Source organism: Serratia sp. CoH_134_PS_4 (assembly GCF_058190535.1).
Genome location: NZ_JBXWKI010000007.1, coordinates 115,344 through 230,686 on the forward strand (window position 1 = coordinate 115,344; position 115,343 = coordinate 230,686).

The 115,343-nt window shown below is 55.1% G+C and carries 92 protein-coding genes, 2 tRNA genes and 1 pseudogene (1 of these 95 only partly in view); 36 read left to right on the plus strand and 59 right to left on the minus strand.

Features of this window, described 5'->3' with window-relative positions:
• Positions 1-269: the 3' portion of a peptidylprolyl isomerase PpiC gene (ppiC, locus tag AC2FCQ_RS13025; protein WP_037422904.1), read on the plus strand. 13 nt of this gene lie to the left of the window's left edge; the window shows 269 of its 282 coding nt (coding positions 14-282); its start codon lies beyond the left edge, outside the window; it ends in the stop codon at positions 267-269.
• Positions 270-292: 23 nt separating this feature from the next.
• On the opposite strand, the gene AC2FCQ_RS13030 is transcribed toward ppiC, so the two are convergent.
• The 9 genes from AC2FCQ_RS13030 to bcsR all read right to left on the minus strand — a co-directional run bounded on the left by AC2FCQ_RS13030 (position 293) and on the right by bcsR (position 16,543).
• Positions 293-1,786 carry a M16 family metallopeptidase gene (locus AC2FCQ_RS13030; RefSeq protein ID WP_490308362.1) on the minus strand — a complete coding sequence of 498 codons (1,494 nt, stop codon included), beginning with the start codon at positions 1,784-1,786 and terminating at the stop codon, positions 293-295.
• Positions 1,787-2,065: 279 nt separating this feature from the next.
• On the minus strand, positions 2,066-3,355 hold the full coding sequence (locus AC2FCQ_RS13035; protein ID WP_209637856.1) for a dicarboxylate/amino acid:cation symporter: 1,290 nt from the start codon (positions 3,353-3,355) through the stop codon (positions 2,066-2,068).
• A gap of 293 nt (positions 3,356-3,648) precedes the next feature.
• Positions 3,649-5,655, minus strand: coding sequence for a biofilm formation regulator HmsP (gene hmsP / locus AC2FCQ_RS13040; protein ID WP_209637858.1), 2,007 nt, complete (start codon positions 5,653-5,655; stop codon positions 3,649-3,651).
• A 417-nt stretch (positions 5,656-6,072) separates the two neighbouring features.
• Complete coding sequence (gene bcsC / locus AC2FCQ_RS13045) at positions 6,073-9,546, minus strand: cellulose synthase complex outer membrane protein BcsC (protein WP_490308363.1); 3,474 nt, start codon at positions 9,544-9,546, stop codon at positions 6,073-6,075.
• The gene (gene bcsZ, locus AC2FCQ_RS13050; protein WP_490308364.1) at positions 9,528-10,640 is read right to left on the minus strand and encodes a cellulose synthase complex periplasmic endoglucanase BcsZ; all 1,113 of its coding nucleotides are present in this window, start codon (positions 10,638-10,640) and stop codon (positions 9,528-9,530) included. Before bcsZ ends, bcsC begins: the two co-directional genes overlap by 19 nt.
• Before the next feature lie 5 nt (positions 10,641-10,645).
• Entirely contained in the window at positions 10,646-12,955 is a 2,310-nt protein-coding gene (bcsB, locus tag AC2FCQ_RS13055; RefSeq protein WP_490308365.1) for a cellulose biosynthesis cyclic di-GMP-binding regulatory protein BcsB, read from the minus strand.
• Positions 12,956-13,010: 55 nt separating this feature from the next.
• On the minus strand, positions 13,011-15,614 hold the full coding sequence (bcsA, locus tag AC2FCQ_RS13060) for a UDP-forming cellulose synthase catalytic subunit (protein ID WP_490308366.1): 2,604 nt from the start codon (positions 15,612-15,614) through the stop codon (positions 13,011-13,013).
• Complete coding sequence (bcsQ, locus tag AC2FCQ_RS13065; RefSeq protein ID WP_209637868.1) at positions 15,611-16,348, minus strand: cellulose biosynthesis protein BcsQ; 738 nt, start codon at positions 16,346-16,348, stop codon at positions 15,611-15,613. The genes bcsA and bcsQ overlap by 4 nt, the downstream gene beginning before the upstream one ends.
• 3 nt (positions 16,349-16,351) lie before the next feature.
• Positions 16,352-16,543, minus strand: a complete 192-nt coding sequence (gene bcsR, locus AC2FCQ_RS13070; protein ID WP_490308367.1) for a cellulose biosynthesis protein BcsR — start codon at positions 16,541-16,543, stop codon at positions 16,352-16,354.
• Positions 16,544-16,742: 199 nt separating this feature from the next.
• On the opposite strand from bcsR, the gene bcsE reads away from it, so the two are divergent.
• From bcsE to bcsG, 3 genes are read left to right on the plus strand one after another with little or no spacing between them, the layout of a single operon-like run.
• Positions 16,743-18,311 carry a cellulose biosynthesis protein BcsE gene (gene bcsE, locus AC2FCQ_RS13075; RefSeq protein WP_404760606.1) on the plus strand — a complete coding sequence of 523 codons (1,569 nt, stop codon included), beginning with the start codon at positions 16,743-16,745 and terminating at the stop codon, positions 18,309-18,311.
• Positions 18,298-18,501 carry a cellulose biosynthesis protein BcsF gene (gene bcsF / locus AC2FCQ_RS13080; protein ID WP_209637873.1) on the plus strand — a complete coding sequence of 68 codons (204 nt, stop codon included), beginning with the start codon at positions 18,298-18,300 and terminating at the stop codon, positions 18,499-18,501. Before bcsE ends, bcsF begins: the two co-directional genes overlap by 14 nt.
• Positions 18,498-20,153, plus strand: coding sequence for a cellulose biosynthesis protein BcsG (gene bcsG, locus AC2FCQ_RS13085; protein ID WP_490308368.1), 1,656 nt, complete (start codon positions 18,498-18,500; stop codon positions 20,151-20,153). Before bcsF ends, bcsG begins: the two co-directional genes overlap by 4 nt.
• Positions 20,154-20,490: 337 nt before the next feature.
• Here the strand turns inward: bcsG and dppF are convergent, their stop codons facing one another.
• From dppF to chiA, 6 genes are all read right to left on the minus strand, one after another.
• Positions 20,491-21,480 (minus strand): dipeptide ABC transporter ATP-binding subunit DppF, encoded by a 990-nt coding sequence (dppF, locus tag AC2FCQ_RS13090; protein WP_490308369.1) that lies wholly within the window; start codon positions 21,478-21,480, stop codon positions 20,491-20,493.
• Entirely contained in the window at positions 21,477-22,457 is a 981-nt protein-coding gene (gene dppD / locus AC2FCQ_RS13095; RefSeq protein WP_209637879.1) for a dipeptide ABC transporter ATP-binding protein, read from the minus strand. The genes dppF and dppD overlap by 4 nt, the downstream gene beginning before the upstream one ends.
• 15 nt (positions 22,458-22,472) lie before the next feature.
• Entirely contained in the window at positions 22,473-23,375 is a 903-nt protein-coding gene (dppC, locus tag AC2FCQ_RS13100) for a dipeptide ABC transporter permease DppC (RefSeq protein WP_209637881.1), read from the minus strand.
• An 11-nt stretch (positions 23,376-23,386) separates the two neighbouring features.
• Complete coding sequence (gene dppB, locus AC2FCQ_RS13105; protein ID WP_209637883.1) at positions 23,387-24,406, minus strand: dipeptide ABC transporter permease DppB; 1,020 nt, start codon at positions 24,404-24,406, stop codon at positions 23,387-23,389.
• A 169-nt stretch (positions 24,407-24,575) separates the two neighbouring features.
• Complete coding sequence (dppA, locus tag AC2FCQ_RS13110; protein WP_209637885.1) at positions 24,576-26,183, minus strand: dipeptide ABC transporter periplasmic-binding protein DppA; 1,608 nt, start codon at positions 26,181-26,183, stop codon at positions 24,576-24,578.
• A 720-nt stretch (positions 26,184-26,903) separates the two neighbouring features.
• A complete protein-coding gene (chiA, locus tag AC2FCQ_RS13115; protein ID WP_490308370.1) occupies positions 26,904-28,595 on the minus strand; it encodes a chitinase ChiA in 1,692 nt (563 codons plus the stop codon).
• A gap of 372 nt (positions 28,596-28,967) precedes the next feature.
• Here chiA and AC2FCQ_RS13120 point away from each other — a divergent pair, with 372 nt between their 5' ends.
• Together AC2FCQ_RS13120 and AC2FCQ_RS13125 are read left to right on the plus strand one after the other, a co-directional pair.
• Positions 28,968-29,264 carry a toxin-antitoxin system TumE family protein gene (locus tag AC2FCQ_RS13120; protein ID WP_265556432.1) on the plus strand — a complete coding sequence of 99 codons (297 nt, stop codon included), beginning with the start codon at positions 28,968-28,970 and terminating at the stop codon, positions 29,262-29,264.
• Complete coding sequence (locus tag AC2FCQ_RS13125) at positions 29,252-29,608, plus strand: HVO_A0114 family putative DNA-binding protein (protein WP_265556433.1); 357 nt, start codon at positions 29,252-29,254, stop codon at positions 29,606-29,608. Before AC2FCQ_RS13120 ends, AC2FCQ_RS13125 begins: the two co-directional genes overlap by 13 nt.
• Positions 29,609-29,662: 54 nt before the next feature.
• On the opposite strand, the gene AC2FCQ_RS13130 is transcribed toward AC2FCQ_RS13125, so the two are convergent.
• From AC2FCQ_RS13130 to AC2FCQ_RS13160, 7 genes are all read right to left on the minus strand, one after another.
• Positions 29,663-29,739: transfer RNA gene (locus AC2FCQ_RS13130), tRNA-Pro, on the minus strand.
• Between the two features lie 120 nt (positions 29,740-29,859).
• Positions 29,860-31,191 carry an MFS transporter gene (locus AC2FCQ_RS13135; protein ID WP_209637893.1) on the minus strand — a complete coding sequence of 444 codons (1,332 nt, stop codon included), beginning with the start codon at positions 31,189-31,191 and terminating at the stop codon, positions 29,860-29,862.
• 94 nt (positions 31,192-31,285) lie between these two features.
• A complete protein-coding gene (uhpB, locus tag AC2FCQ_RS13140; RefSeq protein WP_490308412.1) occupies positions 31,286-32,827 on the minus strand; it encodes a signal transduction histidine-protein kinase/phosphatase UhpB in 1,542 nt (513 codons plus the stop codon).
• Entirely contained in the window at positions 32,827-33,417 is a 591-nt protein-coding gene (gene uhpA / locus AC2FCQ_RS13145) for a response regulator transcription factor UhpA (protein WP_265556435.1), read from the minus strand. Before uhpA ends, uhpB begins: the two co-directional genes overlap by 1 nt.
• Before the next feature lie 368 nt (positions 33,418-33,785).
• On the minus strand, positions 33,786-35,480 hold the full coding sequence (gene eptB, locus AC2FCQ_RS13150) for a kdo(2)-lipid A phosphoethanolamine 7''-transferase (protein ID WP_209637898.1): 1,695 nt from the start codon (positions 35,478-35,480) through the stop codon (positions 33,786-33,788).
• 225 nt (positions 35,481-35,705) lie between these two features.
• A complete protein-coding gene (locus AC2FCQ_RS13155; protein ID WP_209637900.1) occupies positions 35,706-36,131 on the minus strand; it encodes an organic hydroperoxide resistance protein in 426 nt (141 codons plus the stop codon).
• A gap of 158 nt (positions 36,132-36,289) precedes the next feature.
• Positions 36,290-36,754, minus strand: a complete 465-nt coding sequence (locus AC2FCQ_RS13160; RefSeq protein WP_265556438.1) for a MarR family winged helix-turn-helix transcriptional regulator — start codon at positions 36,752-36,754, stop codon at positions 36,290-36,292.
• A gap of 109 nt (positions 36,755-36,863) precedes the next feature.
• Between AC2FCQ_RS13160 and AC2FCQ_RS13165 the strand changes: the two genes are divergently transcribed.
• The gene (locus AC2FCQ_RS13165; RefSeq protein WP_490308371.1) at positions 36,864-37,463 is read left to right on the plus strand and encodes an HD domain-containing protein; all 600 of its coding nucleotides are present in this window, start codon (positions 36,864-36,866) and stop codon (positions 37,461-37,463) included.
• 3 nt (positions 37,464-37,466) lie between these two features.
• On the opposite strand, the gene AC2FCQ_RS13170 is transcribed toward AC2FCQ_RS13165, so the two are convergent.
• The 4 genes from AC2FCQ_RS13170 to AC2FCQ_RS13185 form a co-directional block, all read right to left on the minus strand.
• Complete coding sequence (locus AC2FCQ_RS13170) at positions 37,467-38,861, minus strand: carbohydrate porin (RefSeq protein WP_490308372.1); 1,395 nt, start codon at positions 38,859-38,861, stop codon at positions 37,467-37,469.
• A 245-nt stretch (positions 38,862-39,106) separates the two neighbouring features.
• On the minus strand, positions 39,107-40,510 hold the full coding sequence (locus tag AC2FCQ_RS13175) for a glycoside hydrolase family 1 protein (protein ID WP_490308373.1): 1,404 nt from the start codon (positions 40,508-40,510) through the stop codon (positions 39,107-39,109).
• A gap of 14 nt (positions 40,511-40,524) precedes the next feature.
• A complete protein-coding gene (bglF, locus tag AC2FCQ_RS13180) occupies positions 40,525-42,384 on the minus strand; it encodes a PTS beta-glucoside transporter subunit IIABC (RefSeq protein ID WP_490308374.1) in 1,860 nt (619 codons plus the stop codon).
• 261 nt (positions 42,385-42,645) lie between these two features.
• On the minus strand, positions 42,646-43,404 hold the full coding sequence (locus tag AC2FCQ_RS13185) for an SDR family NAD(P)-dependent oxidoreductase (protein WP_404760612.1): 759 nt from the start codon (positions 43,402-43,404) through the stop codon (positions 42,646-42,648).
• A gap of 114 nt (positions 43,405-43,518) precedes the next feature.
• Here AC2FCQ_RS13185 and AC2FCQ_RS13190 point away from each other — a divergent pair, with 114 nt between their 5' ends.
• Together AC2FCQ_RS13190 and AC2FCQ_RS13195 are read left to right on the plus strand one after the other, a co-directional pair.
• A complete protein-coding gene (locus AC2FCQ_RS13190) occupies positions 43,519-44,382 on the plus strand; it encodes a LysR family transcriptional regulator (protein ID WP_490308375.1) in 864 nt (287 codons plus the stop codon).
• Positions 44,383-44,474: 92 nt separating this feature from the next.
• Positions 44,475-45,224 (plus strand): NAD-dependent epimerase/dehydratase family protein, encoded by a 750-nt coding sequence (locus AC2FCQ_RS13195; protein ID WP_209637916.1) that lies wholly within the window; start codon positions 44,475-44,477, stop codon positions 45,222-45,224.
• Here the strand turns inward: AC2FCQ_RS13195 and AC2FCQ_RS13200 are convergent.
• Entirely contained in the window at positions 45,221-46,669 is a 1,449-nt protein-coding gene (locus AC2FCQ_RS13200) for an alpha/beta hydrolase (protein WP_490308376.1), read from the minus strand. The two genes, AC2FCQ_RS13195 and AC2FCQ_RS13200, sit on opposite strands and share 4 nt — an antisense overlap.
• Positions 46,670-46,716: 47 nt before the next feature.
• Here AC2FCQ_RS13200 and AC2FCQ_RS13205 point away from each other — a divergent pair, with 47 nt between their 5' ends.
• Positions 46,717-47,031 (plus strand): hypothetical protein, encoded by a 315-nt coding sequence (locus tag AC2FCQ_RS13205; protein WP_490308377.1) that lies wholly within the window; start codon positions 46,717-46,719, stop codon positions 47,029-47,031.
• 140 nt (positions 47,032-47,171) lie between these two features.
• Here AC2FCQ_RS13205 and AC2FCQ_RS13210 read toward each other — a convergent pair whose 3' ends face one another.
• Positions 47,172-47,408 carry a DUF4282 domain-containing protein gene (locus tag AC2FCQ_RS13210; RefSeq protein WP_209637920.1) on the minus strand — a complete coding sequence of 79 codons (237 nt, stop codon included), beginning with the start codon at positions 47,406-47,408 and terminating at the stop codon, positions 47,172-47,174.
• A 146-nt stretch (positions 47,409-47,554) separates the two neighbouring features.
• Here AC2FCQ_RS13210 and AC2FCQ_RS13215 point away from each other — a divergent pair, with 146 nt between their 5' ends.
• Together AC2FCQ_RS13215 and AC2FCQ_RS13220 are read left to right on the plus strand one after the other, a co-directional pair.
• The gene (locus AC2FCQ_RS13215; RefSeq protein ID WP_209637921.1) at positions 47,555-48,142 is read left to right on the plus strand and encodes a histidine phosphatase family protein; all 588 of its coding nucleotides are present in this window, start codon (positions 47,555-47,557) and stop codon (positions 48,140-48,142) included.
• Between the two features lie 387 nt (positions 48,143-48,529).
• Entirely contained in the window at positions 48,530-49,165 is a 636-nt protein-coding gene (locus AC2FCQ_RS13220) for an acyl-homoserine-lactone synthase (protein ID WP_209637923.1), read from the plus strand.
• Here AC2FCQ_RS13220 and AC2FCQ_RS13225 read toward each other — a convergent pair.
• Both AC2FCQ_RS13225 and AC2FCQ_RS13230 read right to left on the minus strand, forming a co-directional pair.
• Positions 49,134-49,883 (minus strand): LuxR family transcriptional regulator, encoded by a 750-nt coding sequence (locus AC2FCQ_RS13225; RefSeq protein WP_209637925.1) that lies wholly within the window; start codon positions 49,881-49,883, stop codon positions 49,134-49,136. The genes AC2FCQ_RS13220 and AC2FCQ_RS13225 overlap by 32 nt on opposite strands.
• 630 nt (positions 49,884-50,513) lie before the next feature.
• Positions 50,514-51,737 carry an NADH:flavin oxidoreductase/NADH oxidase family protein gene (locus tag AC2FCQ_RS13230; protein ID WP_490308378.1) on the minus strand — a complete coding sequence of 408 codons (1,224 nt, stop codon included), beginning with the start codon at positions 51,735-51,737 and terminating at the stop codon, positions 50,514-50,516.
• Between the two features lie 70 nt (positions 51,738-51,807).
• Between AC2FCQ_RS13230 and AC2FCQ_RS13235 the strand changes: the two genes are divergently transcribed.
• On the plus strand, positions 51,808-52,209 hold the full coding sequence (locus AC2FCQ_RS13235; protein WP_209637929.1) for a MerR family transcriptional regulator: 402 nt from the start codon (positions 51,808-51,810) through the stop codon (positions 52,207-52,209).
• Positions 52,210-52,314: 105 nt separating this feature from the next.
• On the opposite strand, the gene AC2FCQ_RS13240 is transcribed toward AC2FCQ_RS13235, so the two are convergent.
• The 3 genes from AC2FCQ_RS13240 to AC2FCQ_RS13250 form a co-directional block, all read right to left on the minus strand.
• Positions 52,315-52,409: transfer RNA gene (locus tag AC2FCQ_RS13240), tRNA-Sec, on the minus strand.
• A 101-nt stretch (positions 52,410-52,510) separates the two neighbouring features.
• Positions 52,511-53,857, minus strand: coding sequence for an esterase-like activity of phytase family protein (locus tag AC2FCQ_RS13245; protein WP_209637959.1), 1,347 nt, complete (start codon positions 53,855-53,857; stop codon positions 52,511-52,513).
• Positions 53,858-53,932: 75 nt separating this feature from the next.
• Positions 53,933-55,132, minus strand: coding sequence for a CynX/NimT family MFS transporter (locus tag AC2FCQ_RS13250; RefSeq protein ID WP_490308379.1), 1,200 nt, complete (start codon positions 55,130-55,132; stop codon positions 53,933-53,935).
• A 126-nt stretch (positions 55,133-55,258) separates the two neighbouring features.
• Between AC2FCQ_RS13250 and AC2FCQ_RS13255 the strand changes: the two genes are divergently transcribed.
• Positions 55,259-56,113: a LysR family transcriptional regulator gene (locus tag AC2FCQ_RS13255; protein ID WP_209637963.1), complete on the plus strand. Its 855-nt coding sequence runs from the start codon at positions 55,259-55,261 to the stop codon at positions 56,111-56,113.
• 53 nt (positions 56,114-56,166) lie between these two features.
• Here AC2FCQ_RS13255 and xylR read toward each other — a convergent pair whose 3' ends face one another.
• The 4 genes and pseudogenes from xylR to xylF all read right to left on the minus strand — a co-directional run bounded on the left by xylR (position 56,167) and on the right by xylF (position 61,372).
• Positions 56,167-57,345 (minus strand): D-xylose utilization transcriptional activator XylR, encoded by a 1,179-nt coding sequence (gene xylR, locus AC2FCQ_RS13260; protein ID WP_209637965.1) that lies wholly within the window; start codon positions 57,343-57,345, stop codon positions 56,167-56,169.
• A 298-nt stretch (positions 57,346-57,643) separates the two neighbouring features.
• Positions 57,644-58,828 (minus strand): annotated as a pseudogene (xylH, locus tag AC2FCQ_RS13265) (xylose ABC transporter permease XylH).
• Positions 58,806-60,347 carry a xylose ABC transporter ATP-binding protein gene (locus AC2FCQ_RS13270; RefSeq protein WP_490308380.1) on the minus strand — a complete coding sequence of 514 codons (1,542 nt, stop codon included), beginning with the start codon at positions 60,345-60,347 and terminating at the stop codon, positions 58,806-58,808. The pseudogene xylH and the gene AC2FCQ_RS13270 overlap by 23 nt, the downstream one beginning before the upstream one ends.
• A gap of 29 nt (positions 60,348-60,376) precedes the next feature.
• Positions 60,377-61,372, minus strand: coding sequence for a D-xylose ABC transporter substrate-binding protein (xylF, locus tag AC2FCQ_RS13275; RefSeq protein WP_490308381.1), 996 nt, complete (start codon positions 61,370-61,372; stop codon positions 60,377-60,379).
• A gap of 365 nt (positions 61,373-61,737) precedes the next feature.
• Between xylF and xylA the strand changes: the two genes are divergently transcribed.
• The 5 genes from xylA (at position 61,738) to AC2FCQ_RS13300 (ending at position 67,670) form a co-directional block, all read left to right on the plus strand.
• Positions 61,738-63,057, plus strand: a complete 1,320-nt coding sequence (xylA, locus tag AC2FCQ_RS13280) for a xylose isomerase (protein WP_490308382.1) — start codon at positions 61,738-61,740, stop codon at positions 63,055-63,057.
• A 43-nt stretch (positions 63,058-63,100) separates the two neighbouring features.
• Positions 63,101-64,552 (plus strand): xylulokinase, encoded by a 1,452-nt coding sequence (gene xylB, locus AC2FCQ_RS13285; RefSeq protein WP_265556668.1) that lies wholly within the window; start codon positions 63,101-63,103, stop codon positions 64,550-64,552.
• A gap of 145 nt (positions 64,553-64,697) precedes the next feature.
• Positions 64,698-66,092 (plus strand): amidohydrolase family protein, encoded by a 1,395-nt coding sequence (locus AC2FCQ_RS13290; RefSeq protein ID WP_265556667.1) that lies wholly within the window; start codon positions 64,698-64,700, stop codon positions 66,090-66,092.
• Between the two features lie 100 nt (positions 66,093-66,192).
• Entirely contained in the window at positions 66,193-66,738 is a 546-nt protein-coding gene (locus tag AC2FCQ_RS13295) for a cysteine hydrolase family protein (protein ID WP_265556666.1), read from the plus strand.
• 8 nt (positions 66,739-66,746) lie between these two features.
• Positions 66,747-67,670 carry a GlxA family transcriptional regulator gene (locus AC2FCQ_RS13300; protein ID WP_490308383.1) on the plus strand — a complete coding sequence of 308 codons (924 nt, stop codon included), beginning with the start codon at positions 66,747-66,749 and terminating at the stop codon, positions 67,668-67,670.
• Here AC2FCQ_RS13300 and AC2FCQ_RS13305 read toward each other — a convergent pair.
• Positions 67,665-68,657, minus strand: coding sequence for an acyltransferase (locus tag AC2FCQ_RS13305; protein WP_209637984.1), 993 nt, complete (start codon positions 68,655-68,657; stop codon positions 67,665-67,667). The two genes, AC2FCQ_RS13300 and AC2FCQ_RS13305, sit on opposite strands and share 6 nt — an antisense overlap.
• 219 nt (positions 68,658-68,876) lie before the next feature.
• Between AC2FCQ_RS13305 and AC2FCQ_RS13310 the strand changes: the two genes are divergently transcribed.
• Entirely contained in the window at positions 68,877-70,124 is a 1,248-nt protein-coding gene (locus tag AC2FCQ_RS13310) for an MFS transporter (protein ID WP_265556663.1), read from the plus strand.
• A gap of 23 nt (positions 70,125-70,147) precedes the next feature.
• On the opposite strand, the gene selB is transcribed toward AC2FCQ_RS13310, so the two are convergent.
• The 8 genes from selB to fdnG form a co-directional block, all read right to left on the minus strand.
• On the minus strand, positions 70,148-71,989 hold the full coding sequence (gene selB / locus AC2FCQ_RS13315; protein WP_490308384.1) for a selenocysteine-specific translation elongation factor: 1,842 nt from the start codon (positions 71,987-71,989) through the stop codon (positions 70,148-70,150).
• Positions 71,986-73,377: an L-seryl-tRNA(Sec) selenium transferase gene (gene selA, locus AC2FCQ_RS13320; RefSeq protein ID WP_490308385.1), complete on the minus strand. Its 1,392-nt coding sequence runs from the start codon at positions 73,375-73,377 to the stop codon at positions 71,986-71,988. The genes selB and selA overlap by 4 nt, the downstream gene beginning before the upstream one ends.
• A gap of 68 nt (positions 73,378-73,445) precedes the next feature.
• A complete protein-coding gene (locus tag AC2FCQ_RS13325) occupies positions 73,446-74,051 on the minus strand; it encodes a glutathione S-transferase (RefSeq protein WP_490308386.1) in 606 nt (201 codons plus the stop codon).
• Between the two features lie 34 nt (positions 74,052-74,085).
• Positions 74,086-74,733, minus strand: coding sequence for a DcrB-related protein (locus AC2FCQ_RS13330; protein WP_209637993.1), 648 nt, complete (start codon positions 74,731-74,733; stop codon positions 74,086-74,088).
• A gap of 358 nt (positions 74,734-75,091) precedes the next feature.
• The gene (gene fdhE / locus AC2FCQ_RS13335) at positions 75,092-76,021 is read right to left on the minus strand and encodes a formate dehydrogenase accessory protein FdhE (RefSeq protein ID WP_209637995.1); all 930 of its coding nucleotides are present in this window, start codon (positions 76,019-76,021) and stop codon (positions 75,092-75,094) included.
• Positions 76,021-76,656, minus strand: coding sequence for a formate dehydrogenase cytochrome b556 subunit (gene fdoI, locus AC2FCQ_RS13340; protein ID WP_209637997.1), 636 nt, complete (start codon positions 76,654-76,656; stop codon positions 76,021-76,023). Before fdoI ends, fdhE begins: the two co-directional genes overlap by 1 nt.
• Complete coding sequence (fdxH, locus tag AC2FCQ_RS13345) at positions 76,653-77,552, minus strand: formate dehydrogenase subunit beta (protein ID WP_209637999.1); 900 nt, start codon at positions 77,550-77,552, stop codon at positions 76,653-76,655. The genes fdoI and fdxH overlap by 4 nt, the downstream gene beginning before the upstream one ends.
• Before the next feature lie 12 nt (positions 77,553-77,564).
• Positions 77,565-80,612, minus strand: coding sequence for a formate dehydrogenase-N subunit alpha (fdnG, locus tag AC2FCQ_RS13350; protein WP_490308387.1), 3,048 nt, complete (start codon positions 80,610-80,612; stop codon positions 77,565-77,567).
• Positions 80,613-80,766: 154 nt separating this feature from the next.
• Here fdnG and fdhD point away from each other — a divergent pair, with 154 nt between their 5' ends.
• The 5 genes from fdhD to AC2FCQ_RS13375 all read left to right on the plus strand — a co-directional run bounded on the left by fdhD (position 80,767) and on the right by AC2FCQ_RS13375 (position 86,042).
• Positions 80,767-81,585, plus strand: a complete 819-nt coding sequence (gene fdhD / locus AC2FCQ_RS13355; RefSeq protein ID WP_265556673.1) for a formate dehydrogenase accessory sulfurtransferase FdhD — start codon at positions 80,767-80,769, stop codon at positions 81,583-81,585.
• A gap of 127 nt (positions 81,586-81,712) precedes the next feature.
• On the plus strand, positions 81,713-82,333 hold the full coding sequence (gene sodA, locus AC2FCQ_RS13360) for a superoxide dismutase [Mn] (protein ID WP_037421110.1): 621 nt from the start codon (positions 81,713-81,715) through the stop codon (positions 82,331-82,333).
• A 124-nt stretch (positions 82,334-82,457) separates the two neighbouring features.
• A complete protein-coding gene (locus AC2FCQ_RS13365; RefSeq protein ID WP_209638006.1) occupies positions 82,458-84,386 on the plus strand; it encodes a methyl-accepting chemotaxis protein in 1,929 nt (642 codons plus the stop codon).
• 93 nt (positions 84,387-84,479) lie between these two features.
• Positions 84,480-85,151 (plus strand): 6-hydroxyaminopurine reductase, encoded by a 672-nt coding sequence (gene yiiM / locus AC2FCQ_RS13370; protein WP_209638008.1) that lies wholly within the window; start codon positions 84,480-84,482, stop codon positions 85,149-85,151.
• Between the two features lie 111 nt (positions 85,152-85,262).
• A complete protein-coding gene (locus AC2FCQ_RS13375; RefSeq protein ID WP_490308388.1) occupies positions 85,263-86,042 on the plus strand; it encodes a class I SAM-dependent methyltransferase in 780 nt (259 codons plus the stop codon).
• 107 nt (positions 86,043-86,149) lie between these two features.
• On the opposite strand, the gene AC2FCQ_RS13380 is transcribed toward AC2FCQ_RS13375, so the two are convergent.
• Positions 86,150-86,512, minus strand: a complete 363-nt coding sequence (locus AC2FCQ_RS13380) for a YibL family ribosome-associated protein (protein ID WP_209638011.1) — start codon at positions 86,510-86,512, stop codon at positions 86,150-86,152.
• Between the two features lie 72 nt (positions 86,513-86,584).
• On the minus strand, positions 86,585-88,051 hold the full coding sequence (locus AC2FCQ_RS13385) for an aminotransferase-like domain-containing protein (RefSeq protein WP_490308389.1): 1,467 nt from the start codon (positions 88,049-88,051) through the stop codon (positions 86,585-86,587).
• A 139-nt stretch (positions 88,052-88,190) separates the two neighbouring features.
• Between AC2FCQ_RS13385 and AC2FCQ_RS13390 the strand changes: the two genes are divergently transcribed.
• Positions 88,191-88,799: a LysE family translocator gene (locus AC2FCQ_RS13390; RefSeq protein WP_209638015.1), complete on the plus strand. Its 609-nt coding sequence runs from the start codon at positions 88,191-88,193 to the stop codon at positions 88,797-88,799.
• Here the strand turns inward: AC2FCQ_RS13390 and AC2FCQ_RS13395 are convergent.
• The 8 genes from AC2FCQ_RS13395 to AC2FCQ_RS13430 form a co-directional block, all read right to left on the minus strand.
• Positions 88,796-89,347, minus strand: a complete 552-nt coding sequence (locus AC2FCQ_RS13395; protein ID WP_037421127.1) for an MltR family transcriptional regulator — start codon at positions 89,345-89,347, stop codon at positions 88,796-88,798. The genes AC2FCQ_RS13390 and AC2FCQ_RS13395 overlap by 4 nt on opposite strands.
• Before the next feature lie 173 nt (positions 89,348-89,520).
• Positions 89,521-90,675: a mannitol-1-phosphate 5-dehydrogenase gene (locus AC2FCQ_RS13400; protein WP_490308390.1), complete on the minus strand. Its 1,155-nt coding sequence runs from the start codon at positions 90,673-90,675 to the stop codon at positions 89,521-89,523.
• A gap of 61 nt (positions 90,676-90,736) precedes the next feature.
• Positions 90,737-92,653, minus strand: a complete 1,917-nt coding sequence (locus tag AC2FCQ_RS13405) for a PTS mannitol transporter subunit IICBA (RefSeq protein WP_490308391.1) — start codon at positions 92,651-92,653, stop codon at positions 90,737-90,739.
• A 548-nt stretch (positions 92,654-93,201) separates the two neighbouring features.
• The gene (locus AC2FCQ_RS13410) at positions 93,202-93,921 is read right to left on the minus strand and encodes a DUF3053 domain-containing protein (protein WP_037421136.1); all 720 of its coding nucleotides are present in this window, start codon (positions 93,919-93,921) and stop codon (positions 93,202-93,204) included.
• 275 nt (positions 93,922-94,196) lie between these two features.
• On the minus strand, positions 94,197-96,266 hold the full coding sequence (glyS, locus tag AC2FCQ_RS13415; protein ID WP_265556651.1) for a glycine--tRNA ligase subunit beta: 2,070 nt from the start codon (positions 96,264-96,266) through the stop codon (positions 94,197-94,199).
• A 9-nt stretch (positions 96,267-96,275) separates the two neighbouring features.
• Positions 96,276-97,190 (minus strand): glycine--tRNA ligase subunit alpha, encoded by a 915-nt coding sequence (glyQ, locus tag AC2FCQ_RS13420; protein WP_012004542.1) that lies wholly within the window; start codon positions 97,188-97,190, stop codon positions 96,276-96,278.
• 157 nt (positions 97,191-97,347) lie between these two features.
• Positions 97,348-98,091, minus strand: a complete 744-nt coding sequence (locus tag AC2FCQ_RS13425) for a helix-turn-helix transcriptional regulator (protein ID WP_490308393.1) — start codon at positions 98,089-98,091, stop codon at positions 97,348-97,350.
• Positions 98,092-98,791: 700 nt separating this feature from the next.
• Positions 98,792-100,783 carry an autotransporter outer membrane beta-barrel domain-containing protein gene (locus AC2FCQ_RS13430; RefSeq protein WP_490308394.1) on the minus strand — a complete coding sequence of 664 codons (1,992 nt, stop codon included), beginning with the start codon at positions 100,781-100,783 and terminating at the stop codon, positions 98,792-98,794.
• A 197-nt stretch (positions 100,784-100,980) separates the two neighbouring features.
• Between AC2FCQ_RS13430 and AC2FCQ_RS13435 the strand changes: the two genes are divergently transcribed.
• The 10 genes from AC2FCQ_RS13435 to AC2FCQ_RS13480 all read left to right on the plus strand — a co-directional run bounded on the left by AC2FCQ_RS13435 (position 100,981) and on the right by AC2FCQ_RS13480 (position 112,236).
• Complete coding sequence (locus tag AC2FCQ_RS13435; RefSeq protein ID WP_209638028.1) at positions 100,981-101,547, plus strand: DNA-3-methyladenine glycosylase I; 567 nt, start codon at positions 100,981-100,983, stop codon at positions 101,545-101,547.
• The gene (locus AC2FCQ_RS13440; RefSeq protein ID WP_209638136.1) at positions 101,544-101,978 is read left to right on the plus strand and encodes an N-acetyltransferase; all 435 of its coding nucleotides are present in this window, start codon (positions 101,544-101,546) and stop codon (positions 101,976-101,978) included. The genes AC2FCQ_RS13435 and AC2FCQ_RS13440 overlap by 4 nt, the downstream gene beginning before the upstream one ends.
• 267 nt (positions 101,979-102,245) lie before the next feature.
• Positions 102,246-102,908: an OmpA family lipoprotein gene (locus AC2FCQ_RS13445; protein WP_490308395.1), complete on the plus strand. Its 663-nt coding sequence runs from the start codon at positions 102,246-102,248 to the stop codon at positions 102,906-102,908.
• Between the two features lie 127 nt (positions 102,909-103,035).
• A complete protein-coding gene (locus AC2FCQ_RS13450; RefSeq protein WP_416221894.1) occupies positions 103,036-104,070 on the plus strand; it encodes a LacI family DNA-binding transcriptional regulator in 1,035 nt (344 codons plus the stop codon).
• A 183-nt stretch (positions 104,071-104,253) separates the two neighbouring features.
• Entirely contained in the window at positions 104,254-105,006 is a 753-nt protein-coding gene (locus AC2FCQ_RS13455) for a sugar phosphate isomerase/epimerase family protein (protein WP_490308396.1), read from the plus strand.
• 5 nt (positions 105,007-105,011) lie between these two features.
• Positions 105,012-105,971: a sugar kinase gene (locus AC2FCQ_RS13460; RefSeq protein WP_490308397.1), complete on the plus strand. Its 960-nt coding sequence runs from the start codon at positions 105,012-105,014 to the stop codon at positions 105,969-105,971.
• Positions 105,972-106,260: 289 nt separating this feature from the next.
• The gene (locus AC2FCQ_RS13465) at positions 106,261-107,529 is read left to right on the plus strand and encodes an MFS transporter (protein WP_209638036.1); all 1,269 of its coding nucleotides are present in this window, start codon (positions 106,261-106,263) and stop codon (positions 107,527-107,529) included.
• Between the two features lie 114 nt (positions 107,530-107,643).
• Positions 107,644-108,621 carry a glyoxylate/hydroxypyruvate reductase GhrB gene (gene ghrB / locus AC2FCQ_RS13470; RefSeq protein ID WP_209638038.1) on the plus strand — a complete coding sequence of 326 codons (978 nt, stop codon included), beginning with the start codon at positions 107,644-107,646 and terminating at the stop codon, positions 108,619-108,621.
• Positions 108,622-108,781: 160 nt separating this feature from the next.
• Positions 108,782-110,848 (plus strand): alpha-amylase, encoded by a 2,067-nt coding sequence (locus AC2FCQ_RS13475; RefSeq protein WP_490308398.1) that lies wholly within the window; start codon positions 108,782-108,784, stop codon positions 110,846-110,848.
• A gap of 134 nt (positions 110,849-110,982) precedes the next feature.
• Positions 110,983-112,236, plus strand: a complete 1,254-nt coding sequence (locus AC2FCQ_RS13480; protein WP_209638041.1) for a valine--pyruvate transaminase — start codon at positions 110,983-110,985, stop codon at positions 112,234-112,236.
• A 42-nt stretch (positions 112,237-112,278) separates the two neighbouring features.
• Here AC2FCQ_RS13480 and AC2FCQ_RS13485 read toward each other — a convergent pair whose 3' ends face one another.
• From AC2FCQ_RS13485 to ibpA, 3 genes are all read right to left on the minus strand, one after another.
• The gene (locus tag AC2FCQ_RS13485; protein WP_209638043.1) at positions 112,279-113,937 is read right to left on the minus strand and encodes a putative transporter; all 1,659 of its coding nucleotides are present in this window, start codon (positions 113,935-113,937) and stop codon (positions 112,279-112,281) included.
• Positions 113,938-114,105: 168 nt separating this feature from the next.
• Positions 114,106-114,534: a small heat shock chaperone IbpB gene (gene ibpB / locus AC2FCQ_RS13490; protein WP_037421171.1), complete on the minus strand. Its 429-nt coding sequence runs from the start codon at positions 114,532-114,534 to the stop codon at positions 114,106-114,108.
• A 106-nt stretch (positions 114,535-114,640) separates the two neighbouring features.
• Positions 114,641-115,054 carry a small heat shock chaperone IbpA gene (gene ibpA / locus AC2FCQ_RS13495; protein ID WP_209638045.1) on the minus strand — a complete coding sequence of 138 codons (414 nt, stop codon included), beginning with the start codon at positions 115,052-115,054 and terminating at the stop codon, positions 114,641-114,643.
• Between the last annotated feature and the right edge of the window lie 289 nt (positions 115,055-115,343).

The following is a 115,343-nucleotide window of genomic DNA, read 5'->3' on the forward strand; positions in this document are numbered from 1 at the left end:
CGTGCGCCCTGCACATTCTGGTAGACAATGAAAAACTGGCCGATGAACTGCTGGCCAAGCTTAAACGTGGTGTCAGCTTTGACACGCTGGCGCGCAAATACTCGACCTGCCCGTCAAAACGCAACGGTGGCTCTTTGGGTGAATTCAACAAGGGCACCATGGTGGCCGCCTTTGATAAAGCGGTGTTCAGCATTCCATTGTTGAAGCCCTACGGCCCGGTGAAAACCCAGTTCGGCTACCACATCATCAAAGTGCTGTACCGTAACTAAGGGGGCAAACGCCCCCTCTGTCGTTACTGTGCGCTGGTCTCTGGTGCGGGCGCGGTGTCGGTCGGCTTGACCTCTTCCGACACCACGGCAGGGGCCGGAGACATAATGCCGCTATAGGTTTCCTGTAGCTGCTTCATGCTCATCTCTGGCTCGCCCTTCGGCTGCATCAACACCAACGTCGCATCTTGCGAAAGCTGTAGTTTCAATTCCTGATTCAGCGCCTCAAGCGTTAACCCGCTCAAGAACTCCTGACGCAGTTTCTGATACTGCTCCGGTGCGATATCCACAACGCCACTCTGCTGCGAGCGCAGGCGCTGGCTCATCAGCACGTCCGTATCGGTACGGGCATAGGTGGCGAACAGCTTGCTCAGTTGATCGGTTTTCTGCGCCAGCAGGGCGTTAAACTCATCCTGCGACAGGCCATTGTCACGCACGTTAGCCAGCTCTCGTGCAATAAAGCTCAGGCTGTTGTTCAGGTTGTTATTCGGCGTGTCGAGATGAATAGCACATTGGGCACGCTGGTATTGCACGCGGCAATCAAAGCCCAAATGCAGGTTTTTCTGGTCGCTTTTTTCCAGCACCTGTTGGAGATGCCAGAACAATGCCTCACGCGCCATATCACCACGCCAATAACGGCTCAGGTTTTGCGAATCGCGGATCGGGTGCCATGGCGCATCCCACATAATCGACAACGTATCCTGCTTAACCTGTTCACTGATCAGGCTAACCGGCTGCGGTGGCAGCGGCGTCAACGTCGGCATCAGAGCGGGAGTTTCACGCTTGCCTTTCAGTGGTGAGAAAGCTTTGTTGATTTGCTCACCCAAGCTGCGGCTGTCCACCTTGCCCACAACGTATAACGTCATCGCGTCGGGGGTGTACCATTGCTGGTAGAATTTCTTCAATTGGTCGACATTCACAGGCCGTTTCGGCGGTTGAGCCGGATCGTGCGCCAACAGCGTTGAGCCTTTTAGGCGATAGCGCCACCAGGCATCTTTTGGGTTTGGCGGGAACGTGCCAACCGGATCGACACTAGAGTTCATCACCGCGTGCAACGTATGTTCGTCAATCGCCAGTTTGCCGGTGGTGTCGGAAAGCCACGTCAGCGCCTCTTTCAGCAAGTCTGGGCGGTTATTCGGCAAGCTGAGATTATAAATGGTGAAGTCATAAGAGCTGATGGCCGGAGGCAAAGGTCGCTCGCTGTCCACGCTCTGTTGCCACAGTGAACGTAACTGCGGTGGGGTAAAGCTTTCGCTGCGCGCCAATGACAGGCGCGGCAGCAGATGGGCAAAGCCAATCTGCTGCGAAGACTCGACGAGCGAGCCAGTGTTGACCATCAACCGCAACTCGACGCGATCGCTCGGCCGTTGCGGCGTATCGAGTATCTGCCATGAAAACCCGTTGGCCAACGCCCCCTGCTGCCAGGCAGGATCGGGTTGTAGTGCTTCAGCCTGCACGCTGCTGTTGGCTGCAGCCAACAGCAGCCCACCTACTATGAGATGAATTCTGGTGCCCTGCATGTGAACCCCTACTTAATTACTATCCAATTTCTTTATGCAAATGCGGATATTCCATTCACCGGAATATTAGGCTGCGACAAACAACCTACAAATACGCCCTGAGTTTCACAGTGGGGCGGAAAGCAGAAAGTGTACCATCGAGTTAGACCGCGCGCCTTTGCGGATGTCACTCATTAGTGTGAAAAATAATGGATAACCGATTTTTTAATGCAAGAATTCATTACGCGGGGGGATAAAACGTCACCGGTTGCGGCTGCAACCGGTGATTTGAGGAGTCAATCAGGCTGAAGGCAGCGTTTTATCGGCACCTGTTACCTGCTTGTTGGACAGGGTGTCTTGCAACTGCTTTTCATCCAACTGTTTACACCATTTAGCCACGACGACCGTTGCCACACCATTACCGACCAGGTTAGTCAACGCACGGGCTTCAGACATGAAGCGGTCAATGCCCAGAATTAACGCCAGACCGGCCAGCGGCAAGTGGCCGACAGCAGAAATAGTGGCAGCCAGCACGATAAAGCCGCTGCCGGTCACCCCTGCAGCCCCTTTAGAGGACAGCAACAACACCACCAACAGCGTTACCTGATGCACGATGTCCATATGGGTGTTGGTCGCCTGCGCGATAAACACAGCCGCCATAGTCAGGTAGATAGAGGTCCCGTCCAGGTTAAACGAGTAGCCGGTCGGAATCACCAAGCCCACCACCGATTTCTTACAGCCCAGCTTCTCCATTTTATCGAGCATCCGCGGCAGCACCGACTCGGAAGAAGAAGTCCCCAGCACGATCAGCAGTTCTTCTTTTATATAACGAACGAATTTGAAGATGCTGAAACCGTTGGCGCGGGCAATGGAGCCCAGCACCACCACCACAAACAGAATGCAGGTAATGTAGAAACAGGCGATCAGCTGACCCAGTTGCAACAGCGTACCCACGCCATATTTACCGATAGTAAACGCCATCGCCCCGAAGGCACCCAGTGGCGCCAGGCGCATAATCATATTGATAATGCCGAAAATCACGCGGGAGAAGCTGTCGATAACGTTGAAGATCAGCTGGCCTTTATCACCCAGACGATGCAGGGCAAAACCGAACAGTACGGCAAACAGCAACACCTGAAGAATGTTGCCACTGGCGAAGGCACCGATGACGCTACCAGGGATGATATCCAGCAAGAACGGAATAATGCCCTGTTGTTGGGCCTGTTCAGCATAAACGGCCACCGCCTTGGCATCCAAAGTCCCTGGATCGATGTTCATCCCGGCGCCCGGTTGGGCCAGGTTAACAATCAGCAGGCCAATCAACAGTGCAATGGTACTGACGATTTCAAAATAGAGCAGTGCGATCGCACCGGTACGGCCGACGGCTTTCATGCTTTCCATACCCGCGATACCCGTCACCACGGTACAGAAGATCACCGGCGCGATGATCATTTTAATCAGTTTAACGAATCCATCGCCCAGAGGTTTCATCTGTGCGCCAATGTCAGGATAGAAATGACCAAGCAGGATGCCCAGCGTAATCGCCGTCAACACCTGAAAATAGAGGCTCTTAAAAATAGTGAATTTCATATGAACATCCTTTGGGGGGGAAGACACGCACCAGGCGGTATTCTCGTTATCTCGCCTGTTCATCGCTTGCGCGGAAAATAACACCCACCTAACAACATGGAAATAATTTGTTGCACCAATAGATACATGTTGATACGAATTTAAGAGCTGAAACGCGCCAGCCCAAATGCAAGGCTGTGAATTGCGTAAGCATTTCTTTGCATTAACTCAAAAGCGGTAGTAAAGACAGGCATTCTCGGACGAGGCAGCGGGCGGGCGACACAGGAATCGCCCGAGAGATCAGAAAGGTAAAATCAGGCGGGTGGCTGGCAGAATTCGGCTTCAAACTCACTGCGCGGCAACGGGCGGGCAAACAGGAAGCCTTGCCCGCTATGAATACCGTGTCGTAGCAGCCAATCGCGTTGTTCGGCATTTTCGACACCTTCAGCCATCACCGGCAGCGCCAATACCTCAGAAATAGAACTGACGATACGCACCATGGCGTCATCTGTCGGCAGGCCCTGAATAAAGCTCTTGTCGATTTTAATCAAATCGATCGGCAGGCATTTCAATCGGTTCAGATAATTCAGGCTGGAATATCCCATACCAAAGTCATCCAATGCGATGGACAGCCCCAGGTCGTGCAATTCACGTAGCAAGGCCAGTGCACGATCGAGATCGTCAATACGTACCGTTTCGGTAATTTCCAGCAGCAACTTACGCGGATCAATGTGGTGCTGCGCAAGCACACTTTTCAGATGCGGGACAAAATCTTCATGCTGCATCTGGATGGGAGACACATTGACCGCCAGCGGCATGCTGATACCACGGCTCTGCCAATCAGCCAAAATACGGCATGCCTCCTCCAGCACCCAGTTACCGAGTGGCACAATCACCCCAAGCTCTTCAGCTAACGGGATTACATCTGCCGGAAGGGTATAGCTGCCGTCATACTGCTGCCAACGCAGCAGCGCTTCTGCGCCTATCACCGCATTGGACTGCATATCTATCTGTGGCTGCAAAAATAGCGTAAATCGACGCTGTTCAATGGCCTGCAGAATTTCACTTTCCTGCGTCAGCCGCTTTTGGGTACGCTCCGTCAGGCTCGGCTCGAAAAATAGCACCTGATTTTTACCTTCACGATGTGCTGACATCATGGCCGAAGTCGCGCTACGCAGCAGTTGTTCCGCACTCTCTCCCGAATTAAGGTAATGCGCGATACCGATGCTGGCACTTGGCCTCAACGGCATTTCCTGCAAGCTCAGCGGCGCATTGATCTGCGCCATGATGCGGCGTGCCAGCTGCATCGCATGGAAGGGGCGCTCAACGCCTTTGGCCAGAATGGCAAACTCGGTGTTGCTCAACTGCGCCAATACGCCGTTTTCATCGATACACGCACGCAGCTTTTTGGCCAGCGTCAGTAACAGTGACTCTCTCATCGCCGGATTGAGCACACCCGATGCTTCGTGCAAGGTTTCAATGCCAATCACCAGCAGATTAAAACGCTCGGGCCGCAGACTGGAGGCAATATGCTGTTCCAGCAACGCGGTAAACAGCGCCTGGTTCGGCAACTCTGTCACCGGATGGCGAGTGCTCATGCGGCTCATCTCCGCATAGGCTCTTGCCAACCGCTGCTGATTGCGGTTGTAGTTACGCACCAACAACCCCAACTCATCGTCCTGATGCAACGCTGGCAGCATCAGCTGGTGGTAGGGTGCTTCTTCCTGCGAAATATTTTCCAGCTCTTTGGCCATTGCGCGCAGCGGGTGCACCATCAGTCGGTTCATACACCAGCTAATGGCAATCGACAGGATTAACGCCAACAGTAAGTAAGTCGACAGCATGGTCGACAATATGCTGAGAATAAATTGGTACATGCGGAACGAATCGGCCTGCAGTACCAAATAAGCCAACGGCTGTGGGTTAGCCGGCACGCGCTCCAGTGAATAGAGCGGAACAGAAATCTGAATTGGCAACTCAAACAGGCGAGCGATCAGCGTGGGTACTGGCCGTTCCGGTGGGAAATTGGCGTGTAACGCCTGAAATTCATTCGGCAGCACGATATCTGCACGCGTCAGAATCCCTACCGGCAACAATGTGTTCAGCACACGTTTGGTTTCGGGTATATCCATGCGCAGCACCGCCTCCGCCAGAGGCTGGCGCACGGAGTGAGCAATATTTTCCAGTTGCTGGGCATAGTCATCCCTGCGCTGCTGCACAAAATGGAATAACTGGATCACGATAAAGATGCAGATCGTCACCAGCGCCACACCGGACACCGTTGCCATCTGTTTAATCGTTAATGAACGCCTGACCCGCAAACCTGCTCTCCGCTAATTCGGGCTGAAATAAAAAAGGGATGAATAATACCCATCCCTTGAACCGGTCTGAGTATACTCGATTGTCTAACGCTTTTACCCTGCCAAACCGCTGGCTCCCTAAGAAAACCGCGGGTTTCAGTCTTTTCCTAATGAAAGGCCGCGCCCCGCCATTGTCCGTGAACGTCGTTGGCGGGACGCAACCTGAACTCAGGGTAACAAAACTACCTCGAGTTCAGGCTGCTGACAAAGTCCGTTATTAGGGAGAGCGTGCCGAAGGGGCCGTCGCGGCTTGTCCGCCGAAGCACCTCCGGGGCGCTAGACCCGGGAATCTCGGGTTCAAAGACAACGTCGCCTTCAAACTCACACAGGGTAGCAAAACTCCCCTGTGTTCGACACTCCGAATCCACCTGAGGAGGGTTACTTAAAATCAGCGTACGGCGTCAGCGGTTGAGGCGGTAAATCCAGGTCGCCCTGCCAACCGGCCATCGAATAGCGTAAATAGAGCAATGCATGGCTCGGCGTATAGTCTTTCGCCTGTTGAATATCGATCCCGGCGCCCAGTGTCCAGTGTGAACTGAGGCGACGCTCAACAATGGCCCGCAGGGTATAACCGAAACCGGAAGAGGAACTGCCATCCTCCACGGCAAACTTGTCCGGCAACGAGTCCGGAATCAGCCCCTGCAACGGATAACGCGCCTGGCTGTTGGTTTTCGAATGGGACAAGGACACCGATCCACCCAGCTCCCACGACCAGTTCTCGGTACGCTGGCGATAATTGACCGGCACCGCCAGCGACATATATTGCTGCGGACTGTAGTAACCGCCCTGGCCGAGAGAGTAACCGCTCAAATCCTTCTGATAATGCCACAGCATGGTGTTCAACCCGACGGTCACTCTGCGGTTATCTTCGTTGATCAATTTGTAGTAATAACCCGCCATAAAACGCTCGCGCTGGTTATCTTCGACATTTTTACCGGTCAGTTGATGCGCACTGAGGTCGGCCCAAACGCCGTGTGCCTCGCCGCGATCGTAACTGGCGCTCAGACTGACCCCAGTGGCGCGTACTCCACCCCAGGTCGTGCCGGTGTTCGGATCTTTGGTACCGCCAAATGCCAGCAGCGAGCTGGATATCGGCCGGCGCGAGGCCGCCAATGTCCAACCAATGTGGTTCCAGTCGTTGCTGTAAGCCAGTCCGCCCACCCAATCGACGACATCAAAACCCATAGGTGTAGTGCCGACATCACTTTCCCAGCGATCGTTCTTCCAGCCAACCGCCACGCTCGTTCCGGTAGCTTTCTGATGTTCGTCGCCGCTACAGCCCTGAGTATTACAGGTGCCAAAGGTCTCATAATATTTGCCGTTGCTGTCGGTGGAGAATCTGCCGGCATCCAACTGAACGGTATCCGAACGGAAAAATGCCCGTCCGTCGTACAATGGCATGTCCACCTGCAACATGGTGTCGTGGGCTTTGTAATCAGAGATACCACCGGTACCGCTGGACCCCCAGTAGTCATAATCGAGCGTGACATTAACATCTTGCTGACGGTAGAGCTCCGCCGCATCCGAACGGATACCGCGTTTGAGCCAGTCATCACCCGGGTTGTTACGCGTCAGATAGGTATAGCTGTCGTTATCCGACGGAAGCTTCGGTGCAATGCCACTGGCCACCATCGCTTGTTTATAGTCCTGTTGCGCCAATGCTGGCTGCAATTGGTCGCCTTCGAGCCGTGCCGCATCGCGATAAATCAGCGCTTTTGCCTGGCTTGGCGGCGCTTGCTGTGCCGTCGTTTTCAGCCGGGTAAAGATATCCGTCGCTTTTTGTGGCTCACCAACGGCGTACCAAGCGTTAGCCACCCGTCGCTCAGTGTTGCTGGATGGATTGGGCACCGTCGTTTCTGTTTGTAGCCGCTGGCGCGCCTCGCTCAGTTTACCTTGCGCCACATACGCCTCGATTTCACCCAGTTGCACATCCGGGTTATTCGGTTCGCGCGCCCGCACCCGTTGATAGTCCGCCAGGGCTGCATCATAGTCACCACGTGCCAGCGCCCAATCTGCCAACTGGAGATCGATACGGGTATCTGTGGGTTGCCGACGCAGATAAGCGATCGCACCCGGTTCGTCGCCTGCGGCACGCAGTTGCTCGGCATGATCCAACGTCTGCTGCATTTTCAGTCGCTGCGCCAATTCCCGCATATTGTCGTTCCACTGTGCGCCAGGCAATGTATTCAACTCTGCCAGCGCTTGCCGATCGCGATCGCTACCGGAAAGATACAGCGCGTAGGCATACGCCAGCTGCGGGTTACCCTGCTGCTTTTGCGCCAGTCGCCTGAACAGGGCATCCGCCTGCCCAGGTTGCCCTGCCTGACGCAAAGTCTGCGCATAGTGATACGTCAGCCACACATCATCAGGATCCATCTGCTGGGCACGGCGATATTTCTCTGCCGCCTGGTGCCACTGTTTTTGCTCTGCAAGCCGATCGGCCTGTTCTTTGAGCATGTCGAGCTGCAAACCCTCTAAGGTGCTACGCAATTTATTTTGCTGGCTACGCGGCAGACTATTGAGATAAGCCAACGCCTTTTCAGGCGATTGGCGCTGGTAGATATTGACTAAACCGCGTACCGCGCTGCCGCTGCTCGGATCCAGCCGAAGTGCCTGCTGATAAAAACGCTCGGCCGCGGCGTCATCTTTACGCGCCACGGCAACGTCACCCAGACCGATCGCTGCGCTGCTATCACTGTTGTCTATCTGCCGTGCCTGTTGATATTTCTGCTGTGCCAACGTCAAATTGCCGGCTTTCAACGCCTTGTCACCTTCATCGACCGCCAACCAATAGCTGTTGCTCTTGATCAGGCTCTGCCATTTACTGCTGCCGTAACCGCTTTTATCAGCCTGTAATGCCTGACGGAACAAGCTTAATGCTTGCGGACGATTGCCGGCACGGGAATAGGCCTGCCCGAGTGCGCCAAGGACTTCAGCATCGTTGGGGGAAGCTGCCAGCGCTTTTCTCAGTTCAGGAATGGCAGCGCGGCTTCCTCCTTTTTCCACCTGAGCCAACCCGCGCACCCGTGCCAGATAGGCCGGATCCGACAGCAGTGCCTGTTGCCTCGCCAGCTCCTGCTGGGCACTGACGGCCTGATCGCCGGTTTCAAATACCCCGAGGAAACGGTTAAGGGCCGCAACACTTTGCGGGCTGACCGGCATCGCTTTCACTTTTTCCAACCACAGATCCGCAGCATCACCGCGCCCTGCGGGATCGGCCGCCACTTTCTGCAATAAATCGTAAGCCTGTGCGTCACGGTCCTGACTAAATAACATCCGTGCCAACGACATCCGCAGCGGCACGTTGCCGGAATATTGCTGATCCAGCGCCTGCAGTTGTTTCAGTGCTGCGGCTTCTTGCCCCGGTAACCGCGCAACCAGTCGCCAATATTCCACCGCCAGTTCAAGCGTCGGCGGATCACCGTGGAACAGGTCGTCATACTGGGCCTTCGCCTCCGGCAGGCGGCCGGCTGTCGCCATTAAGCGCGCCTGTTGCAGTTTCTGTCGGGTTTCGGGTTGCGTCAGCAGCATATTCATTTCTGCCTGACGATAAGCGCTGGACTGCGGTGCAATCTTTTTCAGCTTATCTAACTGCTGCTGCGCCAACGCCTGATTCCCCTGCCGCAACGCCAAACGCATACGAGCCGAAATCACGTCTGGGTTGTTTGGGTCCATTAACTCGAGCCGGTAAAGCGACTGACGGACCAATTCATCCTTATTGCTGGCCTCCCCAACCCGTACCTGTTCCAACAACCATTGCTCCGGCGCAACGGTTTCCGCTCCCTGCGCCTGCGGCAGCATTGCCAGACTTAAAGGCACCAGGCCTAGCCAGTTTATTCTGAAGTTACGCATTGGCTGCCCCAGGAGGGTTCAAGTTCACCCTGCCGATTAAAACGATAACGTTGTTGATCCCATCCCTGACCGAACAGCACCAGCGAGGCACTGAAATAGGCATCATCACCCGGTGGATTTTGCTTAATGCGTTGGCGCTGTACCTGCAACGCCTCGGGTAGGTTCGCCAGCATCGGCAACAAAGCAGCAGAGAAGCCCACCGGGCCGTCACCGCTGGTTTTGCCACTGGCCGTATCCGTTTTCTCCGGGGGGACGCCCTGTGTCAGTGTGGCTTGCGCTATTGGCTGCAATTGCTTGAGTAGCGCTGCCTTGTGTTTATCGTCATCCGCCAGCATGCCGGCCCACAGATAAACCCGGATAGCGTCATAACTGCCCATGTTCGGCTTGACGGTATCCGGTTGCCAACCTTTGCCGACCTGCCACACGACCCAGTCGGGTGAGAAGCCGTGTGGCGCGGTTTCCAGCCACAGTCGCAGATAGGTTTGCTCCATCGCCCGCCACGGGCCATTCAAGGCGGCAAAGCGGGCCAGCAGTTGGGGTGGCAGGTAGCTCGGGTTGAGTCGCCAACGGTCTTCAGCCACAAACCCTACCTTTCCCGGCAACAGCATCAGGCCCAGACCGGGAATATCTGCCACCTCTTCGCGGGCAATTCGCTGCAACAGCAACGTGCCAAGGGTTTGATAACGGCGACTGTTCCATAAGCGCCCCGCTTCCAGCAGATTGTAGGCAATCCATAAATCCGCGTCGGATGCAGAATTACTGTCCAGTACCGTCCACTGTTTTTTATCATTCTCGCCCCACAGCCAGGCGGGTAAATGGGCACTGAGATCGCCCGCGGCCAAATTGTTTTCCGTCCACGTCAGCAATTGGTCGAACGCAGGCCGATCGTTCGCTACCAGGGCGAAGAACATGCCATAGCTCTGCCCTTCCGAGGTGGTGATACGGTTCGGACTACTCGGGTCGATCACCCGCCCCTGCTCGCTGATATAAAATTGTTTGTACTGTTGCCAGGCCGGCCATTCGCAGGCCGCCGCCGCGCTGAAAGCGCACAGCAGCAGCATGCCGAATGTCAGACGTTTCAATGCCACAGGCATCGCGGTTAATCCCGATCTTCAGGCGACAGGCGACGGCGGCTAAAGATCCTCAAGCCACGCCACAGCATCAGCGCCAGAATGACCACCACCACGACCGCGATCACTGCAAGCCACACCGGATGGGTCGACAAGGCATGCCAGATGCGCTCCCACCACGGCAAGTGGCCGACATAATAAACGTCGCCTACGCGTAAGCTGTTTACGCCAGATTCACGAATCACCGCCACAGACCCAAACACGGCCGCACGCTTGCCGCTGTCCAACAAGGCGTTGTTCAGCAGATCGTAGCCACGCGGGCTGTCAGCCAGTAACGCGACTATGCTGCGTTGATCGTTAAACGGTGATTGCACCCCGATAATCGCCGACATCGCCCCTTCCGAACTGATGGTGGTTTTGCTGTCTGGCTTGGTGTCCTCCGCCAGTACGTCCATCGTCGGTAACGGCAACTGGCGTGTGGGCTGCTTCACCCAGCTTTGGGTGGCATCCACGAGCAGGTTGATTTTTTTGTCGTCCCGCAGCTCTGGCGGAATGGTGCCGATCATCAGAATATCGGCATCCCGATCCTTCGCCTGGGACCAATCGTCACTCACCGTCACCGCCAGGGTCGGATAACCGGTCTGTGCACCAATAACCCCCAGTGCGTTCAGCAACGCGCTGACCTGCGGCGGTTGCGGCTGCTTGTTCACCAAGACCAGCGTCTGCGACAAATCAGCTAAACGGCTGAAAGGGAAACCGGCATTCGCGAAGGCTCGTAGATCCGGCATCGCCATAAAGTGGCGGTAACCGGAGAAATCGATCGTTGATGCACCATCGATTACCGCATGGTTAGCGGTAAAGGAGTAAGTTTCACAACGCCCTTCCGCCCCGCTGGCCAGCAGCGTGGTGTAGTCAAAGTCGAAACGCAGTTGATTAGTCGCGCCCAGCCGCAGCGCCGGAATATTGACGTTTTTGTCCGAGTCGATCAGCCCTTGGGTCAGTGGCAAACGCAGCAACTGGGTACCCTGCTCGTGCTCAGGGACCAAAGAGTACGCCTGCACAAACTGGTTATTTAGGCTGACACTCAGACGCGAACCATCCTGAATACGGGGTGCGGTGTAGCGGTACTTCAAATGCATATCAATGCCGGTACTGCGAATCAGGAACAGGTCCGGCGGCAAGTTCATGGTTAGCGAGATCGGACCCGGTTCGATGCCACTGGTCTGCAGTTGTTCCGCATACTGCTGCAGCTCGGCAAAAGTCATAGGGCGATCGGTACGTACCCAGTTAGGTGCATCGTAAGGTTGACGGGGTGCCAATTGTTCGACTTTATCGACCGTGACGTTCTGCCCACGGAACAGAATGTTGCCCTGTGCAATACCTTTCACCGCAGTGATCAAATCGTTGTCATCACGCCCCTGCACCAGCAGCAGTTTGATGTACGGGTTGTCTGGATGGCTGATCATTTCCACCGTAGGGCCATTGACCGGCGGATAATCGCGCAAGAAGTCCGGGCGTTGCTTATTGGTGGCAAAGACGATGGCATGCTGTTTCGGCAGCTGGTTATAGAACACCGGGAACGATTGGCCACGCCACTGGGCTTTGCTGCCAAACCACGACGCCAGAATGCCCGCAGCACGTTGTTGGGTAACATCAGGCTGACCCGCAAACACCACTGGCAACGTCAACGGCCGATTGTCGCGGCTATCGAAGAAGGGTTCAGGGAAATGCGATAACTCGTTTTTCACCGGCAAGGTCTGGTAACGCAAGTTCAGTGAGCTGGATTTACTGATTTCAAGCCACAGCGTTGTACTGGCCGGGTTTTCACAAATATTCTGATAATGTCCGACGAAAACTAACCTTACACGGTTAAAATCGGTGATATAGCGGGGATCAATCGCCATCTGGATGCGATTCGGCTTGCCGAGTTGCTCTTTGGCAATGGTCGTCACGCCCATCAGTTCATCGTTGAGGTACACCTTGACGTGCGATTCCACCGGAATCAACGAAGGCGACGGGGTGAACTCCAAATCGAGCATCGCCTGCGACACCACTTCATCGCTGCGCACACCAAATTCAACCTGACCATCAGGCCGAGTACCACGCAGGGTAAAGGTTCCGGGCGGTGGGGCAATAGTGGCAAACGGCAGTTGTACGTCACGTACCGGTGCATTCGGATCCTGCGGTGCACCCGCGCCCATCGGTGTCGTCACCGACGCGTCGACGGGCACCGTCACCGGCGGTTGTGCCGCAACGGTCGGTGCGGTGGCAGTTTCAGCCTGAGACAAGGTGCTGATGCCTAAGGCCAGGGCGGTAAACCAGGTTATTTTTCTCGTCATCGTATCATCATCAATGTTAGAGCCTGATCACCAGGCAAGTGAACGGGCGATTTGCCTATACCACTGTCTCTTTTTGGCTGAAGATCGGAGCCCTACCGACACCGTGCGGGATAAATGACACTATCCACGCAATCAACGTCGTGAACCCGACCAGCAGGCGGCGCACCATCGGCGGTGCGTAATCCGCCATACGTACGTAACCCCGGAAGCCCAACGCCAGAACGTCGCGCAGGCTTTCGATCGGTTTATCTTCAGGGAACCCGTCCTGCCACAGCGCCCAGGTATCGGCACGGGCAAAGGTACACTGAATAAAATCAATATGTTCGCGGGTGCTTAGGTTAACCATGCGGACCCCGACCTTGCTGCCGAAGGCGCGGGTCACAACACATGGGAAACTGTATTCTTGCTGGCCACGCTTGAGTAACAGCGACACCTTGTCACCGTCTTTCAGCACATCCGCGACGCGCATCTCAATCCCTACACCACCGTCGGAATAATCGCGTAACGTGCAGGGGAACAGGTGCCCATCGGCCCGCGCGATCGCGGCCGGCATGGCAATCTCCACCCTATGTGCTTGGCGTACCTGCTTGGCCTCGACCGCCACCGCCACCGCACCCCCGAGGATCGTCATGTTGTACAGCACCCATACCAGGCTGATGATCACCGTCATGACCTCGTCCGCCGGGCCGTAACCCAAGCGCCAAATACCGAAAGCCAACCCGGCCAGATTTAATATCACCAGGAACATGTAGGGCCGGGTGATCACCCAGTCGACATGTTCTTCCTCCACCAATCCGCCTTTCGCTGTAACGTTGAATTTCCCCTTGTGCGGATTGAACAACGCCACCGTGGTCGGTCGGGCGATGTACCAAGCCAATACCGTTTCGTAGATCTCACTCCAGAAGGAGTGGCGGTATTTCCCTTGAATACGTGAGTTAGTCAGGCTGGCGTGGATCATATGCGGCAACACATACAACGCGATCGCCAGCGCCGGGGCAAAGATGATATAGGCGTGCAGTAACAGGAAGGCCAAAGGCGCGGTAAGGAAAATCAGTCGAGGAATGCCGGACAAGAAGTGCAACATGGCGTTGGCATAGCACAGGCGCTGCGCCAGCTTCAGCCCTTTGCCGAGCAGGGGGTTATCCAGCCGGAAGATTTGCACCATTCCACGCGCCCAACGAATACGCTGGCCAATGTGTGCCGACAGACTTTCTGTCGCCAACCCCGCCGCCTGCGGAATGCGGATATAGGCCGAAGTGTGTCCGCGGCGATGCAAACGCAGTGACGTGTGGGCGTCTTCAGTGACGGTTTCCACCGCAATACCGCCGATTTCATCCAGCGCACTCCGGCGCAAAATGGCACAAGAGCCGCAGAAGAACGTCGCGTCCCACATATCGTTGCCGTCTTGGACCAAGCCATAGAACAGCGTGCCTTCATTAGGTGTTTGACGAAAACGCCCGAGGTTACGTTCAAACGGATCCGGCGAGAAGAAATGATGCGGAGTCTGCAGCATCGCCAGTTTCTTGTCTTTGAAGAACCACCCCATTGTCAGTTGCAGGAACGAGCGTGTCGGCACGTGGTCACAGTCAAAAATCGCCACAAACTCGCCGGTTGCCTGCTTTAACGCGTTATTGATATTACCGGCCTTGGCGTGTTCATGGGTGGGTCTGGCGATATACTTCACGCCCACCTCTTCGGCAAACGCCTTAAACTCTGGCCGGTTGCCGTCATCGAGGATGTAGATAGTGACTTTCTCTTTCGGCCAATCGATGCCCAGCGCAGCGTAAATGGTGGGTTTCACCACCCCGAGATCTTCGTTATAGGTGGGCACCAGCAGATCGATTGTTGGCCAGGTTGCGCTATCTGCGGGCATAGGCACCGGCTGACGGTTGAGCGGCCAGACCGTCTGAAAATAGCCCAATACCAGCACCACCCAGGCATAGGTTTCCGCCACCAGCAGCAGCAAACCGCAGGTCAGACTGAGCGGGTCGTCCCAGTTCAGCGTGGCGGTATAGCGCCACCATAAATAGCGGCAAGAGACAGTCAGCGACAGCACAATCAGCATCAGCCCAGGCAAACGCCCCGGCACCCGGCGCACCACCATGGCAATCGCCCACAGGAGCAGCACAAACACAAACTGCGCCGGCAGGTCGAATGGCTGCGAAATGCACAAAATAGCGAGGGCCGCCGCCAAGACGCCGACAATGATAAAGAGTACGCGGCGCAGGCGCCGGTTCATCCGACCCAAACGTGCCACCGAGCGCTGCTCCAACCCGGCGCTTTCTAACCGTTGTGGGATAGTTTTCAACCAATTGGCATAGCGTAGCTGCAAGCGCTGCCAACCGCCGAAGCGAGTGTTTTCTCTCGGCGCGCGCTCAGTGCGGAATACCAGCAACCACAGGCCTTGTACCAGATAACGCAACGCATCCGCCGGGCGTGGGCGGTTAGGCGACAGATGCGGGAACCAATAGGTCCGTCCTGCCCGTAAACGCTGCCAACCGGGGGATTCCAAACGCAGAAAAATCCAGCTCAACGCCACCAGTAACGTGGTGAAAAAAGCGGTAAACGCCGAGGCCCCATGACGGCGGTAGGCACGATAACGCGCCTGTACCGCATGGTGAACAGGCGGTACCAATAGCAGGCTCATCACCCGGCTCATGGCGCCTTATCCTTCAGGTTGATCAAACACCAGTTAGCCAGCGTCAGTACCTCATCGGCAGCCAAGCTTTCCGGGCGATACTCGCCCAATGGCTGCTTCACGGCCATGGCTTCAGCCATCGCCTCATCGCGGTGAAGCACCACCGGCAACAGGCCGCCCAAGGTTTGCAACCACAGTTGGTGCAAATCCTGCTGCAGCTGACTGCCGGCAACGTAGTGATTAATCAGGAAATGGCAGCCGTCCGGCAATGCCTGCTGATGCAGACGCACCTGACAGTTGGCGTCTGGGGCAATCAGCATAAAGACACAATCTGCCAGCGGCAGCGCCTGCCGTGACAGCGCCTCATCATCGGCTGGCAGATCCAACAAGATCCAGTTGTACTGAGCACCGGCAGTTAGCTGTGCCAGATTGTCCTGCCAGCGGGTGGGGCGTTGCCGACACGATTGTTGTACATTCAACCGTTCCGTTAGGGTGAGTTGGCCAAAGGGCAAAAAATCGAGGTTTTCGCAGTAGTGCATCGCGCCCTGCCGCCAATCCCCGCCATCCTGCTCGGCACGTGCCCAACCGCGCGGCAGCTCAAACGGCATATTAAACTGCAGGCGCAGCAGGTTGTCCGGCGCAAAATCTATCGCCAATACCGACTCGCCCAGCTGTTGTAATGCCCAAGCGAGCGCTGCGGTGACCGACGTCGTCCCCATGCCGCCTCGCAAACCCTGCAGTGCAATCACTGGCATAAACTAGCGGCTCCCCGTTGTTTGCATTAATTCAGCAAGCAAGGGCCAGCGCGTCATCATTTGCGTTAAACGCTCCTGACGCGAAATATCAACATAACTTAATTTTGGTAAAGAAAAGGCGCGGCTGAGAGCCAGCAGATCATCCTGAGTTTCCGGCGGTGCCACTGCATGAAAGCGCGTTAATTGATTATTCATTCTTCCGCCTTTAAAAAATAGGCTAATGTTAATTAACTATAGCAACGTAAAAAAAAGACATGGCCAATAAGATGATTCCTAACAGATATTATTACACAGTTTGTTAGATTTGTTATTATGATCCCAACGACACTATAACTGAATAGCGGCACTCAGTTAGCCACTGACGACACTTTCAACGAAAGTAGAAACATATCCTATGGCGCAATCTTTCTCGTTAGGTATTCGGCAGATTTGGGAAGAACTGTCCGTTATGCAGGCCCCGGGGTTTTATTGGGTGAATGTCGATCGTCAAACCGACGCCAGTTTGCTCTGCCAACAAATCTTAGCCGCCCAGGCTGCAACCAGCCAGGTAGCATTGATTTGCAGCGGAGACAAACCCGACGGGCTTTTGGCTGAGCTGGCCTCCCCCGCCCTGAAAAAAATTCCGCTGTACCAATTACCAGAAAAAAAAGCCGCGCTGACGCATTTCAGCGACGACCTGATGCGCGCCTTAAAACCGCAAAATCGCTTATTAATCCTGTTGGCCCATGCCAGCCTGTGGCAAACCTTCACCAGCGAAGAGTTGCGCAGCTGGACGCGCGCCACCGCCATTTGGCTGCGGCAGCAGGGCTGCACACTGCTCATCCTCAGCCACGGCGGGGGCGTCAACAAGCTCAAAGGGCAGCTCAGCGCACAACACCGTATTCTCAACGGCCTGTCCAACCTGCAGTGGCAACAGGATAGCGCACAGTATCTGGTGAATTGGTGGAGTACCGAAAACGGCATCAATGCCAACCAACTGCTGACTCTCTATGCCGGTGAACACGGCTGGCAGGGCGATGATGACAGCAACAAACCTTCACCAACCTCTATCCGCAGCGATGAGGGCCGTTATCTTGCTCAGCAGAGTATCCTTGAAGGTGCCCCCCCGCTGTCCGCCAACTGGCAACTGCTGGAAAGCAACGCCCTGCTGGCACAACACGGCATGCTGACCCTTTCGGCCACACTGATCTTTGCGCTCTACCAGAGTGATGAAATCGATGCGCTCGCGCATCAAATTCACAGCCTGCGCCGTCAACGAGGCAACGGCTTGAAAATTGTGGTGCGCGAGATGAGTGCCAGCCTGCGTTACAGCGACGAGCGCCTGCTGCTGGCCTGTGGTGCAAACCTGATTGTACCGCACGTGGCGCCGCTGTCGCGCTTTTTAACCATGCTTGAAGGTATCCAGGGTCAACGCTTTTCTCGCCACGTTCCGGCAGATATTGATGCCCTGTTGGCCGGTTTGCGCCCATTGCAACTGAAAGGCTATATGCGGCCAAATGACTTTAGCCAAGCGGTGGTTTCGCTGATGGGTAACACGTTACTGCCAGAAGACGGCAAAGGCGTGATGGTTGCACTCCGTCCGGCACCAGGGCTACGCGCCGAACAGGCGATGACCCTCTGTCATCTGCGCCGTTTCGGTGACGTCATGACGGTGGTACAGGGCCGGCTGGTGCTGTTTCTCTCCACCTGTCGGATTAACGATCTGGATACTGCGATGAAGTTTATCTTCCGGCTGCCGGTGGACGAGGCGTTCAGTAATCGGGTCGTGTGGCATCAGGATGTAGATATTCTTTCAGAAATCAAACGGATGGCGCACAACGCCACTATACCGTTAGCCACCATGGCCGCACCTGCAACGCCGCGCCACGCTACCGCTGTCGCAGACAGCCCACAGGAGCGTCGTCAACCGGTGCCCTTCACGTTGGCTAGCGGTACACAGGAGAATAAACATGTTGAATCTTAACGATATTATTCAGTTGATTATTCTGTGTGCGATCGTTTTTATTCCGCTGGGTTATGCCTTTCACCGACGCTTCCCTCACTGGCGTCAATACTGGCAAAACCTGTTGTTATCACCGCGCTATTTAAAATCCGTCGGGTTATGGGTGCGCGAAGGTTCTTCATCTCAGATTAAGCGTAAGAAACAGCCATGAAGCCAACAAACAACCCGCTTTCCGATAATTCCCTGTGGCGCTACTGGCGTGGGCTGGGCGGCTGGAACTACTACTTTCTGGCCAAGTTTGGCCTGCTGTGGTTCGGTTACCTGAACTTCCATGCGCTACCGAATCTGGTGTTCATGGCATTCCTGCTGATGCCGATACCGGCGCTTCGCCTGCACCGCTGGCGTCATTACATTGCCATCCCGATAGGCATCGCGCTGTTCTACCACGATACCTGGCTCCCCGGCATCAACAGCATTATGAGTCAGGGTTCGCAGTTGACCGGCTTCAGTGCCCAATATCTGCTAGAACTGACAAACCGCTTTATCAACTGGCAGATGGTCGGCGCCGCCTTTGTGATGCTGATTGCCTATCTGTTCCTGGCCCAATGGGTGCGCGTCACCGTATTCACTGTCGCTGCACTGGTGTGGCTCAACCTGGTTAACATCGCCGGGCCGGCAGTATCGCTGCTGCCAACCAGCGTCACCACCGCGTCCACCAACAGCACACCGGCGACGACAACCCCGGCGGCCGGGGGAAATAACGCACCGGCAGACAGTGCGCCGCCAACCAGCGCGAATCTGACGGCCTACCTGAACCAGTTCTACGACAAGGAAAAAGCCCGCGCCACCGCGTTCCCGGCGACCTTGCCTGCCGATGCCCAACCGTTTGACCTGTTGGTCATCAATATCTGTTCGCTGGCCTGGGCCGATATGGATGCGGTGAATCTGCAAAACCATCCGCTGTGGTCGAAGATGGACATCATGTTCGACAACTTCAACTCCGCGACCGCCTACAGCGGCCCGGCCGCGATACGCCTGCTGCGCGCCAGTTGCGGACAGCTCTCGCACCACGACCTGTATCAGCCGGTCAATCAGCAATGTTATCTATTTGATAATCTTGCCAAGCTGGGCTTTAAAGAACAGCTGATGCTGGATCACTCCGGCGTGTTTGGTAACTTCCTGAAAGAACTGCGTGAGCAGGGTGATATGCAGGCACCCTTGATGTCACAGGCCGGTATCAGCAATGAGCTTGCCTCATTCGACGGTGAACCGATATACAACGATCTGGACTTGCTCAACCGTTGGCTGGATCAGCAGCAAAAGGCCGGTGACGCTCGCACCGCCACCTTCTTCAACGTCATTCCATTGCATGATGGCAACCGCTTCGTTGGCGCAAACAAAAGTGCAGACTATCAGCCACGCGCGCAAAAGCTGTTTGATCAGCTAAACACTTTCCTCGAACAGCTGGAGAAATCCGGTCGCAAAGTGATGGTGGTGATTGTGCCGGAACACGGCGCAGCGCTGGTCGGTGACAAGATGCAGATGTCCGGTTTGCGTGATATCCCAAGCCCGAACATTACCCACACGCCCGTGGGTATCAAGCTGGTTGGGATGAAAGCTCCACATCAGGGGAGCCCTCTAGAGATCAAAACACCAAGCAGCTATTTGGCTCTGTCAGAGCTGGTCTCTCGTTTGGTCGATGGCAAAGCATTCACGGCACCGAGTGTGGACTGGCAGGCGCTGACGCAAAACTTGCCGCAGACTGCGGTTATTTCGGAGAATGACAACGCTATTGTGATGCAATACCAAGGCAAGCCGTATATCCGGTTGAACGGCGGCGATTGGGTGCCTTATCCACAGTGACTCAATGCAAGACACTCAGGCACGCCTTCGGGCGTGCTTTTTTTATAGGGGTATTAATTCAGGGAGGAACAATGAGTAGCCTCACATTAACATCGGGCATTTTCTTTCATCCCTGACAAACAAAAAACACGAAAAGAAATCGCACTCTCTCGTTAATTATGACCCTGCGAAGATTCCTAATAGTGGCAATTATTCGTAAGGAAATCGTTAAGGGAAATAAGCGAAATTAATAAAGATAAAATATCCAATCAATAATCTAATTCATCGACTGACTCCCTAAATAAAAAAATGCCGGCATAAATGCCGGCATTTAAATGAATGCTCTGTAATAACAATACTATGCCGCAGGATTTTCATCCTGATCGACCGCAAAGCAGGCCACCATCTGTTCGCCGTATTGCTTCAACTGAGGTTGTAACTGGGTGCAGGGCCCAAACGCACGACGGCACCGGGCATTGAAAGCGCAACCTGGCGGCGGGTTCATCGGGCTAGGCAGCTCGCCGGTCAACTTGATGCGCTCGCGACGCATATCCGGGTTCAGACGCGGTGTCGCAGAGAGCAGCGCCTGGGTATACGGATGTCGTGGGTTGTTGAAAATGGCGTCTTTACTGCCTTTCTCCACGCAACGACCGAGATACATCACCATGACTTCGTCGGCAATGTGTTCCACCACCGATAAATCATGTGAGATGAACACATAGGACAGCCCCAGATCCTGTTGCAGGTCCATCATCAGGTTCAGCACCTGCGCACGCACCGACACATCCAGAGCGGAAACAGGTTCATCGGCAATTACCACGTCAGGGTTAAGCATCAACCCGCGCGCGATTGCAATACGCTGCCGTTGACCGCCAGAAAACATGTGTGGATAGCGATCGTAATGCTCGATTTTCAGTCCAACCTTGGCCATCATTTCCAGCGCTTTCTCACGACGCTCCGCACTGCTCAGCCCGGTATTGATCTGCAACGGCTCCTCGAGGATCTGCCCAACCTTTTTGCGCGGGTTGAGCGATCCATAAGGATTCTGGAACACGATCTGGATCTTCTGTCGGCGCAGTTTCTCGGCGGTCACATCCGGCTTCAGCAAATCCTGCCCCTGGTAGTACAGCTCACCCCCCGTCGGCACTTCAATCATCGTCAGCAGGCGTCCCAGGGTCGATTTGCCGCACCCGGACTCACCCACCACTGCCAGCGTTTTTCCACGCTCAAGCGTGAAAGAGACACCGTCCAGCGCTTTAACCAGCCGTTCCGGGGCAAATATCCCCTTCTTGACCGGGTAGTGTTTCTTCAGGTCAATCGCCTGCAATAAGGGTTGGTTCTGGCTCATACGGTCGGCCTCCCCGCATCATCCAGCGGTGTGTGACATTTAACCTGGCGGCCGGGAATGCTACGCAATTCCGGCTCCTCAGTGCGGCAACGCTCAGTGGCATAGGGGCAACGTGGGTTGAGCAAACAGCCGCTTGGACGGTCATATTTCCCCGGCACCACACCCGGCAACGAAGCCAGACGCGCCTTGTCGGCAGCGAATTCCGGCAGCGCACGCAACAGTGCTTGAGTGTAAGGATGACGCGGCGCGCGGAAGATTTCTGCCGCCTTGCCGGACTCCACCACCTGACCGGCATACATCACGATAATGTGATGCGCGGCCTCGGACACCAGCGCCAAATCATGAGTGATCAGCAACAGCGCCATATTTTCACGCTGCTGCAACTCCAGCAGCAGTTCGATAATTTGCGCCTGAATGGTCACGTCGAGTGCCGTGGTCGGCTCATCGGCAATCAGCAATTTCGGCCGACAGGCAATCGCCATGGCGATCATCACGCGTTGGCTCATCCCACCAGAAAGCTGATGCGGGTACACGTCCAAGCGCGAGGCCGGATCGGGGATGCCCACCTGCGTGAGCAGATCAATAGCCCGTTGGCGACGGGTACGACGATTGCCGCCCTGATGCACCTTCAGCGCTTCCATAATCTGGAAACCGACGGTGTAACACGGGTTAAGGCTGGTCATCGGATCCTGGAAAATCATCGCCACTTCCGAGCCCACCAGTTGGCGGCGCTCTTTTTCGGAAATTTTGCGCAGATCTTGGCCGTTAAACTCCAGCTTTTCGGCCATAACCTTACCGGGAAAATCGATCAGCCCCATAATCGCCAGCGAACTGACCGACTTGCCGGAGCCGGATTCACCGACAATACCCACCACCTGACCCTGCTCCACGCTATAACTGATACGGTCTACCGCACGGAAGGGTGTACCTTCGTCACCGAAGTGCACCGAAAGCTTGTCTACATTTAATAACGCCATCTCTCTCGTCCTCTGTTACTGCTTGAGTTTGGGGTCGAGAGCGTCACGCAAACCGTCCCCCATCAGGTTAAATGCAAGCACCGTCAGCAGAATCGCCACACCGGGGAAGGTCACCACCCACCAGGCGCTTTGGGCAAACTGCAGCACGTCGGAGAGCATGGTGCCCCACTCCGGCGTTGGCGGTTGCGCACCCATACCCAGAAAGCCGAGAGCAGCCATATCCAGAATGGCGTTTGAGAAACCAAGAGAAGCCTGGACGATCAGCGGTGCCAGGCAGTTTGGCAAGATATTGATAAACATTTGGCGCAGCGCACCGGCCCCCGCCACGCGCGAAGCGGTGACGTAGTCGCGGTTCACTTCCACCAGTACCGCCGCCCGTGTCAGTCGTACGTAATGCGGCAAGGCGACGAAGGTTAACGCCAGCGAAGCATTGACGATCGACGGGCCGAAAATCGCTACCAGCACCAACGCCAGCAACAGGCTCGGCAACGCCAACATGATGTCGACGATACGCATGATGATAGCATCCACCACGCCGCCGAAATAACCGGCCAGCAGGCCCAACACCACGCCCATGATCAGCGAAAGCACCACCACCAGACAGCCGACCAGCAGCGACAGTCGTGCGCCGTACATCAGGCGTGACAGCACATCGCGGCCCACATCATCGGTACCAAGAAGATATTGCCAGCTGCCGCCTTCCTGCCAGACCGGGGGCTTAAGCAACGCATCACGGAACTGATCCGCCGGTGCATGCGGTGCCAGTACCCCGGCGCCAATGGCAATTACGAACATCAAAATGATGTAAACCAGGCCAACGACGGCCCCTTTATTGCGCTTGAAATAGTGCCAGAACTCTTGAAACGGGCTCATTGGCTTCGGCGCACCTTTAACTACAGACTCAGTGATTTGAGACATCAGAGCGCCCCTTATTTCTTGTGGCGAATACGCGGATTGACCACGCCGTAGAGAACATCTACCAGCAGGTTAACCAGAATAATCATACAGGCGACCAGCAATACGCCGCCCTGAACGACCGGATAGTCGCGACGTTGCAGCGCATCCATCAGCCAACGCCCTAGCCCCGGCCAGGAGAAGATGGTCTCCGTCAGAATCGCACCGGCGAGCATCGTACCGACCTGCAGACCGATCACCGTCACTACCGGCAACAAGGCATTACGGAGCGCATGCACCACAATCACTCGCATGCGGCTCACACCCTTCGCACGCGCGGTACGGATGTAGTCTTCGCCGAGCACTTCCAGCATTGAGGAGCGGGTCATACGCACGATAACGGCCAGAGGAATGGTACCCAATACGATTGCTGGCAGAATCATGTGCATCACAGCATCAATGAAGTCTCCAGGCTGGCCCCAGATCAGGGTGTCGATCAGCATAAAACCGGTTAACGGCAAGGTATCGTCCAGGAACACCGTGTCACTGACCCGTCCCGAGACCGGCGTCAGGTTTAACTGCACCGACACCAGCATGATCAGCATCATGCCCCACCAGAAAATCGGCATCGAATAGCCGGTCAGTGAAATGCCCACTGCGGTATGATCGAATATCGAGCCTCGCCTGACCGCCGCCAGTACCCCCACCGGAATCCCGACCAGCACGGCGAAAAGCATCGCGCAGACGCCGAGTTCCAACGTCGCTTTAAAACGCGGGACAAACTCTTCCCATACGGAAATACGGCTTTTGAGGGACGTACCCAGGTCACCATGCAATACGTTGGATACGTAAGTGAAATACTGTTGATAGAGCGGTTTATCCAGCCCCATTTCCGCCATCAGCTGTGCATGGCGTTCTGCGGAGATCCCGCGTTCCCCGGCCATGATGGTCACCGGGTCACCCGGGATCATATGGACGAATGCAAAAGTCAGCAAAGTTATGCCGATAAACGTTGGGATAACTAACCCCAAACGTCGGAGTATGAACTGCAACATATCCCGAACTCTCTGTATCAATGCCCGGCAGCTCATCGTCCGCCAGGCTTATTAAAGCTCACACACTTTGAAAAACCCTGATGCCGTACGCCGGAGACTGCTCAGCAGGAGCGCAACCTGTTGCGCCCCTGCCAAGTCCATTCGTGTGTCGCCGACTGAACGGTCAGAATTAATCTAGAGAGACATTCTCAAAGTGATGCTTACCAAGCGGATCCACGACGTAGCCCTTCACTTCCTTACGCACTGGCTCGTACACGGTGGAGTGGGCGACAATCAGTGCCGGAGCCTGATCGTGCATCACTACCTGAGCTTGCTTGTAAAGTTCTACACGTTTTTCGTGGTTCGATTCGGCGCGCGCCGGTTGGATCAGATCTTCAAACGGCTTGTAGCACCAGCGAGAATAGTTGGAGCCGTCTTTCGCTGCGGCGCAGCTAAACAGCGTGGCGAAGAAGTTGTCCGGATCCCCATTGTCGCCGGTCCAGCCCATCATCACCGTCTGATGTTCGCCCGCTTTAGCGCGCTTGAGGTATTCACCCCACTCATAGGTCACGATTTTGGCTTTCACGCCGATTTTCGCCCAGTCGTTCTGGATCATTTCTGCCATGCGACGTGCGTTCGGGTTGTACGGACGTTGTACCGGCATCGCCCACAGATCGATGGAGAAACCGTCTGCCATGCCCGCTTCTTTCAACAGCTCTTTGGCCTTGACCGGATCGTAGGTGTAATCTTTCACCGCGTCGTTATAGCCCCACATGGTCGGTGGGATCAGGTTTTTAGCCGCCTGGCCTGCACCCTGATACACCGCATCGATGATCGCCTGCTTGTTGACGGCCAGGGTCAGCGCCTGACGCACTTTCAGGTTATCCAGGGGTTTTTTCTCAACGTTGAACGACAGGTAGCCCACGTTCAGCCCCGGTTGTTCCATCAGGTTGATGGTTTTGTCCTGCTTCATGCGTGCGATATCCGCCGGATTCGGGAACGGCATGACCTGGCATTCGTTTTTCTGCAGCTTGGCGTAACGCACTGAAGCGTCAGGCGTGATGGAGAACACTAAACGATCGATTTTCGGCTTGGTGCCCCAGAAACCGTCGAAGGCCTTATACAGAATTTTGGAGTCTTTCTGGTATTGCAGCAGTTGGAACGGACCGGTGCCGATAGGGTTCAGGTCGACTTTCTCTGGCGTGCCGGCCTTCATCATCACATCGGCGTATTCGGCAGACAGAATGGAAGCGAAGTCCATGCCCAGATCAGCCAGGAACGGTGCTTCCGGACGGTTCAGCACGAAGCGCACGGTGGAATCATCCACTTTTTCAATTTTGGCGATCAGCTTCGGCATGTCCATGCCTTCAAAGTACTCATAGCTGCCGCCGGAGACTTTGTGATAGGCATTATTCGCGTCCAACTGGCGTTCGAAGGAGAACACCACGTCGTCGGCGTTGAAGTCACGGGTCGGCTTGAAGTCTTTGCTGCTCTGCCACTTCACGCCTTTACGCAGGTGGAAGGTGTAGACTTTGCCGTCTTCGCTAACGTCCCATTTTTCAGCCAGGCCCGGCTGCAGTTCGGTGGTACCGATTTTGAATTCGACCAGACGGTTGTAAATTGGCACCGAGCTGGCGTCATAGGTGGTACCCGAGGTGAACAACTGCGGGTTAAACCCTTCCGGGGAACCTTCAGAACAGTAAACCAACGTCTTGGCTTGCACGCTGGCCGCAACGGTCAGCGCAATCAGCCCGATACCGAATTTCAGAATCCCTGTTTTTCCCAAGGAACTTGTCATCGCGAGTGCTCCATTATGTGATGTGATGTGTGTATACCCTGCATCTTTCAAACTGCTGCGGCGTTGTCTGCGCTCTCTCACCCCAGTCAACTAAGCTCCCGGGGATTCATTCGATTGCCGCCTTGCTGCAGCTCGAAAGCTATTGGGTAATTACCGCCAGAGCCTGTATTTTTTATTGCGCGGCCTGTGCAGTCAGTGCCCGAAGGCTGGAAGGGATAATTGCTCGAGAGAGCCGGGTGGAACGTATCCCGGTGGGGGCGTCTGAGCGCGTGGAATTCACTCAAACAACTCTCGCTCTTACCCCTGAGGCTACCAAATTGCCAACTGTTTGGGGTGTCGTCAATATAACCAGTAGGGATTTACACAGACTGTGAGAAACAGCAAACAAACATAAAAAAAACCTTTCTTTAACAGTTACAGCATTAAAAATTATGCTATGCGGTTATTTTTAGTTCGATAGGCTACATGCCTGAAAGTTACTGGTGTTTAACTCCGATAAAAAACGGAAAAAGTTTGTTGCTGAATGATGAATATCTGAACGGTTATTTTTGTGATCGGCGTTAAAGACAGGATGAAATGCTGATTCCTTACCCGAAAGGGTGAGGCATTCCCGCACTTTTTAATCGAAGAGACGCCACAATCACTGCGCCGTAAAAAAACTTTCCTCTACCAAAAAGCCGGGGGCAAAGAAATATCCCCCGGCAACGTCGTACAATCGATTTATGGCGTGCCGGCACTGTTGCCCAGGCTGCTATTCATGTTGTTCAGAATGTCGCCGTTGTCAGCGTCAATCTCCCAAGAGAACAACCCACCCAACTGCTTATCCAACACATACTTGCCCTTTGCCTGCACCGAGCGTGCATCGTCGAACGTGATCAAATCGCCCGTTGAAGGTTTGAACACGTAAGGCGCTTCGGCGGTGGCGTCGTAGCTGTACTGCCATTCACCGCTCATGAACTGATTGGCGATTTGGCGATAATCCACGATGCCATTTTCCCAGGTCCCTTTTACCGGACCGGTCGCGGTGCCAGTGAACGGAATGTTGTTCTGGTAGCCATTCACACCGGTCCAGCCACGGCCATACATGGCCGTACCCACGACGATTTTGCCCGGCTTCACACCCTGCGTCAGCAGCGCATTAACGCCATTCACCGTGGTATATGCCGTATCCGGTTTCCAGGATGGTGCTTTCAGTGCCGTCTGGTGGCCCAGGTTTTTCAGATCGAACGCGCCATAGAAGTCGTAGCTCATCAGGAAGATGTGGTCCATCGAGTTCTGTGCGGTGTTGTAATCTACCTTGTCGATCTTGTCCTTGCCGGCGCTGATGGCAGAGGTCAGTTCATACTTGCGACCGGTTTCTGCCGAAAGCTGGTCCAGCATGGCCCGCAGCTCTTTCATCAATTGCACATAGGTCGCCCCATCCTGCGCATTGCCCAGTTTCGGGTTAGCACCCTGTCCGCCCGGGAATTCCCAGTCGATATCCACACCGTCAAAGAACTTCCAGGTTTGCAGGAACTCCTTCACCGAGCCGACGAAACGATCGCGCTTCACCTTGTCGCCCATGAAGAAGAATGGGTCAGACAGTGTCCAGCCGCCGATCGATGGCAGGATTTTCAGGTCTGGACGCGCCTGCTTCAGCGCCATCAACTGACCAAAGTTCCCTTTGTAGGGGTCATCCCAGGCGGTAACGCCCTTTTGACCTTTCTGCAGCGCCGCGAACGGATCGTGGATCGACACTTTAAAGTCTTCACGGCCTTGGCAGGAACGCTGCAACGCCTGGAAACTGCCTTCGATCTCTTTCAGACTGTCGTTAATGCCATCACCGCCACAGATCGGGATAAACCCATACAGCAAATGCGTCAGGTTTTGCGCCGGCAATTTATCGACGGTGAAATTACGGCCGTAAACGCCCCATTCAACAAAATAAGAACCGACCACTTTCCCGGAGTCTTGCTTATAAGGCTTATTTTTTTCCAACAGCGGTTCTTTTAAGGGAGCCAAATGACTGCCGTCGGTATCGGCCACAACAATTTCGGTTGCGTCACTGGCGGTACAACCATCGGCATTGCATAAGGCTACCTGCATTTGATAACGGCCACCTTTATTCACCTTAAAGTTTGCCGTACCTGAAGCGCCGGTTGAGGCACCGCTCCAAACTTCTTTGCCATTTAATAAGACTTTTGCCGTAGTGCCGGTATCGCCATTCCATAAATTCCATGAAACAGAAACATCGGCGGCATTTTTTACCTTCACCAGATTATTATAAGCCGTCGCAGCCTGATCGACCTCGACAATGGCGAACTTGGTATTGCCCCAGGCCAACGTCGGTTTGCCCGGTGCGGCGGCCTGGGCAGCAGAGCAGAGCGTGCTGCCGATCAACAGTGCCAACAGAGGTTTATTAAATTTGCGCATAACTGATTCCTTTATTCCGAGAGGATAAACGTAAACTATTTAATGACGGCCGCCCATTATCGGAGCAAAACAATCCCGCAATAATCCTGGCCGATTAAAGTAAATAAAAACGCATCTTTTCACGCAGCGGGAATTATCATTCTCGCGTTGTGCATTCAGACTATAGATAAAATAATCGTTAAAACAAGATGGCTATCAACCGGGTTTTATTAATCAGCGATGAATTTATTTAACAATGAATAACTGCTGTCAATAGGAATAAGGAATGTGAATTAATTACAGGGAAAGGACAACTATTTTTCATAGCAATGATGTCATCATTGACATCAAATTTAACTTGATGGTAGCGTAAACATCAACAAGGAATGTTCAATGCCTGCGACACTCGTAATGAACAGACGCATTTGGTTGGATGCAAACAGTTTGCTCAGCCTGGTTGTCTGGGATGTCACTCCCTCAGTGAGAGGCAGCAATCACAAGTACAAATACCGTTTGGCCTATGTGGTAGAGGGTAAATGCGTATTACGCTATGACAATGAAGCGGGTAAAGGTGATCATAAGCACCAGGGTGCAGCCGAGATCCCGATAGAGTTTATTGATATTAACAGGCTGGTTGATGATTTTGTTGTGGAAGTAAACCAGCTCAGGAGGCCAAAATGCGCACTCTGATGGTAAGTGTAATGCCTGTCCAACAGGCGATTGACGGGCTTAAAACGGATTTTTCCAAAGCCTTATCCGGTACTGATGTAGGCAACAGGCTAATATTCCCTGATGTCAAAACGCTGACCTATGTATTACTGAACACGAATCGAATGACGCTGCTAGAAACAATGACCGGCGTGGAAGCCATGTCAATTCGAGAGCTATCCAGACGACTCAATCGGGATTTCAAAGCCGTGCATACGGATGTTCAGGCTTTGCTTAATGCCGGTGTCTTAGATAAGAAAGGCACGAAGATAATCTTTTCTTATGACGAAATCCATTTTGACTTCGTCACAGGCAAAGCGGCCTGAAGAACAAATAACAGGCGAAAAAAAACCTGCTTTAAAAAGCAGGTTTTTCGAATGTGGTCGGCGAGAGAGGATTCGAACCTCCGACCCACTGGTCCCAAACCAGTTGCGCTACCAAGCTGCGCTACTCGCCGATGCGGGGCGCATCTTACTGCTGACGATAATACGCGTCAATCACTTTCTTGCCCCGGCCAATCAAGTGGTGATAAAAGCGGCATAAAGCGCAGTACAGAGCCCTGTACCGCGCTTTGACGTTACGCCTGCGCGGTTTTCAACGCCGGTGATTGGGCGCGCAAGAACGGCAGCAGGAACAGCGCTGACAAACAGGCGGCGATTGAGATCACCACGAAGAAACCGTTCCAGTGCCAAATTTCCATGATCCGGGCAATCGGATAACCGGACAACGCCGCACCCAGATAGGCAAACAGGCCAACAAAGCCGGTTGCCGCGCCAGCAGCGTCCTTGTGCGAACATTCCGCCGCCGCCATACCGATCAGCATCTGCGGGCCAAAGATGAAGAAGCCGATGGCAAAGAAGCAGGCAGCCTGCAGCAGGAAGGTCACACCCGGCATGAGCCACAACGCGGCGACTGACAGGAAGATACCGATAGCGAAAATCAGGTTCATTGGCCCACGGTTACCGCGGAACAGTTTGTCAGACCCCCAGCCCGCCACCAGCGAGCCAATAAAGCCGCCCACTTCAAACAGAGAGATGGCCGAGTTGGCGGTCATCAGCGAATAGCCTTTTTCCTGCGTCAGGTACAGGTTACCCCAGTCGTTGATGGCGGTACGCACGATGTACACCAGGACGTAAGAGACCGCCAGCAGCCAGATGTATTTGTTGGTCAACACGTAACGCTTGACGATTTCCCGGTTGCTCAGCCCCTGGCCTTCCGATTCTTGCACCAGCTCCATGGCGTCGTTACGCCACTTACCGACGCTAGGCAACCCCATGGTGGACGGCTTGTCGCGCAGACGCCAGCACATCAACAGCCCCAACACCACACCGATGATGCCCGGAATAATCATGCCGTAGCGCCAGCTGAAGTGCAGCGAGATAAAGCCGACCAGCAGGGGGATCAGTGCGCCACCAAAGTTGTGCGAGGTGTTCCAAATCGCCCACCAGCCGCCGCGCTCGGAGCGGGAGTACCAGCTGGTAAGAATTTTGGAGCATGGCGGCCAGCCCCAGCCCTGGAAGAAGGCGTTGAGGATCCACAGCGTACCCAGCATCAGCAACGAAGAGCTAAGTCCGAAGAAAATATTGAGTATGCCGGTCATGATCAGGCCCAACCCCATAAAATAACGCGGGTTGGAACGATCGCTGATCATGCCTGAGATAAATTTCGAACAGCCGTAGGTGATGTAAAACAGCGTGCCAAGGATGCCGACATCGGACATCGTCAGGCCAAGATCGCTCAGCATCGCCGGCATGATGAAGTTGAAGCTTTTGCGCGTAAAGTAAAACGCGGCATAACCGATGTACATCGTCCACATCAGTTGGATACGCCAGTATTTATAGCTGGCATCGATCTGTTTTTGATCGGTAACCGGCGGCACATCCTGGCGGCTTTTAAGGAAAGACCACATGTGAAACCTCAGAGAATAGGAAAAGTGCCGCTATCATGCTGCGCGCGCGCGTAAATGACGTACGCCGGATTCCCGACGCGGCTAAGAGTATTTCCTAGTTTTGCCCTTCTGCCGCTGAAACTGTGGGTAAGATCACATTCAAACAGGTGCCGCTCCCCGACGTCAGTCGCAGGCTGCCACCCAGTGCGCTGATACGCTCTTGCATACCGCGCAGACCATAGCCCGGCTCATGATTGGCCAAATCGATACCGATGCCGTTATCGCGAATGGTCAGCAAGATTTGCGGTGGTTGCCCTTTACGATGGCGAAGATGTGCATCCAGCTCAATGCGGCTGGCGGCGGCATGGCGGCAGACGTTAGTCACCCCCTCTTGGCAGACCCGATACAGGGTAATTTTCAGCGTTTCATCCAGCAACGCATCCGGTACCTGCCACTGCATCGTACTCACCAACGACGTATCTTGCGGCAACGACTCACGCAGCATTGCCGCGACCGCCGCCGACAGCGGCAGATTATTCAGCGCAGCGGGCCACAATTGCGTCAGTACGTCGTGGACGCCGTCATACACCCGCAGCGCCAACGTATCTATCGCCTCGGCACAGCCAATGACCTGCGGCTGCGGCGCCAGACGCTTGATAATACTGGCTTGGGTACGGATCACGGTGATAGTTTGCCCGACTTCGTCGTGTAGCTCCCGCGCAACCTCACGCCGAGTCTGCTCTTCCGCTGTCACCAACGCGCGTGCCAGTTGACGGTTCTCTGCCAAGCGCAAACGGAGTTGTTGATTTAGCTCTCGTTGGCGCTGAATCCCCGCGCCGAGCAGCAAACCGGTGAGACTCTGGGCCAATAGCGACAGCAACAGATCGCGATGCGATTCCGGTTGAGGCGGCTCGTTGGCCACCAGCACCACACCGTTGAGCAGCGTCGCCAGCAGCGCCCCCTGCCAGCCATAGCGATAGGACATAAAAACGATCGGGATGGCCAGACAAAACGGCGCGAATCGGCGCAGTTCGGCGGCGTTCACCTGCTGTTGCAGCCAGATACTGAGTGCGAACAACAGCAAATAGCTGGCCAGATGGCGCAGCCGCAAGGTCACAGGTTTATGAATCAGGCCCGGCTCGAGCGGCACCCAGATCTGCCGCGCCAGATAATGCCACAGCAACAGACAGGTCGGGGCGATAGTGAAACCGCCCGCCAACCCAAGCAACAGCGCACGGGCACCTTCACCGTTAACCACCTGCCACACCAACGCCTGCAGCAATGCGGCAGCCGCTACCACCGCCCCCTGCATCAGCGGCCATTGCCATTCGCTGTCACTTTGTTGATGCCGCAGCAACCAAGGGGAAGCCACCAGGCTGAGCAGTACCGTCAACACCAGTACCACGACCGAGGCCCACAGCGCCGGCCCGTAACCGAATTGATCCGCCAACAACACCATCAGCAGTAAGTCAGCCAGCAAAATACCCGGCCAGAAGCGGTAAGGGCTTTGCAGCAGAATGCCCATGCGCAGGCCAAACGGGAATAACAACAGCGCCTGCCACGGCGGATCGATTAGCGCCGTGCCGATACCCCACAGGCAAAATGCACTGGTGGCATAGATAAAAAACAGCGCCAGTTGGGTAATCAGGCGCTGCATCACAGGTTTAGCATCCGCTTCGCCAGTTCGACATTATTGTTAATGCCCAACTTGGCAAACAGATTGGCGCGGTGCACGTGTACCGTTTTCGGCGATAATCCCAACGCCGCAGCAATTTCCCGCACCTCTTGTCCCTGCGCCAGCAACAGCGCGATTTCACGTTCGCGACGCGTCAGGGGATCGACCTTGACTCGCGCCAACTGCTGGGCAATTTCAGGCATCAGGTATACGCCCCCACTGGCGACGGTGCGCACCGCGGTGATCAGGTCTTCTGGCTTACAGCGCTTGGACAAAAAACCACAGGCACCGCGTTCCAGGGCCATTTCCACCAGCGCCGGGTTATCATGCATCGACAGCATCACCACGCGAATACCGGAGGGAATATCCGCCAATAAATCCAGCCCGCTGCCGTCCGGCATCGAAATGTCACAAATGCAAATCTCCGCCTCCAAACCCGGCAAACCGGCACGTGCCTGCGTCGCGCTGCTGAATTCCCCGACCACTTGAATGTCCGCCTCCAGCGACAACAGTTGCACAAAGCCCGATCGCACAATGTCATGATCGTCAATAAACGCCACGCGCAAGGTCATGGAAATCTCCAGTTCGAGGGGGAAAGTGCCCAAGTATACCCTATAGCTTTCAAGTTGCAGCTAGGCGCACAGCTCGTTCATCCCCAGGTATTGTAGGGGCGCCGCATGCTGCGCCCGCATTAATCGGGGCGAATTTATTCGCCTCCTACAGTAACTGGGGTGAACGACAAATCTGTCGGGAATAGATTTGAACGCTGCTTGCAGCAGCCCCAAAGGGGCAAGACCCACGGACGGGTCTTGTAAGCAGGTAACAACGCTGCAACGTGAAAGATGACGGGTATATACCGCAAGCCTGAGCCGGATTAATTGATGAAGGAAAGGTATTAACAGCTTTTACCGGGCGCTATGCGCGCCCGGTATTGTAGAGATTACAGCGGTGTTGCCGGCGTTTTGTCCTGAGGAATATTACACCAGTTGTTTTTCGCCACGATGCCGCCGTTTGGCGAGGTGTAACCGAGGCAGCCGAGAATGGTATCGAACAGCTCGACATGGCGATGTGTCTTGCCAACACGCTGTTGAGCCTGCAATTGCTCAAATGCACTGCGATGCTGCGGGTCTTCCAGGAACTTGTCAGACGCCCACACCATCATTGGCACGCGGAACTGCTCCGGTGGGGCCATTTCACGCGGCGTGCCATGCAGGTGCGAGTTCTCGCCAATCGATTCACCGTGATCGGACGAATAGAACACAATCGCCTTCTTCTCCCGCACCTGATCAATCACGTTAGCGATAAAGCTGTCGGTATACAGCACCGAGTTATCGAAGGCGTTGATCAATTGATCCTTGGAACAGAAGTCATCGACGCCGATACACTCAGGCTGATAGCGCGCATAGCTACGTGGATAACGTTGGGAATAGAGATAATGTGAGCCTTTGGTATGCAGGATCACCATGTGTTTGCCCTTTGGATAGCGGGCCAGAGACTCCTTCATTTCATCCACCAGCAACATATCGTCAACCGATTTACCGTCGTTACGTTTCTCGGAGGCAATCATCTCGCGGAACGAATAGTTGTTAACTTCGGTATTGTTGTAGAACCAAACCTCGCTCTGCATGGCGAACAACTCTGAAGTGAAACCCAGCTCCTTCAGTACCGCAAACACGTTTTGTTCTTTCAGGGTACGTTGCGGATTATCGGCCGCCCCACCTTCCCGCACGAACATACAGCGCAGAGAAAGCTTGGTGGCGGTATCACAGGACTCACCGCGGAACGCCGCCAGATTTTTCTCTTTGGACAACCGTGGGGTGGTATCACGATCGTAACCAAGAATACCCATGTGATCCCAACGCGTGGTTTCGCCAATGATAAACACGACATAGGTGTCATCAATATCGGCTGGCGGCACATAGGTAAAATTTTTGGCCGGGTCGAACAGCGTCGCCTGATCCTGGCTCTCGTCGTAACGGGTATAGGCAAACAACCCCAGCGCCGACAGCCAGTTGGATGGCAAATAGGAATGCGCCACGACGCCGCCGTAACTTGGCAGGTCTACATTGGTGATTTTTTCCTGAGCACTTTGTTCGTCGTCCAGCATACGCAGCGGTAGCCACACGAGTGCCACCACGGCCACCAGCACCACCAAGGGCTTCACTCGGTGCCCAGGCGTTTTTAGCTGTTCAATCAGCGTGTAACGCAGATTGTTTTTCCAAATACACAGCAGCGGCAATGCACTGAGCACCACCATCCACAATACAAAGTGCATCCCAACCACTTCTTTAGACAGATCGATATCCGTGGTCATCACCGAAACGACAATGCCGTAACCAATCACCACGTTAAAAAACGTCATGTAATAACTGGCCGCAACGGAGATCAGAACCAACAACGAAGCGGTGATGCGGTAGAACAGCCGGCCGCCAAGCGACACCAGCCGCATAATAAAGAAGGTGAATAGAACGATGGCGATAACCTCAGTTACCGCGGAAATAACCTTAATCCCCTGAATGCCGTGTGAAAACGAATCAAAGCGACGATAAAAAACGGAAAGGTTTAAAAATATGCCGATATAGATCGCTAACAATAACGATAAATTCTGCTGTGATAGCGATTTAACTTTGTTCATTTAACGCGGTGGCTCCGGGGACTGTAACAGTTCTGAATCAATCAGACATTCAATGTGGCCTCAGGTTCAGCCGCTCGGCAATAAGCGCTATTTTGGGGGTAATAATCAAGCGAATTCTCAAATGGCAGGCATTTTTTGCTGCTTTTTGTGAGACGAAACCGGCGTGGGCAAAACAAAAAATGGAGAGATTAAACCCTCCATTTTTTAATGGTATCGGTAAGAGACTTATTTAATGTTCAGCGTGACATCAATATTGCCGCGGGTAGCGTTGGAATAGGGGCAAACGACATGGGCTTTTTTCACCAGGTCTTCCGCCACACTGCGCTCGATACCCGGCAGAGTAATATCCAGTTGTACTTCGATACCGAACCCATTGGGGATTTCACCAATGCCAACGGTGCCGTCAATTTTGGCATCGGCCGGGATTTTCACTTTTTCTTTCGCCGCGACAAACTTCAGCGCCCCCAGGAAGCAAGCCGAATAGCCGGCGGCAAACAGCTGTTCCGGGTTGGTGACGTCACCGCCTGCACCGCCCATTTCCTTCGGCACGCCCAGTTTGACATCCAACACGCCGTCGGATGAGGTCGCACGGCCATCGCGGCCACCGGTTGCTGTGGCATGAGCGCGGTAAACAACTTTTTCAATCGACATAAATCATTCCTTCTTTTGGGTTGGAGGCATGACATCGGATCCCATTGTCTGAATCCGGTCACAGGTATATCTTTTGCGATTAAATCGCACACTACTTATATTGACCACGTATTCTCAGTGTAGCGCAGGATCGTCGATCCTGCGTCTGGCACCGGTCGTCAAATCTGATCGATCAACTTGCCACGCAGCTTTTCCAGCTGCTGCTTGATATTCACGATTTCATCGAGGCTGCAATCGGTGGCACACATCACCGCTTCCGGCACCGCCTGCGCTTTCTCACGCAGCGCGCGCCCGGCATCAGTTAACGCGATAATCACCTGCCGCTCGTCGGCAGTGGCACGGTAACGCACCAACAACCCTGCGCTCTCGAGCCGTTTCAGCAATGGCGTTAACGTTGCCGAATCGAGAAACAGCCGCTCGCCAATGTCCGTGACTCTGACTTCGTCCCGTTCCCACAGCACCAGCATCACCAAATATTGCGGATAGGTGAGCTCAAGCTGGCTCAGCAGTTTGCGATACACCTTGTGCAGCGCCAGATTGGCGGAGTACAGGGCAAAACACAGCTGCTGATCGAGCAGCAGCAGGTTTTTCGCAAGGGGTTGTTCGGCGTCTTTGATTTTCATATTGTGAATATAGGTAGCGCACGATGTAATCGCAAGCTATTTTTAAACCCTGTGCTACGTTTTTAAAACAGAGGATGTCACAGCAGAGTGCTGTGTGGAGGGAATGGACATGACAAACACATTGGCAGAGCGTGCACGCCGTTACGCCACTAAAGCGCATGCGGCGATTGATCAGCGCCGAAAATATACTAATGACGCTTATATTGTTCACCCGCAGGCAGTGATGGAAATTGTCAGTAGCGTGCCGCACAGTGAAGAAATGCTGGCCGCGGCCTGGCTGCACGACACGGTAGAAGATACCCCCACAACGCTCAGCGATATCGAAAGCCATTTTGGGCCGCAGGTCGCCGCCCTGGTTGCGATGCTGACCAACGTCAGCAGCACCGGCAGCGGTAACCGCTTCGAACGCAAAAATCGCGATCGACGCCACAGCGCCACGGCTTCTCCAGAGGCCAAAACCATCAAACTGGCAGATATGATCGACAACACCCGCTCACTGCTTGAATACGATAGCCATTTTGCACGGACCTACCTGATCGAAAAACAGCGGTTGCTGGACGTGCTGACCGAAGGCGATCCGACGCTGTGGCAGCAAGCGCACCACATTGTCGAACAGGGGCTGCAAAAGCTGCAATTACCGCCGCATAACGTCCCGGCAAGCTGGTTCGAACATACGCGCCAGCGCTACCGGGAAAGTGACGCGGCGTAACCGTCAGAAAGTCACCACCGTTTTAAGCGCCGTCACCCAGGCATCTTGCGTTTCGTTGACGCCCGCCGGATGGTGCCAATATTGCACCCCCGGTTGTAACTGCAGCCACGGAGTGACGTTGAAGCGGTAATAGAGTTCCGCCGTCACCGAGTGCCCCGGTACCGGGTGATAGTTGGGATCGTTATAGTCGGTAGCCTTGTTGATTTGATTCAAATAGCGCTGGTTATCCTGATAATGGTTGCTCAGCTTGACCATCGATATGCCCAAGCCCAGCCAATCATCCGGGCGCGCATCAAACAGCCCGCGATAACGAATGCCGGTCGAAGTGGAGTAATGCATATAGTTGGAGCGTTGATCCGCCAGCCCCAGGCTGTAGAACAGACTAAGACCGCGATTAGCGTCATCCGGGTGGCGCGTTACCTGCTGGTTAAAGCCGGTGTACAGGAACCAGGTGCGATCATGGCTGCGATAGCCGTTCGGATCGCTCGCCCCTGGGCCACCAGAGACCCCCTCATACAAATCCTGCTGGCTGGCATTGGTAAATAACACGCCAATATTGTAGACCCCCGGCAACTGATTGACCGCGTTGGTTTTCAATTCCAGTTCCATCGGCAGCAACACGCCCTTGCTGCCCTTGGTCGACCAACTCCAGGCATGGCTGCGGCTTGGGGCACTCGGGTTTTGCTCCAGCACACCGGTTTTAAAGGTCAGCCCATCGGTCAGTTTATATTGCAAGGTGGTGCCCCAGTAGTGGACGTTCCAGTTATACCAAGTCAACGAGTTGGCCGATTTGCCGCCGCACAGGGTCAACGTTTGGAAATCGCAGGGAATGATCTGATCGAAATCCTGCACCTTGTTCATCATGCCAATGCGCCATTGCAGCCGGCGATCGAGAAAACTGCGGCTAAAGGTCAGCCAACCCAACCGGGTGATCGACTGGCCGCCATAGCTTTCCTGCGACAGATCGGTCGGGTTGACGCGGGGATCCTGCAGGCGATCGCGTGTCAGGTTGTTATCATGGTTGCGGTTAACGATATTGCCTTCAATTACCGCATCCGGAATACCCGTCAGCGCCTGCAGATCCTGACTGAAGGTCAGCGAGAACTGATCGATATAAGAAGCCTGCTTGTCGTGGTTATATCCACCGCCAGCGTTATAAGAAAGCTGGCTGAGGTAACCCAGATTATAGTGAAAACCATGATCTTCCAGGATCGGTCTGATCCCTAACATATCCCCCAACAGCCCTGCCTGCGGCGGTTCAAAGCCAAGTGCGACACCTTGCCATTTGGCGGTGGGTGCCTCCACGTCTTTGGCTGACTGCAAGGTTTCGGCCTGTGCGCCGGCGCAGGCCAGCAATAACCCGGCGAGGGTAACAAAGTGAGGTAATGGGTATTTCATTATTATATTTCTCCAACATATTGATACCCGACGGATTTCGAATTGCAGCAAGGCGGCAAGCGTGGGAGTCCCCTGGAGCTTACTGAAGTAAGTGAAAGGGGTGAGCACGCGTCGCCAACAATGCGGCGGTTTGAAATACGGGGGTAGCTGCGGGCAACAGCATTCCCTGGGGGTAATTCCCCAAACATTGGCAGCAGTAGATAAAGGTAATAACCCGGTGGTTGCCACCGGGGGATGGATAAAACTTAGGCTTTGTCTTTCAGGCTGTTACCGTTGCTTTGGATCACATCACGATACCAGTAGAAACTCTTTTTGCGGCGGCGTTCCAGGCTGCCGTTACCGGCATCGTCACGGTCGACATAAATAAAGCCGTAGCGCTTGGACATTTCGGCTTTCGAGGCACTGACCAGATCGATCGGCCCCCAACTGGTGTAGCCCATCACTTCTACGCCGTCGTCGATCGCTTCCGCCACCTGTACCAGATGGTCGTTAAGATAATTGATACGGTAGTCGTCGTTGATGCTGCCATCAGCTTCAATGCGGTCCTTCGCCCCCAGTCCGTTTTCCACGATAAACAGCGGTTTTTGGTAGCGGTCATACAACACATTCAGCAAATAGCGCAGACCAACGGGATCGATCTGCCAACCCCATTCTGAACTGGCTAAGTGCGGATTCGGCACCATATTGAGAATGTTGGCGCGGGCGGCGTTGTTTTGCTGTTCGTCGGTAGTGACGCAGCCGCTCATGTAATAGCTGAAGGAGATAAAATCGATGGTTTCGCGCAGCGCGTGGCGGTCTTCGGCGGTGATCTCGACCTGAATGCCGTTTTCGCGGAAATAACGCCGCATATAGGCCGGATAATCGCCGCGTGCCTGTACGTCGCCAAAGAACAACCAGTCACGGTTTTGGCGCTGGGTTTCCAGCACATCCTCCGGTCTGCAGCTCAGCGGATAGACAATGCCGCCCAGCAACATATTGCCAATTTGGCCGCCCGGCACAATGTCATGGCAGGCTTTTACCGCTTTTGCGCTGGCCACTAACTGGTGGTGGATCGCCTGATAAATCTCGCTCTTGCTGCTGTCTTCCTTCAGCCCGACACCGGTAAAGGGCGCGTGCAACGACATATTGATCTCGTTAAAGGTCAACCAATGCTTGACCTTATGCTTATAGCGTTCGAACACAGTGCGCGCGTAGTGCTCGAAAAATCCGATGGTCTTGCGGTTACCCCACCCGCCGTAGTTCTTCACCAAGCCATACGGCATTTCGTAGTGTGACAGGGTGATCAATGGCTGAATGCCGTACTTTGCCATTTCATCGAACAGCCGGTCATAGAACGCCAAGCCGGCTTCATTCGGGACATCCTCATCGCCCTGCGGGAAAATACGCGTCCAGGCGATAGAGGTGCGCAGGCACTTAAAGCCCATTTCAGCGAACAGCGCGATATCCTGGGGATAACGATGATAAAAATCGATCGCCACGTCCTTGATACCGCTGTCGCCCTCGACCCGCGGTGTTATCGCGCCGAAGATGCCGTGCGGCTGCAAATCAGAGGTCGACAGCCCTTTGCCGTCGGTCTGATAGGCTCCTTCCACCTGATTGGCCGCGACCGCACCGCCCCACAGAAAATGGTCTGGGAATTTGCTGCTCATCGTTTTCTCCTCGGTTAACGTAATAAAGTCAGCAGTGGCGCCTGTTCCTGCACCCTGCTCTCGCCGCTGGCCAAGACCTCGACGTAGTCATCGCTGTTGCTGATGATGATCGGTGTCGTCGTGTCGAAGCCGGCGGCATGGATCGCCGCCTGGTCAAACTCAATCAGTAGATCGCCTGGTTGCACCCGGTCCCCCTCTTGCACATGAGCGCTGAAATGCAGACCGTCGAGCTTGACCGTATCTATGCCGACGTGGATTAAAATCTCCGCGCCATCGTCCGACTCAATGCCGATGGCGTGCCGGGTTTTAAACAATGAGGCCACACGCCCGGCGACCGGCGACACCACCCGGCCTTGCTGCGGGGCAATCGCTACCCCCTTGCCCAACAGACCGCTGGCAAAAGTGGCATCATTGACCTGTTCCAGCGGCATCACGTCACCGGCAATCGGGCTAACAACGCACTCTTTGCGGTTAAGGGGGGCAGGAGGTGTCGGTTCCTCGTGAGTTTCGGCAGGTGCAACACCGAACAGATAGCTGGCCACCGCCGCGAAACAAAACGACAGTAAACTACCGGCGATTGCGCCCCACACCGTGGCGTCAAAGCCAGCGGAAGGAATGATCTGCGCAAAGGTGAAGATGTTCACCAGGCCAAAGGAGTAGGTAGCGGTATGGAAATAACCGATCACCGCCCCACCAAGCGCACCGCCAATACAACCAAAGATAAACGGCCGTTTGTTCGGCAAGGTCACGCCATACACCGCCGGCTCGGTGATACCAAAGATCCCGGCGCCAATCGCGGAACCTGCCAACGCCCGCAATTTGGCATCACGGGTACGCAACATCACACCCAGCGTCGCCCCTACTTGCCCCATCACGGCCGGCAACAGCAGCGGTACCATGGTGTCGCGGCCAAACACGCTCAGGTTGTTGATCATCAACGGCACCAGCCCCCAATGCAGACCGAAGATCACGCACACCTGCCACATCGCTCCCATAAAGGCGCCTGCAATGATGGGATTGAACGCGTAGATGCCCTGATAACCGTTGGCCAACAGGTGGCTAAGCCAGGTTGCCGCGGGGCCAATCAGCAGGAATGTCAGCGGAACGGTAATCACCAGGCACAACAAGGGCGTGACAAAATTGCGCAACGCGCTGTGGATCACCCGGTTAAACAGCGGCTCCAACCGGCATGAAACCCAGGCGGCGAAAATAATCGGAATCACCGACGAGCTGTAGTTGATAAAGGTCAGCGGAATGCCGAAGAAATATTCACGCACCGCGTCAGGCTGCTGTGCGGCATTGAATGCCGCCATCATCAGCGGATGGGTCAATGCACCGCCGATTGCCATGGTAATAAAGGGATTACCGCCGAACTTTTTACCGGCGGTATAACCCAGCATAATCGGCAGGAAATAGAACAGGGCATCGCTGGCGGCAAACAACATTTTATAGGTACCGCTGCTCTCCAGCAGCCAGCCACAAGCCAGGCTCAACGCCAGGAAACCTTTCAGGATCCCCGAAGCCGCCATCACCCCCAACAGCGGTGTAAAAATGCCGGACACCACGTCAATGAATCGGCTAAACAGGTTTTCCTTTTTTCCGTCATCATCCGCCGACACGCCATCACCCAAGCTACCGACCTGATTGACTGCGTTATAAACTTCCGCAACGTGATTACCCACAACCACCTGAAACTGCCCGCCACTTTCCACCACCATGATCACACCGGGATTTTTTTTCAGCGCAGCGGCATCGGCACGCTGGTTGTCGCGCAGTTTGAACCGCAGGCGGGTAGCACAGTGCACCAAACTTCTCACGTTGTCGCGGCCACCGACGCCGGCCAAAATCTCACGGGCTAATGTTTCATATTTCATCGCGTTACCCTTAAAATCCACGTTCTGCCGACCTCCGTAGCGCGATGGCCCATCGCCGTTACGGAATTCAGCGCAAAAAAAAACCTAAACCTCATGGTCTCTGCGCCCAGACGGGAACAGAAACACGAGGTTTAGGTTTTGCCTGCCGAAGCAGTGACAACCCTAAATCGGTTGAGCTAAGACGTTAACACTCCCTATTTTGCTGGAGCAAGACCCTACGGCGCCAAATTATTGAACTGTGACCCAGCAGACAAAACCACGTCAGTGGGCGAAATAGTGCATACCGCCGTCTACCGGGATAACCGCACCCGTGATATATCGCGCGAGCGGGGAACACAGAAACGCCGCCAGATTGGCCACATCTTCCGGCTCGCCAAAGTAACCGATCGGGATGTTCTGAGCGATAAACGCCAGGCGTGCCGCCTCGGTCGGGTGCAGCTTTTCACGTACCTGTTCGCTGTTAATCCGCCCGGGTTGCAGTGTATTGACGGTAATGCCTTGTGCCGCTACTTCCCCCGCTAACCCTTTGGCCCACAAATGTATTGCCCCCTTGGCAGCCGTCGCAGCATTCAGACTGCGTGGTTCCATCGAGCCGCTGATGTTGATGACCCGCCCCCATCCCTGCGCCTGCATGCCGGGCAACAGTGCGTGAGTCACCCGACGCGCCGGCGTGAAGTTCAGGGCAAACGCCTCTTCCCAACCCGCATCGCCTTCACTCAATGCGGTCGGGCGGGCACCGCCGACGGCATTAATCACAATATCAATGGTTCCAAACCGGCCCATAGCTTGCGTAAGCATGCGGTCGAGCGCTCCCGCATCGGTAATATCCGCCGCAATCACCCAGGGCCGTACGCCACCCGCTTGTTCTACCTCATCAGCCAGAGCCAGTAAGCGATCTTCACGGCGGGCGGTCGCCACCACGGATACCCCCTGCGCAGCCAGCACCCGGACCATACCCGCACCGATCCCCTCACTCGCACCGGTCACCAGCGCGACACGCCCCTTCAGCCGCAAATACATAAGATTACCTTATTGAATAATTCAATCTGGTTACAACGATAATGCCATTGAATCACACCCCACTCTGTGTGAATATTCCATAAATTTGCAACGATACTGTGCAGGAATTCACTGATGTTCGACTGGCAGGATTTAAAACACTTTGTGGTGCTGACACGCACCGGCTCATTGTCGGCAGCGGCGCGGGAGTTGGGCTGCGATCACGCGACGGTTGGCCGGAGAGTGGCGGCACTGGAGAAATCGCTTGGGCTACGGCTGATTCACCGCCTGCCGCGCAGCACGCCGTTGACCGAGGACGGAAAAATGATTGCCGGGCTGGCAGCCGACGTTGAAAATCAAAGCCATGCCATTGTGCGTCATGCACGCAGCGCCGGGGACACACCGCAAACCCAGGTGCGCATCAGTGCCCCGCCGTCGGTCGCCGCCCGGGTTATCGCTCCGCATATTGCGCAATTTCATCAGGCTTTTCCGCATATTACGTTGGTGCTCTCTGGCGAGTCGGCGATCGCCGAACTGGATCGCGGCGACGCCGAAGTGGCAGTGCGCATGGTGCGGCCACAGCAGCCGGACCTGTTGATAAAACGCATCGGCATTATGCGCTACGCGCTGTACGCCACGCGGCAGCACGCCGCCTTACCAGAGGCCGCCCGGGCTTTTATCGCCTACGACCATCACTACCAACACCAGCCCCATCAACAATGGCTGCAGCAGCTGTTGCAGGGTCGCCCGGTGGTCTTTGAGGCCAGCGATCTTTTCTCTCTGCAAGAAGCCGCACGTTCGGGGCTAGGGGCCGTAGTATTGCCGACGTTTGTTGCCGATAGCGACCCAGAACTCGTGACACTGCCCACGTCAATTGCCGCGCCAACACGCGAGCTATGGCTGGTCACTTATCCCGATCTGGCGCGCTCCCCAGCCATTCGCGCAGTGATGACGTTCCTGACTGAAATCATCGAAAAAAAATGTCCGCCCACGCCATAAAGCATCAGCACTGCTAATTGAATGCTGGACAAAACTCACGCAGGGGATTATTACTGATCGCGGCATAATGGACTTTAGGACTGGCTGAGATCATGACTTTACGTACAGAGTTTGGACGAATTTTGATTACCGGCGCAGGTGGCCGGGTCGCGACGGCATTCCGTCAATCGGTGGGAAATCGCTATCAGCTGCGGCTGGCGGAAAAAGAGCTCGGTCTGCTGACCGATCTGCAACCGGGCGATGAGGTGATCAGTTTCGACATTGCCGATATCGCAGCCTGCCGTGAGGCCTGCGCCAATATCGATACGGTGCTGCACCTGGCGGCCGATCCCTCGCCCGATGCGGACTTTTGTCACTCGCTGATGGATAACAATATCCTCGGCACCTTCAATATTTTTCGGGCAGCCAAAGACGCAGGCTGCAAACGCGTGGTCTTCGCCAGCAGTGCGCAAGCGGTGGAAGGTTACGCACTGGATTACCAAATTCGGCCACAAGATGCCCCCAAACCGAAAAACCTCTACGGGGTAAGCAAAGCATTCGGCGAAGGTATCGCCGCCTATTTTGCCCATCAAGAGGGGCTGTCTGCCTTGTCGGTACGCATCGCCAATTTCACCACGCTAGAATATGGCGAACAGCTCAGTGCTCGTGATATGAGCGCTTTCCTGAGCCACCGCGACGCGGCCGATCTGCTGGAACGTTGCCTGCGTATCGAAGGTGTACACCATGCCGTGGTGCACGGCGTTTCCAACAACCGCTATAAGCGGCTGTCGCTGGAGGAAACCAGCCGCTTGCTCGGCTACTACCCGCAGGATGATGCGTTCAGCATTCTCGGTTTTGCCTAAAGCTTGTTATCAATCCGCTGGAGCACGTAAGGGAAAAATGGGTTGGAGGCAATGCGCATCAGCGAGTCGAGATCGACCACCAACACCGACCGTTCGCCGCGCGCAGCGATGGTGCCAAGGCTGATGCCGAACTCATTGCGCTGCTCGGGGAACCGGCCATACAGTGAATCATTCACCGGGAAGGGCAACGCCACGTGCGACAGCGAATAAATATCCGTCGGGTAGGTCATACCTAGCGGTAGATCGCTTTCGGTGGTCGCTCCAGCCGGTGTAACACGGGCGATCGCCTCACTGCTTTCTGGTGAGGCATTAGCGATCACCGTGGTCTGGTAACGACGTGGCGGTGGTGGCAGCAGCTGACTGACCGCAGCCGCCGCATTTGGCCGCAGCAGTGGCCCAAAATTTATCGTACGATTAACGTCAAATAGCACCAGTTCGCTGCCGTTAGCCGGTAGTTCGTTATATAACGCCCGGATCACCGCCCGGGTGCTCACGGTGGAGTCCATGACAGACTGGAAGGTCAGCACAGGGGCTAATTTCTCCAGCTTTCCGTCACGCGCCGCCAGGGCAATTTGCTGTTGCAGCCCGTTACTGAGCAGATAAGACTGGCGTGCACCATTGACTGGGAATGAATTGTATTTAAAGGGATTAAACTCCGGCAGCACACCGAGCCACGCCGCTTTGGCAAAGGCAGGGAACACGGCAGGCCAGCCGGCAATGCCAGCGAAACGAGCAAAGCTGGTGACGCCGATCATCGGTGAAATCAACACCAACCGCTGCGGCACCGCCAACTGCGGATCATCCAGTGCATCCAACGCATACTTCATCGCCAGCGCCCCGCCGTTGGAAAAGCCTACGATATGCAACGGTTTATCACCACCGGCCTTACTCCGCGCCTCACGCACGGCCAATCGCGTCGCCGCCAACCAGTCGCGCCATTCAATATTGGTCAATGCGCCCGGCACCGTGCCGTGTGCCGGCAGACGAATACCGACCGCCACATAACCGTGTTGCCGATAGTTCTCAGCGATGTGTCGCAGGCTGTAAGGGGAATCGGTCAAACCGTGCAGCAACACCACAGCGCCACGTGGCTCGCCTTGCGGCATCAGTTCGTAAGAACGGTTCCAGTCCCGGACAAAGTGCTCTGGATACACCGGGCTGCCGTCAAAATAGCGGTTAAGGGGGATACGTTCGCTGGCGGAGAGTTTGTCCGTGACGTTAGCCTTCACGTCATCAAATACCCGGCTTTCGGCAGCCAGATAACCCTGCCAATTGGTCTTATCCATCTCGGCGGCAGACAGCTCATGCGGCACAAAAGTATGCCACGGCTCCAGCGCCGGACCGCTTTGGGTGTCGTAAATACGTACCGCAAACAGTGTGAGTAACACGGTAACAACCACGATTGTCAGCCGTTTAGTCCATTTGATTATCGCCCTGGAAGGCATACCCACTCCTGAATTCACGGTTATCCTGCAGCGATTATAGGTGCTAAATGCCATCAGCGGCAGCAGCCGCTCGCACTTTCCAAAACCGGTTGGAACCAGCAGGCCGGGCGAATAACACTATTCACAGCAAGCCACTATCCGTAGTAAGTGTGTTTTTCCTTGGTCCAGTTGGTTTTGGCACCATTCCACCATTGCAAATGTACGTGATGAAGAAAGCTGTCGGCGCGCCAATTCTGGCCTCTGCGGCCAATATCTCAGCGTGCAATCTGGGTGCCTCTGGCGGTGTTTGGCTTGGGGGGATCGCTATTAATGCTGGTTATGGTTTTACTTCACCCAACTGGGTGGGTGAAGTAAAACCATAACCAGCCTTGGTCTGCTAATCGCTGTCTATGCGTTACGGTGAAAACAGGATCTGCCGTCGGAAAATCACGGCTGAATCCCTGGATAAAGGGGGGCCATGAGCGCCCCCTCTTTCGACACATAGTTGATGTTAGTGACTTAATTACGGTTTTTCGGAGATTTTGCGCAGGTATTCGTTATTTTTAAACGCAATGATGATCATTTCGAAGCAAACGCGAGTGAACACGCCGCCGATAATGATAGCAAACAGACCACGGAAGAACTCACCGTAGAACATAGAACCGATCCCGCCGAGAAGAATGCCCAGCAGGCAAAGCCAGTAAACGCCGGTGATGATTTTCGGTGTCAGCATCGCGTCAAAAAAGAAAATGTTTTTCATTGTAAATCCTTCCTTAGGCCAGTATTTAATTATCCCAGAGGCGCCGCATCGGTGCGACACGCCCTTTTTTGTCACACCGGTTATGATAACGAGTAACGCGACGAAAAGCGCACTGAAATCAACAAGCCATTACATAAGGGTTGAGGATGCTTAACAAAACGGGCAAGAAAATACTCGGCGGTTTGGCGGCGTTGTTGCTGTTCAGCCAAAGCGCACTGGCACAGGAAACGCTGATCTTCGTACGCCACGGTGAAAAACCCGCCGACAACAGCGGCCAGTTAACCTGCAAAGGGCTGAACCGCGCGCTGGCGCTGCCAGACGTGCTACTGAACCGTTATGGCAAGCCGGACTTTATCTTTGCCGCCGGGCCGAAAGAGAATAAAACCGGCAGTTCGCTGCGGGCGCTGTCGACCATTATGCCCACCGCCGTACGCGTGGGGTTACCGATCGGCCTTCAGTTCCACGCCAATGATATCGCCGGGTTGCAGCAAGAGCTGCTCAGCGATAAATACCAGAACTCGCGTATCTTCATCGCTTGGGAGCATAAGAATCTCGATAAGGCGGTGAAGAACATCGTTGCCGCACGCGGTGGCGACGCCAGTCTAGTGCCCGAATGGCCAGGCAGCGACTTCGACAGCATCTTTGTGGTTACGCTGGATCAGGGCAAGGTATCATTCAGGCAGGAAAGCGAGGGTTTGACCCAGTTGTCAGAAAATTGCCCTTCTGCAGGATAAGTAAGATTGCAGGCAACTGCTCTGAGAGCTTGATCGTGGGGTCTATTTATAATGGCACCCCCTCTAGAAATAAAAGGGTTATTATCCGTTTAAAATCATTTTGAACAACTCAGGTGGATGGCTTATTGATTTGGCATAGCCAAATAATTATTAACCTGCGGCCCTCTCTTACCCAGACTCAGCCGACTGCCCGCAGTATTCACAAACAAGATCTCATCATCCAGCAGAGAGAAAGTTATTGTACAAAGCGGGAATTTCGACACCCGAGTTCTCTTTTAACTTCCTGCATGATCTTGTTTTGATCGCCCAACATAAAATCTTTGTAGAATACCGGCAGGCTGTTTGAAAACCGCAATATATTCACGCTAATAATAAAAGGGTCATGGAATGCTTGAACTATTTGATATCAGCTACGAAGAGCTGAGAATGACACACTCTAACGAGCTCTACCGGCTGAGAAAGAAAACTTTTAGCGATCGGTTGGGTTGGGACGTAGCATGCAACCTCGATATGGAGTTTGATGAGTTTGATAACTCCGGCACGCGCTACATACTCGGCTTGTGCAAAGGGCAGCTGGTCTGCAGCGTGCGTTTTACCGCGCTGAGCCAGCCCAACATGATAACCCACACATTCCGCACCTGTTTTGACAGCGTGGAGCTCCCCATAGATGGAATAGAATCAAGTCGCTTTTTTGTCGACAAAGCTCGGGCGCGGCGGCTACTTGGCGAGCGGTACCCAGTCAGTCAGGCTCTGTTCCTGGCCATGATCAATTGGGCCCAGCACCATAAACGCAATGACATTCACACAATCGTGAGTCGGGCGATGTTGAGGATACTCGAACGCTCAGGGTGGCAAATCCGCGTACTTAAAGAAGCTTTCCTCAGCGAACGCGAACGTATTTATCTGATAGTTCTACCGACAGGGCAAGAAGATCGGAACCAAATGGCATCAGGGATCATTAGCATGCTTGGTTGTTCGGCACCGTCTGTTATCACCTGGCCGCTGTCGCTGCCGGCGTTATAAGCTCCAGCTCAACGCCCAGCCGGATGGCCTGCCGGGCGTTACTGACGCCCAACTTAACCACAATATTACCCATATGAAACTTCACCGTACTCACGGAAATGCCTGCAATGGCAGCAATCTCTCCATAAGTTTTTCCCATACTGGCCCAATAAAGTACCTCATTCTCCCGATGAGTAAAAATGGGTTTATCCTTGTCTACATGGTGTTTATGACTGTTGGATGAAGCGGAGCCAGCAAGACGATACATCTGTTCATTAATATCGATCAGCAACATCTGCATGGCTCCGCGATCGGACGAGAGCCGCTTTTCCAGTTCACCTTGTCCGTTGTTGGCGATAATGACAGACAACAACGCCAGATTGTTCATATGGTCATGCAGCACAAAAGTGAAGCCGTTCACGATGTTGTACCGTCTAGAAAGCGAGAAAATCTTGGTGAACTTCAGATCTGACATGAGAGTGATATTTTCATCCCACGCAAATGGCGAGGTGCGTTTGAACGCGGTCAGTATCACCGGATCGGTGAGTTGAAAATTATTGGCACGGTAGAGGTCCACCCATTCATCAGGGTAACTGGAAATGATAAGCACATCTGACGGATTTTTCTTTCTAACAACCGTATAAGCGTATTCCGGGCTACCGAGTGCAGACAGCTTTCTGTCGATATGATCTCGGAGCGTTTCCGTTATTGTTTGATTTTCATTGAAGATAGAAAACATACAGGCTCCGTGGCGGTCTGGCTTTCCCTTTAGTGAGACAACCTGAACTTAAGTATAGGTATGGATGGGACTTAAGTACAACTTACGGATTCGGAACCGCAACATATAATGAATCTCGTTAGGCGCTGGAAAAAAAACCTGACCTATACGGTCAGGTAGCCAACACAGCCAACACCAGGGAAAAATTTCCGGTCAGACAGGATATCCAAAAAGTCACTGCTGGCCGGGAGCCTTACTTTAGCACTGCTAATTTATCCTTTCAAACCCATCTTCGCAAAGTGCGCTGATAGGAACGAAGCATTCCGGTACCATTCAGGTAACAATAATTACTAGAAACAAAGTCGACGCCCAAAGAATCAGGAGGAAGAGCGAAAATTATTATACGTGACACCGTTTTGGTAAATCAGATCGCTACTTGAAAAGAATAATAATTTAATATAGTTATTAAGCAGATATAAAGGCGTTATAAAAGACTTACCTTAACCTTCGCTGAATAAGCAAAACCTATCCTGCATCAGAGATTTCCATTGCCGTTAAAATAAATCCATAACCGCCTAGCGCCATTGCCTCAACCAAGGATTCTGATGCTGAATCCTATTAAACCCATTGAAATTCCCCGTTACCTATCTGTCAGCCGCGTAACTGTAACCATTCACGGTAGCGACGGGTAATACGCGAGGTTCGCCACTGATCCACGATCAATGTGAACAACGGCGAATAGCGTACATTCTTAGAGCGGGCACGCCCCAAGGCGCGGAGACGCCGCTTGATCAATGCCATACGGGCAAGCGCCGCCATCATTTGATTCTTCCATGTTACCGGGGTTGGTAATGCATGCGGTTCATGGCCGGCTTTCCATTGCAGCGGCAGATCCGGCACCTCCGCCATGGCCGTCGCGATACCCACAACAGCGACGCCGCTATCCAACACCTGTTGAGCCACAGACTTACGTGCAATACCGCCCGTCGTCATCACCGGCATGCTGGCGACGGCGGCAAGTTCGCGGGCAAACTCCAGAAAATAAGCCTCACGTGCTAGCCGACGACCGTCTGCGGTCTGGCCTTGCATCGCTGGGCTTTCGTAACTGCCGCCAGACAACTCGATCAGATCGACCGGCAGTTTATTCAGCAGCATAATTACCTGTTTCGCATCATCTTCAGAGAATCCACCGCGCTGGAAATCGGCAGAGTTCAACTTAACCGCGACGCAGAAATGGGGAGACACGCGCTCACGTACTCGCTGTACAATCTCCACCAGTAAACGAGCACGGTTATTGAGATTACCCCCCCACTGATCGGTACGCTGGTTAGTGAGCGGTGACAAAAATTGAGAAATCAAATAACCATGCGCCGCGTGGATCTCCACCCCGGTAAAACCTGCCTGCTCGGCGGCATAGGCGGTGGCTGCAAAGCGTTCGATCACCTCGTCGATTTGCTTCAAGCTCATGGCAATGGGTTGCGCAAACAGCTTACTGTGCTTCCCCAGCGCCAGCGGAATCGCGGAGGGTGCCCAAGCGTTGCCACCCATGCTGGCCATCACCTGGCGACCCGGGTGATTGATTTGCATCCAAACCTGAGCCCCGTTTTGGCGTGCGACTTTTGCCCACGCCCTGAACGGTTCCAACGGCGTATTTTCCTCAAGCACCACCCCCCCAGGGCCGGTCATGGCTCGGCCATCAATCATCACGTTGCCGGTAATGATCAAACCGGCACCGCCATCAGCCCAGGATTGATACAAGCGCTGCAGCGTGAGGCCAGGCAGTTGACCTGACTCAGCCATATTCTCTTCCATCGCGGCCTTGGCCAAGCGATTCGGCAAAATACTGCCATTGGGCAGGGTAAGTGGGGTGAACATGATGCTGACTCCTCAATCGACAATAGAATAGTTATACTAAGTTTAAAGTTAACTTTAAGGTCAATAGGGCATGAAGATAGGCGAACTGGCGGAACGTTCCGGGCTAGCCGCATCGGCGATACGTTACTACGAACAGCAAGGGTTACTGCCCAAGACGGTGCGCGGTGCCAATGGATATCGCGTCTATGAAGAAGGTGCTCTGGAGCGCTTGCATATGATTCAGATTGGACAAAATCTGGGTTTCACGCTGGGAGCTATCCGCAAGGTGCTTGCCCTGCAAGGCACGGCATACCAGGATGGGTTGATGCAAGGCATGGATCTACGCTTGGTTGAGATTGACCAACTGATGGAAACCCTGAGTCAACAACGTGAGGCGTTGCTGGATGCCCGACAGAAACTGCTCGAATTAGGGCTGACGGGGATTTGCCAGAACACACCCGAACCAATATTGCCCCCCAAAAGAAGAAGATAAAATCCAAACGATCCTTCTCGTTTTCCTTCCAGCGGGGCTTCGACGCAGCCTGACTGCGCCAGGCGGCTGATTATAGCTTTGGCGGAGATCACAGAAGAACTCGATTGGCGGAAGATCACAGGAGTCGAACCTGCCCAGGACCGCTGGCGGCCCCAACCGGATTTGAAGTCCGGCCGCCCCACCGGGGACGATGATCTTCCTTCGGGAATCGGAAGCAAGGGGCTGATTATAGCGCAGTTTACCCTTGGCGCTAAGAGGGAAATGGCGGTAGCCTCCGGCAATGCACCGGAGGCATACAGGGTTAAGGCTTCAACAGTTCCTTCACGTCCAGCAAGATAAATTCGTTGTCATCCGCCACGTTTGGCTGGCGGCTGGAGGAGAACGGGAAGTTATTATCGTTACCGACGATGATATGACTGCCGTCCACCACGTCCACGTTTTCAATGGTGAAGAACGGGAAGGTCAGTACACCGTCGTTCAGCGGCTTGCGCGCCAGCTTGTTCGGGTCCTGAATGTTCAGCAGATCGATATACGCCAGTTTTTCTACCGGTTTGCCGACGTTGGCATCCGAGAAAGCGATTTTATACACCCGTTTGAACTTCGCTACCTGGCTGAAGCAATTGTCGGTCGGCGCACCCGCAACGCAGGCTTTATCCGGCGTGCCTTCGCCGTTGTCGCGCTCGATCACCAGCCCGTGGGTGGCGTCGATCATATTGAAATCACCGATGGCGTTTTGGTTGTCTTCCAACACGTATTGCCAGCTGCGGCCGGTCCAGGCCTGCTGTTTCACGTCGAACTCCAGCACCCGCAGGTAACGTTTGCCGTCGAGGTTTTCAAACTTCTCGCCATCCCACAGCGCGCCCTCAAGCAACGGGTACAGCTTGCTGCCGTCCGGCGACGCCGCCATGCCTTCAAAGCCTTTAGAACGCGCCACCTGGAAATTCTGTTTGCCGTCCGGCGCCCCCGGCAGCGTCAGCGTCGGGTTATCTGGCGATTTGACGACTTTGCCGTCCACCCTGGTGTCAAACACCGCCAGCACCTTGCCGTTCAGGTCGGCCTTGATCAGATAAGGGCCGAACTCGTCGCCGATCCACAGGGCATTGTCGGCGAACTGGAAGCTTTCCGGATCGAAATCGCTGCCGGTCAGGTAACGCTTGTCGGTGCTCTCATTGATGATATGGAAGGGTACATTTTTATCGGGATCGTGCAGGAATACCGTTTTCAGCGGCGTCACCGTGCCGTTGCTGAAGTCGATTTTGTAATGATTGAGGTACAGCATGGCATCCGGCGAGTTGGCCTTGCTGCCAAAACCGTTGTCGGTCAGTACCCAGTAGGTACCGTCTGGCATATGTTTGATGCCGGAATGCCCCTGTAACGGCTGGCCGTTGATCGGCAGGCCAATACCGGTCATGCGATCGGCGGATTTACCCGCTACGCTGCCCAGTTCGGTCACGCGTTTGCCGCTGGTGTATTTGCCGCTTTGCTGTAAATCGGCAGGCGCATCCTGCGGCGCAGTGACGCTGGATTTTACGGCCAATAGCGCGTGCCCGGCCAAGGTCGCCGGCACCGGTTGGGCGTCAGCCCACAGGTTGGTGCTCAGCGCCATACAGCCAGCCAACAGCGCCAGACGGGTTTTGGTGATGTGCATGTCATGGTTCCCTTTTGTTGTTATTACCCAGAGGTAAAAGCAACGTCACTATAGGGAGCCGCAATGACAAAAATATTATTCGGCGAACGCCCGCCGGTAGCTGTGCGGGTGGAAGCGCCAGGTAATCGCAATAAGCACCACCACCAGCAATGCATGGATTTGCCAGTCCAGCACAAAACCACCGCTGTAATCACGCAGCAGGCCGGAAATATAGGGCGTGGTGCCCGCCAGCAAGAAGCCGATGCCCTGCATAAACGCCACCAACCGCCCCGCTGCCGCAGGGTGAGGTATATGGTCGAGCGCCAGCACCAGGCACAGCGGGAAAGCACCGCCCAATCCTAAACCGGAAAGCAATACCCATACCCACGGCAGTGTCTGCGGCAGGTAGATAAGCCCGACGAAACCAATCAACTGCATGACCAGCGCCAGTAATAACAGCGGGCGACGATCCGCCGAACGCGCCAGCGCTGGCAACAGCAGCGCCCCCACCACCTGCCCAAAGGTCATCAGTGCCAGCAAAGTTCCGCTGGCCTGTGGTTGCCAGCCGAGCTGCATATAATAGGGCGGTAGCCAAGCGATCAGGCTGGTATAACCGCCATTGATCAAACCAAAATAGGCACCGAGTAACCAGGCTCGGCGGCTGAACAGCAGGCTCGGTCCGCGGGAAGTCCCCGACGGCGTCAGGCGTGCCAAGCTACGGCTCACTGGCCACCAGGCGATCAAGGCAACTAATGCCGGCACCGCCCACCACGCCAGTGCGCTGTGCCAGTCATGGCCGATGTTCATCAGCCAGGGGGTAATCGCTGCCCCTAGCCCGCCACCGCCCATCAGCGCCGCAGACCACAACCCGGCCACCAATGCCATTTGTTTTAGAAAGTGATGTTTAATAATGCCGGGCATCACCGCCTGGATCACACCTATCCCCAGCCCACCCAGTACGGCACTCAGCATCAATTGCGTGCTGCCTGGTGCCAGCTCCCGCCAGGCGGCACCCACGCCAATCGCCAGCAAGCTCAACACTACGCTGGTCCGCTCGCTGAACAGGCGGTTGATCGCCCCACCTGCCAGCGCCATCAGCCCCATCATTAACACAGGCAAGGTGGTCAGCAGTGCTGCGCCGCCAAAACTCAGGCCGGTCGCCTGCCGCAACGTCGGCAACAGCGGGCCGATAGAGGTCAGCAACGGCCGCATATTCAAACCAATAAGCACCAAAACCCACAGCAGAGGGTTGAACCAGCGGCGTAAAAGGGGGGGAACTACAAAATGATTTAACACGGTCTATTCCTGAACTTCCGGGATGAGGAGTGCGGGGTCACAGAGTCACCGCCGCAGCGTTGCCTAACTGTAGGCTCCCCCGTTAGTATTGGGAAATTAAATAATAAAATAGCCAACAGTGGGAAAATGAATCGCTACCCGATGTTTAATCCGCAATTACTGCTCAGCTTTGTCGCCGTGTGTGACAGCAACAGCTTCACTCGCGCCGCAGAACGGGTGTTTTTGTCGCAATCCACTGTTAGCCAACAGGTGCGCCGGCTGGAGGATATGCTGGGTAAGCCGCTGTTTGAACGCTCGTCTCATCAGGTGCTCCTCACCGAAGAGGGGGTGAAACTGTTGAGCTATGCGCGGCGGATCATTGCACTGAATGAGGAAGCGCACGATGCCTTAACCGGCATCTGGCGTGATGGCGTGTTAAGACTGGGAATGCCCGAGGATTTTGCCGCACCGACCACCGAATTGCTGGCAGAGTTTAGCCGCGCCCACCCGCATTTGCGGTTGGACGTCACCAGCGGCCTGAGCGCGGATCTGCACAGCGCCTACGCCCGTGAAGAACTGGACCTGATTTTGGTAAAACAGCGCCGTAACCAACCGCCGCGCGCCGCCAGGCCGGAGCCGCTGCTGTGGCTCGATAGCCTGGCCTTCCCGGCGATTGAGCAATCTCCGGTACCGTTGGCGGTGTTCCCGCTCAATGGGCTATACCGCGACGATTTGTGCCAGGCATTGGATAATCTGGGCAAGCGGTGGCGCATCGGCTACAGCAGCACCAGTCTGGCAGCACTCACAGCCGCTTCTGCCGCCGGATTGGGCGTAACGCTGTTACCCGCCGGCTGTCGCTTGCCAAGCCACCGGGTACTGGGCATCGCCGAAGGATTGCCGCCGATAGACAACATTGAACTGGCGCTGTATTACCGCGACGGCGCCCCCGCTGCCACCCCGGCACTGGCCGAACGGTTAAAAGCGTTTTGTGGGTTGGTGTGAGCTAACCTGTTGCCTTATCAGCTACACATGTAGCCATTATGGCTACATCCGGCCTAATAGCTAACCTCGCCATAGCGCTCGCGATACTCTTTGGGTGTCATGTCATAGCCTTTTTTGAACACCGAATAGAAATATTGCAACGACGGGTAGCCGCACATTTGCGAGATTTCGTTGATGGTCAACGAGGTTGCCTTCAGCAGGTTACAGGCTCGATCCAGCTTTTCCTGATGGATCACATGGTGGATGGTTTCGCCGGTTTCATCCCTGAAGCGTTTTTCAAGATTGGAACGCGACAGGCCAACCGCATCCAGCACCTGTTCGACCTTGATGCCCTTGCAGGCGTGGTGACGAATATAATGCATGGCCTGAATCACCGCCGGGTCACGCAGCGAACGGAAATCGGTAGAACGACGCTCGATCACCTTCACCGGCGGCACCAAAATGCGTTGTAGCGACATCTCGCGGCTATCCAGCAGTTGATGAAGCAGCTTGGCGGCACGATAGCCCATCTGGCGGGTGCCCTGCGCCACCGAAGACAACGCCACCCGCGACAGGTAACGGGTCAGTTCTTCATTGTCGATACCAATTACGCACAGCTTTTCGGGCACCGCGATATCCAGATGTTCGCAAACCTGCAGCAGATGGCGCGCACGCGCATCGGTCACGGCGATAATGCCGGTCTGCTGTGGCAACGTCTGCACCCAGTCCGCCAGCCGGTTCTGGGCGTATTGCCAGTTCTCCGGCGCGGTGGCCATGCCCTGATAGACCACGCCCTGATACTGCTCCAGCAGCACCCGCTGACGAAAAGCATATTCACGTTCCTGCGCCCAGCGCTTGCCGCCTTCGCTCGGTAATCCGTAGAAGGCAAACCGATTAATGCCCTTTTCCTTCAGGTGAGTGAACGCCGCCTCTATCAGTGCCTGATTATCCGTGGCGATATAGTGCACCGGCGGGTAATCCTCTTCACGGTGATAAGAACCGCCCACACCGACAATCGGCACCTTGACGTTATGCAGCAAATGTTCGATTTCGCGGTCGTCGAAATCGGCAATCACCCCATCACCCAGCCAATCCTTGATGTTGTCGATACGGCAGCGAAAATCCTCTTCGATAAAGATATCCCAGTCGCACTGTGAAGCCTGTAAATACTCCCCAACACCCTCAACCACCTGGCGGTCATACACTTTATTGGCGTTGAATAGCAACGTGATACGAAAGCGCTTTTCGAACATGCGGCATCCCCGGTAAGTAGACTGCTCTCTGGGATAACACAACCTCTCTGTGGGAGCAGCAGGCATCACCTCATAACTGTGATCTCTAAAGCTATATCCAAAATCATTGACGTTGTATCAAGGCGGCAAAGGAACTCATTCCGATGAGCTTACTTAAGTAAGTGATTCGGGTGAGTGACAAATCTGCTAGGAGCAGATTTGAACGCTGCTTGCAGCGGCCCCGTAAGGGGTGAGACCCAGGGATGGGCTGAATAACGCAGCCAACACAGATACAGCGTCAAGTATGAAGAATATATTCTTAAGCCCGGCGTTTGGTGGCGGAGTCCATCCATACCGCCAGCAGCAAAATGCCGCCCTTGACGATGTACTGCCAGAACGTCGGTACGTCCAGCATGCTCATGCCGTTATCCAGCGATGCCATAATGAACGCCCCCATCACCGCCCCGGCCACGCTGCCTATGCCGCCTGCCAGGCTGGTGCCGCCGATCACGCAGGCGGCGATAGCGTCCAGCTCGGCGATATTGCCCGCCGAAGGCGAACCGGCGCCTAACCGCGAACTGAGGATAAGACCGGCAATCGCCACCATGAGACCGTTAATGGCAAATACCGCCAGTTTGGTGCGCTCGACGTTGACCCCCGATAAGCGCGCAGCATCAATATTGCCGCCAATAGCGTAGATCCGGCGGCCAAAGGCCGTGCGGGTAGCCATAAATATTCCCGCCAGCATCAACGCGGTCAGAATTAACACCGGCGTAGGTACCCCGCGGTAATCGTTGAGCAAATAGATTGCGCCGAGTACCAGCAGCGCCAAAATGCTTTGTCTGGTCACGTCACCGGCAGGCGCCGCTACGGGCAAGCCGAGCTGTACGCGTCGGCTACGCCGCCGCCATTACCATACCACAAACAGTGTCAGCCCCACCGCGCCGATACCGAACCCCAGCCCGCTCGGCAGATAACTCTGGCCGATTTGCGACATGGCGCCGCTGGTCGGTGCCACCGTGGTGCCATTAGTGATGCCGATCAGGATGCCACGAAAGGCCAGCATCCCCGCCAAAGTGACGATAAACGAAGGGACTTTGCGGTAGGCAACCCACCAGCCGTTCCAGGCGCCCAACAACAGACCGGCCAACAGTGTCACCACGATGGTCAGCGGCAGCGGCCAACCGAACCAGACGTCAAAAATCGCCGCTGCGCCGCCCAATAACCCCATCATCGAACCGACCGACAGATCGATTTCAGCCGAAACGATCACAAACACCATGCCAACCGCCAAAATACCGGTGATCGCCGTCTGGCGTAGCAGGTTGGAGATATTACGCGCGCTGAGATAGGCCCCTTCGGTGGTAAAGGTAAAGAACAGCATAATAACGACTATCGCCGCCAGCATGACAAACACCTGCAAATTAATGGCGTTCCGCTTCACTGTCGGTGTTTTCTCCACCCTTGGTGGCGCGATCGCCTCAGACTGCGTATTTTTCGACATCTGTTTCACTCCTCAATGCGGCTTCCATCACCTGTTCCTGGGTAAGGCCGCGGTTGATCAACGACGCCTTGATGCGCCCCTGGTGCATCACCAGTACCCTATCGCTTAATCCCAGCACTTCCGGCAACTCGGAAGACACCACAATCACCGCAATGCCTTGCTGTACCAGTTGATTAATTAACTTATAGATTTCCTGTTTTGCACCGATGTCGATGCCGCGCGTTGGTTCATCCAGAATGAGAATCTTCGGCTTCAGCAGCAGGCACTTGGCCAGAATCGCCTTCTGTTGATTGCCACCGCTCAACCGGGCGATAGCCAATTCAGGAGAGGAGGTTTTCACCTTAAGTTGAGCCAGGGATTGGCGAATGGTCGCCTGTTCCCGGGCATCGTCGATCACGGTTAATACGCCGCTGAAGTCGTTCAGCGCTGCCAATGTCATATTGGCTCCCACGCCCATCACAGGAACGATGCCATCGCGCTTGCGGTCTTCCGGTACCATAGCGATGCCGTACCCTATCGCCTGGCGGCAATTATTTATGATGGCCGGCTGACCATTGAGGGTGATGCTGCCCTGCCAACGGCCAGGGTAGACGCCGAACAGGCACTGCATGGTCTCGGTACGCCCAGAGCCGACCAGCCCAGCCACGCCGAGTATCTCGCCGCGCCGTAGGCTGAAGGAAATATCATCCACCCGGCGAACCTGACGGTTTACCGGATGCCAGGCGGTCAGATTGTCCACCTGCAAGATCACCTCGCCTATCTCATGCTGTTGTTGCGGATACAGCTCGGTCAGCTCACGCCCCACCATCATGGAGATAATGTCGTCCTCGCTCATCAACGCCGCCGAACGTGTTCCTATATGCTTGCCGTCGCGGATCACGCAGATCAGATCCGAGATCGCCTTCACCTCGTTCAGCTTGTGCGAAATATAGATGCAGGCGATGCCGTGATCCCGCAGATCGCCGATGATTGCCAGCAGCGTTGCGGTTTCGCTTTCAGTCAGCGACGCCGTAGGTTCATCCAACACCAGCAACCGCACCTGTTTGTTCAGCGCCTTGGCGATCTCCACCAGCTGTTGCTGCCCCAACCCCAATTCGCCAATCGGGGTATTGGGATCGACCTCCAGCTTGACCTGCGCCAGCATGCGTCGGCAGCGCAGGTACATGGCGTCATAATCCATCACGCCGTATCGCCGCCATTCATTGCCGAGAAACATGTTTTCCAGCACCGTCATTTGCTTTACCAGCGCCAGCTCCTGGTGAATGATGGCGATGCCTTTCTGCTCCGTGTCGCGGATGTTTTTCGCCACCAATAAATCATCAGAGAAATAAATATCTCCCTGATAACTGCCGTGCGGATATATTCCGCACAGCACTTTCATCAGGGTGGATTTTCCCGAACCGTTCTCACCACACAGCGATAATACCTGGCCGGCCTCCAATTTCAGACTGACATTATCCACCGCCTTAACCTCACCGAACTGCATGGTAATATTTTTCATTTCTAATAGGCTGGGCATTATTCCCTCCACATTACCGGCTGTCTTGATTAATTAATGTCGGCTTTTTTATGGAAACCGTCGGCAATAATGGTGCTTTCAATATTCGTTTTATCAACCGGGATCGGCGTTAATAACCAGGATGCCACTTCTTTGCTGCCATTATTTAAGGTGGCGTTAGTTTTCGGCTGTTCGCCCTTGCCCAATTGCACGGCAATGTCCGCGGCCTCATCGGCCAATTTGCTGATCGGCTTATAGACCGTCATGGTCTGGGTACCGGCGACAATGCGCTTCACCGCAGCCAGATCGGCGTCCTGGCCGGAAATGGCCACTTTGCCCGCCAGGCCCTGTGCAGCCAGGGCCTGGATCGCGCCTCCGGCAGTGGCGTCGTTAGAGGCGACCACCGCGTCAATGTTGTTATTGTTGGCAGTCAGCGCATTTTCCATGATTTTTAATGCGTTTTCCGGCAACCATCCGTCGACCCACTGATCGCCCACCAGCTTGATTTTCCCGTCGTCGATCAGCGGTTGCAGCACCTTCATTTGGCCCTGACGGAACAGTTTGGCGTTGTTATCTACAGGCGAGCCGCCCATCAGGAAATAATTGCCCTGCGGTACCCGCTGTACCAGACTTTTCGCCTGCAACTCACCGACCTTTTCATTATCAAAGGAGATGTAGAAATCAATATCGGCGTTATTGATCATGCGGTCGTAAGCCAAGACCTTAATGCCTTCCCGCTTGGCTTCGCTGATGACGTGACTCAATACCTGGCCGTTGTAGGGAATAATCACCAGCACGTCGACACCGCGGTTGATCATATTCTCAATCTGCGCCATTTGGGTTTCTTCATTGCCGTTGGCTGATTGGACAAACACGTCTGCTCCCAGCGACTTGGCTTTGCTGACGAAGATGTCGCGATCTTTTTGCCAGCGTTCAAGACGCAGGTCATCGATCGCCATGCCGATTTTGACTTCTTTGCTGAATGCCGGTTGGCTGGCCAGCGCCAGCAGTGCGCAGACCGAAAGGAACACAGGTTTAAATTTCATCTTATATACCTTTGTTATTTAACGTGTAAGGGCAATAATTGAAACAGGCTGGTGATGCAACTTAGAGCGGATTGTTATCGCTTATTTATTATTCGGCAATTACTGATTTTTACCGGCCAATTATGATTTTTGGTTTAATGTTATTTTTATGATGGCGGTCATGCTTTCACGCTGAAAAACAGCAGGTCGACAAATAAAAACGAATTAAGCCTTAAATAAACTGCGGTTATATTCAATTATGAGATCTGTCGCACATTTAATAATTCTGTGAATTTAACTGTGAAATAACGTAATTGAGCCGCCTGTCGCAAACTCCGAAGATAAAGCCATCCCGTAAACCGGGCATTGCTACCCAGGAGTCGATAATGCAATCTTATTTTGATCAGCTTGAGCAAGTGCGCTACGAAGGCCCCACCAGTCATAATCCGCTGGCCTTTCACCATTACAACCCGGATGAACTGGTGCTCGGCAAGCGCATGGCGGAGCACCTGCGCTTTGCCGCCTGCTACTGGCACACCTTCTGCTGGAACGGTGCGGACATGTTCGGCGTCGGCGCGTTCGATCGCCCCTGGCAGCAACCCGGCGACGCACTGGCACTGGCCAAGCGCAAAGCCGACGTGGCGTTCGAGTTTTTCCACAAGCTGAATGTGCCTTACTACTGCTTCCATGACGTCGACGTCTCGCCGGAAGGCGCCTTGCTGAAAGAGTATCTGCACAACTTTGCGGTCATGACCGACGTGCTGGAAGAAAAGCAGCACAGCAGCGGCGTGAAACTGCTGTGGGGCACCGCCAACTGCTTTACCCATCCGCGTTACGGTGCCGGTGCCGCCACCAACCCGGATCCGGAGGTCTTCAGTTGGGCAGCCACTCAAGTGTTCACCGCCATGAACGCCACCCAGCGGCTGGGCGGTGAAAACTACGTGTTGTGGGGCGGTCGTGAAGGCTATGAAACCCTGCTCAATACCGATCTGCGGCAGGAGCGCGAACAAATTGGTCGCTTTATGCAAATGGTGGTGGAGCACAAGCATAAAACCGGCTTCCAGGGCACCCTGCTGATTGAACCCAAGCCGCAGGAGCCGACCAAACACCAATACGACTACGATGTCGCCACCGTCTACGGCTTCCTCAAGCAGTTCGGCCTGGAAAAAGAGATTAAGGTGAATATCGAAGCCAACCACGCCACGCTGGCGGGTCACTCATTCCACCATGAGATCGCCACCGCCATCGCGCTGGGTATCTTCGGTTCTGTCGATGCCAATCGGGGTGACCCGCAACTGGGCTGGGATACCGATCAGTTCCCGATCAGCGTAGAAGAGAACGCGCTGGTCATGTTCGAGATCCTCAAGGCCGGGGGCTTTACCACCGGCGGGTTGAACTTCGATGCCAAGGTCCGTCGCCAAAGCACCGACAAGTACGATCTGTTCTATGGCCATATCGGCGCCATGGATACGATGGCTCTGGCACTGAAGGTTGCGGCAAAAATGGTGGCTGACGGTCAGCTACATCAGCAGGTATCGAAACGCTATGCCGGCTGGAATGGTGAATTGGGCCAGCAAATTTTGCAGGGCAAACTGTCGCTCGAAGCGCTGGCACAGTACGCTGAAGGACATGCACTGGCGCCACAGCACGTCAGCGGCCGCCAGGAACAGCTCGAAAACCTGATGAACCGCTATTTGTTCGGCTAATTGACCCCGCGCGGCACTCGCCGCGCCTTTAAGGATCTTTTCAATGTATATCGGCATCGATCTCGGCACGTCCGGCGTAAAAGTCATTTTGCTCAGTGAGCAGGGCCAACTGCTTGCCAGCCATGGTGAGTCGTTGCCTATATCCCGCCCCCATTCCCTGTGGTCAGAACAAGCGCCGCAGGACTGGTGGCTCGCCACCGATCGCGCCATGCTGGCGCTGGGTAAGCAGCACAGCCTGCAACAGGTGAAAGCCATTGGCCTCAGCGGGCAGATGCACGGCGCCACGCTGTTAGATGCGCGGCAACAGGTATTACGCCCGGCAATCTTGTGGAATGACGGCAGAAGTGGTGCGCAATGCCAGGCGCTGGAACAGGCGGTGCCGCAATCACGGCAAATCACCGGTAACCTGATGATGCCGGGTTTCACCGCCCCTAAACTGCTGTGGGTACAACAACATGAACCCCAGCTCTTTGAACAGATCGATAAAGTACTGTTGCCGAAAGATTATTTACGCTGGTGTATCACCGGTGAATTCGCCAGCGACATGTCGGACGCCGCTGGCACCGGCTGGCTGAACGTGGCGCAGCGTGACTGGAGTGACGAGATGCTGGCCGCCTGCGGCCTGAACCGCCGCCAAATGCCACACCTCTTCGAGGGCAACCAGATTACCGGGCAAACGCATACCGACCTGGCCCGGCGCTGGGGTATGCCGCCAGTACCCGTCGTGGCAGGCGGGGGGGATAATGCCGCCGGGGCTATCGGTGTCGGGTTGTATCAGGCCGGACAGGCTATGCTGTCGCTTGGTACTTCCGGCGTCTACTTTGCAGTCAGCGACGGCTTTCTCAGCAACCCGGCCAGCGCGGTGCACAGCTTTTGCCATGCGCTGCCTGACACCTGGCACCTGATGTCAGTTACCCTCAGTGCAGCATCCTGTCTGGACTGGGTGTGCAAACTGACCAACGTCGATGACGTCGCCACTTTGCTGCGCAATGTCGAACAGGCCCCCCCGGCGGCGGCCCCGCTGTGGTTTTTGCCCTATCTGTCCGGCGAACGCACGCCGCACAACAACCCCAATGCCAAAGGCGCCTTCTGGGGCCTGACCCATCAACATGGGCCGAACGATCTGGCGCGAGCCGTGCTGGAGGGCGTCGGCTTCGCCCTGGCGGACGGTATGGATGTATTGCATGCCAGCGGTTTGCAACCCTCTGGCATCACCCTGATTGGCGGCGGCGCACGCAGCCCATTCTGGCGGCAGATGCTGGCAGATATCAGTGGTCAACGGCTGGAGTATCGCACCGGCGGCGACGTTGGCCCGGCGCTGGGTGCCGCCCGACTGGCCCAAATTGCCCTGAACCCGCAGCGCCCACTCAGCGCGCTGCTGCCTGAGTTGCCGCTGGAGCAGGTGCATATCCCCGATGCCGAGCGCCACTCGCATTACACTGCGCTGCGCAGCACCTTCCGCGAGCTCTATTCCCGCCTGTTACCCTTGATGTAAAACCGGGAGGGGGCAAACAGCGCCCCCTTATTATTGCCAAATCGAATAGTCGCCAGTGGCAAATGTCACTGCCACCCCATCGGTTCCTCTCCTAAATTGGTGGCTGTCTTTTGACGCACCTCACCTCTGGATTAAGGAACTGAACGTGGAAAAAAACCAACAACAAAGCCGCAGAGCTTTCCTCAGCCAAACCGGCAAAATCACCACCGCCTGTGCAGTAATCGGCCTGACGGGGGGCGTGGCGCAGGCCGCCACACCAACGGGCAGCGCATGCGTCCCGGAGACCACACCTATGACCCTGACCGACAGCCACTACTGGCTGAGCGACGTTCGGCTGGAAGAGGGTTTTGAGTATGACGGCGACACCGTCATCGGCACCCGCACTGCGCTCTATCAGCTTGAAATCAAAGACGGCAACATTGCCGCTATCCACGCCAAGGATGCGCCGGCACCTGCCGGTGTACCGCGCTATCAGGCGCAGGGTCAGTTGCTGCTTCCGGCATTTCGCGACATGCATATCCATCTGGATAAAACTTTTTACAGCGGCCCATGGCAGGCACCGCGCCCGCGTCAGGGCAAAACCATCATGGACATGATCGCGCTGGAACAGACGCTGATCCCCAAACTCTTGCCCACCTCGCAACAGCGCGCAGAAAACCTGATCGCCCTGCTGCAATCCAAAGGCAGCACCGTGGCGCGCAGCCACTGCAATATCGATCCGGTCAGCGGGCTGAAAAGCCTGGAACACCTGCAACTGGCACTGGAAAAACATCAGGCAGACTTCAGCTGCGAAATCGTTGCCTTCCCGCAGCACGGCCTGCTGCATTCGAAAATCGACGGTTTGATGCGTGAAGCTATGCAGATGGGGGTGCAATACGTTGGCGGGCTGGATCCGACCAACGTCGACGGCGCCATGGAGAAGTCGCTGGACGCGATGTTCCAGATTGCGCTCGACACCGGTAAAGGCGTCGATATTCACCTGCATGAAACCAGCCCGGCCGGCGTGGCGGCAATCAATTACATGATCGCCACCGTAGAAAAGACCCCCTCTTTGCGCGGAAAAGTCACCATCAGCCACGCCTTTGCCCTGACCGTGCTAAACCCGAAAGAACTGGAGGAAACCGCCACCCGACTGGCAGCGCAGCAAATCACCATTGCCTCTACGGTGCCGATTGGCGGGCTGATGATGCCGCTACCGCAGCTCAGTGAAAAAGGGGTATTTGTGATGACCGGAACCGACAGTGTGATCGACCACTGGTCGCCGTTCGGCACCGGTGACATCCTGGAAAAGGCCAACCTTTACGCCCAACTCTATCGGGGTTCCGACGAGTTCCACCTGTCACGCGCCATGGCGATTTCCACCGGCGGCGTGCTGCCGTTGAACGATAAAGGCCAACGGGTCTGGCCCAAAGCCGGTGATAGCGCGGAGTTCGTGCTGGTCAATGCCAGTTGCTCCGCCGAGGCCGTCGCTCGCCTGCCGGCGCGCAGTGCGACCTTCCATCGGGGACGCCTGGTGGCAGGTCAGGTTGGTAAAGCCTGATGCTGGTCCGCTGATGTCACTATGATGGCCGTTTTTGGCCTTCTGTCATGAAAGGTAACGGCGCAGTATGGCGTTATACCTAATTGGCGGAGGGCCGAAAATGTCACGTAGCGCGTTATTGATCATCGATGTTCAGCAATCATTCCAGCACCGTCCATTCTGGCAAGAGGAGGATGTTCCCGCTTTCCAACAGGCGTTGACGCGGCTGATCGCGGGGTGTCACCAGCAAGGTGTCGCGCTGGTTGATGTATTCCACGTGTCCCCACAGGGGCCTTTTTCATTGGCCTCAGGTTGGGTGAAACGCCTGCCGTTCCTCGATCATCAGGCCGATATCACAGTACACAAACACGTGCACAACGCGCTGACCGAATCCGGCCTGGACGCCTGGTTGCGCGAACGGAATATTGATCATCTCATTATCTCCGGTATCCGCACTGAACAGTGCTGCGAAACCACCACTCGGGTAGCGTCCGATCTGGGTTATCGGGTGACTTTCGTCACCGAAGCCACGATGACGTTTCCAATGCAGCACCCCAACGGGGAAGTCTTTACCACTGAACAGCTCAAACGGCATACTGAGACCGTGCTGGTCGACCGCTTCGCCCAGCTCGCCAGTGTGGATGAGGTGCTGGCGCAACTCTCATAGGAGTCATCATGCTGCAGGCCGTCTACTTTCTGATGCTGCCCAACGTGCTGTCACTGGACGTCAGCGGCCCGGCAGAAACCTTGCGTCTGGCCGGGCAGTTCAGTCTGCACTACATAAGCCCGCTACCGCAGATAACCTGTTCTATAGGCATGACGCTGAGTCAGCTGCTGCCCTTGCCCGAACGGCTGGAAGACGGCGCTATTTTGGTGGTCCCTGGGGTGGGCGATTCGCAGCGTTTCTTCGCCAATGAACCGGCAGAACAGGCCCGCCACTGGCTGGCGACACTGCAACCCGATTTGCAACGGCAGCGTATCACGCTGGTCTGCGTCTGCTCCGGTGCGCTGCTGGCAGCACAGGCGGGTTTACTCGACAACCATCAATGCACGACGCATCACGACGTGATCGAACGCCTGCGCCAGCAGGCACCTCGCGCATTAGTAAAAGAAAACCGTATCTTTGTTGAAGATCGCAGCCTATTCACCAGCGCAGGCATTACCGCGGGGATCGATCTGGCACTGCACCTGATTAGCCGCCAGTGCGGTGCCACACGGGCGATGGAAATCGCTCGCGAGATGGTGGTCTATTTTCGCCGCTCCGGCGACGACCCACAGCTTTCGCCCTGGCTGCGCTACCGCAACCATTTGCACCCGGCGGTGCATCGCGCACAGGATGTCATGGCCGCCGAACCGGAAGCCGAATGGTCAGTGCCACAGGTGGCGGAAAAAGCCCACGTTAGCAGCCGCCATCTGGCGCGCTTGTTCCGCAGCCATATCGGCATCAGCGTGCGAGAATATCATGAGCAGCTGCGGCTGGCGGTGGCGCAACAGCGCTTGCAGCAAGGGTACGGGCTGGAGAAAGCGGCGTTGGCCGCCGGGTTTTCCTCTGGCCGCCAACTGCGCCGCGCCCAGCAGCGCGGTGCGACGCTGTTATGATACCAGCCGTCGGCCGTCTATTTTCTGTAACCCCATCGACAGCAGTAGACTGAGCGCCAGTGCCACACCGAATACCCAGAAAATATCCAATAACGGGTGGGGCGTCAGCTCCAGGTGTCGGCTACGCATAAAATTGACGATAATGGCGTGAAAACCGTATATCGCCAGCGAATGTCGGGAAAAAACGCTCAACCAGCCAATCGGCTCCGGCAAACAGTTCTTAAACCAGATCATCAGTGATACCGCCGCGATAAACACCAGTGGGCCGCAATAGATGTAGTAGGTATCGGCGAAGTTGCCGTTGATAAACATCTGGCTTTTAGTGCCATGGATGATCAACACCACGCTCACCACAAAGCCCAATGCCGCCAACCCGCTGACACCGCGCCCTTGTGTGTTCATCATGCCAATGGCTCGGCCAGCCAACGCATACAGCAAGTAGTAAAAAGTATCGCCGTAGATGTACAAATTGACCGGCAGTAAGTGAGTATTCCCCAGCGTCATGGAATGGGTATTGGGGTTGGCGATGACCGCCAGGATCACCAGTACGCCGGCCAGATAGCGACGTGATACCGGTTTGACGTTGATCAGCGGCGACAGCAGATAAATCACTGCGATCGCATAGAAGAACCACAGGTGGTAAAACACCGGCTTCAACAGGATGCCGCGCAGCGACGGCCAAAAACCGATTTTAGTGAACGCAGCAATATAGATTAGCGCGATGGCGCTGTAGAACAGGATGCAGCAACCAATGCGAATGAAATGCTTTTTGCCGGCACTTTTTTCACCGAAAAACAGATAGCCGGAAATCATGAAAAATAACGGCACCGAGACGCGCGACATAGAATTGAGCACGTTGGCAATGTCCCAGTTATGCTCACCCACAGTCACCCCGCTAGTGACGTAATAGGTGGTCGCGTGGATCATCACCACCATCATGCACGCCACCGCACGCAAGTTATCTATCCAGCCAATTTTATTACTCAAAAGGTCGCCCGCAGTGTTGTCATCTTTGTCTGTTAAAAAGAGGTTAACGAGCGAAAGTGTGGGTGGCAACCCTGGCGGGTAATATCAGAATGTGCTGAAACAACACCTTATTATTGCTAAGGTGAACAATTGGCGGCAAAATAGCCGCCACAACTCGCTCAGATTGCGCTTCCCGCCCTGACAGTTCCTTATTTTCTCTTTACTTTCAGTACAATAAATATGAAAACAACATTACCACCTGCGGCTCGCTTGGGTCGACAGGCGCTTTTATTCCCTCTTTGTCTGGTGCTGTTTGAATTTGCCACCTATATCGCTAACGATATGATCCAGCCGGGCATGCTGGCCGTGGTGGCAGATTTCAACGCCGGTGAAGAGTGGGTGCCAACCTCAATGACCGCCTATCTGGCTGGCGGTATTTTCCTGCAATGGCTACTGGGGCCGTTGTCGGATCGCCGTGGTCGTCGTCCGGTGATGCTGGCTGGCGTGGCGTTCTTTATCGTCGCCTGTCTGGCCATTTTGCTGGTGACTAACATCGAGCAGTTTATCTTTATGCGTTTCTTGCAGGGGATTGGCTTGTGCTTTATCGGTGCGGTGGGGTACGCCACGATACAGGAATCCTTTGAAGAGTCGGTGTGCATAAAAATCACCGCGCTGATGGCCAACGTGGCGCTGATTGCCCCGCTGCTCGGGCCGCTGGCCGGTGCCGCGCTGATCCACGTCGCGCCGTGGCAGAGCATGTTCGTGCTGTTTGCGGCATTGGCGGCTTTTGCGTTTTACGGCCTGTGGAAAGCCATGCCGGAAACCGCTTCGCTACAGGGTGAAAAACTCTCGGCAGCCAATCTGTGGCGCGACTATCGCCAGGTTCTGGCCAACCGCCGCTTTATCTGTGGAGCGCTGGCTATCGGCTTCGCCAGCCTGCCGCTGCTGGCCTGGATTGCCCAATCACCGGTGATCCTGATCAGCGGCGAGTCACTGTCGACGCTGGACTACGGTCTGCTGCAAATCCCGGTATTTGGCGCGCTGATCCTCGGTAACCTAACGCTGGCACGCATGACCGGTAAGAACAGCGTACAACGCCTGATCAAACTGGGTGCGGTACCCATGATGCTGGGGCTGCTGATTGCGGCACTGGCTACGCTATTCTCTAGCCACGCTTACCTGTGGATGACTGCGGGCCTAAGCCTGTACGCTTACGGTATTGGGCTGGCTAACGCCGGGTTGTACCGCCTGACGCTGTTCTCCAGTAACGTCAGTAAAGGCACCGTCTCCGCCACCATGGGCATGCTGAGCATGATGGTATTTACCGTCGGCATCGAACTGGCAAAAGTGGCTTACGTGTGGGGCGGCAGTGGGCTGTTCAATCTGTTCAACCTGATAAGCGGCCTGTGTTGGCTGGCACTGGTGGCGCTGTTCCTCAGCAAACGCCGCAATGGCGACGCAACCTCGACGCCGACCGAAGCGCTTTAAACCAAGCGGGGCCTTCGCCCCGCTTACCCGCCAAAAAGACCAGCATCGCGCAGCAGATGCTGGTTACCCTTGCGGCGGGTAAAACCGCTGCGATCGAAGAATTCCAATACCTGAATGGCCAGCTTGCGGCCGACGCCGAGCCGATCGCGGAAGTCCGCCGCGTTCGCACTGCCCTGCGCCGCATCCAGCTCACGAATCAACGCGGCAAACTGTTCAATACGCCGACTTGAATAGTACCGATCCACCACCACCGCCGTAACCTGGCCTAACTGTGCGGCTTTACGCAATGTCGCCCGCACGCGCGCCTCGCCCTCGCCCAACTCAGCAGCCAGATCGCGCACCCACCAGGCCTCGTCGCCGAACAGGGGGTCGATACGTGCCCACAGTGTCTGTTCTTCTGCACTGAACGCCAGGCCATGCTCCGGCAAGTGCAACCAGCCTCGCGTATTAATGATCAACCCGGCTGACAGCAGCCGATCGATCATCATAAATACCAGTGGTTCAGAGAGCTGTGGCAGAGCCATACGACGCAGCCTGGCACGCCCGAGGCCGAGTTGATCGGCATGCTGTTGGTGATACTCAGCCAATACCTGCAACAACCTCTGTTGGCTCTGCAGCGCATTCTCCTGCGCTAGCGCCATATCGCCGGCAATCAGCAGCTCGTGGCCCGCCAACATCGCTGCCAGCTCGCTGTCGGTGAGCTGCCGTGCCCAGGCAAACGCCGCCAGATCCAGCGCCCCATTGGGCAGATGCAGTGCCAAGGCTTGCCGGTCGTTGTCAGCCTGCGCCAGTGATGCCAGCCAGGCCAGATATTCCGGTTGGCGCTTGCCACGCTTCGGCGTCGTCAAACTCAACACCCTTGCGCCGCCCAGTGTCTGGCGTGCGCCAATATCCCGCAGCACCAGCCGGTCGTTTTCCGCCAACCACAGCGGGCGATCGAGGATAAGCTCCGCCAACGTCTCATTCAGCAGAGAAATCCGCCCGGTGATATGGCTGGCAGCATGATGCAAATGCAAAGGCTGCCAGTGCCGTATCGGCTGGTCGGCATCCAACGCGACAAGAATACGCTCGGTGGCCACCCGCGGTTTCTTGGCCAGCAGCCAGTCACCGCGCGCCACCTGTTCTTTACTGATATCACCGCTGATATTTAATGCGATACGCTGCCCGGCCTGCGCCTGCTCCACCGATTGGTTTTGGGCGTGCAAGCCGCGTACCCGCACGGGGGCATCTGCGCCCGTCAGCCACAAGGTATCGCCCACCGCGACCTGCCCCCCCAACGCGGTGCCTGTCACCACCAAACCTGCGCCTTTCACGCTGAACGCGCGATCCACCGCCAGGCGGAAGCGGCGCGTTAACGCGTGTTCATCAGGTTGCAACGCCAGCAGGTGCGTACGTAATGCGTCGATACCCCGAGCCTGTTGTGCAGCCGTAACGAACAGGGGGGTTTGAGGCCAGCCCTGCCGCGTCAGCTCGTCGTCAATCTGCCGCCGCACGTCATCAACACGCGCGTCATCTACTCGATCGGCCTTGGTGAGTACCACCGTCAATGCCGGGCGCCCGCTCAAACGCAGGATGGCCAGATGCTCTCGGGTTTGTGCCATCACACCATCGTCGCAGGCCACCACCAATAAGGCATGATCGATGCCGCCAACGCCCGCCAGCATATTGGCGAGGAATTTTTCATGGCCAGGCACGTCGATAAAACCCAGCACTCGGCCATCAGGCTGTGGCCAGTAGGCATAACCCAGATCTATGGTCATGCCACGGCGTTTTTCTTCCGGCAGGCGATCTGCGTTGATCCCGGAGATCGCCTGTAACAGGGTCGTTTTGCCATGATCGACATGGCCGGCGGTGGCAATAATCATGCGCTCAGCGCCTCAATCAATGCGTCTTCCTGCTCCAGACAGCGTAGATCCAGCCAGAGCCTGCCGTCGTTAATCCGGCCAATCACCGGCTGCGGCAGGCGGCGCCAACGCTCAGCCAATGCCTCCAGGGTTGCCCCACGGCCATCAAGCGGCTCAAAGGTCAATGCATAGCTCGGTAGCCGATCCACCGGCAACGAGCCGCTGCCAATCTGCGACCAACAGGGTTCGGCTCGCAGGCGGAATTGCGCACTGAACTGCGGTATGAGCGCCTGTAACAGACGCTGTGCGGCGTCTTCCATTGCCTGCTGTGGGCGCGTCAATAAACGCAGCGTCGGCAGATGTTGCGCCAGCAGTTCGGGTTGTTGATAGAGGCGCAAGGTGGCCTCCAGCGCAGCCAGCGTCAGCTTGCCAACGCGCAGTGCGCGCTTCAGTGGGTGCTGCTGCAACCGGGCAATCAGCGCCTTTTTGCCCAGGATAATGCCCGCCTGCGGGCCACCCAGCAGTTTGTCGCCGGAAAATGTCACCAGATCCACCCCGGCCGCCAGCAGCCGTTGTGGCATAGGTTCGGCCGGCAGGCCGTACTGCGCCATATCAATCAGCGAGCCACTGCCCAGATCGGTAGCCGTTGGCAGGCCATATTCTGCGCCAAGCTGCGCCAGTTCAGCTTCGTCTACCGCAGCGGTAAATCCTTGAATGCTGTAATTGCTGGTATGTACTTTCATCAGCAGGCCAGTCTGATCGTTAATCGCATTGCGGTAGTCTTTCAGATGAGTGCGGTTGGTAGTGCCCACTTCGATCAACTGGCAGCCCGCCTGACGCATCACGTCGGGGATACGGAAAGCCCCGCCAATTTCTACCAGCTCACCGCGTGACACGACCACCTGCTTACCCGGCGCGATCGCCGCCAACATCAGCAATACTGCCGCCGCATTGTTATTGACGATGCAGGCATCCTCCGCCCCCGTCAGCTGACACAGCACATCTGCAATAGCACGGTCGCGATGCCCACGCCCGGCACCATCCAGATCATATTCCAGCGTCACCGCCGAGCCCATCGAGCGCGTTACCGCCTCGATAGCCGGTTGCGCCAGTAAGGCGCGGCCAAGGTTAGTGTGCAGCACGGTACCGCTCAGGTTAAACACGGGCGCCAATGCTGAACGCTGCCGTTGCATCAACGCGGCGCCAAGCGCCTGCGGCCAGTCACCGCACCAGTCGGGTAACTGTTGCTGTTGTTTTATCGTCTCACGCGCCTGCAATTGCAGTTGGCGCAACAGTTCGCTTATCAACGTTTGGCCATGCTGCGCCACTAAGGGCTCGATCGCGGGGTCACGCAGCAGACGATCAATGGCGGGTAACTGGCTGTAAAGGTGCTGGGATTCAGTGCTCATGGTCGCTCGGTTTAAGTGTTGTGGTCTCGGCATAAAGCAGAACCCCGCCGCAGCGGGGTGAGAGAAAATCAGGGGGGCATCGTGCAGGCAAAGCTTTCGCGGGCAAACAAGCGTTCGGCCAGTTTGATCAACGCAGGGCGCTCAACGCACCAGTTAGGCATGATACGGCGAAAATTGAGATAACCCAGCGCGCAGCCGGTCGCTATATCCGCCAGCGTCAGCACCTCGGCATTCAGGCGTTTTTTTTCCTGCGCCAGTTTTTCCAGCGCATCCAGCCCGTGTGTCAGCTTGTCACGGTGGCGCAGGATCCAGTTTTCGTCCTGTTTCTCCGATGCCCGTTTGCTCTCGCGAAACAGCGTGGCGGCGGCCTCAGTCACGCCATCGGCTAACGCTTCTACCTGGCGGATATGCAGTGCCTCCATGCGGTCGGCAGGTAAAAACGCCGGCGCCAGGGGCAAGGTTTCCAGGTATTCGGCGATCACGCGCGAATCGTAAAATACCGCGCCGTCATCGGCCACCAGCACCGGTACCTTGGCAAGCGGATTTAGCTCTACTACCCGGCTGCCGGGCTCATAGGGCGGATCGTTAACAAATTCGAACGCGATCTCCTTTTCCAGCAGCATCACGGAAATCTTGCGGACAAAAGGGCTGGTGTAACTGCCTATAAGCTTCATCAGTCTTCCCCTCGGCTTGCAAACCACAGCGTTGTTATTTCACCGCCAGCGAGTCGATAATCCGCTGAACCAGCGCCTGATGCGCCTCCGGCGTTTTGGCCGGCGACAACATTTGCAATGTCACCACCCGCTTATTGAACACCGTTAACACGATGGTAGACACCACCTTCTGCCCGTTGACGCTCTGCTCAGTATCCACCCGGTGGAATTTCTGTTTACCCACGGTAAACGTCTCTTCTTTGGTGGTCTGGATATTTTGATAGCGATCCCCCAGCTCGGTGATAATGCTCTGGGTGAGCTCTTTGAGCATTTTATCGCTGGTATTGAGCTTCATATCGTCAGGCGGGATCACCTCAGAAGATACCGTACTTTGGCGCGATTTTCCGTCGAGGAAGCGTTGAATCGTCGACTTGTTGTCGTTAATGATGCCGCTGTTCTTGGTCTGATCGCTAAAGCCCGGCGGCAGTTCAAAGCTAATACTGCCTTTTTGCAGCAAGACTTTCAGCCCGGGAGCCGGGGCCGGTTGGGTCTCCACTACCGCTGGGGGCGGCGCGGGTTGCGTGACGGTCGGTTTGGTATCCGGTTTTGGTACTGCCGGTTTGGTATCGTCCTTGTTGTCACAGGCCGCCAGCCCGATAGCGACAACAGCAACCGCAGTGAATTTCGCAATGGTCTTCAACATCGTCCGTCCCTTTCCTTTCGCTTTGCACGTCATTGCGTATACCTTAAATAATTGGAGCTGCATCGAGGCGGCAAGTCTGCAAATCCCCGGGAACATAGCCAACTATGTGACAGGGGTGAGTAGGCGCAGCCAACAAAGATGCTGCTTCAAGTATGACGGGTATAAACGTAGCAACTCGCCCGGGCGAATGCCAGAAGCCCAGTCTGAAATTGATCATTGTTGTTCACTGCCGAAGACGCGTAGCGAGCAACGGCAGTGTGAGCGCGGACAGCGCACAGGCCCCGCAGCCTACACGCAGTATCTGAGGAGGCCGGCACTGCCCAAGGTCAACATGCCGCAGCGCAGTAGCCGGAGGCCATCATTCCCCAGGGAACAGGAATGGGTTGATGCTGCTACGGGCAAAACCTTCGTCTTCCATTTTGGCATCGAGCACCAGCGTGGCCAAATCGTCCGCCACCGCCTCAACCTGCGGGTCTTTTTCCTGATAAAGAATTTTCAGGTAGGTGCCGCAGTCGCCACAGCTCTCCGCCTTCACCGCAGCCAGTTCGCTGTCCAACGACCAGTAGTTGAGATCGCGGGTCTGTTCGCAGTTGCTGCATTTTATCCGCACCACATGCCACTCGCTTTCACACAGGTTACAGTGCAAATAGCGCAGACCGCTGACGGTGCCAATATGCACGACACTGGCTACCGGGATGCTACCGCACACGGGGCAGAATTGGCGATGCTCACCATATTCAGCCCGTGCCTTGCCCGGGATCTGGCTGGCCATCTGCGCCCAATAGAGCGATAACGCCGCCCAGATAAAGGGGGCCTTCTCACTGCCGATTTTGCTGAATTCTTGGTTAAGCAGCGCCTGAGCCATCAGTTCCAACTCATGTGCCGATGCCTTTTCCAGATTATCCAGCACCGCCAGAACATGCTCTGGCGCTTCCGGGCGCAGCTCCGCGATCAGCGAGTTCAACAGCTTGTGCCAATGCTCACTACGCGGGTAAATGCTCAAATCCAAGGGCGGTTTGCCGCTGGCGGCCCCTTGCTGCAGGGCTTCGGTAAGATCAAGCTGTAGCGGGTTGTCGTGCAGCGCGTGGTGCTGCGCTTCAGCCAACTGTGCGGCAAAGTTCAGATAGTCGCCCAGCGGATTATCAGTCGCCAACGTGCGAAGACGTTCAGCGCGGCGGCTATACAGGCTTTTCAGATTCGCGAAAAGTAACGGCGGGATGGTTTCCGCCGTTGTGGACTTCTCGCGCTGTGCCCCTAGCTGCTCTTTAGGAACAATGCGGATACTCATCAGGGTTTGTCTTCCTGTTGTTTCTCGCGGACCTCTCGGTACCAGCGCGGGTGATGTTTTTTAGCCCAGGCCGCCGGCACCCAGCCTTCCACCATGGCAGTAATGGTGCCTTTTACCCAAAGCGCGGCGTAAATGTGCACCATAATCACGATGATAAGACCCACCGCCGCCAGCGAATGCACCAACAGCGCGATACGGATCAGCGGTATCGGGAAGGCTGGCGCAAAGTATGGCCGCCAGATCACGACACCGCTGGCCAACAGCAGCACCAGGCTAATGATTGCCGCCCAGAATACGCACTTCTGACCGAAATTATAACGCCCGGTGTCACCCACTTCCTCGTTCATGACGATTTTTTGGATGTTTTTAGCCCAGACGATGTCTTCGCGGTTGATCAGATTGTGCTTCCAGTAACGCAGGAACATCAGCAGGAAGGCCGCAAACATAATCACCCCGACAAAGGGGTGCAGAATACGCGCCAACTGCGGCGTACCGAGAATGTTCATCAACCAGTTGAAGGAGGGGAAAAAGAACCCCAACCCACTGATGGCGGCAAACACAAAGCAGAACGCCACAATCCAATGGTTGATTCGTTCCGGCGCGCTATAACGCTGAATACGCTTTTCCTTCTTCATTTGCGCGTCTCCTCATCGTGCGGCTCATCGTCTTCGTCCTCGTCGACGCGGTTAGGACCGACACCGACATAGTGGAACACGCTGGCTGCAAAGGTGGCGGCAAAGCCGATGGCCGCCAGGGGCTTCCACACGCCTTTCCAGAACGTGATCGCCGGGCTGATCGTCGGGTTATCTGGCAAACCGTGATAGAGCTGCGGTTTGTCGGCATGGTGCAGCACGTACATCACATGGGTGCCGCCTACGCCTGCCGGATCGTACAGACCGGCGTTCTGATAACCACGGCTGTTCAGCTCGCTGACGCGTTCGGCGGCGATCTCCTTCATGGCGTCCTTGGTGCCGAAATGGATGGCACCGGTCGGACAGGTCTTCACACACGCGGGTTCCTGGCCGACATCAACGCGATCGACGCACAGGGTACATTTGTAAACCCGGTTGTCGTCCTTATTCATGCGCGGCACATCAAAGGGGCAACCCGCGATGCAGTAACCACAGCCGATGCAGTGCTCTGACTGGAAGTCGACAATGCCGTTAGCGTACTGGATGATCGCCCCTTCCGACGGGCACGCCTTCAGGCAGCCCGGATCGGCGCAGTGCATGCAGCCGTCTTTGCGGATCAGCCACTCCAGCTTGCCGTTTTCCTCCACTTCGGAGAAGCGCATCACCGTCCACGACTTGGCCGTCAGATCGGCGGGGTTATCGTATACCCCGACGTTGTGACCGATTTCATCGCGGATGTCGTTCCATTCGGAACAAGCCACCTGACAGGCCTTACAGCCGATACAGGTGGTGACATCGATCAGTTTAGCCACTTCTTCCTGGTGGTCACGGGCGCGGGGCGCCGGCGTGAAGCCATTGGTGGCGGATTTACGAATGATGTCTTGAGATTGCATTGCCATAATTCGTCTCCGTTACACCTTTTCCACGTTAACCAGGAACGCCTTGAACTCTGGCGTCTGCGTATTGGCATCACCGACAAACGGCGTCAGCGTGTTGGCAATAAAGCCTTTCTTCGCCACCCCTTCGTAACCCCAGTGGATCGGGATACCGATGGTGTCCACATCCTGACCGTGCACCTGCAAGGTACGAATACGCTTGGTCACTACAGCCTTGGCCTTGATAAAGCCGCGGTTGGAGCTGACCTTCACCGTATCGCCATGCTGAATGCCTTTTTTCGCCGCCAGCGACTCGCCAATTTCCACAAACTGCTCCGGCTGCGCGATAGCGTTTAGCACCGCATGCTTGGTCCAGTAGTGGAAGTGCTCGGTCAACCGGTACGTCGTACCGACATACGGGAACTTGTCAGAGGTTCCCATCGCCGCCAGATCGTCCTTGAACACCCTCGCCGCTGGGTTGGAAACCACGTTCGGGTGCAGCGGGTTAGTGCCGAGCGGCGTTTCAAACGGCTCGTAGTGTTCCGGGAACGGCCCTTCCGCCATTTTATCGACGGCAAACAAGCGGCCCATGCCTTCTGGCTGCATGATGAATGGCCCGACGTCACTGCCTGGTGCAGCGGCACTGTAGTCCGGGATATCCACCCCGCCCCACTTGGCACCGTCCCACTCCAGCAACTGACGTTTTGGATCCCAAGGCCTGCCTTGCGGATCGGCCGAAGCACGGTTGTACAGAATGCGGCGATTGAGCGGCCAAGCCCAGGCCCAGCCCAGCGTATTGCCGAGGCCAGACGGATCGGCATTGTCGCGTCGCGCCATCTGGTTACCGGCCTGCGTCCAGCTACCGGCGAAGATCCAACAGCCGCTGGCAGTGGTACCGTCATCGCGCAGATGCGCAAAAGTACTGAGTTGCTCACCCTTCTTCGCCAACACTTTGCCGTCAGCGTCGAGGATATCTGCCAAAGCCTTGCCGTTGCTTTCCATCGCCACTTCTTCCGAAGCGGGATCTTCCGGCGTCAGGTAATCCCAGGTCATGTTCAGTACCTGCTCCGGCACTGCACCGCCATCACGCGCGTACATCTCACGCAGACGCATGAAGATGCCCGCCAGGATTTCTCCGTCGTGCTTCGCTTCACCTGGGGCATCAGCCCCTTTCCAGTGCCATTGCAGCCAGCGCCCGGAGTTCACGATAGACCCGTTCTCTTCTGCGAAGCAGCTGGACGGCAAACGGAATACCTCGGTTTGAATCTTCGACGGATCGACGTCGTTAAATTCGCCGTGGTTCTGCCAGAAGTTGGACGTTTCGGTATTGAGTGGATCAATGGTCACAAGGAACTTCAGTTTTGACAGCGATGCCACCACCTTGTTCTTGTTCGGGAACGACGCCACCGGGTTGAAGCCCTGGCAGAAGTAACCGTTGACCTTGCCTTGTGACATCAGCTCGAAGTACTGCAACACATCGTAGCCTTTGTCCCACTTCGGCAACCAGTCAAAGCCCCAACTGTTGTCCTTCTGCGCCTTATCACCGTAGAAACTCTTCATCATGCTGACGAAGAATTTCGGGTAGTTGCTCCAGTAGTTCACCTGGCCCGGCAGCACCGCTTTCGGCGTGTTTGCTTTCAGGTAAGTGTCGATATCGGTCTGCTTTTCTGAAGGCAATGTCATATAGCCTGGCAGGCTCTGTGACAGCAGGCCCAGATCGGTCAGTCCCTGGATATTGGAGTGGCCACGTAGCGCATTGACGCCACCGCCAGCCATACCCATGTTGCCGAGCAACAGCTGGATCATTGCCATGGTGCGAATGTTCTGTGCGCCGACCGAGTGCTGAGTCCAGCCCAGGGCGTACAGGAACGACGCGGTTTTATCCGCCACGCACGTTTCGGCAATGTATTCGCACACCTTGATGAAATCGTCGGTAGGCGTACCACAGATGTTGTTCACCACCTCTGGCGTATAACGGCTGACGTGCTGTTTCAGCATGTTCCACACGCAACGCGGATCCTGCAGCGTCAGATCACGCTTGGCAAAGCCGTTTTCATCGAGCTGGTAGTTCCAGGTGGTTTTATCGTACTTGCGGTTTTCTGCATCGTAACCGCTGAACAGGCCATCTTCGAAGGTGAAGTCTTCTCGCACCAGCAAGCTGGCGTTGGTGTAGGCGTGAACGTATTCGCGGTTAATTTTGTCGTTGGTCATCAGGTACAGCAACACGCCCGACAGGAAAGCAATGTCGGTCCCGGAACGAATAGGCGTGTAAAAATCCGCCACCGATGCGGTACGGGTAAAGCGCGGATCGATCACGATCAGCTTGGCTTTATTATGAATTTTGGCTTCCATCGCCCAGCGGAACCCCACCGGATGCGCTTCCGCCGCATTACCGCCCATGACGATAATCAGATTCGCGTTCTTGATATCAACCCAGTGGTTGGTCATCGCACCGCGACCAAATGTTGGAGCAAGACTTGCTACCGTTGGTCCGTGTCATACACGTGCTTGGTTGTCTACGGCAAGCATGCCGAGAGCGCGACTAAATTTTTGGGTCAAATACCCGGTTTCGTTACTGGACGCGGAGGCACACAACATGCCGGTGCTGAGCCAGCGGTTGACGGTCACGCCCTGGTCGTTCGTTTTCACGAAATTGGCGTCACGGTCTTCTTTCATCAGCTTGGCGATGCGCGTGAAGGCGTCGTCCCAAGTGAGGCGTTGCCATTTGTCAGAGCCTGGCGCACGGTATTCTGGATACTGAAGACGGCTTGCACTGTGGATAAAGTCGACCAGACCCGCGCCTTTCGGGCAAAGCGCGCCGCGGTTGACCGGGTGATCCGGGTCCCCTTCAATGTGGAAAATGCTTTCTTTGGCGTTTTTGGCGCCATCACCAAGGCTGTACATCAACAGCCCACAGCCGACGGAACAATACGTACAGGTATTACGGGTTTCACGGGCGCGCAGCAGTTTGTACTGCCGGGTTTCCGCTAACGCGACTTCTGGGGCAAAACCCAGCGCAGCCACCGTCGTTCCTGCCATACCGCCAGCGCAGATCTTAAAGAACTGCCTTCTGCTGACCTGCATGGGGGTCTCCTTTCACTCGCGATTGTCACATTGTTTCAAATGGCGCTTTCCCCCTGGAAGCGGGAAGCGCTAAAATTACTGTTGTTTTTACGGTGGCAATATTACCACAGCGTGTATGTGGTTGTTACAAACAGGTGCCAGTTAAGTGAACAATATAAACTCAGACCAACTTATAAATGAGACACAGCTCACAGGGGTGACCCAGGCTCAGGTTCATCAACGCGGGCAACTCGCCACCGCACAGCCGGACTGGCTGGCGGAAGAAGTCCCGGTCGCGCTGGTCTATAATGGCATCTCTCACGTGGTCATGATGTGCACGCCCAAAGATCTGGAGGCATTCGCCCTGGGTTTTTCCCTGTCGGAAGGCATCATCGAATCACCACGCGATATCTACAGTATAGAGATTAACCAAACCTGTAACGGGCTGGAGGTACAAATAGAGCTCTCCAGCCGTCGTTTTACCGGTTTGAAGGCACGCCGTCGTGCCATGGCAGGCCGCACCGGCTGCGGCGTATGTGGTATTGAACAGTTGGCGGATATTTTCCGTCCGCTGCCTGCGCTACCTTTCACCCAGCGCTTTTCCCTCACCCATCTTGATTCCGCATTGAAACAACTGCGAGAAGTGCAGGAAGTGGGGCAACTGACCGGTTGCACCCATGCCGCCGCCTGGTTATCGCCGCAAGGGGAATTGCTCGGTGGATGTGAAGACGTCGGCCGTCATGTTGCCCTGGATAAACTGCTCGGCGTCCGTGCACAACAGGGTTGGCAGCAGGGCGCGGTATTAACGTCCAGCCGTGCCAGCTATGAAATGGTGCAGAAGGCTGCGATGTGTGGCGTGGAGATTTTGTTCGTGGTGTCGGCGGCCACTTCATTAGCCGTGGAGATCGCCGAACGCAGCAACCTCACGTTGGTCGGCTTCAGTAAACCCGGCCGTGCCACGGTGTTTACCCACCCGCAGCGCATTGTTGATTAGGCTAAAGCCACACAATAAGTAGGGCATTGATAATCATTTTCAATATCATTTAAATAACTATAATGATCCGACTGCTTACGCGGTGCTCACATAATGCGCCGCCCATATACCCTTGGAGATGATGATTATGAGTTACTCACTGCCATCCCTGCCGTACGCCTACGACGCACTGGAACCGCATTTCGACAAGCAGACGATGGAAATCCATCACACCAAACACCACCAGACTTACGTTAACAACGCCAACACCGTGCTGGAAGCTTACCCAGAACTGGCTCAATACAGCGTTGAAGAACTGATCCAGGATCTGGATAAAGTGCCTGCTGACAAACGCACCTTCATGCGTAACAACGCTGGCGGTCACGCTAACCACAGCCTGTTCTGGAAAGGCCTGAAAATCGGCACCACCCTGGGTGGCGATCTGAAAGCGGCTATCGAACGTGATTTCGGCAGCGTTGAGAAATTCCAGGAAGAGTTCGAGAAAGCCGCAGCGACCCGCTTCGGTTCAGGTTGGGCTTGGCTGGTGCTGAAAGGCGACAAACTGGCTGTAGTCTCTACCGCTAACCAAGACAGCCCGCTGATGGGCGAAGCCGTTGCCGGCGCTTCAGGTTTCCCAATCGTGGGCCTGGACGTGTGGGAACACGCTTACTACCTGAAATATCAAAACAAACGTCCAGACTACATCAAAGCATTCTGGAACGTGGTTAACTGGGATGAAGCCGCTGCACGCTTCGCTGCGAAGAAGTAATTCGCACTCGGCAATAAAGATACCCGCTTAATGCGGGTATTTTTTTGACCAAAATTCGCTAAAGTTTGACCGCTCTTTGCCGATGGTTTGTTCAATTGACGTTCGCCCGGAAAGGAAAATCATTATGGCGGCATTGCAAACATTGGCAGGAAAGTTCGTTCATCTCACCGTCGGTAAAAAGCTCGGTCTCGGATTTGGTCTCATGCTGTTGCTGACCGCAATCATCGCCGGTACTGGCGCACAGTATCTCCATATCATTGAATCACGGGCCTATCGCATCGATTTTAGCAATCGTCTGAACGACGAAATCAATCAGGCCAAATATAACCGTGCGCTCTTCGGGCAAACCTACAAACCGGAATACCTCAACAATAACCGCACCAGCATCGAAAATGCGGTGAAGCTGATCAACCAGGGCCAGAACCTGAATTGGGATCCTCAGAGCAAAAAAGACCTTCAGCGTTTGGTCGTGCTGATCAGCCAATACCAGCAGCAGCAAAACGCCTTCGAAAAGGCGGTGGCGGCGAAAGATGCCGTGCGCCAAAGCTGGAACATGTCGGAAGTGCAGGACAACCTGAACCAGGTGGAGCGCCAACTCACTAATGGTGACCTGCAACTGGCCTTTATTCAGTTGAACCAGAAGCTGACGCTGGTGCGCTACGGGGCACGCGGCCTGTTACTGAGCCTGAGCGCCGAATCCGAAGCACCGCTGATCGCAGCAATTGACGACGCACGTAGCGCCGCAAATGCGCTGAGCCGACGGCTCAGCGACGCCCAACGTCCTCTGCTGCAACCCTTGCTGACCGCTCTCGACGACTATAAAAACCGCATTGAAGCCTACCTGCCGGCCTATCAACAGGAACAGTTAATCAGCCAACGCCTGGGCAACAGTGCGCAGGAAGTCGGCACACTGGTCAACGCCTTCTTACAGGATGAATTGACGCAAACCCATAACGACATCAATTCGGCACAGATGCAAATGGGCATTACCACGCTGATTGCCATCATCGTCGGCTTGCTGGTTGCCTGGCGTATCACATTGCAGATCACCCGGCCGTTGCAAAGCACTCTCGCGCTGGCGGAACGCATCGCCAGTGGCGATCTGCGACAGGCACAGACCAGCACCCGTCGTGATGAACTGGGCCAGTTACTGAACGCCGTCGCGGCCATGAGCCAAAACCTGCGCGATATGATTGAGAAAATCCAGATGGGGGTCAGCCAGGTGTCCACCGCCGCCGCAGAGATTGCCGCGGGTAATACCGATTTGTCCTCACGTACTGAACAACAGGCTGCCGCAGTGGAAGAGACGGCCGCCAGCATGGAGCAACTGACCGCTACGGTGAAACAAAACGCCGAAAACGCCCACCACGCCAATCAGTTGGCCACCGATGCGTCACAAACGGCCCAGCAGGGCGGCAAGCTGGTCGAGAACGTGGTCAGCACGATGCGCGACATTTCCAGCAGTTCGCAGCGAATCGCCGAAATTACTACCCTGATCAACGGCATTGCTTTCCAGACCAATATTCTGGCGCTTAACGCGGCAGTAGAAGCCGCGCGCGCCGGGGAGCAAGGCCGCGGCTTCTCGGTAGTGGCCAGCGAGGTCCGTAATCTGGCACAGCGCAGCGCCCAGGCAGCGAAAGAGATCGAAGGACTGATTACCGAATCCGTCAGTCGGGTACAGACCGGTACCACCCTGGTGGAAAACACCGGCAATACCATGGAGCAAATTGTCCTGTCGGTTACCCATGTGCGTGACATTATGGCGGAAATCGCCGCAGCCTCCGACGAGCAAACCCGCGGCATCGCCCAAATCGGCCAAGCCATTGTCGAAATGGATCACACCACCCAGCAGAACGCCGCGTTGGTGGAAGAATCTGCCGCCGCTGCCGACTCCCTGGAAGAACAGGCGGAAATGCTGCTGCAAAGCGTGTCGGTGTTCCGTTTGGCGGAGCAGCAGGCACCTGCTGCGGTGAGAACCTCAGCACCGAAAGCCTCAACCAGTAAACAACCTGTCCCCCATACCGACGCACAAGACAACTGGACTACGTTCTAATGATCTCCCGCCCGAAACCTCTCGGGCGGGTTATTGTTCCCCTCTACCAACTCAGGCTATGCTTGTCCATCGACGCGAGACATGGAGGCGCATATGCATCAACCTGAGGTTTATATCGGCACTGTCCAACCCTACGAAGGCGGGCGGCCTAGCGGCATCGCCAAGCGCTTGGTGGACGGTGCAGTCAAGCTGACCCCGCTTGGCCTGGAAGGCGACGAACAGGCGGAGAAAAGTTATCACGGCGGGCCAGACCGCGCGCTGTGCCACTATCCACGTGAGCATTATGACCACTGGCGTGAACAATTCCCGGCGCAGGCCGAACAGTTCAGCGCACCCGCTTTTGGCGAGAATATCTCTACCCTGGGGCTGACCGAACACAACGTGTTTATGGGTGACATCTTCCGCTGGGGCGAAGCGCTGATCCAGGTCACCCAGCCACGCTCCCCCTGCTTCAAGCTCAACTACCATTTTGATATCGATGACATTTCAGTGCTGATGCAGCAAAGTGGCCGGTGTGGCTGGCTGTACCGCGTGGTGTCTGCCGGTAAAGTCAGCGGCGATCATCCGCTGGAACGGGTCATGCGCAACAGTGATGTTTCTGTCGCAGAAGCCATTAGCATCGCCTGGCATATGCCGTTTGATGAAGAACAATATCGCCGCCTGCTGGCCGTTGCTGGGCTATCTGCCAGTTGGAGCAAAACCATGCTCACGCGTATCACCGAAGGCCGTCTCGAAGACTTTAATCGCCGTTTGTTGGGCCGCTAAATAGGTTGTTGGGAATAAACGTGGCGCGGCATGCTGCGCCACCCCTTTTCATCCGCCTATACTGTTCAGCGTCGGTCGTTCCGACAACCTCTTTCAGGCAGGAGCAACGTTATGAACATCTCGTCTCATCCGATCCACCATGCCGCAGCCGCGGGTTACCAGGCCAACGCCGATCGTTACGTTAAAGGACGGCCGGATTATCCACCGGAGATCGCTGCCTGGCTGCGCGATACCATCGGCCTTCATGCAGGTATGACGGTGATCGATCTTGGGGCCGGCACCGGCAAGTTCACCCCACGCTTACTGGAAACGGGGGCACAGGTCATCGCCGTTGAACCCGTGGCACAGATGCTGGAAAAACTCTCGGCAGCGCTGCCGCAGGTGAAGACATTGGCGGGCACGGCCGAGTCGATCCCGCTGCCGGATGAGTCGGTTGACGCAGTGGTCTGCGCGCAGTCTTTCCATTGGTTTGCCACGCCGAAGGCGTTGGCCGAGATCCAACGTATCCTCAAGCCCGGTGGCAAGCTTGGTTTGGTGTGGAATATGCGTGATGCTCGCGTGAGCTGGGTACGTAAGCTGAATCAGATTGTCGACCGCCACGAAGGCGACGCGCCGCGTTTTTACACCGGCGAATGGCGTAAACTTTTCCCGTTCAAAGGGCTGGATGCGCTACAAGAACAGGTATTTATGCTTGGCCATCAAGGCGCGATAGAGGATGTGATTTATAACCGGGTGCGTTCCACCAGCTTTATCGCCGCGTTGCCGCAGCAACAGCAAGAACAGGTGATCGATCAGATTCGGCAATTGGTGGCAGAAGAGGGGGAGTTGCAGGGCAAAGAAACCGTCACTGTGCCCTATCAAACCAAAGCGTATTTCACTACCAAGCTATAACGCTGGGCGCCACATAGCCAAAATAATCGGCGTTGCGGCAAGAACTCCCGTCACAGACTCAAGTCAGTGACGGGGAATTCAACGTCAGTGATGACGGGTACCGACGATCAGAAGGCTTTTTTGGCGTAGCCGGTGACCACTTTCAGGCCCATCTCACGGCCCAGCGCAGTCATCGGATGCACCACGATCAGGCCGCGCACGTTTTTCTTCAACGTGCCCATATCCGCCTGTTCTTTCTTGGTGATTTCACGGCTGAACGGCAATTGGTTCAGCTTTTGCGCTTCTGCACTCAGCTTCTCAACGCGAACGCCTTTCAAACGTTCGATTTCCGCTGCCAGCTTCTCTTTTTCTTTGGTGTGCTGCGCAATCAAATCAAGATTACCCTGTTGGATCACCAGGGTGTCTTTGTGGTTCAGTGCGTCCAGCAGGTCGCTAAGGCGCTTAATCTCTGCCTTTTCTATCTCTTTCATGGTGTCTGGCCTGTTGTGCCTGTACGGCACGCTAATCAATGATGCCCACATTGTAGCAAAATGCGCGCGTGGTTACCCGTCTTGCGCAATGCCCGGCGGCAGGCCGCTCATCTCGCAGGCTTTGGCACCGACACGCGCCAACGCCTGGCTGTAACGTGCATTAAACGGATAACAACAGGAGAGTCGCAGCGCATTGCGGTAACGACCGCTGGGAGAGTACAGCGTACCCGGCGTCAGACAGATCTGCTCCTCCAATAACTGGTGGAACAGTGCCACGCTGTCGACCCCGCTCGGGAATTCTACCCAAAAGACAAAGCCGCCTGCTGGCTGCGTGGCTCGAGTCCCCCGCGGGAAGTGACGTGCGATCAACGCCCGTGCCTCATCCACCTGGGCTGCGTAGCGTTTGCGCAGGTTACGCAGATGATGATCGTAGCCGCCGGTTTCCAGGAACATCGCCAACGTTTCCGACAGTAACTGTGACTCGGACATCGACGATACCGCCTTCAGTTTGCGCAACGCGTCGTTGAAACGCCCACCGCTAATCCAGCCGATGCGGAAATCCGGAGCCAGCGTCTTGGTAAAGCTGGAACAAAACAGCACCCAGCCACCACGATCGAAAGACTTCACCGCGGGAGAAAGTGCCCCCCCGAACTGGATCTCCGCGTATAACCCGTCCTCAATGAGCGGCACCTGATGATCGTTCATCAGCCGAGCCAGGCGTTTTTTCGCCGCCAGCGGCATGGTGCAGCCCAGCGGATTCTGTACCGTCGGCATGGCAATGACCGCGTTCAGCCGCTTCTCGTTCAGCAGCAGTTCCAGCGCGTCAAGCGACAACCCGTGTTGCGGATCGGTTGGGATTTCCAACGCCTTTAGCCCCAGACTGGCCAGCAACGGCAACAGGTAAAAATAGGTCGGCGACTCCAGCCCGACGCAGTCCCCCGGCTTGGTCGTCACCCGCAGCGCCAGCTGCAGCGCTTCCATACAGCCGTGCGTCAGCGTGATGTCGTTTGGCTCCAGCAACATGCCCAGCGCCATCGAACGCCGTGTGATCTGCTGACGCAGCCGCAGGCTCCCCGGCGGCAGCGCGTACTGCCCGATCAGGTTTGGCTGACGGCGCAGTTGCGACGACAGCATCCGCCCCAACTTGCCGCCGGGATAAAAATCTGAGGTTTGCGGACAGGCAAGCGAAAGGTTGGTGAAGGCCGGATTCTGCTGGGCGGCAAACACGGTGTCGATCAACGCCAGCACATCGTCCGCCGGAGGCTCTATGCGGTTACTGGTCGGCGAGGCCGCCTTTAACGCCGGTAGGGTGTTGCAGACATAAAAGCCCGACTGCGGTCGTGCCTCTATCAACCCGCGATCTTCCAATGTGCGGTAAGCCGCCACCACGGTGTTGATACTGACGTTATGGGTCTGCGCGCAGCGGCGCACCGAAGGTAAACGGCTGCCGGGCAGCAAGGTACCGCGGCGTATGGCTTCCGCCAGCGTATCCGCCAGTTGCTGGTAGCGCGTTTCCGGTATTTCATCGAGCAGGGTCACAGTTTGTCTCCAGGCAATGGGTACAGTTTCATATTGCAGAAACTGTACCCATGACAATAGCTTGTTTCTGGTTCTGTCACCATCCGTCCGCAGGTTTTATGCTGGTTCCTTTGCTCCCATCCCCTTTAAGGAACCCGTTATGTTGGACTCAGCCTTTATCAGTTATGTCACCGTTATGTCGATTACGCCGGGTCCCAACAACCTGCTGCTGGCATCGTCCGGAGTGAACTTTGGCCTGCGCCGCACGCTGCCGATGGTATTTGGCATTAGCGTCGGTTGCGCGGTGCAGCTGGCCCTGACCACCACCCTGCTGGCGCTCATCCTGAGTTGGGCCGGTATGATTCGCTTTCCGCTGGCGGTGATCGGCTGTACCTATCTACTCTGGCTATCATGGAAATTATTCCAGGCCGCGTCACCGGACGGCAAACAACAGGCGCAACCGATGCGCTTAATCAACGGCGCCCTGTTCCAGGCGGTAAACCCTAAGGCCTGGCTGATGGCAATTAACGTGGCTATTCTCTTCACCCCACGCGAAGGGACCAGCCTCAGCCACACGCTGATGATCATTGCCGGTTTTACCGCATTGAACATTCCTTGCGTATTGGTGTGGGCGATATTGGGCGATCGTCTGCGTGATGCGCTACGGGTGACCTGGAAACTGCGGTTGTTCAATGGCGTAATGGCAGGATTGATGGCAGCCACGGCGCTGTGGCTGTTATTCGACGAGTGGCGTGCGGCCTTTGCTTAACTGCGACCGAGAGGTGAAAGCCGGGAGGGTTGTTTGGCACCGATACCGGCGATCAGATCGGTCACCGACAGCACCATAGTAGAGCGCAACACCTGCTGGTATCGCTGACGCTGCATGGCGATCAGCGATTCTTCCGCTTCGCCGGGCTGCAGGAAGGTCGGTACCGGCGGCAGCGCAGCCACGCAGTGCAGTTCGCCGAAGGGCCCGAGGATTTCATCATCGACAAAACGGTATTCCGAGCCGTCGTGGTTCAGCTCTTCACGCATTGCCATCAGCAGCTCGGCGTCTTCGTACTCATGGCGAGAGATCACGCCCAGCCCATACATCAGCTTCAGACGCACCGACAGTTCACCCAGCGGGCCCGCACCGGACAATAGCGGTTCGACGGCATACTTCACCGCATAGTCGTCCTTACGGAACACCTGCACCACCAGCACGTTGAGCGCTTCTGCCAACAGCTCTACCGCTGCGATCAGAAAACTGCGCACCGTCTTGCCAGCGTTCAGCCTTTCCAGAACCTTATTTTCAAATGCCTGTGCTTCTTCCATCGTCGCTTTTCGAATGGCGTGGGAGGGGTATGCTGTATCGGTCACTAATTTAATACCATAGGCGTTATTGTCGCAGCCAGTTTGCGAGCGGACAGCGCGCAGAATCCGGAGCGTACACGTAGTACGTGAGGAATTCGAGCACTGCCCAACCGTAAAATGGCAAGTAAAATAGCCTATTGGCGCTGCATGGCGTTATACACAGCAATGGCCTGTTCTACAACCTCACTTTCAGCCGGCAGACCGGAAATTTGCGCCAGCGCGGCTTTTGGCCCCAACTCGGCCAACAGTTCTACCAGCTCTTTGGCCTGCGGATCCTGTTCGCTGCGGTAGCTCATCGCGGCAGCAATGCCCTGAATCAGATTGGCATGCGGTAAGCCATATTCCAGCGTACCGAGCAGAGGTTTGATCAGACGGTCGCCGGCACTCAATTTACGCAGCGGCTGACGGCCCACACGCTCAACGTCGTCATGCAGGTACGGGTTCTCAAAACGGCTGAGGATTTTGTCGATGTAAGCAGCGTGCTTGGCAGCATCGAAGCCGTAGCGTTTGATCAACACGGCACCGCTCTCTTCCATCGCGCCTTTTACCACGCGGCGGATCGCCGGGTCGAGAATGGCATCGCGGATCGTCAGCAAGCGAGCCTGTTGCCCGAGATAAGCCGTGATCGCATGGCCGGTATTGAGCGTAAACAACTTGCGCTCAACAAATGCCATTAGGTTATCGGTCAGTTCCATGCCGGCGATCGCCGGTGGTTGGCCTTTGAACTGGGTCTGGTCAACAATCCATTCGCTGAAGGTTTCTACCGTCACTTCCAGCGGATCGATGCTACCCGCTTCCGCCGGCGGCACAATACGGTCAACCGCCGAATCAACGAAGCCAACATGCTGTTCGACCCACGCCTTATCTTCCTGCGGCAACACATCGAACACGTGCTGTTTTAACTGGCTGGTGCCACGCACCATGTTCTCGCAGGCAATGATGTTTAGCGGTTGGCTGTTACCCTGCCGATGACGTTTGCTCAGCCCTTTGGCGATCGTGCCCGCAATTTTAGCCAGGATTTGTGGGCCCACGGCAGTGGTCACGATATCCGCTTCGGCGATCAATGCAACCGCCTCGTCACTGCCGCTGTTAACTGCACTGACATTGTTGACCTGTTCGACCCGGGCCTGCTCGCCAACCACGTGAACCTGATAGCTTTTGCGGCTGTTCAGCAGGTCCAGCACCGTCTGGTTAACGTCGGCAAAGGTCAGTTCGGCGTGCGCATCCGCCAACAGCTTGCCGATAAAACCTCGCCCAATATTTCCCGCACCGAAATGTAATGCTTTCATAGTCCTACCTTTCTAATGTCGAAGGGTGCAGCAAGCTGCACCCCTTAAAATGATTCTGTTATCAGGCTTTTTTGCCGCCCAGCAGATCCAGCACTTCCTGCACGCTGGTCGTGTTCGCCAGCCGTTCGATGACACCGTCGTCATCCAATGCATTGGTCAGGCTGGTAATCACCTGGATGTGTTCGTTGTTGCGTGCTGCGATACCGATAACCAACCGCGCCACTTCATCCTCTTCATCACCGAAACGCACACCCTGCGGGTATTGGCAGAACACCACACCGGTACGCAATACCCGGTCTTTGGCTTCGATGGTGCCGTGCGGTACGGCGATCGACTCACCCAGGTAGGTAGAGGTCAGTTTTTCGCGTTCCAGCATCGCCGGGACGTATTCCGGCTCAACGTAGCCGCCTTTGACCAGCTGTTCACCGGCAAAGCGAATCGCCTGCTCTTTGTCGCCGGCCTGTAAGTTAAGGAACACGTTGCTTTCACTGAGTCTGAACAGGTTTTGTTCGGACGCCTCAAAGCTATCGTCCAGTGTGCTGATGACTTTCTGCTGGTTATCCGTGGTTTTGTTAGCGGCCACCAGACGCTCGGTCAGATCGCTGTACAGCTTGCTGTCGAGGAAGTTGGTCAGCGAAATATGCTGAGCCTGAGGCGCATGGCGCATCGCACGCTCAGTCAGATCACGGTGGGTGATCACCAGATCGACATCATCCGGCAGGCTGTTGATGGCACTGTTGGTCACCGAAATGTTTTTCAACCCAGCGTCCGCCACCTTCTTGCGCAGTACGCCAGCGCCCATCGCACTGGACCCCATACCGGCATCGCAGGCGACGATGATTTTGCGCACCGTCGTCAGATCACCATCTACCGCTGCGTGTGCCGCTGCACCCCCTTTGGACTGAGACTTCATTTCCTGCATGCGGCGAGTCGCTTCTTCCAGATCATCCTCTTCTTTCACTTTTGACGTTTTCAGCAGGAACGCTGACACCACGAAGGACACGGCAAAGGCCGCGACCACGGCTGCAATGTTGGCGAAGTAAGCGCCTTTTGGCGTCATTGCCAGCACCGCCAGGATTGAACCCGGTGAGGCCGGGGACACCAGGCCGCCGTTCAGCATGGTGAGCGTGAATACGCCGGTCATGCCGCCCAGAATTACCGCCAGCAGCAGGCGTGGATTCATCAGCACGTACGGGAAGTAGATTTCGTGGATACCCCCCAGGAAATGGATGATTGCCGCACCGCCCGCAGACTGCTTGGCACTCCCGCGACCAAAGAACATGTAGGCCATCAGCACGCCCATACCCGGGCCTGGGTTAGCTTCGATCAGGAAGAAGACAGATTTGCCGGCTTCGGTCGCCTGCTGGATGCCCAGTGGCGAGAAGATGCCGTGGTTGATAGCGTTGTTCAGGAAGAGAATTTTCGCCGGTTCGACGAAGATCGACGCCAGTGGCAGCAGGTTGTTCACCACCATCACATGCACGCCGGCTGCCAATAGCTTCGACAGCACTTCGACCAGTGGGCCTATGCCCAAGAAGGCCAGAATTGCCAGCAGCATGCCGATAATGCCGGCAGAGAAGTTGTTCACCAGCATCTCAAAACCGCTTTTGATCTTGCCGTCTACCCAGCGGTCAAAATGCTTTATCGCCCAGCCACCCAACGGACCCGCAATCATCGCGCCGAGGAACATCGGCATGTCAGCACCGACAATCACACCCATGGTGGTGATCGCACCGACCACGCCACCGCGATCGCCACCGACCAACCGGCCACCGGTGAAACCGATAAGCAACGGCAGCAGATAGGTGATCATTGGGCCAACCAGCTTGGCTAAGGTTTCGTTAGGCAGCCAACCTGTAGGAATGAATAAGGCAGTGATGATACCCCAGGCGATAAATGCGCCAATGTTGGGCATCACCATGTTGCTTAAGAAGCGGCCAAAGTTTTGAACTTTGACTTTGATGTCTGGTGAAAACATAAAACACACCCCTATTGTTACGCGCTGACAATAGAGCGCGTGATTATTGTTGTTACGATCCAGCCGTGTTGTTGCTGTATGCGCAATGGACTCTATCACGCTGTTTTTACCGCGCGAACTTCACGGATTTTTTGTGATTAACATCACACAAACACCCCCATAAACAGGTTACTTATAGTGATGCATCTCACATTTAATGAGTGTAAAAAAGCCACAACGAGAACAAAATGCGCCTAAAACTCAATTAAATGTGATGCTGGTCACATTTAATTGATGCGTGTTTGTTTTTAAATTGTGATGTTTATCACAATCTATTTTTCGGTCACTACCGAATCCTGGCTTGGGGGTGGTCTTCCCTGTGAGCATTCATCCCGTCGGGAAATAACGGGGCGATGAATGAAAGAAAACTACATGTCGAAAAACGATGATTAATTGAAGTGTAGTACAGAAGCGTCGCGCAAGAAGTGGGCAAGCTGTTGGAAAGACTGGAAGGGAATACCTGGAACAGAAAGGCAGAAGCCGGAACATCGGCTTCGGCCTTTCTACAATTACTGGGTCACGCTTGAGACGGTTTTCTGTGCATTCAGTAAATCCTGCTGCTTGGCCACCAGATTCGACATCATGGTGTTGTACTGCGTCGCCTGCTGGGAAGTACGGAACTGCACGCCGTTATTGTTGAAGCTAACCTGATTACCTTGGGTACGCAGGAAATCACCGACCTGGACCAGATCCTGGACGAAACTGGCGGTGGTAGGAATAACCGGCATCAGCGCATTGGCCGGCCCGGTGACAATCTTGTCATAAGCCTGGTTATATACGGCTTTCAGATCGTCGGGTTGCTTCAGTGCTGCCCGGGCAGTGTCTGCCTGTGACTTCGCCGACTGAATCTGCTGCCCCAGCAGGTTCAGCGCTCCAACGGACTGCTGCAACGTATCACGTTTGCTCATGTAGTCCTGTGCGGTGCGGATCTGGTTAATCTGATCCAACGCCGGTGTCAGGCTCGCATCCAATGACTTGGACAATTGCTGGGAAAAACCAACCAAGATGGCGTAATCCCCAGCATAGTTACCGAATTTCTGTTTCTGGTCTTCGCTCAGCGTCGGGATTTTCGCGCCGCTGCGCATCACCGTATTCTGTAAGTAATCAATAAACGCCTTGCGTTGTTCCGGCTCTTTATCGCCGCAGGCAGTCAGCTGCATGACCACCAACAATGCCAATACCGGGGCCAACCAACGCGCGAAACTCCTGCTCTGGATCCCTACCGCCATGTGACATAACTCCTGTTATAAACCTGCTTTTTCATCGGACTCCGTCCCTTTTGCTGCACTCCTTGCGCCTATAAGAATAGATCAACTGAGTGCGATCCGATACGCGATTCACCGTTCAGGGGCTATTCTTTGGCAATAGCGCCTAATGGCAGTATCTGAAACAAAGCCTTCCCCCCAAATCGGCGGGCTATTGGCGATGCCAAAGGAAAAAACCGGGGGACACGCCAGCAGCAATAAAAAAGGCGCCCTAAGGCGCCTTTTCCTGACAGGACGGTTTACTGCAGTACGGAAATATCCGCCACCTGCAGGAACAGCTCACGCAGCTTGCTCAGCAACGTCAGACGGTTCACACGCACCGCGTCGTCTTCTGCCATCACCATCACGTTGTCGAAGAAGGCGTCGACCGGTTCACGCAGGTCAGCCAGCTCTACCAACGCATCTTGATAGTTGCCTGCGGCGAAATACGGCTCCAGCTTATCGCGCAACACCACCAGATGGGTCGCCAGTTTGATCTCAGCCGATTCTTTCAATACCGAGGCATGTACACGGTCATTCAAGGTATCGGTAGACTTAGCCAAGATATTGGAAACGCGTTTATTGGCCGCAGCCAACGCTGCCGCGGCTTCCAACGTACGGAAGTGCGTTACCGCCTTCACACGCGCATCAAAGTCAGCCGGTTTGGTTGGACGGCGTGCCAGCACAGCCTGAATGGTGTCAACCGCGTGGCCTTCTTCCTGATACCAAGCGCGGAAACGACCCAGCATGAACTCGACAACGTCATCGACAACCTTGGCGTTGGTCAGCTTGCTGCCATACAGGCGCACAGCCTCTTCGGTCAGCGTCTGCAGATCCAGCGTCAGGTTCTTCTCAACGATGATACGCAGCACGCCCAATGCGGCACGACGCAGCGCAAACGGGTCTTTATCCCCTTTTGGATGCTGCCCGATGCCGAAAATACCGGCCAGGGTGTCCATCTTGTCGGCGATCGCCAGTGAGCAAGCCACCAGTGATTCTGGCAGCGCATCACCAGCAAAACGTGGCTGGTACTGCTCGTTCAGCGCTACGGCAACGTCTTCCGCTTCGCCGTCATGGCGCGCGTAGTGCATACCCATCACGCCCTGGGTGTCGGTGAATTCGAAGACCATGTTGGTCATCAGATCGCACTTCGACAGCAGGCCTGCACGGGTAGCGTGGTTAACGTCGGCACCAATCTGGCCGGCAACCCAGCCTGCCAACGCCTGAATACGGTCAGTCTTGTCACGCAGGGTCCCCAGTTGCTGTTGGAACAGCACGGTTTCCAGACGCGGCAGATTGTCTTCCAGACGTTTCTTGCGGTCGGTGTTGAAGAAGAATTCGGCATCAGCCAAACGCGGACGCACTACCTTCTCGTTACCGGAGATGATTTGCTGCGGATCTTTGGATTCGATATTGGCGACAAAGATAAAGTTCGGCATCAGTTTGCCCGCGGCGTCATACACCGGGAAATACTTTTGGTCGCCCTTCATGGTGTACACCAACGCTTCCGCCGGTACTGCCAGGAATTTTTCTTCGAATTTAGCGGTCAATACCACCGGCCATTCTACTAACGAAGCCACTTCTTCCAGCAGGTTTTCGCTCAGATCGGCTTTACCACCAAGCTTCGCTGCCGCCAGTTCAGCGTCACGCTTGATCAGCGCTTTGCGCGTATCGTAATCGGCGATGACCTTGCCGCGTTCCTGCAGGATCTGCGGGTATTGGTCGGCGTTATCGACGGTGAATTCAGCTTCGCCCATAAAGCGATGGCCGCGAAGGGTGCGGGCAGAATCAATACCCAGCACGGTGCCCGGGATCAGCTCTGCACCCAGCAGCATCGTCACGGTATGGACCGGACGCACAAACTGCACGTCGGAATCACCCCAGCGCATCAATTTCGGGATCGGTAACTTGGCCAGCGAACTGCTGACCATGCCCGCCAGCAGCGCTTGTGCGGACTGACCTTTAACATGGGCGCGATACAGCAACCATTCACCTTTGTCGGTAGCCAGGCGTTCGGCCTGATCGACGGTGATACCACAACCGCGAGCCCAACCTTCGGCCGCTTTGCTGGGTTTGCCTTCGGCGTCAAACGCCTGAGCAATTGCCGGGCCGCGTTTTTCGACTTCGCGATCGGCTTGTGCAGCGCTCAAGTTGGCCACTTTCAACGCCAGACGGCGCGGAGCGGCAAACCAGCTCACTTCGCCGTGTTCGAGATTGGCGTTATCCAGCTCGGCGGTAAAATTCGCGGCAAAAGCTTCTGCCAGTGAACGAAGAGCCTTCGGCGGCAGCTCTTCCGTGCCGATTTCCACCAGGAAAGTCTGTTGAGTCATGGCTGCCTCTTAGCTCTTGTTCTTTTTGCACATTGGGAAGCCCAGCGCTTCGCGGGAAGCGTAGTAGGCCTCAGCAACGGCTTTGGTCAGCGTGCGGATACGCAGAATATAACGCTGGCGCTCAGTCACGGAGATCGCCTTGCGCGCATCCAACAGGTTGAAGGTGTGGCCAGCCTTCAGAATACGTTCGTACGCCGGCAACGGCAGTGGTTTTTCCAGCGCCAGCAGCGACTGAGCTTCTTTCTCGTACTGCTCGAAGCAGGAGAACAGGAAGTCCACGTCAGCGTATTCGAAGTTGTAAGTGGATTGTTCCACTTCGTTCTGGTGAAACACATCGCCATAGGTGGTAACGCCCAACGGACCGTCGCTCCACACCAGATCGTAAACGCTGTCCACGCCCTGAATGTACATCGCCAGACGTTCAAGACCGTAAGTGATCTCACCAGTGACTGGCTTGCACTCCATACCGCCAACCTGCTGGAAGTAAGTGAATTGCGTCACTTCCATGCCGTTCAGCCACACTTCCCAACCCAGGCCCCAGGCGCCGAGCGTCGGGTTTTCCCAGTTGTCTTCAACGAAGCGGATGTCGTGAATGGTCGGATCCAGACCCAGCTCTTTCAACGAGCCCAGGTACAGTTCCTGAATGTTGTCCGGCGATGGCTTAATCACGACCTGGAACTGGTAGTAATGTTGCAGGCGGTTCGGGTTTTCACCGTAGCGACCGTCGGTTGGACGGCGGGACGGTTGCACATAGGCGGTGGCCATTGGCTCCGGCCCCAGTGCGCGCAGGCACGTCATCGGGTGTGAGGTTCCCGCGCCAACTTCCATGTCCAGCGGTTGAACGATGGTGCAGCCTTGGCGCGCCCAATAGTCCTGCAGTGTCAGGATCAAGCCCTGAAAGGTCTTGGTATCAAACTTTTGCATGTTGAATTCGCACGCGATACAAGTGGATTTAAATGGGATGCGCCAGTATACCCGTTGACCGTAAGATATACAGCCTGAATCCAGCAACAAGTGCGAATCTTCGAGAAGAAACCGGTTTAATACCGCCTTTTAGAGCCGTTAAACTCAATGGACCGCATCATTTTTCCACATCAAGGAGCACCGGCCGGATAAGCTGCAGCTCCATCCCAAGCCTAATGGCGTGTTTGGCATTGGTAACACCCAATTTTTTTACTGCGTTACCAATATGATATTTTATCGTCGTCAGCTTCACCCCCAAAATAAGAGCTATTTCCTGATAGGATTTCCCCATACTTGCCAGGTAAAGCACCTCATTTTCACGCGCAGAGAAGATTTCCTTTCCATTTATTCTTTCAAAGTACCCGACGCTATTTATATTCTGGTATTTTGTGATTAATGACTCATGGGTAATTATTAATAACATCTGCAGTTTATTTTTGTTTTTCTCTAATTTTCCCACGTCACCAGAATATTGGCCATCCAGAAAAAAAGATAACACAACAAGGTTATGGTGATGGTCATGAAGCACAAAAGTATAGCCATTAACGATGTTATACCCTTTTGCCGCGTCAAATAACGTAGAGAACTTCACCCCAGGCTCAACAATGAGGTTTTCATCCCAAGAGAAAGGTGTTAGACGATTGGAAGCGGTGATAAGCACAGGATCAATAAACTGAAAGTTATTTTTTGTATAGAGTTCAAACCAATCTGTTCTGTTTGAGATGACAGAAAAATCAACCGGATTCCTTTTGTTCATTATCGCATAAACATATTTTATATTATTATAATTAGTAAGCTCACTCTCTAAATCTCTTTTGATTTCATTATTGATAATTTCATTATCGAAGAATGATCTAGACACCTACACACCTCCTTGAAACAAAAATATAACATAGCATGATAATGCCAATAGGATTAGCACAATATATCGAAATGATCACACTGATAGTTATATTAACTTGCCTAAGATTTTCCAAGATAAGGCTATGGCAAGGAATGATTGGGTATGCTGAGAAATCAGCAAGCAATGTGGTGAATTGGCCCAGGATGAACATGCCTGGGCAGTGCTGAGAGCAGGAGGATTACCGACAGTCCACTCATGTGGCTTGAGCGACTAAAAAAACCTTATCTTGTTGATAGATAATGATTCCCTGGCGTTGGAGCATAAGTTGTAAAGCGACCTTTTTTTAAATTTTCTATTTCGTCGCTGTTGGCGCTCAAATCACCAAGCACCCTACTAAAGTACAGTGCTTACACTATGCCTTTTCATCAGATATGTAAATAGCTCGAAAGGGTAGCCACTCTGGAATCTTCGTATCTGATTCCAAGAAAACGCTTTTTTTAACACCACAACGATAAAGATCCCCTAACTGGGAAAACACACAGGAAGTTTTATCAAATTGAAATTTAATGATTTATCATCAAATGACACGCTATATCAGTCCGTCCCAGAAAGGACCGTACCTTGTGGCAATTCTGTGATTTTTGTCGCATAAGTTGACGGGCTTAATCGCAATAAAAATTCTATGGGTGGGCCCCGCACTTAGGTCCCACCCAAGCTTTTAAAACCGCGCGCTAACACCAACGTTATACATAAACTGTTCGCCGCTGCTCAGGCCGCCGGTTTGTGAAACGGTGGCAAATGCCGCGACCTGATCGGTCAGTGGCATGTTCGCTCCCAGCGTCACGTCCACCCAATTCTTATCCTGGTTGGCACTGTCGCGGGTAAACGAAGTCTGCGTGGATTTTAGCCCGCCGCCAGCGCGATAAACATCATCACCAAACTGATGTTGGTAGCTCACCTCAGCGTACGGGTTGAACAGGCCAAATTTCGTGTCCAGCCGCCAACCCAAGGCACCGATCTGCGAATGGTAGGTCTGGTCATTAAATCGCATCGCCGTGCTGTCGTTGCCGTCCTCGCTGTAGCCAGAGACATTACTGTAATCCCAGGCAAACTGCGCCATAGGCCCCGTAGTCAGGTAAGAGGTAATGGGGAAATCGTAACCGGTCGTCACGCGAGCCCCCCATTGCTTACCATCGGTACTGCCGGTTTCAGTACGGGTTAGCGATCCAAGCTGCATGCTGCGGCGAATATCATCGTAATTCATCGTCGCATAGTGCACATCGGCATTCACCCAACCGTGCTCAAACACGCTGAGAGAGGTAAAAGCCGAAAACAGCAGGCCACGCGCTTTATATTCATAGCGACTAGAGGGTTGTTGGTCATCATTGGAGCCCGAGATCAGCGCGCCGACCAGCCAGGCATCCGTCAGTTGGTAATCCACCCCGACCGTCAAGTTATGGGTGGTGGCGTTGCCGTCACCCGCCGCAAGATTGGAAGAGTAATCATAGTGTTGTCCGGCGTAACCACCGAACACGCCCAACGCCCCTTGCGGGTTATTATCGTTACTGCGCAACTGTTGGAACCGGCTGTCGAGGGTCGCGCGGCTGTCACGCGCCATAGCCGCTGTCGCCTGATTCAGCGCCACAACCTGTGCCGGGCCGTCCAGCACCGCCTGAATGTAATCGGCGATCAGCAGATGAGCCTGCGGGCTGGGGTGGAAATGGTCAGCAAACAGATAGGACTGGCTACTGTCGAAACCAGGCATGGCCGAACTGCACACGGCTGAAGAAACACCCGGCGGGCACGCCATGCCTGCGGTATTGGTGAAACCGAACTGCGCCGGATTGGCGATCGCCTCACTAAACAGTTTGTTCACGTCAACCCGAACGATATTACCGCCCCCCTGCGCCAGCAGGCGATCTTCGTTCTGATTATAAAAATCGGTCAGTTGCCCGGCTTGCGCACTTAGGCTGTCAAAAGCGGCAATCAACTGTGCGGCAATTGCCTGCTGTACCTGTGGGATTGTGCTGCCCTGCGCCGCCGCGGCCGTCAGGGCTTGGTGGATAGCCTGAGTCCGCGAGGCATTATCTGGCGTGGCCAATGAATTAAGCGTGACATAGGCAGCCTGTACCGCCGCGTTTTGCACCGGGGTTAGCGCCTGCTGGATAATCAGCTCCATCAACTGTGGCGTAGATCCAATATTCGGTACCGTCGGTACGATCACCGTTCCGGCGCCAGCATTCAGCAACGAGTGAACCTGCGCCGCCGCTGCCGCCGCGCTGTTATAGGCAACCCCCGGCGCGGTTGCCGGATTTAACGCCGCCGCTGCCAGATCGTTACCGCCAATCCAGTGAATATACAAACCCTCGCCATCTGCCCGGCCATTGACCCGGTTGAGGTAGCTCTGTACCTGATCCTGAGTGTTGTCCGCCGGGTTGAGTGCCGGTACCGCAACCCCACCACCCGCAGCGTAGTTATAGCCCCCATCATCTGAAGCCACTAATGCAGCACCAATGCGCTGCGCCAGCACTTCGTCATATAACGGATGCTTATTGCTGTCGTAGGTAAAACGGCCATTGTTGCCCGTGTCGCTCAGGCTGTCGCCAAACACATAAAGTTGGTCATAAGCCTGTGCCGGGGTAGTCATACTGCATAATATCGCCACTGCAAGCGCCGCTGGGCGGGACATGCACGTTATTTTTAGAGGCATGAATAGACTCCTGAGAGCCAGCAAATGAAGGAAAATACGGTCTTATCATTGGCCTTTTTAATTGCCGGCCATGTAGTAAATATTGCTGGCTTTTTCGTCACGTCAAGCTGGCTGATGATAAAACAATCAGGGGCTTGCCAAGTTCACCGCTTCGGGCGATGATTACTGTAGATAAACACAGCATAAGGACAGTCAGTATGACCAGCGAACGTTGCGGTTGGGTGACGGCAGATCCGTTATACCTCGAGTATCACGACAAGGAATGGGGGGCGCCGACCACAGATGCGCACGAACTGTTTGAAATGCTGTGCCTGGAAGGGCAACAGGCTGGGCTGTCCTGGATCACCGTGCTTAAAAAACGTGAAAATTACCGACGTGCCTTCCACAATTTCGATCCGCACCGGATAGCCGCCATGGGCGAACAAGAGGTGGAAGCGCTGATGCAAAATAGCGGTATCATCCGCCACCGGGGCAAACTTGAAGCCATCATTGCCAACGCCCGGGCCTATCTGGCGATGGAAGCGGCCGGTGAGGATTTTGTCACCTTTATTTGGGCATTTGTCGATGGCGAACCTCAACTCAATCGCTGGCAAGAACTCGCCCAAGTGCCAGCGAAAACCGAACGTTCAGACGCCTTGTCCAAAGCGCTGAAAAAGCGTGGTTTTAAATTTATTGGTTCCACCACCTGCTATGCCTTTATGCAAGCCAGCGGGCTGGTGAACGATCATCTAACAGGGTGCCTCTGCTACCCAAAGCCGCATTGATCCACCCTTGTCAGCCGTCCGATATTGAACGGTTGATGGCCCTGTGGTTGCCCAGCACTGTCGCAGCCCATCCATTTGTAAAAGAAAGCTACTGGCAGGAAAGCGAAACCCTGGTGCGGGAAAACTACCTGCCGCGAGCACATAGCTGGGCATATTGGCATGCGGGGGAGATCGTCGGATTTATCAGCGTATTGGATCAACGCTTCATTGGTGCGTTATTTGTTGAACAGGCGTTTCACGGGCATGGCGTCGCTCAGGCGCTAATGGCGCACGTACAACAACGTTACCCTCAGCTAAGCCTGGAAGTGTACCAGCAAAATCTGCGGGCCTGCGCGTTCTACCACAAGCAAGGTTTCCAGGTCACGCAACGCCTGTTTAATGAAGAAACTCAGGCCTATACGTTGATCATGAACTGGGCATCCACGCGTTAAACTCTGTCACTTTTGGCTAAAAATGGCGCACTCCGCTCCGAAGTGCGCTCAATTCAGAATCCGCTGCATAGTATTCCCCTGCTTTTTCCCGGATAACTGCCGCAGCCTGTAGCTACTTATAATTTGTCACGTTTCTTTCCGGAACTGCTGGAGAGGATACGCGTCATAGTAGCGCCGCAGCTCGGTATGCCGGGTTGCCAATGGTTTTTTTAGCGTCCCCCAAATTGGACTGACGCACACAGATTCTGATGCCACAAAGGAAAAAACATGAAAAAACGCATTGCGATTATTGCCGGCGCGGTGAGCGTTGCGCTCACGCTGTCTGCCTGTACCACTAACCCGTATACCGGGGAATCTGAAGCCGGCAAATCCGGTATTGGCGCAGGGATCGGCGCGGCCTTGGGCGCAGGCGTAGGCATGCTGTCCTCATCGAAGAAAGATCGCGGCAAAGGCGCGCTGATCGGCGCGGCGGCCGGTGCAGCCCTTGGCGGCGGCGCAGGATATTATATGGACGTGCAGGAAGCCAAACTGCGCGACAAAATGAAAGGCACTGGCGTTAGCGTCACCCGTCAGGGCGACAATATCGTGCTGAACATGCCGAACAATGTCACCTTCGACAGCAGCAGCGCCACCCTCAAACCGGCAGGCACCAACACCCTGACCGGCGTTGCCATGGTTCTGAAGGAATATCCGAAAACGGCAGTTAACGTGATCGGTTATACCGACAGCACCGGCTCCCGTTCACTGAATATGACCTTGTCGCAGCAACGCGCCGACGGCGTTGGCAGTGCGCTGATCACTCAGGGTGTGGCGGCAAACCGTATCCGTACGTCAGGTGCCGGCCCGGATAACCCGATCGCCTCCAACAGCACGGCAGAAGGCAAAGCGCAAAACCGTCGCGTTGAGATCACGCTCAGCCCACTGCAGTAATCTCGTGCGGGGTGTTATGCCCCGCCGCTACTTATCCCCGCATTCCTGACTGTCTCCCATTGAACATTCCCGGCTCCGCATCGGGTGTGTTAGTCTCCTTGGCAATTAACCACAGGGGAGATCGGCTGTGAGCAGTGTTAAGGCAATACGCGCCTCGGGGCGAGCCACCATTAGCGATGTGGCGAAAACCGCCAAGACAGGTAAAACCAGCGTGTCGCGCTATCTGAATGGTGAGCAACACCTGCTTTCTGACGATCTCAAACAGCGTATTGAACAGGCGATCCACCAGCTCGACTATCGGCCCAGCCAGATGGCGCGTAGCCTGAAGGGCGGACAAACCCGGTTGATTGGGCTCATCATCGCCGATATCACCAATCCCTATTCAGTAGACGTCATGCGCGGCATCGAAGCGGCCTGCCGCCAGCACGGTTTTACGCTGTTGGTATGTAACACCAACAATGAGGTCAACCAAGAACAGCACTACCTGCAACTGCTCAGCAGCTATCGGGTAGAAGGCATTGTGGTTAATGCCGTTGGTATGCGCGAAGAGGCACTGTCGACACTGCAACAATCCATGCTGCCTATGGTGCTGATCGACCGCAAAATTCATGATTTCGCCTGTGACGTCGTGGGCCTCAATAACCACGAAGCGGCAACTGTCGCCACGGAACACCTGCTGCAACAGGGATTCGAAGCCATTTTGTTCCTCAGCGAACCGATCGGCACGGTGAATACCCGGCTGGAGCGACTGCACGCTTTTAATCAAACCATGGCGCAACATGCCGGATTATTGGCTGAGCAGGCAGAAACCCCGCTTAACGACGTGAAGCAACTGGAAGACGTACTCAGCAACTTCAATACCCGCCATCGTGGCATGCGCAAAGCGGTGATTTCCGCCAACGGCGCCCTGACGCTTCAGGTGGCACGTGCCATGCGCCGCCTGGGTATCCAATGGGGTAGCGATATTGGCCTGCTGGGTTTTGACGAGCTGGAGTGGGCCGAACTGGCCGGTGTCGGCATCACCACGCTGAAACAACCCACCTATCAAATGGGCCATGCCGCACTTGAACAATTGGTGCAACGTATTCAAGGGCTGGATACCCCCATCAGCGAACAGATGTTCCCCGGCGAACTGATCGTGCGCGGCTCCACCACCCGATAACTCTCTTCTTTCCTGTCAGGGCGCGGTTTGTGGCGCCCTCACTACACTACCCAGATTATTTTTTGCTCATGTTCGTGATTGCGATCATATTTTTACATTCTGTCGCTTTCGAATGGAACCGGTACCATTTAACGTGTAGTTAACAGCAGCGGTGGGAATAACGCCACCTCAGGAGCACAAAAGATGACAAGAGAAATTATCGTGGTGACCGGTGCCTACGGCACCGATACCGTCCGGCAGCTCGGCGGCCAAAGCGCTTTATTGCCCATTATTGCCGATGCCGATGCCGACGGCGTCGAGATCCGCCGTGAACTGTTTTCTGAACAGGAATTGCAAAGCCTGCCAGCGCTGGCCAAGGCCATCGAACAACACCAGCTGTTCGCCGTTTATTCCGCACCTGAAGCCCTGTTTACTCCGCAGCACCAGCTGAATCCTAACTTGCCGGCACTGCTGGCAGAAGCCCAAATACTGAATGCGCGTCAGTTAAAATTATCGTTGGGCCACTACCAGCCGGGCTTCGATTTTACTGAACTGAAAGTGGCGCTGGAACAGCATCCGGTCAGCCTGGTGGTAGAAAATGACCAAACCCCTGACTGCGGCATTTTGTCGCAGCTCAATGCCTTTTTCCACGCTGCGGAAGATAACCGCCTGCCTGTCAGCATGACGTTCGATATGGCCAACTGGCTCTGGGTGGGGCAAGACGCCTTCGCCGCTGCCGAACGCCTGGCGCGCCACGTCAGCTATGTCCACGTTAAGGCTGCAACCCATGGCCAACGCGGTTGGCGAGCCGTCGCGCTGGACGACAGCGATGGGAGTTGGCGCGATCTGCTGACCCGTTTGCCGCTGGATGCACCCCGCGGCATTGAATTCCCGTTGCAAGGCGACAACCTGGAAGAGGTCACCCGCTACTACGTTAACCTTCTGCGTGTGGAGTAAACATCATGACCATGCTAGCAACTGCACATAACGGGCCATTGGATGTCGTCACGTTGGGTGAAGCCATGGCGATGTTCGTGGCAACACAAACCGGGGATCTGGCGGATGTAGAAACCTTCACCAAACGCATTGCAGGGGCCGAGCTGAATGTGGCGATCGGCCTTGCACGCCTGGGGTTGAACGTCGGTTGGGTCAGCCGGGTGGGCAACGATACTTTCGGTCGTTTCTCCCTGCAACAGCTCAAAAAAGAAGGCATTAACGCGCAACAGGTCACGATAGATGGCAATTATCCGACCGGTTTTCAGATCAAATCTAAAACCACGGATGGTACCGATCCCAGTGTGGAGTATTTCCGCAAAGGCTCGGCAGCCAGCCACCTATCAGTCGACGATTTCAACCGCGATTATTTCGGCTCCGCACGCCATCTGCACCTGAGCGGCGTTGCAGCAGCCCTGTCCGGCCAATCGTTGGCGCTGTGTCACCATGCCGCCCGAGAAATGCGCGCCATGGGAAAAACCATTTCATTTGACCCGAATCTGCGCCCGGTGCTGTGGTCCAGCCAGCAGGTGATGATCGAGCAATTGAATAAACTGGCGTTTGCCGCCGACTGGGTGTTGCCGGGGCTGAAAGAAGGACAAATCCTCACGGGCCAATCAACACCAGAAGGCATCGCCGATTTTTACCTGGAGCGTGGTGTACAGGCAGTGATCATCAAAACCGGTCCAGAGGGTGCCTGGTTTAAAACTGCAGCAGGCGATCAGGCGGCGGTCGCCGCAATCAAAGTCAATAACGTGGTGGATACCGTGGGGGCGGGAGACGGTTTTGCCGTCGGCACAATCAGCGCCCTGCTGGAAGGCAAAACGCTGAAACAAGCGGTACAACGCGGCAATAAAATCGGCTCGCTGGCGATCCAGGCCATCGGCGACAGCGAAGGGCTACCGACCCGCGCGGCATTGGCCGAATAAATATACCCGTCATGCTTCAAGCTGCAGGTGAGTGCTCTTGTCCTGCCTGCAACTTGAATGATTTAGGGTAATAACAAACATAACCGGTAAACAGACTTCTCCTTATGACGTGTATCTCTGGCCCTACAACCAGATTGCGTTGGGAGATAACGATACCCAGTGACTTTCATGCTGCAACCCGTTCGCTTACCCCAGACGCTGAATTAAGTCACAGGGATGGGCAAACGCAGTCAGCAGCGCTGCAGCGTGGAAGACGACGGGAATACGACACCACTGAAGGAATCTGAACATGAACAAAGCGACTATCGCGGCTAAACGCTGGTGGTACATCATGCCCATCGTGTTTATCACCTACAGCCTGGCCTATCTCGACCGAGCCAATTTTAGCTTTGCCTCCGCTGCCGGCATCAATGACGATCTGGGTATCACCAAAGGCATGTCGTCATTGCTGGGCGCCTTGTTTTTCCTCGGCTATTTCTTTTTCCAGATCCCTGGCGCAATTTATGCCGAACGCCGTAGCGTTAAAAAACTGATCTTCTGGTGTCTGATCCTGTGGGGGGCTTGTGCCTCCCTGACCGGCATGGTCAGCAATATCCCAATGCTGGCTGCGATCCGCTTTATTCTCGGCGTGGTAGAAGCCGCCGTGATGCCGGCGATGCTGATTTATATCAGTAACTGGTTCACTAAATCAGAACGTTCACGTGCCAATACCTTCCTGATCCTCGGCAACCCAGTGACCGTGCTGTGGATGTCCGTCGTTTCCGGCTACCTGATCCACGCCTACGGCTGGCGTGAAATGTTCATCTTCGAAGGCATTCCTGCGGTTATTTGGGCCTTCTGCTGGTGGGTGTTGGCCAAAGACAAACCAGCGCAGGCCAATTGGCTGAGTGATGACGAAAAGCTGGCCTTGCAGCAACAATTGGCAGAAGAACAAAAAGGCATTAAAGCGGTGCGTAATTACAGCGAAGCCTTCCGCTCACGCAACGTGATCTTGCTGTGCGTTCAATATTTTGCCTGGAGTATCGGCGTATATGGCTTTGTGCTGTGGTTGCCCTCCATCCTGCGCAGTGGCATGCAGATGGGAATGGTGGAGGCCGGTTGGCTATCCGCGGTACCTTATCTGGCAGCGACTATCGCCATGATCCTGGTGTCCTGGGCTTCCGACAAAATGCAAAACCGTAAGCTGTTCGTCTGGCCGCTGCTGTTGATTGGTGCGCTGGCTTTCTTCGGCTCTTACGCCGTCGGTGCCAACCATTTCTGGATCTCTTATACCTTGCTGGTCATTGCCGGTGCGGCCATGTACGCCCCTTACGGGCCGTTCTTCGCTATCATTCCTGAGATGTTGCCGAAAAACGTTGCCGGTGGCGCTATGGCGCTGATCAACAGCATGGGGGCACTGGGTTCTTTCTTCGGTTCCTGGTTCGTCGGTTACCTGAACGGTGCGACCGGCAGCCCGGCGGCCTCCTATATGTTTATGGCCATTGCCCTGTTGGTGGCGGTCGTGCTGACGCTGGTCGTCAAGCCGGCTCGTAACGAGGCCCAACCGCAATTGGCGTAGTCTCGTTATAATTTACTTTCTGTTGAACAAACCCAATGGATTTCAGGCTGCAGCCGGTGTTTAAAGCCAACAACGCTGCAGCCTGAAAGACGGAGGGTACTGCTGGAGTTCGTGATGAAGCCTTCTATCGTGTTGTACAAAAGCATTCCCACCGATCTGCGTGAACGACTGGAACAGCACTTCACTGTGCATGCCTTTGATGGCCTGAACCCGGATAACCGCGATGCACTGCGCCAAGCATTGCAACAAGCGGAAGGGATTATCGGTTCCGGCGGCAAAATTGATGAGGCCTTCCTGCAGCAGGCACCCAAACTGCGTGCGGCCTCAACCATTTCCGTCGGTTACGATAACTTTGACGTTGATGCACTGAACGCCCATCACGTCTTGCTGATGCATACCCCTACCGTACTCACCGAAACCGTCGCCGACACCATCATGAGCTTGGTACTGGCGACAGCACGCCGAGTCGTGGAAGTGGCAGAGCGAGTAAAAGCCGGCGAATGGCAAGGCAGCATCGGTACAGATTGGTTTGGTGTCGACGTACACCATAAAACTATCGGCATCCTTGGTATGGGCCGTATCGGCCTGGCGCTGGCACAACGTGCACACTTCGGTTTTGGTATGCCGGTGCTGTATAACGCGCGCCGCACGCATGAGGAAGCTGAGCAACGCTTTAACGCCCGCCGTTGCGATCTCGATACGCTGTTGGCCGAGTCTGATTTCATCTGTATTACACTGCCGCTGACCGATGAAACCTTTCATATGATCAGCCGTGATCAATTAGCGAAGATGAAAAAAAGCGGCATTCTGATCAATGCTGGCCGTGGCCCCGTCGTGGACGAAGCCGCGCTGATCGAAGCGCTGCAAAATGGCACCATCCACGCCGCCGGGCTGGATGTATTCGAAAAAGAGCCATTGCCGGTGTCATCACCGCTGCTGACGCTGCCAAACGTGGTGGCACTGCCGCATATTGGGTCCGCGACCCATGAAACCCGCTACGGCATGGCCGCCTGCGCCGTGGACAACCTGATAGCCGCATTAACCGGCACGGTAACTGAAAACTGCGTTAACCCGCAGCTGTTGAAAAAATAGTGTTAACGGGCGGGCGTTTTCCCGCCCCTCTCTTTTTCTAATATCCCCCCACCTTCTCCTCCTCGAAAATCTCTCGCTGGGATGAGGCGATTTATTCGTCACTTGTCACACTGGGCATTACCCTACAAAAAAACGCTTCCTGCCACGCGTACGGAGAGCTATGAAAAATTTAACCCTGCCCCTGTTGATGCTGCTGTCACCGCCCGCAATGGCAAGCTGGACGCTGCAAAGCTTCCCGACGTTTGATGAATCCACCAGTGGCTTATTCACCAGCCACGCCACGCTGCCCAAAGGCGAGCTGCCGCTGAAGATTTATCAGGATCAGCAGTGCTGGCAGCCCACCGAGCCGGTGAAACTGAATCAAACCCTGTCGCTTCAGCCTTGCAGCGATAACCCACCGGCCACCTGGCGGTTGTTCCGCGCCGGGGAATACCAGGTGCGTGTCGACACCCGCAGCGGCACTCCGACGCTACAACTCAGTCTAAAAACCGCACCGGAAACCACGACCGCTGCAATCGCGCGTACCTGTCAACGTTGGGACGGCAAACCCGTCACCCTTGACGTAACGGCGACCTTTGCCGAAGGCGAGTCGGTGCGTGATTTCTATTCAGGCCAAACGACAAAGGTCAACCAAGGCAAAATTACCCTGCTGCCCGCCGCCAACAGCGGGGGATTGCTGTTGCTGGAATCTGCCGGCAGCGAGAAGCCTGCACCTTTCAACTGGCACAACGCCACGGTCTATTTCGCCCTCACCGATCGCTTTAACAACGGCAACCCTGCCAATGACCACAGCTACGGCCGTCGCAGTGACGGCATGCAGGAAATCGGCACCTTTCACGGCGGCGATCTGGCTGGCCTGACGCAAAAACTGGATTACCTGCAACAACTCGGCGTCAACGCGCTGTGGATCAGTTCGCCGTTAGAGCAGATCCACGGTTGGGTTGGCGGCGGCACCAAGGGCGACTTCCCGCATTACGCCTATCACGGCTACTATGCGCTGGATTGGACACGACTCGATGCCAACATGGGCAGCGAACAAGACCTGCGTACTCTCGTTGAGCAGGCTCACCAACGGGGTATTCGCATCCTGTTTGATGTGGTGGTGAATCATGTCGGTTATGCCACGTTAGCGGACATGCAAACCTTTCAGTTCGGTTCGCTGTATCTGAAGGGGACAGAGATTGAAAAAACGCTGGGCAAGAATTGGGGGGACTGGCGACCCGGTGCAGGGCAGAACTGGCACAGTTTCAACGATTATATCAACTTCAGCGACAAGGCCGGCTGGAGCCAATGGTGGGGCAAAAATTGGATCCGTACCGATATCGGCGACTATGACTCGCCGGGTTACGACGATCTTACCCTGTCGCTGGCCTTCCTCCCGGACATCAAAACTGAAGCGCCCGGAGCCAGCGGTTTACCGCTGTTTTATCGCCATAAACCGGATACTGCCGCACGCGATATTCCCGGTGCCACCCCCCGCGACTACTTGACCATTTGGCTTAGCCAATGGGTACGTGACTACGGCATCGACGGCTTTCGCGTCGATACGGCCAAGCACGTGGAGAAACCCACGCTGGCGCTGCTGAAACAACGCGCCACGGCAGCGCTGGCTGAGTGGAAAGCCGCCCATCCGCAACAGGCTTTGGATAACAGCCCATTTTGGATGACCGGAGAAGCCTGGGGCCATGGCGTGATAAAAAGCGACTATTACCAGAATGGCTTCGACGCGATGATCAATTTTGATTTCCAGGACCAGGCGTCACAGGCACTGAGCTGTTTCTCCAGCATCGATGACACCTACCAGCAGATGGCGGAAAAGCTGCAAGATTTCAACGTGCTGAGCTATATATCCTCACACGATACGCGATTGTTCTTCGCCAGCGATGCCAAAGGGTCATTGGCGCTGCAGCAACGTGCCGCCGACCTGCTGCTGTTGGCCCCCGGCGCGGTCCAGATTTACTACGGAGATGAAAGTGGCCGCCAACTTGGGCCCACAGGCTCAGATCCGCTGCAGGGCACCCGTTCCGATATGAACTGGAACGAGCTCAAAGGCGACAAAGCCCCGTTACTGACGCACTGGCAACGACTAGGGCAATTCCGCGCCCGCCACCCGGCGATTGGCTCCGGTACACAGCAATCGCAGCACACTTCACGCTACTACGCTTTTAGCCGCCAGCTCAATGGCGATAAGGTCATGGTGGTGTGGGTCGGCGATCGGTCACAATAATTTAGCGTAATATGCTTAATTAAAACCACCAGGTAAAATTTACTCCTGGTGGTTGATTTATGAACTGCATTGCACCAGAAATTGTCTGGCGGTATGGTGGGCGATTACCTGCTAAAAACAATACAGCTGCACCTATGACTTTTTCACTTTTCGGCGACAAATTTACCCGTTATGCGGGCATTACCCGTTTAATGGATGACCTGAACGAAGGCCTGCGCACCCCCGGTGCCATCATGCTCGGCGGCGGCAATCCGGCACAGATTCCAGAGATGGAAAGCTACTTCAAACAGCTGTGCCAGGACATGCTCGATCAAGGCAAACTGACTGAGGCTCTGTGTAACTATGACGGCCCGCAGGGCAAAGACGCTTTACTGAAAGCGCTGGCCAATTTGCTGCACGATGAACTCGGCTGGCAGATCTCACCACAGAATATTGCACTGACAAACGGCAGTCAGAGTGCGTTTTTCTACTTGTTTAACCTGTTTGCCGGGCGTTACGCCGACGGTAGCCGCCGCCGCGTGCTGTTCCCGCTGGCCCCGGAATATATCGGCTATGCCGATGCAGGGTTGGACGAAGGCCTGTTTGTGTCGGCCAAGCCTAATATCGAATTGCTGCCAGAGGGCCAGTTCAAGTATCACGTTGATTTCGAACATCTGAATATTGGCGATGATATCGGCATGATCTGTGTGTCACGCCCCACGAACCCAACCGGTAACGTGATCACCGACGAAGAGCTGATGAAGCTCGACCTGCTGGCGCAACAACGTAATATCCCGCTGGTGATCGATAACGCCTATGGCGTACCCTTCCCAGGCATCATCTTCAGCGACGCAACACCGCTGTGGAACCCCAACATCATCTTATGTATGAGTCTGTCGAAACTCGGCCTGCCGGGTTCACGCTGCGGTATTGTGATCGCTGACGAGAAGGTGATCAGTGCGCTGACCAACATGAACGGTATCATCAGCCTGTCACCGGGCAGCATGGGCCCGGCAATGGCGACAGAAATGATCGAACGTGGTGATTTGCTGCGCTTGTCCAACGAGGTGATCCGTCCGTTCTACAAACAGCGCGTTGAGCACACGATCGAGATCATTCGCCGCTACCTGTCACCAGAACGCTGCCTGATCCACAAACCGGAAGGAGCAATTTTCCTCTGGCTGTGGTTTAAGGACCTACCGATCACCACCGAATTGCTGTATCAACGCCTGAAAAAGCGTGGTGTGCTGATGGTGCCAGGGCACTACTTCTTCCCGGGGTTGGAGCATGAATGGCCACACACCCATCAGTGTATGCGCATGAACTACGTGCCTGACCCAGAGAAGATTGAGCGCGGCGTAGCCATACTGGCGGAAGAGATCGAACGCGCTCACCAAGAGGCGAACTGATCATAGCGATGGGGCACCGTTCAACACGTGCGCCCCATCGTCTTACATCGCCCAGAACAGCACCGCCAGCAACTGCGGTGACATGATACGCAGGAACATCGCTAACGGATAAACCGTGGCATAAGACAACGCAGCAGCGCCGCTGGTCGGGTGCAGGCCGTTGGCGAAGGCCAGCGCCGGTGGATCCGTCATTGAACCTGCCAGCATGCCGGACAGTGTCAGATAATTCATCTTACCCACCCACCGCGCCAACACGCCCACACTGAGCAGTGGGATAGCCGTAATCAGCGCGCCATAACCGATCCACTCCAATCCTTCGCCATTAATCAAGGTATCGACAAAGTTCCCCCCTGACTTCAACCCCACCACCGCCAGAAACAGCACAATGCCCAGTTCGCGCAACGCGAGGTTGGCGCTCGGTGGCATAAACCAATACAGCTTACCGATGCTGCCAATACGCCCGAGGATCAAGGCCGCCACCAACGGCCCACCGGCAAGCCCCAATCGCAATGCCGCCGGGAAACCCGGTACAAACAGTGGAATAGACCCCAGCAGCACACCCAAACCAATGCCAATAAATACCGGCAGCATTTGCACCTGCTGCAGCTTCTGTTGAGCGTTGCCGACAATGGCCGCCACCGCCTCGATGGACTCCGGCCGCCCAACCAGGTTGAGGATATCGCCAAATTGCAGCGTGACATTGCTGCCGGCAACCAATTCCACCCCAGAACGGTTGAGACGTGAAATCACCACGTCGTATTTTTGCTTCAGGTTCAGATCGCGGATTTTGCTGCCCAAGACTTTTTCATTGGTCACCACCGCTCTCACCACCTGCAGCTCCGTACCGCGTGTCGACAGTGAAACGTCTACTTCTTCGCCAATCACCAACCGGGCATTTTCCAAATTTTCACGCTTGCCCACCAGATGCAGGTAGTCGCCCAGCTCCAGCTTCTCGAGCGGTGCCGGTACCATCAGCAGCTCGCCGCGTTTCAGGCGTGAACAGATGATGTCTTCACCGTTCAATAGCGGCACATTTTTGATTGCCATCCCCTGCAGGTTGGGGTTACGCACCGCGACGTTCATGGTATGCAGCAGCTCGCGCTGGTTGCCCAGGCTGCTTTCAAAGATCTGCGCCTCTCGCTCGATATTGATGCGGAAAAACAGGCGTATCAGCCACATCACCAATAAAATGCCGCAAATGCCGAACGGGTACGCCATGGCGTATCCCATCCCCATGCGATCGACCAGTGCAGGATCTGATCCTAAATCGGTAAGAATTTGCTGCCCGGCCCCGAGCGCTGGCGTATTAGTGACCGCGCCGGAGAACACGCCCAGAATGATTGGCAGTGGTACGGCAAACAATTTGTGAACCACCGCCGCCACGCCCCCACCGAGCAACACCAGTAAAATGGCAAAGCCGTTGAGCCGCAGCCCGGATACCCGCAACGAAGAGAAGAAACCAGGGCCGACCTGAATACCAATGGTATAAACAAACAGGATCAGGCCAAACTCCTGAATAAAGTGCAGCATGTCGCCATTAAGATTGAGCTGCCAGCTCTGGGCGAAATGCCCAACGATAATGCCACCGAACAACACCCCACCAATACCCAGCCCAACTCCGTAGACCTTCCAGTTACCCATCCACAGCCCGAGAACGGCCACCAACGCCAACATACTGACGGTCAGGGCGATTTCGCTCATTGGTCACATCCTTGCCAGAAGTTTAACAACCGGTTTTGCGATTAAATACGCACAATTAACAAGGATTTTGGCATAAGCGGGAAGGTACGACTGTGGGGTGCGCCACAGAATGCAACGGGGGAAGTCCGTTTGGACTTCCCCCGTATAATTTTGCCGTTTTTCAGTCGGTTATTTTGATTCCAACCCCGGCGTGGTGCCGATGGCAATACGCTGCGGCTGCAGGGCTTCCGGAACCTGACGCACCAGATCGATATGCAGAAGGCCGTTTTCAAACTGGGCTTCTGACACCTGCAGATGCTCAGCCAACGTGAAGGTCAACGTAAACTCTTTACACACCAGCCCTTGATGCAGATATTCCACCTGTTTTTCTGGTGGCGTCGGTTTGCCCCGCACAGTCAGCCGTGGGCCTTCAACCTCAATATCCAGCTCGCTTTGCTTAAACCCGGCCAACGCCAGAGAAATGCGGTAATGGTTGTCGTCGCTTTTCTCGATATTGTAAGGCGGGAACCCTTGCGGCTCCTGACCGCCCATTGAACTGGCCAGTTTGTCAAAACCAATCCACTGACGCAGCAGTGGGGATAAATCGTAATTACGCATAGTGTAAACTCCTTCTATGAAGCGAGATTATGTTTAATTTGCCCCCTGACGGCAGGCAAGTTAACTAACGTCCCACCGGCGATTCATTCCACCGATGAAATAGGAATTATTTAATTTCGATCCGGCGCGGTTTTAATGTTTCTGGAACAATTCGTTCCATATCTATATACAACAAACCGTTTTCCAGCTTGGCGCCTTTAATTTGGATATGCTCGGCCAACTGGAATTTACGTTCAAAGTTCCGCTCGGCAATACCTTGATATAAGTAGGTTCTTTCCGCCGGTTCATTATTATGAGCGCCGCGAACAATCAGCAGATTATCCTGGCTGGTTATTTCCAGCTCCTGCTCGGCAAACCCGGCTACCGCTATCGCAATGCGGTAATGATTTTCATCTACCAGTTCAACGTTATAAGGAGGATAACCGCCATTACTCTGGCTTTGGCTTGCCTCTAACGTGTTAAACAAACGATCAAAACCAATCGCGGAACGATAGAGTGGGGAAAGATCAAAATTGCGCATAAAACAGCCTCCTAAGACACTTCAGCGAGGTTTAATAATTAAGCCTTCCACACGGGACAGACTAAATAATCGGAATTCCCTTACGGCGAATTCTTAATTGGGTACTGATAAGAAAATGGGGATTGCTTTCAGCATTTCAACTGGCGACGATCAAAAAAATGACAATCAGTTCGGCGAAATTTTTTTTATCCCTTACAATAAACTGAGACTACTGCCACAGAGCGGGTCCTTGCTCCTTTTAAAACATCCACAAGATGTTATAGATCAGCAGATTTTGGGGAACAGCACC

What these genes read in the sequence shown, in the direction of transcription:
- AC2FCQ_RS13365 (WP_209638006.1), top strand. Translation starts at nt 82,458, where the DNA reads ATGGCGGCATTGCAAACATTGGCAGGAAAGTTCGTTCATCTCACCGTC.
- dppC (WP_209637881.1), bottom strand. Translation starts at nt 23,375, where the DNA reads ATGTCTCAAATCACTGAGTCTGTAGTTAAAGGTGCGCCGAAGCCAATG.
- fdxH (WP_209637999.1), bottom strand. Translation starts at nt 77,552, where the DNA reads ATGGCAATGCAATCTCAAGACATCATTCGTAAATCCGCCACCAATGGC.
- AC2FCQ_RS13430 (WP_490308394.1), bottom strand. Translation starts at nt 100,783, where the DNA reads ATGCCTCTAAAAATAACGTGCATGTCCCGCCCAGCGGCGCTTGCAGTG.
- AC2FCQ_RS13395 (WP_037421127.1), bottom strand. Translation starts at nt 89,347, where the DNA reads ATGGAAGAAGCACAGGCATTTGAAAATAAGGTTCTGGAAAGGCTGAAC.
- AC2FCQ_RS13375 (WP_490308388.1), top strand. Translation starts at nt 85,263, where the DNA reads ATGAACATCTCGTCTCATCCGATCCACCATGCCGCAGCCGCGGGTTAC.
- bcsC (WP_490308363.1), bottom strand. Translation starts at nt 9,546, where the DNA reads ATGCGTAACTTCAGAATAAACTGGCTAGGCCTGGTGCCTTTAAGTCTG.
- AC2FCQ_RS13435 (WP_209638028.1), top strand. Translation starts at nt 100,981, where the DNA reads ATGACCAGCGAACGTTGCGGTTGGGTGACGGCAGATCCGTTATACCTC.
- AC2FCQ_RS13160 (WP_265556438.1), bottom strand. Translation starts at nt 36,754, where the DNA reads ATGAAAATCAAAGACGCCGAACAACCCCTTGCGAAAAACCTGCTGCTG.
- AC2FCQ_RS13455 (WP_490308396.1), top strand. Translation starts at nt 104,254, where the DNA reads ATGACAAGAGAAATTATCGTGGTGACCGGTGCCTACGGCACCGATACC.
- AC2FCQ_RS13475 (WP_490308398.1), top strand. Translation starts at nt 108,782, where the DNA reads ATGAAAAATTTAACCCTGCCCCTGTTGATGCTGCTGTCACCGCCCGCA.
- ibpA (WP_209638045.1), bottom strand. Translation starts at nt 115,054, where the DNA reads ATGCGCAATTTTGATCTTTCCCCACTCTATCGTTCCGCGATTGGTTTT.
- bcsR (WP_490308367.1), bottom strand. Translation starts at nt 16,543, where the DNA reads ATGAATAATCAATTAACGCGCTTTCATGCAGTGGCACCGCCGGAAACT.
- AC2FCQ_RS13135 (WP_209637893.1), bottom strand. Translation starts at nt 31,191, where the DNA reads ATGTGGTCTTTCCTTAAAAGCCGCCAGGATGTGCCGCCGGTTACCGAT.
- AC2FCQ_RS13230 (WP_490308378.1), bottom strand. Translation starts at nt 51,737, where the DNA reads ATGTTCACCCCACTTACCCTGCCCAATGGCAGTATTTTGCCGAATCGC.
- xylA (WP_490308382.1), top strand. Translation starts at nt 61,738, where the DNA reads ATGCAATCTTATTTTGATCAGCTTGAGCAAGTGCGCTACGAAGGCCCC.
- uhpA (WP_265556435.1), bottom strand. Translation starts at nt 33,417, where the DNA reads ATGACCTTGCGCGTGGCGTTTATTGACGATCATGACATTGTGCGATCG.
- bcsF (WP_209637873.1), top strand. Translation starts at nt 18,298, where the DNA reads ATGTTGAATCTTAACGATATTATTCAGTTGATTATTCTGTGTGCGATC.
- AC2FCQ_RS13035 (WP_209637856.1), bottom strand. Translation starts at nt 3,355, where the DNA reads ATGAAATTCACTATTTTTAAGAGCCTCTATTTTCAGGTGTTGACGGCG.
- AC2FCQ_RS13485 (WP_209638043.1), bottom strand. Translation starts at nt 113,937, where the DNA reads ATGAGCGAAATCGCCCTGACCGTCAGTATGTTGGCGTTGGTGGCCGTT.
- AC2FCQ_RS13270 (WP_490308380.1), bottom strand. Translation starts at nt 60,347, where the DNA reads ATGCCCAGCCTATTAGAAATGAAAAATATTACCATGCAGTTCGGTGAG.
- AC2FCQ_RS13165 (WP_490308371.1), top strand. Translation starts at nt 36,864, where the DNA reads ATGACAAACACATTGGCAGAGCGTGCACGCCGTTACGCCACTAAAGCG.
- bcsA (WP_490308366.1), bottom strand. Translation starts at nt 15,614, where the DNA reads ATGAGCCGGGTGATGAGCCTGCTATTGGTACCGCCTGTTCACCATGCG.
- AC2FCQ_RS13185 (WP_404760612.1), bottom strand. Translation starts at nt 43,404, where the DNA reads ATGTATTTGCGGCTGAAGGGGCGTGTCGCGCTGGTGACCGGTGCGAGT.
- glyQ (WP_012004542.1), bottom strand. Translation starts at nt 97,190, where the DNA reads ATGCAAAAGTTTGATACCAAGACCTTTCAGGGCTTGATCCTGACACTG.
- chiA (WP_490308370.1), bottom strand. Translation starts at nt 28,595, where the DNA reads ATGCGCAAATTTAATAAACCTCTGTTGGCACTGTTGATCGGCAGCACG.
- AC2FCQ_RS13255 (WP_209637963.1), top strand. Translation starts at nt 55,259, where the DNA reads ATGAATCGCTACCCGATGTTTAATCCGCAATTACTGCTCAGCTTTGTC.
- AC2FCQ_RS13310 (WP_265556663.1), top strand. Translation starts at nt 68,877, where the DNA reads ATGAAAACAACATTACCACCTGCGGCTCGCTTGGGTCGACAGGCGCTT.
- ghrB (WP_209638038.1), top strand. Translation starts at nt 107,644, where the DNA reads ATGAAGCCTTCTATCGTGTTGTACAAAAGCATTCCCACCGATCTGCGT.
- AC2FCQ_RS13120 (WP_265556432.1), top strand. Translation starts at nt 28,968, where the DNA reads ATGCCTGCGACACTCGTAATGAACAGACGCATTTGGTTGGATGCAAAC.
- bglF (WP_490308374.1), bottom strand. Translation starts at nt 42,384, where the DNA reads ATGAAATATGAAACATTAGCCCGTGAGATTTTGGCCGGCGTCGGTGGC.
- bcsQ (WP_209637868.1), bottom strand. Translation starts at nt 16,348, where the DNA reads ATGCCAGTGATTGCACTGCAGGGTTTGCGAGGCGGCATGGGGACGACG.
- xylR (WP_209637965.1), bottom strand. Translation starts at nt 57,345, where the DNA reads ATGTTCGAAAAGCGCTTTCGTATCACGTTGCTATTCAACGCCAATAAA.
- AC2FCQ_RS13245 (WP_209637959.1), bottom strand. Translation starts at nt 53,857, where the DNA reads ATGCACATCACCAAAACCCGTCTGGCGCTGTTGGCTGGCTGTATGGCG.
- AC2FCQ_RS13220 (WP_209637923.1), top strand. Translation starts at nt 48,530, where the DNA reads ATGCTTGAACTATTTGATATCAGCTACGAAGAGCTGAGAATGACACAC.
- ibpB (WP_037421171.1), bottom strand. Translation starts at nt 114,534, where the DNA reads ATGCGTAATTACGATTTATCCCCACTGCTGCGTCAGTGGATTGGTTTT.
- yiiM (WP_209638008.1), top strand. Translation starts at nt 84,480, where the DNA reads ATGCATCAACCTGAGGTTTATATCGGCACTGTCCAACCCTACGAAGGC.
- AC2FCQ_RS13400 (WP_490308390.1), bottom strand. Translation starts at nt 90,675, where the DNA reads ATGAAAGCATTACATTTCGGTGCGGGAAATATTGGGCGAGGTTTTATC.
- glyS (WP_265556651.1), bottom strand. Translation starts at nt 96,266, where the DNA reads ATGACTCAACAGACTTTCCTGGTGGAAATCGGCACGGAAGAGCTGCCG.
- AC2FCQ_RS13175 (WP_490308373.1), bottom strand. Translation starts at nt 40,510, where the DNA reads ATGAGCAGCAAATTCCCAGACCATTTTCTGTGGGGCGGTGCGGTCGCG.
- dppD (WP_209637879.1), bottom strand. Translation starts at nt 22,457, where the DNA reads ATGGCGTTATTAAATGTAGACAAGCTTTCGGTGCACTTCGGTGACGAA.
- AC2FCQ_RS13200 (WP_490308376.1), bottom strand. Translation starts at nt 46,669, where the DNA reads ATGCCTTCCAGGGCGATAATCAAATGGACTAAACGGCTGACAATCGTG.
- AC2FCQ_RS13170 (WP_490308372.1), bottom strand. Translation starts at nt 38,861, where the DNA reads ATGAAATACCCATTACCTCACTTTGTTACCCTCGCCGGGTTATTGCTG.
- bcsZ (WP_490308364.1), bottom strand. Translation starts at nt 10,640, where the DNA reads ATGCCTGTGGCATTGAAACGTCTGACATTCGGCATGCTGCTGCTGTGC.
- AC2FCQ_RS13225 (WP_209637925.1), bottom strand. Translation starts at nt 49,883, where the DNA reads ATGTTTTCTATCTTCAATGAAAATCAAACAATAACGGAAACGCTCCGA.
- bcsE (WP_404760606.1), top strand. Translation starts at nt 16,743, where the DNA reads ATGGCGCAATCTTTCTCGTTAGGTATTCGGCAGATTTGGGAAGAACTG.
- dppB (WP_209637883.1), bottom strand. Translation starts at nt 24,406, where the DNA reads ATGTTGCAGTTCATACTCCGACGTTTGGGGTTAGTTATCCCAACGTTT.
- AC2FCQ_RS13460 (WP_490308397.1), top strand. Translation starts at nt 105,012, where the DNA reads ATGACCATGCTAGCAACTGCACATAACGGGCCATTGGATGTCGTCACG.
- AC2FCQ_RS13300 (WP_490308383.1), top strand. Translation starts at nt 66,747, where the DNA reads ATGCTGCAGGCCGTCTACTTTCTGATGCTGCCCAACGTGCTGTCACTG.
- AC2FCQ_RS13410 (WP_037421136.1), bottom strand. Translation starts at nt 93,921, where the DNA reads ATGGCGGTAGGGATCCAGAGCAGGAGTTTCGCGCGTTGGTTGGCCCCG.
- fdoI (WP_209637997.1), bottom strand. Translation starts at nt 76,656, where the DNA reads ATGAAGAAGGAAAAGCGTATTCAGCGTTATAGCGCGCCGGAACGAATC.
- AC2FCQ_RS13205 (WP_490308377.1), top strand. Translation starts at nt 46,717, where the DNA reads ATGCCATCAGCGGCAGCAGCCGCTCGCACTTTCCAAAACCGGTTGGAA.
- xylB (WP_265556668.1), top strand. Translation starts at nt 63,101, where the DNA reads ATGTATATCGGCATCGATCTCGGCACGTCCGGCGTAAAAGTCATTTTG.
- AC2FCQ_RS13210 (WP_209637920.1), bottom strand. Translation starts at nt 47,408, where the DNA reads ATGAAAAACATTTTCTTTTTTGACGCGATGCTGACACCGAAAATCATC.
- AC2FCQ_RS13325 (WP_490308386.1), bottom strand. Translation starts at nt 74,051, where the DNA reads ATGAAGCTTATAGGCAGTTACACCAGCCCTTTTGTCCGCAAGATTTCC.
- AC2FCQ_RS13390 (WP_209638015.1), top strand. Translation starts at nt 88,191, where the DNA reads ATGTTGGACTCAGCCTTTATCAGTTATGTCACCGTTATGTCGATTACG.
- AC2FCQ_RS13155 (WP_209637900.1), bottom strand. Translation starts at nt 36,131, where the DNA reads ATGTCGATTGAAAAAGTTGTTTACCGCGCTCATGCCACAGCAACCGGT.
- selB (WP_490308384.1), bottom strand. Translation starts at nt 71,989, where the DNA reads ATGATTATTGCCACCGCCGGCCATGTCGATCATGGCAAAACGACCCTG.
- AC2FCQ_RS13445 (WP_490308395.1), top strand. Translation starts at nt 102,246, where the DNA reads ATGAAAAAACGCATTGCGATTATTGCCGGCGCGGTGAGCGTTGCGCTC.
- AC2FCQ_RS13195 (WP_209637916.1), top strand. Translation starts at nt 44,475, where the DNA reads ATGACTTTACGTACAGAGTTTGGACGAATTTTGATTACCGGCGCAGGT.
- fdhE (WP_209637995.1), bottom strand. Translation starts at nt 76,021, where the DNA reads ATGAGTATCCGCATTGTTCCTAAAGAGCAGCTAGGGGCACAGCGCGAG.
- AC2FCQ_RS13380 (WP_209638011.1), bottom strand. Translation starts at nt 86,512, where the DNA reads ATGAAAGAGATAGAAAAGGCAGAGATTAAGCGCCTTAGCGACCTGCTG.
- AC2FCQ_RS13215 (WP_209637921.1), top strand. Translation starts at nt 47,555, where the DNA reads ATGCTTAACAAAACGGGCAAGAAAATACTCGGCGGTTTGGCGGCGTTG.
- AC2FCQ_RS13235 (WP_209637929.1), top strand. Translation starts at nt 51,808, where the DNA reads ATGAAGATAGGCGAACTGGCGGAACGTTCCGGGCTAGCCGCATCGGCG.
- dppF (WP_490308369.1), bottom strand. Translation starts at nt 21,480, where the DNA reads ATGAGCCAGAACCAACCCTTATTGCAGGCGATTGACCTGAAGAAACAC.
- xylF (WP_490308381.1), bottom strand. Translation starts at nt 61,372, where the DNA reads ATGAAATTTAAACCTGTGTTCCTTTCGGTCTGCGCACTGCTGGCGCTG.
- dppA (WP_209637885.1), bottom strand. Translation starts at nt 26,183, where the DNA reads ATGACAAGTTCCTTGGGAAAAACAGGGATTCTGAAATTCGGTATCGGG.
- uhpB (WP_490308412.1), bottom strand. Translation starts at nt 32,827, where the DNA reads ATGCAGCGCCTGATTACCCAACTGGCGCTGTTTTTTATCTATGCCACC.
- AC2FCQ_RS13295 (WP_265556666.1), top strand. Translation starts at nt 66,193, where the DNA reads ATGTCACGTAGCGCGTTATTGATCATCGATGTTCAGCAATCATTCCAG.
- AC2FCQ_RS13125 (WP_265556433.1), top strand. Translation starts at nt 29,252, where the DNA reads ATGCGCACTCTGATGGTAAGTGTAATGCCTGTCCAACAGGCGATTGAC.
- AC2FCQ_RS13190 (WP_490308375.1), top strand. Translation starts at nt 43,519, where the DNA reads ATGTTCGACTGGCAGGATTTAAAACACTTTGTGGTGCTGACACGCACC.
- bcsB (WP_490308365.1), bottom strand. Translation starts at nt 12,955, where the DNA reads ATGACGAGAAAAATAACCTGGTTTACCGCCCTGGCCTTAGGCATCAGC.
- AC2FCQ_RS13480 (WP_209638041.1), top strand. Translation starts at nt 110,983, where the DNA reads ATGACTTTTTCACTTTTCGGCGACAAATTTACCCGTTATGCGGGCATT.
- eptB (WP_209637898.1), bottom strand. Translation starts at nt 35,480, where the DNA reads ATGAACAAAGTTAAATCGCTATCACAGCAGAATTTATCGTTATTGTTA.
- AC2FCQ_RS13465 (WP_209638036.1), top strand. Translation starts at nt 106,261, where the DNA reads ATGAACAAAGCGACTATCGCGGCTAAACGCTGGTGGTACATCATGCCC.
- AC2FCQ_RS13030 (WP_490308362.1), bottom strand. Translation starts at nt 1,786, where the DNA reads ATGCAGGGCACCAGAATTCATCTCATAGTAGGTGGGCTGCTGTTGGCT.
- bcsG (WP_490308368.1), top strand. Translation starts at nt 18,498, where the DNA reads ATGAAGCCAACAAACAACCCGCTTTCCGATAATTCCCTGTGGCGCTAC.
- selA (WP_490308385.1), bottom strand. Translation starts at nt 73,377, where the DNA reads ATGAGCACTGAATCCCAGCACCTTTACAGCCAGTTACCCGCCATTGAT.
- AC2FCQ_RS13330 (WP_209637993.1), bottom strand. Translation starts at nt 74,733, where the DNA reads ATGTTGAAGACCATTGCGAAATTCACTGCGGTTGCTGTTGTCGCTATC.
- sodA (WP_037421110.1), top strand. Translation starts at nt 81,713, where the DNA reads ATGAGTTACTCACTGCCATCCCTGCCGTACGCCTACGACGCACTGGAA.
- AC2FCQ_RS13405 (WP_490308391.1), bottom strand. Translation starts at nt 92,653, where the DNA reads ATGTTTTCACCAGACATCAAAGTCAAAGTTCAAAACTTTGGCCGCTTC.